Genomic DNA, 115,343 nt, shown 5'->3' with positions numbered 1-115,343 from the left:
CGATCGGCGATCCGCCGACCGATGGCATCGAACACCGCGAAGACCCCTCCAGCAACGAGTATGTCGCCACGGGAGTACCTGCCGCCGACGAAACCCCGACTGCCGGTTCGGGTCCCGCGCTGGGTGCGGCGGCCGTGGTCGGCGCCGCGGCCGCGGTCGCCGCTGTCGGGTCCGACCGTGGGACCGGATCGGGCAGTAACCCCGCGCGGGCATACACCCCCGCTGTCGCACCCGCCTATCGTTCCCCGGAACCCGAAATGCCCCAGCGGCACTCGGAACACTGGTCCGAGTGGGTCGAACACGACCAGCCGGCGCGGCGGCCGAGCGTGTCGGAAAGGCTGCGGTCGTGGCGGCACGGGAGCGGTTCGTCACTGCTCGAGCGGTGGCACAACCGGCCGGTCCGGGAGCGCAGTACACCCCGGCGGGGGCTGAGCGTCGGACCCGGTGTCGCGTTGCTGCTGTTCATCGCGCTGTTCGGAGCCGGGTTCTTCGCGATCACAGCGGTGCAGGCGAGCCGATTCGAGATGTCGGACTACGACCGGATGTGCGGCGAGGACAAGAAGCCGTTCGCGAACGCCGCGCCCTATGAGCGCGACGGCGCCCGTCCGATCTATCTGTCCGGCGACCTCACGGCCATGGTCCACCCGAACGATTCGACCGCGTGGAACCCGAACGACCCGTCGACAGTGCAGCTGATCGCCTGCATGAAGCAGTTGGAATTGCGTGATCTGGTCCAGACGTGTCAGTACGGTCCCTCCCCTGGCGCGCCGGTGGGGCGCACGGTCAATCTCTTCCGCGCTACCTACGAGATCGCCGTCTACGAACTCCACACCGGCCGCGAGGTCGCCAAGGCCACCATGCTCGGCGAACGCTATTCCGACAATCCGGCGAACACCGACCAGGACCAGTGCCGGGCTGCCGCCGATGCCCCCGACTACCTCGGCCGCCGTCTCGGCCAACCCTCGAGGAACCAGCTCACCGGCTTCCTCGCCCCGCTGGTGCACGCGCCCCGCTGAACCGCTTGACCTCGAGCGCACTCGAGGTAGCAGGATCACCTCGTGCCTCGAGCACACCCGACACCTCGCCTACCCAGCGCGGGTCGCGCCTGCGCCGGTTTCCTCGTACACCCACCGGCGCAGGCCGTCGGGCGCGTTCCGGGCGTCCGATCGGGTCCGCGGACGACAACAGCCGCACGTTCACTGCGAACGTGCGGCTGCGAGAACGAGTTTCACGCGGAAACGGTGATTTCCCATTCGTAGATCGTCAGGTCCGAGGCGCCGGTGGTGTGCAGCGGGTCGGAGTGGACGAGTGTTATCGCGGCGGTGAGGCTTTCGGCCAGAACGACATAGGCGCCACCGGTGCCGTCGGTGAAGCCGCCGCTCTCCTGGAGTTGCCCCTGCGCGAGCAGTTCCCGCAGGAAGCCGCGATGCGGTTCGATCACCGAGGCGTCGAACTTCGGGGTGCGCTCGGCCAGCACGAGGTACTTGTGCGCCACGCGTCAGGACTCCGACTCGCCGCGGGCGGCCTTCGTGGCCGCGGTGGCGGCCGCGGCAGCGCGGACCTGCGGCGCCACCTGCACGACCTGGCCGAGCACACCGTTCACGAACGACGGGGAGTCGTCGGTGGACAGTTCCTTGGCCAGCTCGACGGCCTCGTCGACCGCGACGACCGGGGGCACATCGACGGCGTGGAACAGTTCCCACACCGCGATCCGCAGAATGGCCCGATCGACGGCGGGCAGCCGCTGCAGGGTCCAGTCCTGCAGGTAGCCCTCGATGGTGCCGTCGACCCGGTCGAGGTCATCGGCGACGCCCTCGACAAGAGTCGTCGTGTAGGCGTGCACGGGGGCCACGCTCTGATCGCGGGTCGCCAGATCGGCGCGATCGGAGAGCAGCTCGGAGACGTCGACATCGCGCGCCTCCGCCTCGAACAGCAGGTCCACGGCCCGGCGGCGCGCCTTGTGGCGCGCGCCGAGCTTCTTGAACGAGCCCTTCTTGTCTGCCGGGGAGTCGGTCACGATCAGCCGTTGACGCGGCCGAGGTAGCTGCCGTCGCGCGAGTCGATTTTCAGCTTGTCACCGGTGTTGATGAACAGCGGAACGGCCACCTCGGCGCCCGTTTCCAGGGTGGCGGGCTTGGTGCCACCGGTGGAGCGGTCGCCCTGCAGGCCGATGTCGGTGTGCTGCACGACCAGCTCGATGGTGACGGGGAGCTCCACGAACAGCGGCGCGTCCTCGTGCACCGCGACCTGCACGCCCATGTTCTCCAGCAGGAAGCGGGCACCGTCACCGATGGTGGCCTCCGGGATGGAGATCTGGTCGTAGGTGTCACCGTCCATGAAGATGTAGTCGGTGCCGTCGTGGTACAGGTAGGTCATGTCGCGACGATCCACGGTCGCGGTCTCGACCTTGACACCCGCGTTGAAGGTCTTGTCGACGACCTTGCCGGACACGACGTTCTTCAGCTTGGTCCGCACGAACGCGGGGCCTTTGCCCGGCTTCACGTGCTGGAATTCGATGATCTGCTGAAGCTGACCGTCGATCTTCAGCACAAGGCCGTTCTTGAAGTCGCTGGTGTCCGCCACTGTCCTCGGATCTCCTCGTTCGTATTACTGAGTACTGGGTTTACTGCGTTCTGCGCGCCGACGTCAGTCGACGATGATCAAATCCTTGCTGGTGCGGGTGAGCAGTTCCGGGCCCGCCTCGCGCACCACGAGCGTGTCCTCGATCCGGACCCCGCCGCGGCCGGGAAGGTATACACCAGGTTCGACGGTCACCGCCACACCAGCCAGCAGTGTACCGGTACTGGTTTTCGCCACTCCGGGTGCTTCATGGATCTGCAGCCCGACGCCGTGCCCGAGACCGTGCACGAACTGTGGGCCGTACCCCGCGTCGTCGATGATCGTCCGGGCCGCCGCGTCGACCTGACTGGTCTGCGCGCCGGGCTCGAGTGCCTCGGTGCCCGCGCGCTGCGAGCGGGCGACCAGTTCGTAGATCTCGCGCTGCCAGTCGGCGGGGGCGCCGAGCACCAGGGTGCGGGTCATGTCGGAGTGGTAGCCGTTGACCACCGCGCCGAAATCGAACTTCACGAAGTCACCGGTGGCCAGGACGGCCCCGGTCGGGCGGTGATGCGGGATGGCCGAGTTGGCGCCGGCGGCGACGATCGTCTCGAAGGAGATCGCGTCGGCGCCGTGCTCGAACATCGCCCATTCGAGGTCGCGGGCGACCTGTCGTTCGGTGCGGCCCGGACGCAGCAGGCCCCGTTCGAGCACAGTCGCCAACGCTTTGTCGGCTGCGGTGCAGGCCGCGCTCAGCTGGTCGACCTCATAGGCGTCCTTGACCATGCGCAGCTGTTCGACCAGGCCAGAGGTGGGGACGAGTTGCAGTCCGGTGCGCAGCTCCTGGAACGCGGTGTGCTGATCGACGGTCACCACATGGCTCTCGAAGCCGACGCGACCGAGCTGCCATTCCCCGGTGAGCTCGAGCACCCGGCGCGCGGTGGTCCGACAGATCTCGGCCTGCAGATCGGGGACCTGTTCGGCGACCTGAGCGGAGTACCGACCGTCGGTACCGATGATGGTGCGGTCCTCGGCGCCGCGCATATCCCACGAGTGCACCAGCACAACGGCATTGGATCCGGTGAAGCCGGTCAGGTAGCGGATGTTGACCAGGTCGGTCACCAGCAACGCGTCGACACCGTTTTCCACCAGCAGGCTCCGCAGGGCACCGCGCCGGGCCGCGTAATCGGGAGCCGTGAAGTCAGCACACATGGGTCAACGCTACCGCCCGGCGGACGACACGTCGGCACGAGACAGCCCGGACTCCGTGTCGGTGAGCGAGGTGGATACGGCGTTGTCCACATGCGCGGACGTTATCCACATTCTCGGATACGGCCCGCTTTCGGCGGTCGCGGCGCAGCACGATCGTTCCCATGACCACTGCCGCGTTCTGTTGCCTCATCGCTTGGTGCCTGCTGCTGGGCGTCATCGACATCCATGCCCGCCGTCTTCCCAACGCGCTGACCGGCGCCGGCGCGGCCGCGGTGTTCCTGTTCGCCTGCTCGACAGGGGAATTGGAGACCGCGGTGATCGGTGCCGCGCTGTTGACGATGCCGTACCTGATCACCCACCTGCTCTCCCCGGCCGCCCTCGGGGCCGGTGATGTGAAGCTCGCGGTGGCGCTCGGGGCCGCCGCGGCGATCGCCGGACCGCCGGCCTGGGTGTGGGCCGCGGTGGCCGCGCCACTGCTCACCGCCGCGGCCGCGGTGATGCTGCTCGGCGGTGCTCGGCTGCGTACGGTGCTCGGCCGTGGTTCGCAGCGGGTGCGTGCGGCACCGCGTTCGGTGCCGCACGGCCCCGCGATGTGCCTGGCCACGGTGACCGCGATGGCGCTGGCATGAACGGCGGCGCGACGCGCCGAGACGATCTCGGCGACGGGGTGTCCTCGGGGGTCCGCAGCAGGCCGGATCGGCCGGATCGGGGCGGTGGCCGCCACCGCGCGGCCCGGCTCGGCGGCAACGTGCCGGTTGTCACGTCGGCCCGCGTTCCCGACTACACGTGTCGACATGGGAAGATGGTCGGCGTGTTGCGCTGGATAACTGCCGGAGAATCCCATGGTCCCGCTCTCGTCGCCCTCCTGGAAGGGATGGTCGCCGGAGTCGAGGTGACATCGGACGATGTCTCCGCACAGCTCGCCCGCCGTCGGCTCGGTTACGGGCGCGGCGCCCGGATGAAATTCGAGGCCGACAAGGTCACCCTGGTCGGTGGCGTCCGCCATGGCCGCACCATGGGCGGTCCGGTCGCGATCGAGATCGCCAACTCCGAGTGGCCCAAGTGGACCGAAGTGATGTCGGCCGATCCGATCGATGAGACCGAACTCGCCGGAATGGCGCGCAACGCGCCGCTCACGCGCCCGCGTCCCGGTCACGCCGACTACTCCGGGATGCTCAAGTACGGCTTCGACGATGCCCGCCCGGTGCTCGAGCGCGCCAGCGCGCGCGAGACCGCGGCCCGGGTCGCCGCGGGCACACTCGCGCGCAACTTCCTGCGTCAGGCCTTCGGTGTCGAGGTCATCTCGCACGTGGTCTCGATCGGCGCCGCCGCCAATACCACCGGCGTCACGCCGGGCCCCGCCGACCTCGACGCGATCGACGCCAGCCCGGTGCGGGCGTTCGACGCCGAGGCCGAGGCCGCGATGATCGCCGAGATCGAAGCGGCCAAGAAGGACGGCGACACCCTCGGTGGGGTCGTCGAGGTGATCGTGGACGGCCTGCCCATCGGGCTCGGCTCGTTCGTCAGCGGCGAGCAGCGCCTGGATTCGCGCCTGGCCGCCGCCCTCATGGGCATCCAGGCGATCAAGGGCGTCGAGGTGGGCGACGGGTTCGAGACCGCGCGCCGCCGCGGCAGTCTCGCGCACGACGAGATGCGTCCCGGCCCCGACGGCGTGCTGCGCTCGACCAACCGCGCGGGCGGGCTCGAAGGCGGCATGACCAACGGCGAAGCACTGCGGGTGCGCGCCGCGATGAAACCGATCTCGACCGTGCCGCGCGCGCTGTCGACGGTGGATATGTCCAGCGGTGAGGAAGCCGTCGCCATCCACCAGCGCTCCGACGTGTGCGCGGTGCCCGCGGCGGCCGTGGTCGCCGAGTCGATGGTGGCGCTGGTGCTGGCGCAGGCCGCGCTGGAGAAGTTCGGCGGCGACTCGCTGGCCGAGACCGTCGACAACATCACCAGTTACGTCAAGCGGATCGGTAGCCGCCCACACGTGCCCGCGGACAGCCGTATCCCGTGACCGAGCAGGAGCAGGAGGGGTCCGCGCCGGAGAGCGACGCGGACCCCTCACCGGCGATCGTCGAGCCCGGAGCTCCTGACACCGGCGACGACCGGACCGCACCATCGGCACGCGTGGTGCTGGTCGGGCTGCCCGGTTCGGGCAAGTCGACCATCGGTCGCAAGCTGGCCAGGGAACTCGGGGTGGAGCTCTACGACACCGACGCGGGGATCGAGGCCGAGACCGGTCGCACGATTCCCGATATCTTCGCCACCGACGGTGAAGCGGAATTCCGTCGGATCGAGGAAGCCGTGGTGCGCAGCGCCGTGCTCGAGCACGGCGGCGTGGTCTCCCTCGGCGGTGGTTCGGTGCTGTCGGCACGGACCAGGGATCTGCTGCGGGACGCTCTCGTCGTCTACCTGGAAATCAGTGTGTCCGAAGGGGTTCGGCGTACCGGTGCCAGCAGTACCCGGCCACTGCTCAACGGTGTCGACCCGGCCGCCAAATATCGGGACCTGATGCGCGAGCGTCGCCCGCTCTACCGCGAGATCGCCTCCGTGCGCGTGCGGACCGACGGGCGAAGCCCGGGCCGGGTGGTGCGGATGATCCTCACCAAGCTCGGTCTCGAGTCGGTGCGCAGCGATCCGCAACCCGCGCGTGCCACCATCGCGAACACCTCGCCCGCTTCGGGTTCGGTCACCGGCAGGCCCGGTACGGGCAGCAATCGGTCCAAGAACCGGCGACGCGCCAGGGCACGTGCCGCCGCCGCGCGCCGAAGCGGTGCCGACCAGTCGGGAATAGCGGCAGTGGAACGCCGCGACGGTCCGGATGACCGGAACCATTCGGGCGCAACTCAATCGGTGACCGAGCGGGCGACAGTCGAGGACACCACCGGCGCCGCTCGCCCGACGAATGCGACGCAGGGCGAGTCGCGTACGACGGCCGGTCGACGGTCCCGACGCAACAGGTCGCGCCGGGGCAGTGCGCGGATCAGGTCGGCAACCAGCGCCGCCACCCGGGAAACGGGCAACGCGGTGGCCGAGAACCCGGAGAGTCGCGCGAGCGCGAGATCAGCGGGCCGCGCGAGTGCCACCGACAGCCAGCCGGGCAACGGCACCACCGACGCGGGCAACCGCAATGCCGGTGCCGTTGGTCGGACGGGTAGCCGCGCGGCTCCCGGTGGTCGAGCAGGCGGGCGCGGCGCGGTCGCGGGAACCTCGGCGAACAGTCGCGCCGTCGGGCGCAGCAGGCGGGCGGCCAGCCGCGAGGCAGGCGCACCGGGTCGGGCGGGCCAGGGCGGCGAACCCGCCGGCCCCTCGGGCCCGGCTACCTCCGACCCTTCGGCGGACAACCGGACGAAGGCACCGCAACAGGTGCAGCGCAATGGACCACCCGGCGACGCCGACCGTGGGACGAACGCCGACGAACGCCGGCGACGCGCACAGCCGCGCCGACGCGGCGGACGACGCAATAACACTGACCAGAAAGAATCGGAGCAGCGCACGTGACAGAGCCGAACATCATCCAGGTTCGCACCGCCGACCCGTACCCGGTGATCATCGGCCGCGGGCTGCTCGGCGATCTCGTCGAAGCGGTCAACGCGGGCAATGCCGTGCGGACAGTGGCGATCTTCCATCAGCCGCCGCTGGCCGAAACCGCCGAGGCGGTGCGTAAAGCACTGGCCGACACCGGAATCGACGCGCATCGCATCGAGATCCCCGACGCCGAGGACGGCAAGGAACTGGCCGTGGCCGGTTTCTGCTGGGAGGTGCTCGGCCGGATCGGCCTGACCCGCAACGACGCCATCGTGAGTCTCGGTGGCGGCGCCGCCACCGACCTGGCCGGCTTCGTCGCCGCCACCTGGATGCGCGGGGTGCGCATCGTGCACGTGCCGACCACGCTGCTGGCGATGGTCGACGCGGCGGTCGGCGGCAAGACCGGCATCAACACCGAGGCGGGCAAGAACCTCGTCGGTAGCTTCCACGAGCCCAGCGCCGTGCTGGTCGACCTCGCGACCCTGGAAACGGTGCCGCGCAACGAGATCGTGGCGGGCATGGCCGAGATCATCAAGGCCGGTTTCATCGCCGACCCGGTGATCCTCGACCTCATCGAAGCCGACCCCGAGGCCGCCCTCGACCCCACCGGCGACGTGCTGCCCGAACTGATCCGCCGCGCCATCCAGGTCAAGGCCGATGTGGTCGCCGCCGACCTCAAGGAATCGAGCCTGCGCGAGATCCTGAACTACGGCCACACCCTCGGCCATGCCGTCGAGCGCCGCGAGCGCTACCGCTGGCGTCACGGCGCGGCGGTGTCCGTCGGCCTGGTGTTCGCCGCTGAACTCGGCCGCCTGGCCGGCCGTCTCGACGACGCCACCGCCGATCGGCACCGCACCATCCTGGAGAGCGTGGGCCTGCCCGTCTCCTACGACGGCGACGCCCTGCCCCATCTGATGGACGCGATGCAAACCGACAAGAAGACCCGTTCGGGTGTGTTGCGTTTCGTGATCCTGGACGGCCTGGCCAAGCCCGGCCGCCTCGAAGGGCCCGATCCGTCGCTGCTGGCCGCCGCCTACTCGGCCATCGCCCGCGACACCACCCCCGGCGCGTCGCCGATCATGCTCTGAGATCAGGGTCCGCTGGCTGCCTGTGCCCCGACATCATGTCGGGGGCGGGCAGTCTCGCGGCTGTTCCGTTGCCGGAGAGAACGATTCCGCTCAGCTCGTGGTGGCGAGTTCCGGTTGCTCCGCACCTGTCGCGGATTCGTCGGAACGGCCCGAGCGGGACAGACCGAAGGCGACACCCACCAGCGCGGGCAAGAAGATCAGCAGCAGGATGAACGATGCCGCGGAGGTGAGCTCGTAGAGGATCCCGGCGTCGCCGAGTTCGATTCCGGGCACCTGGTCGAGCACCCAGCACACGGCCGAGCTGGCCAGGCCCGCGGCGAACCCGGCGGCCAACCAGCGGACGGTGAGGTTGTCGGTGCCCGTACGGCCGTCTCGCACGGCCCAGGTGACAACGACGCCGACGATGACGAGCAGGCACGCCGCGCGCCAGAAAGTGCCGTAAGTAGGCCAGGCGGCCATGGCGACGCCGAGCAGGACGCGCAGGGCGACGACCAGCGCGCCGAGGATGGTGGCTCGTAACACCCAAGCGGTCATGAGGAACACCTTAGCGGGACAAAACTAGAACCGGTGTCAATTCGGCGGATCGGTCGAACGCGCCGAGAAACCGGCACCATCGAGCCCCGACCCGCCTACGGATCGGCACGCCACGACCAGCGTTTCCGTGACAGCCGCAGCAGCTCTCCGCGTGCCGGCGACAGCCGCTGCGCTTCGCCGCCGCCGAGGATGCCGGTTGTCCGGACCGAAGACCGGCACCAGACGCGCGGTAGCACTCGGCGGTGGTCGCCGAGCCCGGCGTCTACTGCCGTGGAAGGGCTTGTTCCAGCGCGGCAGCCATCGCCGCCCTCGGCGCGGGCCGACCGGTGAACAGTTCGACCTGTCCATAGGCCTGATTCAGCAACATCTGCAGTCCACTGACCACCGTGTGCCCCGCGGCCTCGACCGCGGACGCCAGCGGGGTCGGCCACGGGTTGTAGATAGCGTCGAGCACGACCGGCGCCACGGCTACCGCCGACGCGATCACCGCGGCGGCCTCGGCGGGCACAGTGCTCACCACCGCACCGGCGGACCCACACGCCACGCGCACCTGCTCCGCCTCGAGCGCGACGGTCGTAGCCCGCATACCGAGCCGGTCGGCCAATTCCAGTGCGCCGCGCGCCCGCCCGGCGTCACGGGCGATCACCGTGACCTTCGTCGCCCCGAGCTCGGACAGGGCCAGCAACGCGGGCCTCGCGGTTGCGCCCGCACCGAGCACCACGGCCTCGTCGATCGTCGAGACGCCACCACCGCGCAGCGCACCGAGGACGCCGTCGACATCGGTGCAGTCCGCCGACCATCCGGCATCGGTGCGCACGAGGGTGTTGGCCGAGCCGACCAGCACCGCGCGTTCGGTGCGCTCGGCGGCCACCGCCAGCGCCGCCTCCTTGCCCGGCATGGTCACCGACAGCCCGACCCACTCCGGGCCCAGCTCACCGACGAGCCCGGGCAGTCGCGCGGCATCGCATTCGATCCGCTCGTAGCTCCAGTCCAGGCCCAGTGCGCGGTAGGCGGCCAGGTGCAGCTGGGGTGAGCGCGAATGCGCGATCGGCTGACCGAGCACAGCGGCCCGACGGCTCATCTCAGCGCCCACTGTCGAGAATGCCGCTCTGCTCGGCCTTCACGATATTGCGCAGGTGCTCGGAATAGCTCTCGGTGAACAGCGTGGTGCCCTTCTTGTCGATCGTGACGAAGTACAGCCACTTCCCCGGCTCCGGATTCTCCATCGCCTGCAGGGCTTTGAGCGAGGGCGCGGAGATCGGGTTGGCGGGCAGGCCCGACATCGCGTAGGTGTTCCACGGCGTCACGGTGTTGCGGTCGGCGTCGGTGGTGGCGACCTCGGTTTCCTCCAGCGAGTAGTTCACCGTCGAGTCGAACTGCAACGGCTGGTCGATCCGCAGCCGGTTGACGATGACCCGCGCGACCTTCGGCATGTCCGGCGCCAGCGCCTCGCGTTCGACCAGCGACGCCGCGATCAACGTCTGGTACGGGTTGAGCTGGGTTTCGGCGCCCGAACGCAACAGCCCGGTGGACTCGTACAGCGTCGCACTCGCGGTGATCAACTGCCGCAGGATCTGCACCGCACCACCGGTGGGATCGAAATCCAGAGTGCCCGCGGAGATCAACCCGTCGAGCTGCCTGCGCCGGTCCGGTGCGGCCGCGACCGCCGCCTTGGCCCAGTCGGGCACCCCGAGCGCGGCCAGGTCGGCACTGGCGCCCGCGGCATCGAGCTGCTCGTAGGTGACGCACTTCGCGGCCGAGCCCGCTCCGAGGCAACTCGCGGCGGCGATCTTGGTGTAGATGCCCTCCGTGGGAGCGCCGGTGTGGACATCGCGCCGAGTGTGCAGCTGACGCCCCTCCGAGATCACCACGTTGCCGACGCGCGAGCTCTTCGACACCAGCGAGGTGACCGCGTGGGCGGCGGGGCTGTTCTTCTGGACCGCGTAGAAACCGGGCTGCACGCTGTTCATGTTCGAATTGCGCACGGCCGCTTCGTAGAACGCTTCCGAGCTGGCGACGACACCCTTGTCCTTCATGGTGTCGGCGATCTGGATGGCGGTGTCCCCGGAATGCACCTGGACCACCACGAGTTCGCCGGGCGGGCCCGCGAAATCCTCGGCGGGCGCGAGGCTGCCCATCAGTTTGTACCCGGCGAATCCGGCGGCGGAGACGACCAGCACGACGAACACGGCCGCGATCACCCACATATTGCGGCGCCGTTTCTTGCGTTCGGCCGCCTTACGCGAGGCGATCCGCGATTTGGCGCGTCCCGACTGCCTGTTCCGACCCGACGGTTTCGCGGGACCGGCCCCCGCGCGCGGGCGACCACGTTCGGCCGGTGCGGCGCGTTGCCCGACCCGGCGCGGCGGGGGGGCCGGCTCCGGCTCTGGTTCCGGCGCGGGACGGTCGTCCACGGCCTGGTTGTCGTAGACCTCGTCCTCGTAGCGCGGGATGACGTCGGTGCCGTCCTCGTCCCACTCGCCGCGATCGGGCGCCACGTCCTCGCGCGCCGTGCGGGCATCGAGCCCCCAGTCGTCGCGGCGGGGGTAGCGCCGATCAGCTTCCCGAGCCCGATAGCGTTCCTCGGCTCTGGCCCATCGGTCGGTCATGCATCGTCTCCGACCCTCGCCGTGTCTGCTGAATCTCTCAAGCAGTCCTTCAACACCGAACTCCGCTCGTCCAACCATCCTTGCAGAATCGACACGGCTGCCGCCTGATCGATCATCTGCCGCTGGCCACGTGCGCGAACTCCACTGTCGCGCAGCGCACGTGCAGCAGATACCGTAGTCAAACGTTCGTCGGAAAGGCGGACCGGAATCGGGTCGATCACCCGACGCAACTGCTTGGCAAACTTACGCGCGATCGCGGCCGCGGTGCCGTTTTCGCCGCGCAACGTGCGTGGCAGACCGATGATCACCTCGACCGCTTCGTATTCCCGCACAATGTCGGCAATTCTCGCGATATCCGTGGGTGGACCCGCACGCCCACCGGATTTGGCACGCGCGACGGTCTCGACGGGAGTGGCGAGGATGCCGTCGGGGTCGCTCGAGGCGACTCCGACGCGCACGCTACCGACGTCGATCGCGATCCGACGGCCCCGACCCGGGTCGGTGTTCGGGTCGGGACGGTCGGCGGATTCCTCGCTGGACGAACCAGGGGTTGTCATCAGCCGGCGAGTTCGGCCACCCGGGCACGGACCGCGGTCAAACCGGCCGGGATGCCCGACGGATCCGAGCCCGCGCCCTGCGCCATCTCCGGCTTGCCGCCACCGCGCCCGGCGATACTCGGCCCGAAGGCCGCGACCAGATCACCCGACTTCACGCCGAGATCCTGGGCGGCCTTGTTCACGGTCACCACGAACGGCGCCTTGCCCTCGACACTGCCGAGCAGCACGACCACCGCGGGCTCGCTGCCGAGGCGGCCACGAATATCGGTGGCCAGCGTCCGCAGGTCGCCGGCCGACACGCCCTCGGGCGCCGCGGCGGCCACCAGACGCACCCCGCCGACCCGCTCGGCCTGCTCGGCGAACGTGCCCGCCGAGGACAGCACCGCGGCGATCTTGGTGCGCTCCAACTCCTTCTCGGCCACCTTGAGCCGCTCCACGAGCTGCTCCACGCGACCGGGCACCTCGTCGGAGGGCACCTTCAGCGACGACGCGACACCGGCCAGCAGCGCGCGTTCCTTGGCGAGGTACTTGTAGGAGTCGAGGCCGACGAAGGCCTCGACGCGACGCACCCCGGAACCGACCGAGGCCTCACCCAGCAGGGTGATCGGGCCGATCTGTGAGGAGTGCTCCACGTGGGTGCCGCCGCACAGCTCCATCGAGAACCGGCCGCCGATCTCCACGACGCGCACCTCGTCGCCGTAGTTCTCGCCGAACAGCGCCATCGCGCCCATCTTCTTGGCGTCGGTCAGATCGGTGACGAAGGTGTTCACCGGGAAGTCCGCGCCGACAGCGTCATTGGACACTGCCTCTATATCGGCCTTCTGCTGATCCGACAGCGAACCCTGCCAGTTGAAGTCGAAACGCAGATAGCCCGGCTTGTTCAGCGAACCGGCCTGGACGGCGTTGGGACCGAGGATCTGACGCAGCGCGGCGTGCACCATGTGCGTGCCGGAATGGCCCTGGGTGGCACCGCGACGCCAGGCCGGATCCGCCTGCGCGAGCACGACATCGCCCTCGGTGATCTGTCCCGACTCGACGGTGGCCTTGTGCACCCACACCTTCTTGGCGATCTTCTGCACGTCGTTGACCTGCAGCTTCAGACCCGAGGCGGTGATGGTGCCGCGGTCGGCGATCTGACCGCCCGACTCGGCGTACATCGGGCTGCGATCGAGGATGACCTCGATGTCGTGGCCTGCCGTGGCCGCCGGGACGCGCACGCCGTCGGCGATCAGGGCCAGCACGGTGGCCTCGGAGGTCAGCTCGTCGAAGCCGGTGAACTCGGTGGCGCCGCGGTCGACCAGTTCCTTGTAGACGGTGAGGTCGGCGTGCGCGTGCTTGCGGGCCTGGGCATCGTCCTTGGCACGCTTGCGCTGCTCGGCCATCAGCGAGCGGAAACCGTCCTCGTCGACGGAAAGGCCTGCCTCCGCGGCCATTTCGAGGGTGAGGTCGATCGGGAAGCCGTAGGTGTCGTGCAGCGCGAACGCGTCGGAACCGGTGATCTGCTTGCCGCCCTTGGACTTCACCGCGGTGGCCGCGTTGTCGAACAGGGTCTCGCCGGTGTTGAGGGTCTTGAGGAACGCCGTCTCCTCGCCGACCGACACGGTCTCGATGCGCGAGAAGTCGGTGGCCAGTTCGGGATAGGACGGCGCCATCAGATCGGTGACGACCTTGATCAGCTCGGCCATCACCGGCTTCTCGGCGCCGAGCAGGCGCGCCGAACGCACGATGCGGCGCAGCAGGCGGCGCAGGACGTACCCGCGGCCGTCGTTGCCGGGGTTCACGCCGTCGGCGATGAGCATCGCGGCGGTGCGGGCGTGGTCGGCGATCACGCGGAAACGCACGTCGTCGGTGTGCTCGACGCCGTAGGAGCGCCCGGTGAGTTCTTGGGCCTTGTCGATGATCGGACGCATGAGGTCGGTCTCGTAGACGTTGTCCACGCCTTGGAGCAGGAACGCGACGCGCTCGACGCCCATGCCGGTGTCGATGTTCTGCTTGGGCAGTGGGCCCAGGATCTCGAAGTTGTCCTTGCCGATGCCCGCGCCACGCTCGTTCTGCATGAACACGAGATTCCAGATCTCGATGTAGCGGTCCTCGTCGGCCTCGGGGCCGCCCTCGACGCCGTACTCGGGGCCGCGGTCGTAGTAGATCTCCGAACACGGGCCACACGGGCCGGGAATGCCCATCGACCAGTAGTTGTCGGCCATGCCGCGACGCTGGATACGGTCGGTGGGCACGCCGAGCTCGAGCCACATCCGCTCGGCCTCGTCGTCGTCGAGATAGACGGTGACCCACAGGCGCTCGGGGTCGAAGCCGTAGCCGCCGTCTTCGACACTGTCGGTGAGCAGCGTCCAGGCCAGCTTGATGGCCTCACGCTTGAAGTAGTCGCCGAAGCTGAAGTTGCCCGCCATCTGGAAGAACGTGTTGTGGCGAGTGGTGATGCCGACATTCTCGATATCGAGGGTGCGCACGCACTTCTGCACGCTGGTCGCGGTGGCGTACGGGGGGGTCTGCTGACCGAGGAAATACGGAACGAACTGGACCATGCCCGCATTGACGAACAACAGGTTGGGGTCGGCCAGGATCAGCGAAGCACTTCCGACCTCGGTGTGTCCGGCACGGACGAAATGGTCCAGGAACCGTCGTCGAATCTCGTGGGTCTGCACAAATACCCAGCCTACCGGGCCGGTGCGGGTGCTTTTTCATCGACCGGGGTGGTCGGCGCCACGCCGGTAGGTCATCTGCCGCGGATGATGCGGCGCAGCTTCTCCAGGCGCGGGGCGATGGTGCGTTCGTTGCCGTGGTCGGTGGGCAGGTAGTAGTCGGTGCCGACAAGTTCGTCGGGTGGGTACTGCTGGGCCACGACGCCCTCGCGGTAGTCGTGCGGGAATTTGTAGCCCTTGGCGTTGCCCAGCAGCGCGGCGCCCGCGTAGTGACCGTCGCGCAGGTAGGGCGGGACGGCACCGGCCTTGCCGCGCGAGACATCGGCCATCGCCGTGCCGATCGCGGTGGTGACCGCGCCGGATTTCGGGGCGGTCGCGAGGTGGATGGTGGCCTGCGCCAGGGCGAGTTTGCATTCGGGCAGGCCGACCTGTTGGACGACCTGGGCTGCCGCGGTGGCGGTCTGCAGGGCCATCGGGTCGGCCATGCCGATGTCCTCGCTCGCGTGGATCATCAAGCGGCGTGCGATGAATCGGGGATCCTCGCCCGCGGCGAGCATCCGGGCCAGGTAGTGCACCGCCGCGTCGACATCGGAGCCACGAATGGACTTGATGAACGCGCTGATCACGTCGTAATGCTGATCGCCCGCACGGTCGTAGCGGACGGCGGCCTTGTCGACGGTGGCCTCGACCGTTGCCAGGTCGACGGCACCCCCGGTCGCCGACTCGACCGACGCCTCCAACGCGGTGAGCGCGCGACGCGCGTCCCCGCCCGCGATCCGGACGATGTGCTCGATCGCCTCTTCGCTGACGGTACAGGCGCCGTCGAGACCGCGCGGATCGCTGATCGCGCGGGCGAGGACGGCGCGGATGTCGTCGGGAGTGAGCGGTTGCAGCTGCAGCACGAGCGAGCGCGACAGCAGCGGGGAGACCACGGAGAACGACGGGTTCTCCGTGGTCGCGCCGACCAGCAGCACGACCCGGTTCTCGACGGCGGCCAGCAGCGCGTCCTGCTGGGTCTTGGAGAAGCGATGGATCTCGTCGATGAACAGCACGGTCTGCTCGCCCGCGGCGAGTCGGCGCCGGGCGAGGTCGATCACCGCCCGCACCTCCTTGACACCGGCCGAGAGCGCCGACAGCGCTTCGAACCGGCGGCCGGTGGCCCGCGAGAGCAACGAGGCCAGCGTGGTCTTTCCGGTACCGGGAGGGCCGTAGAGCAGCACCGATGCCGCACCCGAGCCTTCGACGAGCCGACGCAGCGGGGATCCGGGACCGAGCAGATGCGCCTGGCCGATCACCTCGTCCACGTTCTCCGGACGCATGCGCACGGCGAGCGGTGCGCCCGAGTCGCGACGGAACACCGCGTCGGCGCCGGGTTCGGCGGACGCGTGTTCGCCGGGCACGTCGAAAAGGCTGTCGCTCACGGTGTGCAGGGTACCGAGGCCCTCGGACAGGTCCGCGGAGCTCACCATCGGGCCCCCGGTATCGACCAGGACCTTCCGCGAAGATGGACAGCTGACCAACATTCGCCGCGCGGACTTGCGCCCGAGCGATTCGTGGGTTGTGATCGCTGATCGTGGTCGAAAACAACAGCGCCGTACCCTCTCGACAGGCCGGGTTCGCCCGCCGCACCCTGTTCGCCGGTTCCACGGCAGTGGCAGCGGTCGCGGTGCTCGGCACCGGCGCGCCCGCGCTGGCAGCGGGCACCGTCTTCCGGCACGGTGTCGCCTCCGGCGATCCCCTGCCGGGCGCGGTCATCCTGTGGACCAGGGTCACGGTCGCCGAGGACGCCGTCCCCGGCTCGGGGATCGGCGACGCGACAGCGGTGCGCTGGGAGATCGCCACCGATGCCGGCTTCGGCGCGCTCGCCGCGACCGGCACCGTCACGACCTCGGCCGACGCCGACCACACCGTCAAGGTCGACGCGACCGGACTCGCCCCCGGCCAGGACTACTTCTACCGCTTCACCGCGCACGGCGAGACCTCCCCCGTCGGCCGCACCAGGACCGCGCCCGCGCCCGATCGCGAGGTCGACCGCCTTCGCCTCGGCCTGGTCTCCTGCGCCAATTGGGAGGCGGGCTGGTTCGGCGCCTACCGGCATCTGGCCGCGCGCACCGATCTCGACGCGATCGTGCACCTGGGTGACTACCTCTACGAATACGGCCGCGGCAAGTACACCGGCCGCAACGGCGCGGTCCGCGCGCACGACCCGGCGAACGAGATCCTCACCCTCGCCGACTACCGCACCCGCCACGGCCAGTACAAGACCGATCCCGACCTGATGGCCCTGCACGCGGCGGTGCCGTTCATCTGCACCTGGGACGACCACGAGTCGGCCGACAATTCCTGGCGCGAGGGCGCCGAGAACCACGACCCGGCCACCGAAGGCCCCTGGGTGGACCGCAAGGCCGCCTCCACTCGCGCCTACCTGGAGTGGATGCCGGTGCGCGCCACCCGCGCCGACGGCCAGGTGCAGATCTACCGCCGCTTGCGATTCGGCACGCTGGCGGAACTGTCGATGCTGGATCTGCGCACCTACCGCGACGAGGAGGCGGGACCGGGCGCGGGCTGGCGCCACGCCGACGACCCGTCCCGCACCATCACCGGCCGCGCCCAAATGGAGTGGCTCACCGCGGGCCTCACCTCCTCCCCCACCCGGTGGAAGCTGGTCGGCAACTCGGTGATGATCGCGCCGCTGGTGTTCCCGCCGCTGGAACCGGCCACCACCCAGGCCGTCACCGAGGCGCTCGGCATCCCGCAGGGCGGCATCACCGTCAACGGCGACCAGTGGGACGGCTACACCGCCGACCGCGCCACCCTGTTCCGGGCGATCGCCGACAACGAGGTGGGCGAGGTCGTGTTCCTCACCGGCGACATCCACACCTCCTGGGCCGCCGATCTGCCGCGCAACCCCGCGAACTACCCGGGCGGGGCGACCGTCGGGGCGGAGTTCGTCATTCCGTCGGTCACCTCCTCCAGCGTCGGCGACCTGCTGAGAATGCCCGCCCGCACCGCGTCGGTGCCCGCGGAGGAAGCCATCAAGGCGGCCAACCACCACCTGCGCTATGTCGAGCTGGACTCGCACGGATTCGGCGTGCTCGAGGTGACCGCGGCGCAGACGCAGATGGACTGGTTCTACCTCGCCGATGTCACCGATCCCGCGACAGGCGTGCGGCACGGCGCGTCGTTCGCGGTTCCGACGGGCGGACGGCTGGAACCGCGAGCGACTCCGCTGCACTGACCGGGGTTCGTCGCGACGCCGGGGAAATCGGCGCAGAATTCTTCGCCAGAGGTTGTCGATCGCGCCCGCCCTCGCTCGTCGAGTGAGTACGGCACCCGACGAGCGGGCGGCCCCACACCCGAAGGAGCACATCATGAGCCAGTACCTGGTCCTGATCTACGGCGACGAAGCCACCTACGCCGCGTACTCCCCCGCCGAGACCGGCGACATGCTCGCCGCGCATCGCACCTTCCAGCAGATCGCCGGTGAGGCCAACCTGGGTGGACAGGCCCTGCAGCCCACTGTGACCGCCACGACGATCCGCCGCGATGCCGATGGCGCGGTCGTCATCACCGACGGCCCGTTCGCCGAGGCGAAGGAAGCGCTGGGTGGCTACTACCTGATCGAGGCGCCCGACCTGGACGCCGCGATCGCGATCGCCGCACAGGTTCCCGCCCCGACCGGTGGCGTCGAAGTGCGCCCGATCCAGGTCTTCCCGCAGCCGTGACCATGACGGCGGCCGCGGCCGTCGAACAGGCGCACCGTCGTGAGTGGGCATTCGTGCTCGCCGCGACGGTGCGGCTGGTCCGCGATTTCGACCTCGCCGAGGAATGCGTGCAGGACGCGTACGCGACGGCGCTGACCACCTGGGCCGTCGACGGTATTCCGGCCAGACCGGGCGCCTGGCTCACGACGGTCGCGCGGCGACGCGGCCTCGACCTGCTGCGCCGCGACAGCACCTTCCGGCGCGCGCTGCCCCAGCTCGTCGTCGACGAACCCGCCGCCGATACCGCCGAGCTGGCGTTGGCCGAGCTGGACGACCCGGCGATTCCCGACGACCGGCTGCGGCTGATCAGCACCTGCTGCCACCCGGCGCTCGCACCGCAGGCCCAGGTCGCGCTGACCCTGCGGCTGGTCTGCGGTGTCACCACCGCCGAGGTGGCTCGCGCGTTCCTGGTGAGCGAGTCGACCATGGCCGCGCGCATCACCCGCGCCAAGAAGAAAATCGCCGTCGCCGCCATCCCGTATCGGGTGCCCTCGGTGCGAGAACTCCCGCAGCGGCTCGATTCCATCTGCGCGGTGATCCACCTGCTGTTCACCACCGGACATACCGCGCCCGCGGGTGCGGTGCTGGTGCGCGCCGATCTCGTCGACCGGTCGTTGCAACTGGCCAGAATGATGCACGCGCTCGTGCCCGACGACCCGTCCGTGACCGGGCTGCTGGCACTGATCCTGCTGACCGACGCCCGTCGGGCAGCCCGGGTCGGCGACGACGGCACGCTGCGCACGCTGGAATACCAGGACCGCGACCGCTGGGACAGCGCGGCCATCGCCGAAGGCATCGCGCTGGTGAAACGCGCGCTGCCACATACCGACCGGTACACCTTGCAGGCCGCGATCGCCGCGGTCCACGATGAGGCACCCACGTGGGCCGACACCGACTGGCACGAGATCATCGGCCTGTATCGGCTGTTGCTGCGCGATTCGCCGTCGCCGGTCGCGCTGCTCAATCACGCCATCGCGGTCGGCCTCGCCGGCGAACCTGCGCAGGCGCTGGCGTTGCTCGATCCGCTCGGCGCGGAACCGGCACTGGCGACCTATGGCTACCTCGACGCCGCCCGCGCCGCTTTCCTCGCCGATCTCGGACGCACCGACGAAGCGATCGCCGCCTACGAGTCGGCGTTGCTGCTCACCGACAACGCGGTCGAACGCGCCCATCTACGCGGCAAACTCGTCGCGCTGACGCGCTGACCGGTGAAAACCCAACTTCTCTCAGATCCCTGCCGACGGGACCCGTCGCGTGCCCCGAACAGGGGCACTCCCTACTCCGACCAGCGCTCCTCGAGCATCGCCGAGACCTGTTCGGCGAAGTCGCCGACCGCGTCGTCGCCGGTCATCCTGGCGTCCTCGGCCAGCGCCGACCACCGGTTGATCAGTGCGTCCGAGCGCGGCACCGACAGCCCGTGTTCGCGGGCGGCGGCGATGCGGGCGTGGTCGCCGGGCAGGAACCAGTACGTGGACATCCAGACCCAGATCAGCCGGGCTTCGAGCAGCCGTTCGGCGAGGACGGTGTCATCGGCCAGCGACGGCCACACGCCGACCACGACCGAACGCCACGCCTCGACCATTTCCTTGGCACGGCTGCGCGAGAGTTCGAAATCGCACAGGCAGCCGGGGAACGAGACCAGGGCGTAGGCGATGTCGAGGGTGGCGTCGCGGAAACCGCCCCACTCGTAGTCGAGGAACCGCGCGCCCTCCTCGTTCATGATCACGTTGTCGGGGCACAGGTCCGACGGGCTGAACGCGCGATAGCGGCCACCGGTGAACAGACGATTGCCGTGCACGATCCGTTCGGCGATCTCGCCCGGCACCTCGATGCCGAATTCAGCCTGGAGCAGACCGGGAACCTCGGCGATCGCCGCCTGTGCCTGCTGGGCGATCCCGTCGACGCGGTGCACCGAGTCGACCCGGCGCATCAGAGCGACGAAGTCGGGCTCGCGACCGACAGTCGCGGCGTGCATACGGCCGAGCGCCTGCGCGAACGCCATCAGCGAGTTTCGGGTGCCCGGCTCGACGCGCGCCTGCAGCACCGAGGTGAGCAGGGCGTTGTCCCCGAGGTCGGAGAGGACCAGGAGCCGGTCGGGAACGCTGTGGGCGATCAGGAAGGCGCCGGGCCGCTGCTCGCGACTCAGCGCGGTGGTGAACTGGTAGGACACCGCCTCACGGAGGAACGCGGCGTCGATGCTGGCGACGCCGGGCACCAAACCACCGGCGCGGCGGTCAGGACTGGAACCGCGCACCTGCTTCACGATCAGCGTGCGCGGCAACGAGAATGCGTTTTCCGCAACACGCACGCGTAGGACTGTCGTCCTACCACTGCCGCTGAGCTCGATCGGATCACTCAGCTTCACCGGAGCACCCATTCGCTTTGTGAGCAACTGTTGTGCTGCGGACACGACGTCGGCGGCGCGTTCGGCCAATAGTGCGGTCATCGCCTCTCAAGCTACTCGTACCCGGTCACTTCTAGCGAGCGGTTGGACAACCTTTCCGCGTCAGCTCGGCGTGTTGGCGCCGAGGTTGCGCGTATGTGCCTGTTCGCTTGACACATCAGCCGGTCTTCGGGTTTTCTCATCGTGAACTGCTGTGCGCCACACCGCAAACCGGTTGAGTCGAAAGGTCTATCACAGTGACCGACACTCCGTACGCCGCATCGAGCGATTCCCCGGGCGGGTCGCCCGTTCCGGGCGGTGGCGGACAGTTCGCCGGCCCCACGGGTAGGCATGAGGGACCCGGCCTGCCACCCGCTTCCGGATCGGGACAGAGCAGGCACGGAATGGCCGGTGGCGCAGGCTATCCGCAATTCGAGGGGCCCGGCGCCGCCCAGTACGGCCAGGAACCGGTCGAGCCACCGCCGCCGATTGCCGGACGCGGCGCTCCCACACCGCAGTACGGGCCCGCGGGAACGGGTCCCGGTTACGCGGTCCCCCAGGCGAAACCGGAGAACCCCGTGTACCCCCCCGCCCCCGCATCCGGCGTGTCGCAGGGGGGTGGCGGGCAGACGCCTGGCTACTACCAGTCGGGAGCACAAGCCCTCGATATCGGCCGTTCGCTGAGCTACGGCTGGGAACGATTCCGCGCCAATCCAGGTCCGTGGCTCGGTGTCACCGCGGTGGGCGTGCTGATCTATCTCGGCTTCGTCGCCGTGGTCCAGATCGTCGAGCCGACATCGCCGTTCAGCGTCCTGTTCCTGTTCCTGATGGTGATCGTCGCGCTGTGGCTGCTGCAGGCGGCGATGGTGCGCGGCGCGCTCTACGAAACCGACGGATACCCACCGTCTTTCGGATCGTACTTCCGGTTCGTGAACGCGGGCAATGTCCTACTCACCTCGCTGCTCGCCTTCACGATCACACTGCTCGCGTCGACGCTGTGCCTGCTGCCCGGTATCGTCGTCGGGTTCCTCTGCATGTTCTCGATACACTTCGTGATCGACCAGGACTACGGTCCGGTGGAAGCGATCAAGGCGAGCGCGCAGCTGGTGCTGGCGAATCTGTGGGCGGCGGTGCTGCTGGCGCTGACCGTCATGCTGGTCACCTTCGTCGGTGCGATCCTGTGCGGGCTCGGCCTGTTCGTCGCGGGGCCGGTGTGCGTCATCGCGGTCACCTACTCCTACCGGATGCTCACTGCGGGACCGATCGCCCAGGTCTGAGGTCAGCGTTCGACCGCGGACCGCATCCCGATGGCCCGCTTGAACCGTCCGAGCGGACCGGCCGTATCACCGGCGCGCGGTCGCAGTTCGAGAACGATCACGCCGGCCACGACGATGCCGACCAGGTTCACCGCGAGCTGACCGGTCGATTCGAACGCGCGATGCCACTGACCGATCGTCGCGGCCACCACCGCGTATCCGGCAGCGGGCACGGTGGTGACCGAGATGAACACCCCGATCAGGGCCGCCGACTTCGCGGTCACCAGAGACAGCATGCCTGCCGCGCCGGCCAGTAGCGCCACGACCAGTGAGAACGGGCCCACCTCGTAGATGAAGTCGACGTCGTGCGCGTCGATGACCCCCTCGGTGGTGATCCATCCCAGCTGCTCCCACACCAGCGTCGCGCCGAGCGTGATCACCATCGCCACCGGGAAGGCGACGGCCAGGGCGAGGATCGATCGCCGGGCCAGTCGCCAATTGCGGCGCACCAGCGCGACCGACAGCGCCGCCAGCGGCCCGAACTCCGGACCCACCACCATCGCGCCGACGATGGTGACCGGCGAGTTTGTCGCCACACCGATCGAGGCCAGCAGACAGGCGATCGTCAGAAACGCGACGAAGGTGGCGTTGAGCGAGGACTCCTCGTGCGTCTCCTTGAGCAACTGCTCCCAGACGACCGCGTCGCTCGGGTCGCCCGGCGCGGCGCGCACCGCACGATCGGCGGCGTCGGACAGCACCGCGGTGACCGGTTCCAGCGTGATCCCGCCGGTATGGACGATGCCGAGCGCCTTCACGTCGGCGAGGACTTTGTTGCCCGCCTCGCGCGCCACGTCGGCCTGGACGAGATCGCCCGGCGGTTCGAGGGCGATCCCGCGCGCCACCGTCAGATGGGTGACACCGGCGTCCTGCTCGAGCACGCGCACCAGGGCGTCGGTCTGCTCGGTCGGGCTGATCACTCGCAGATGTAGCACCGGTGTCCTCCTGATCGGTCCCGCCGTGGCGATCGGGACTGACCAGAAGGTACCGGGCTACCTTCGATGACCGCTATTTCTCGGCCGCAACAACTTTCGGCGCGTCGGTGGCCGTCTCCGCCTTGCCCTTGCCCTTGTTCTCGGGCTTGGCGTCGATGCCGGCTTCCCTACGCTGCTGCGCGGTGATCGCGGCGGGTGCGTCGGTGAGCGGGTCGACGCCGCCGCCCGTCTTCGGGAACGCGATCACCTCACGGATCGAGTCCTCGCCGGCCAGCAGTGCGGTGATGCGATCCCAGCCGAAGGCGATGCCACCGTGCGGCGGGGCGCCGTAGGCGAACGCGTCGAGCAGGAATCCGAACTTTTCCTGGGCTTCGGCGTTGTCGATACCCATCACCGCGAACACCCGTTCCTGCACATCGCGGCGGTGGATACGAATGGACCCGCCACCGATCTCGTTGCCGTTGCAGACGATGTCGTAGGCGTAGGCCAGCGCGGAACCGGGGTCGGTGTCGAAGGTGTCGAGCGATTCCGGCTTGGGCGAGGTGAACGCGTGGTGCACCGCGGTCCAGGCCGAGTGGCCGAGCGCCACATCGCCGCTGGCGGTCGCCTCGGCGGCGGGCTCGAACATCGGGGCGTCGACGATCCAGACGAAGGCCCAGGCGTTCTGGTCGATGAGGTCGCACTTGCGGGCGATCTCGCCACGCGCGGCACCGAGTAGGCCACGCTGTGCCTTGGTGGGACCGGCGGCGAAGAACACGCAGTCACCCGGCTCGGCGCCGACGTGCTCGGCCAGGCCCTCACGCTCGGCATCGGTCAGGTTCTTGGCGACCGGCCCGCCCAGGGTTCCGTCCTCGTTGATCAGGATGTAGGCCAGGCCCTTGGCGCCGCGCTGCTTCGCCCAGTCCTGCCAGGCGTCGAGCTGACGTCGGGGCTGGCTCGCACCACCCGGCATCACGACCGCACCGACGTACTCCGCCTGGAACACCCGGAACGGGGTGTCCTTGAAGTACTCGGCGCATTCGGTGATCTCGATCCCGAAGCGCAGGTCCGGCTTGTCGGAGCCGAAGCGGCGCATCGCCTCCGCGTAGGTCATGTGCGGGATCGGGGTGACGATGTCGTGGCCGACCAGCTTCCACAGCGCGGTCAGGATGTCCTCGGCCAGCAGGATCACGTCCTCCTGGCGCACGAAACTCATCTCGATGTCGAGCTGGGTGAACTCGGGCTGCCGGTCGGCGCGGAAGTCCTCGTCGCGGTAGCAGCGCGCGATCTGGTAATAGCGCTCGATGCCGCCGACCATGAGCAGCTGCTTGAACAGCTGCGGGCTCTGCGGCAGGGCGTAGAAGCTGCCCGGCTGCAGACGCGCGGGGACCAGGAAGTCGCGGGCGCCCTCCGGCGTCGAGCGGGTGAGCGTGGGGGTCTCGACCTCGACGAAATCGTGGTCGGCCAGCACGTCGCGCGCGGCGGCGTTGACCTTGGAGCGCAGGCGGATGGCGTGGCCGGGGCCTTCGCGACGCAGGTCCAGGTAGCGGTACTTGAGGCGGGCCTCGTCGCCGGGGGTCTCGTCGAGCTGGAACGGCAGCGGCGCGCTCTCGTTGAGCACGACCAGTTCCTTGGCGTCGACCTCGATCTGCCCGGTCGGCAGCTCCGGGTTCTCGTTGCCGTCCGGACGCCGTTCCACCACACCGGTGACCTGCACACAGAATTCCGCACGGAGCTTGTGCGCCTGTTCGGCGGCTTCGCCCTCGCGGAAAACCACCTGCGAGACGCCGGATGCGTCGCGCAGATCGATGAAGGTCACACCACCGTGGTCACGACGCCTCGCCACCCAGCCGGTGAGGGTGACGGTCTGACCGGCGTGCTCGCCTCGCAGCGAACCAGCCAAGTGGGTGCGCAGCACGGTATTCCTTTCGACAGAATTTCTACGGACTCGTCGCACCGGCGCAGATGACCGCGTGCACTGCCATCGTAGTGAGGCACGGTGCCCGGAGGAAAACCGATATATTCCCCACCGTGTCAAGCTTGTGACACCTATCCGCCGTCGCCGCTCCCACCGACGGTGAATCGCCCTGTGAGACAGCTGGACAACCGAGCGAAGGCGAGTACCGCGATGACCTTCAACGAAGGTATGCAGATCGATCCCGGCCGGGCCTCGTCGGGCGGCGGCCCCGGCATGGGCGGCAAAATCGCCCTCGGCGGCGGCGCGGGTGGTCTGATCCTGTTGGTGATCACGCTGCTTCTCGGCGGCGATCCGGGGACGGTGCTCGGCAACCTCACCGGGGCCCAGAGCGGTCAGCAGTCGCAGCCGGGCACCGCGGGCACGCCCACCCATTGCAAGACCGGTGCTGACGCGAACAAGTACGTCGACTGCCGGGTGGTGGCCACCGCGCAGAGCCTGGACGCGGTGTGGTCGGTGCAGCTGCCCGAGCAGACCGGCAAGCAGTACGTGAAGCCCGAGCTGGTGCTGTTCACCGGCGGTGTGAGCACCGGGTGCGGCAATGCCACCAGCGATGTCGGCCCGTTCTACTGCCCCGCCGACCAGACCGCCTACTTCGACACCGCCTTCTTCCAGGAACTGACCGACCGCTTCGGCGCGAGCGCCGGACCGCTGGCGCAGGAGTACGTGGTCGCGCACGAGGTCGGCCACCACATCCAGAACCAGCTCGGCGATATCGGCAAGGCGCAGCGCGATCCGCAGGGCGCGACCTCGGGCGCTGTCCGCACCGAACTGCAGGCCGACTGCTACGCCGGCATCTGGGCCCACTTCGCCGACAAGCAGGCCTCACCCGGCGGCGGCCAGCCCTTCCTGAAGCCCCTGTCCGACAACGATATCCGTGACGCGCTCTCGGCCGCCAACGCCGTCGGTGACGACCGCATCCAGCGTTCGGCCGGTCGCGGTGTGAATCCCGAGTCGTGGACCCACGGGTCATCCCAACAACGGCAGAAGTGGTTCCTCACCGGCTACCGGACCGGATCGGTGCGCGCGTGCGACACCTATTCCGCGCGTGACCTCGACAACCCGCCCGGGATACGCTGACGCCCCGAACGCGATACCCACGCACTGTCTTTCGATCGAGGGGAACCCATGCGCCCGACCATGACCGGACTGCTCGTCTGCGCTCTCACCCTGAGCGGTGCGAGCGCACTCGCCCATGCCGATCCGGCGCCACTACCGTTGGTGAGCCTGACGACGATCCCCGACGGCTGGTCGCAGCGCACCGATCTGCGCCCGGTCCTGCAGGTCTTCGCCGATGGCAAGGCCGTGCACAGGCCCGACGCGGTGAGCAAGGACCGCAAACCCGAGACCGCGCCCAAGCAGGTGACCGGCAAGGTCGCCGCCGACGTGATCTCGGCAGCGCGCGAGGAGATCAACGCACTGAAGGAGACCGATTTCGGGATCCCGACAGGCGAGAACCGGGGCACCCAGATCATCGACCTGATGCCCGAGGATCCGGCCGACGACGCCCACCTGGTCGTCTACTCCCCCGAGGCGTCCGACGGCCTGAACCCGGACCAGCAGGCCGCCCGCAAGCGCTTCGCCGATCTCTACAAGAAGCTGGTCGACGCCTTCAAGAGCTGATCCCGCGAGGCCGATCCCACCGGGGCTCGCCGTTTTCCAGCGGCGAGCCCCGGTCGGTCAGAACCGATCCGCGGTCGCGTCCGCGTCGCGTTCGTCCTCGTGCACGGCACCGATGACGTCGGGCGTGGATTCACCCAGTGGACCGGTGAGGTCGTCGTTGCCGGTGCGGCTCTGATAGAACTGCACCGTCCGACCGTGTTCTTCCTCGTTGTTGCCCCGGCCGGCGCCCGCGCCCGCACCGCCGCCACCCATCATCCCGGAGGTACCGCTGGTGCCCGCGGTCGTGGTGGTACCCGACCCCAGCACCGTGCTCATCGGACGACCCGACGCGGGAACCGCCGCACCCGGTACTGCCGCGGTGGTCTTCGGGGTGCCCGCGCTCGGCGTGCCGCCCGCGCTGCCCGCGCTACCCGCCGTGCCACCGGCGCCGCCGCGTGCGGTACCGAGCGCACCGAGCGAGGCGCCGGAACCACCGCCGCTGCCGCCGGTGCCGACACTCGACGGTGACGTCGTGCCCGCGGTGGTGGTGCCCGCGGTGGTGCTCGCCGCGGTGGTGGAGGAATCGCCGCCGCCGGTGAGGGCATCCTCCGCCTGGCTGAGCAGCGGTTCGCCGATGTTCTCCGACGCCGCGGAGAGGACTTCCTCGGGCGAGGGCAAGCCGCTCTGGCTGGCCAGCTGCCCGACGACGCCGCTGAGCTCGCCGGTGTAGCCCATCAACTGCCCACGGGTGACGTTCACGACCGACACCGCTTCACCGAGATGCGACGTGGCCAAGCTGATCAGCGTGGCCTGGGTCGGCGGCAGCATGATCGTCGGCGCGAGCGCGGTGGCCTGGGCCGCGAAAGTGGTGGCGATCGTGGTGAGCTGCGTGTTGCCGGTCTGGACGACCGACGCCGCCTGCTGGGTGAGCGCGGAGATATCGATGCCGCGCTGACTGGTGTCCTGTCCCTGTGTCTGCGCCTGCTGGCTGGCGGTGGTCGCCGCGTCGGCGGATTCGCCCTCCCACAACTGCTGGACGGTCTTCACACCGCCCTGGGCCAGGCTCAACGCTTGCTCGATGACCGCCGAGGAATTGCTCAGGATCGCGGTCGGGTCCAGCGAGCTGAAAACGCCGGTGCCGAAGCTGCTGAGCAGGTCGAGGAACGGCTGGAACAGGGTGTCGATGCCGGGCAGGGCCGGCAGCGAGAGCCCGCTCATCAGCGCGGTGACGGGATCTTCGGTCAGCGTCGTCGCGGCGGCCGACGTACTCGCGCCGGAGGTGCTCGACCCGCCGGCTCCCGAGGTGCCGGTGAGCGCGGACTTGGCCTGATCGAACGCGGTCAGCGCGGCCGCCGACGCGGGCGCGGCGACCTGCGCCACTGTTCCCTGGAGCCCGCTCAGCGCGGACGACGCGTCATCGGCGACGCCGGAGAGGATGTCCTGCGGTTCCACCCCGGTACCGAGGCCACCCAGCCCACCCAGCCCGGCGGGCGACATGCTGGTGTTCTGGGCTTCGTCGGTGATCTTCTGCGCGAGCGTGAAGACCGCTTCCTCGTCGGCCGTCACATCCTCGGGCATCTGCATCAGCGGCACATCCAGGATCGCCTGCGCATCGAGGGGCACCGAGGGGGATACCGCACCCATCACCGACGCGGTCGCGGCATCGGCGGCGGCCATGGCGGCGTCGGGAGCGATCACGCCCGCGTCCGCGCTCAGCGGCTTCACAGCCCAGCCGCCTGACGGGCGAGCTGGGCGGCATTGTCGATATCGGTCGTCTCCAAGGTCACCGACGTCTTGAAGGCCGCGTCGGAGAGCGAACTGAACTTCGCCGACAGGTCGTTGATGTCTTTGGCTTGCAACGCTTGTGCGGCCGCGAACATAGCCAGGTAGTCGGCGCCGATCAGGCCGAACACCGGTGTGGCCGCCGACACGCTGGCGACCAGATCGATGTTGCCCGCCGCGGCGATCTGTCCCGCCACTCCGCCATTGGTCGCCGCGAACTCGGCGACGCCATCGGTTTGCACCGAGAGATCGGTCATGCGAAATCCCCCCAACTCGTCGTGAAAATTCTGCCCTACAGAAGCGAACGGCGGACGCGAAACTCCCGACGCGACCACCCATCTGCGATTGGCGCCAAATATAGCCGAACTGCCCGACAGTTTTCGAGTCGTGCCACCCTCGATCGGCGTGATCCACTATCAAAACTAGAACATGTTCTATATCCTCGGGCTCATGAAGGTCGCAGTGACCGGCGCAGCCGGCTACCTCGGTACCAACTTGATCCCCCTGCTCGTCGAGCGCGGCCACGAGGTCGTCGCGATCGACCGCGCCGCCCCGACCACCGCCGACCCGGCTGTCACCTGGGTCGACGGTGATGTACTCGACCCCGCGTCGATGCGTGCGGCACTGGCGGGCGCCGAGGTGGTCTATCACCTCGTCGCGTTGATCACCCTCGCCGAACACAACGACCTGGCGTGGCGGGTGAACACCGAGGGCGTGCGCGTCACCGCCGAGGCGGCGCTGGAATCGGGCGTGCGCCGGTTCGTCCACACCAGTTCCATCCACGCCTTCGACCAGTATCGGGCGGGCGGGCACATCGACGAGAACTCCAGCCGCTCCGACGATCCCGGCCTGCCGGTGTACGACCGGTCGAAGTGGTCCGGCGAACTGGCCCTGCGTCCGGTGATCGAGCGCGGGCTCAACGCGGTGATCGTGAATCCGACCGGCGTCTACGGCCCGGTCGACCATCCCGAGCGGCTGTCGCGGCTGAACACCATCGCCACCCAGGCGATGCGCGGCAGGCTTCCGGTGATGATCGGCGGCGGATTCGATCTGGTCGACGTGCGCGACGTCGCCCAGGGCCTGATTCTCGCGGGCGACAAGGGCCGCACCGGCGAGAACTACCTACTCGGCGGTGAGATGACCACGATGACCGACTTCTGCCGAATGGCGGCGGCCCGGGCAGGCGCCAAGGGTCCACGTTTCACCATTCCGGCCAAGGTTCTCGGCGCGGCCCTGCCGGTACTCGAGCCGATCGGCAAGCGTCTCGGCTCGGACAGCCTGTCCAAAGCCGCACTGGGCGCGGTGATCTCGGCACCGGTCGTCGACCACGGCAAGGCCGAACGCGAACTCGGCTACCGCCCCCGCCCAACCACCGAGACCGTCAACGACCTCGTCGACTTCCTGCGGGCATCGCGTCACGCTTGACACGAGTTCGAACGCATGTTCGACTCGTGGGGTGCGGTGGCAAGCTCAGACCCTGGACGCCGAGGACGGCGCGCTGCCCGGCCTGACCAGGGCCGGGCTGGTTCGCTCCGTCCGCACCCCCGAGTTCGACGGCATCACCTTCCACGAGGTGCTGTGCAAGAGCGCGCTGAACAAGATGCCGGAGAACTCCGCGCTGCCCTTCCGCTGGACGATCAACCCGATGCGCGGCTGCTCGCACGCCTGCCGCTACTGCTTCGCGCGGGGTAGCCACGAGTATCTCGGCCTCGACGCGGGCGAGGATTTCGATTCCGAGATCGTGGTCAAAACCAATATCGCCGCGGTGCTGCGCCGGGAGCTCCGACGTCGATCCTGGCAGCGCGAAGCGGTCGCCCTCGGTACGAACACCGACCCGTATCAGCGCGCCGAGGGCCGATACCGCCTGATGCCCGGCATCATCGGCGCGCTCGCCGATGCGGGCACCCCCTTCTCCATTCTCACCAAGGGCCCGCTGCTGCGCCGCGACCTCCCGCTGCTGATCGAGGCGGCCCGGCGTGTCGAGGTGAGTGTCGCGGTGTCGATCGCCATTCTCGATCCCGAGCTGCACCACCGCCTCGAACCCGGCACTCCGGAACCCCGCGCCCGGCTCGACCTGGTCCGCGCCCTGGCCGACGCCGGATTCACCGTGCACGTCATGGCTGCGCCGATCATTCCCTGTCTCACCGACAGCCGGGCGCATCTCGAGGCCCTGTTCGCCGCGATCGCCGACGCGGGCGCGTCCAGCGCCATGGCCTTCCCGATGCACCTGCGCGGACCCACCCGGGACTGGTTCCTGACCTGGCTCGGTACCGAGCACCCCGCCCTCATGCGCCGCTACCGCCAGCTCTACGCGCGCGGCAGCAACGTCACTCCCCTCTACCGCGACTGGCTCCGTGACCGCGTGAACCCGCTCCTCGACCAGCACGGCCTGCGCCGCGTCCAAGGCCCCACCACCCCACCCACCCCACTGCCAAGGCCACAGGACACCCAGCTCGCCCTGTTCGGCTGACCACTACCCGCCCGAACCGCCGCGTTCAGCTGAGCGCGGCGACCTCGGAATCGGTGAGGACCACCGGCGAGACACCGTCCTTGCTGCGTGCCGTGCGCACCGCCTGATACAGCGGACGCTCGTCGAGTCCCGCGTCGCGAGCCTCGGCACGCAACTGCCGCACGAGCACGTCCGAGATGGCGACGGCGGCGGCGAGTTCGCTGGCGGCGAGCGCGTCGGCGAGTTTGCGCAGGCCCAGTAGGTGCAGTTCGCGACCGCTGCCCACGTCGGTGTACATCGCCAGCGGCACCGATTGCGTGTCGCCGCCGACGATGACCCGCAGGACGATGCGGCTCAGCCGTGCGGGATACACCAGCAGTTGCACGCCGGTGGCGTCGGCCAGGTCCATCGCCCGTTCGCCGAACAGCCGATGCGCGCGGATCACGGTGCCGCTCAACCACAGTCGCCGCCGCCCGAACGCGAACACGTAACCGATGGTCGGAACGGCGACGGCCAGTCCGATCAGGATCGCGTACAACCAGCTCAGCCACACCGCCGACAGCAACGCCGCACCGACTCCGACGCCGACCGCGGCGAGTGCCAGCCTCCGCAACATCGGCGCGAACACCTCGGGCGCCACCAGGTCGATTCCCACCGGCTGCGTCGCCGCCGACTGCCCGGACTGCCCGTCCACGATTGCCTCTCCGCCCCCACCGGCCCGCCCGGCGTGAAGCGCGGCCAGATTACCGCGCCCCACCGGCCCGAGCAGCCGAGCGAGGTGGCCTGAACGGCCTCAGCGACCGAGTTCTTCGCTCAGCACCGTCACGACGGCGTCGAGCGGGACGGACCGCTGCTCGCCGCTCGCCATCTCCTTGACGCCGATCGTGTTCTCGGCGAGATCACGATCGCCGAGCACGAGGGTGTATCTCGCCCCCGAACGGTCGGCGCCCTTCATCGCGCCCTTCATTCCGCGCCCGCCATAGGCCAGGTCGACACTGATGCCCGCGGCACGCAGTTCGCCGGCCACCGCGACCAGTTTCGCCTTGGCCTCGTCGCCGAGCGCGACGCCGTACACCTGGCAGCGCGCCGGATCGGCCGCCGACTTGCCCTCGGCCGCGAGCGCCAGCACCGTCCGGTCGACCCCGATACCGAATCCGATGCCCGACAGCGGCTGGCCGCCGAGTTCGGCCATCAGTCCGTCGTAGCGGCCACCGCCGCCGATGCCCGACTGCGCGCCGAGCTGGTCGTGCACGAATTCGAACGTGGTCTTGGTGTAGTAGTCCAGACCGCGCACCATGCGCGGGTTCACCACGTACGCCACGCCGAGCGCGTCGAGGTGGGCCAGCACCTCGTCGAAGTGGGCCTTCGCCGACTCCGAGAGGTGATCGATCATCAGCGGCGCGTTCGCTGTCAGCGCACGCACTTCGGGACGCTTGTCGTCGAGCACACGCAGCGGGTTGATCTCGGCGCGGCGCTGGGTCTCCTCGTCGAGGGGCAGCGCACGCAGGAACTCCTGCAGCAGTTCGCGATACTGCGGGCGGCAGGTCTCGTCGCCGAGCGAGGTGATCTCGAGACGGAATCCGTCCAGGCCGAGCGCGCGGAATCCGGCATCGGCGATCGCGATGACCTCCGCGTCCAGGGCGGGGTCGTCGATGCCGATCGCCTCGATGCCCACCTGCTGCAACTGCCGGTAACGACCGGCCTGCGGGCGCTCGTACCGGAAGAAGGGACCGGCGTAGCAGAGCTTCACCGGCAGCTGACCGCTCTTGTCCAGACCGTGCTGGATCACCGCGCGCATCACGCCCGCGGTGCCTTCGGGACGCAGGGTGAAGCTCTCGCCGTTGCGGTCGGCGAAGGTCCACATCTCCTTGCTGACCACATCGGTCGACTCACCGACACCCCGTGCGAACAGGGCGGTCTGTTCGAATACCGGCAGCTCCACGTGCCCGTACCCCGCGAGTCGGGCGGCGTGGATCAAGCCGTCGCGGACGGCGACGAACTCGGCCGAACCGGGCGGCAGGTAATCGGGGACCCCCTTCGGGGCGGTGAAGCTGCTGGTCTTGGTCACGATGGTCCAGTTTTCCCCACGGGCGCCCCTCGCGTCCAACCGGTTACCCTCTAGACGAACCTGACGACATGGGAGGAACGCGGTAGTGCCGAGTAACGAACAGCGACGGGCGGCGGCCAAGCGCAAGCTGGAGCGCCAGCTGGCACGACGGGCCGAGCAGGAGAAGAAGCGCAAGCGCTTGACGATCGCGGGCTCGGTACTGGGTGTGATAGTCGTCGTGGCCGCCGCGACCGGCGTGTATTTCCTCACCACGGGCGAGGACAGCTCGTCCGACACCGCCGAGTCGTCCTCGGCGGTGCCGACGACCCAGTTCGTCAACACTCCCCTCGACATCCCCGGTCCGCCGCCTCCTGCGGCCAAGCCCGCGACCGTCGACTGCAGCTACCCGGTGGGCCAGGAGCCCCCGGCGAAGCCGGTTACAGCGCCCACCACGACGTCGGTCGCCACCGACGGCCCCCAGGTGAAGGTGGCCATCGATTCCACCCAGGGCCCGATCGGATTGTCGCTCAACAGTGCGCAGGCGCCGTGCACGGTCAACTCGATGGTGAGCCTGATCAAGCAGGGCTACTTCGACAAGACCAGCTGCCACCGCATCGTGGCGACGCCGGGCTTCGGCATCCTGCAGTGCGGTGACCCCGCAGCCACCGGAATGGGCGGCCCCGGCTACACCTTCGACAACGAATACCCGACCGACCTGTTCCCCGCGGGCGATCCGGCACTGCAGCAGCCGGTGAACTACAAGCGCGGTCTGGTCGCGATGGCCAACGCGGGTATCTCGCCGGACGGCAAGGGCACCAATGGAAGCCAGTTCTTCCTGGTCTTCGGCGACACCCAGTTGCCGCCGAACTACACCATCTTCGGCACGATCGACGAGGCCGGCCTCGCCACCTTGGACAAGGTCGCGGGCGGCGGTGTGAAGGGTGGCGCCGAGGATGGTGGGCCCGCCATCCCGATCTCCTTCACCACTGTCAAGGTGGGCTGACACCCACCGTCCCAGCAAGGAAACGGACCGGACACGCGCGCGTCCGGTCCGTTTCTCGTTTTCCCGCCCCGACGTGCGAAGAAGATCATCAGAGGCTAGGCAACCCTACGATTCGTCCCGGCGCACGGGCCGCGCTCCCGCGATTTCCCATGGTCGACCCGGCCCGCCGGACATCGCACCGTGTCCCGCACGGGGTACGCTCAGATATCCACTTCCACAGCAGCATCGGGGAGCAGTCATGGCGGAACTCGACGACATCGGCAGCGAAACAGCGTCCATGATGCGCACCATGCTGCAGATGGCCATCCTGGTCGCCGTCAAATCGCGTGAACACGGTCAGAAAGACGCCGAGGCCCGCGCGAAGGCGATCGAGGCCAAGATGAAGGAAGCGCGCGAGTTGCAGATCCGCGAGGCGCGCGACCTCAAGGCCAAGGATCCGCGCAATGTCGAACTCGTGCAGATGATGTCGCTGGGTTCGCGCACAGTGGAATCACGTGGTGTGGAGGCACGCGGTATCAGCCTCAACAAGGACGCGGCCTCACCGTTCGCGGCGAGTGCTGCCGCGCAGCCCGCGAACTACGACTCCACCGAGCGCCGCGCGGCGATCGCGGCCCATCTACAGCGGGCCGGCGTCGCCCCTGAGCTGAGCCAGGTCCGCATGTTGGTCGAGATGGGCCACGGTATCTCGCCGGACGAGGCGATCCGTCTGCGCGATGCGGCAACCAGGACTCCCCAGGTGCGGGCCCGCGGGCTGGAACGCGGCGTCGAACTGGGGATCGAACGCGGGATCGAACGGGGACGCTGACCTCGGCGGTCGGCGAACCGGTGCCGCCGAGGTCGGGTTCGGCTCACGCGCCGGGCGCGGCCCCTTTGTCCCACAGTCCGTTTTCCGGCTCGGTCCACAGATCCAGATCCGGTTTCTTCAACGGCAACGAGGAGAGCATCTCCTTGTGCCCGTTGCGCACACTGCAATACTTGAACGGTCCTCGCGGGTCGAACAGCTTGGTCATGTGCGGGTCGGCGTGTTCGAGGAACCAGATGCTGATGCCCGGGCCGCCCTTCATCCGATAGTGCTCCCAGGCCTGCCACAGCGCGTCCAAGCGCACCGCGGCCTCCGGGTGGCGCCACCATTCCGGGCACCACACCGTGTCACTGATATCGGTGACCTGTCTTTGATAGAGCTGGCTCAAGTACTCGCCGACGAACTCGGTCACACCGGCGTAGACCCGTCCTTGCTTACCCGCGTCCGAAATATCCTGGCTCACAGCGGCTTGACCTCCTCGACGTCACCGATCTCTTCCGGCGGAGTGGATTTCGCGAGCACGGACGACCCGAACTGGTCGTCGATGCGCGTTTTACGTGTCGGATCGTTGTACTCGATCGATTGCTTGACCGCGTCGGCGTATCTCGATTCCCACCACGGCACCGTCCGCACGAGCACGGCGGGCTGGCCCGAGGTGAAGACGACAGCTCGACCACGCGGCAATGTCGCCAACCCCTGCGCCGTGAACGTCACCGACGACGAGAGCGAGCGGGAATAGCTCTTGCTGTTGCCCGACTGCGACATCGACGACGAGATCGAGTCGTACTCGCCGATGGCCTCGGAGCGGTCGCGCAGGAAAGCCATATCGTCGACGCCGCTGCCCAGCACCTTGATATTGGCCGCCGACCACAGCGCGTTCATCCCGTCCTCGCCCCAGCAGCGCGCGCCCTGGGCCCACGACTGCAGCACCGTCATCACCACGATGCCCCTGGAACCGAAATGGCTGTATTGCTTGGGCAGATCTTTCCAGCGCACCACATTGGCCGCTTCGTCGAGCACGGCCAGCAGCGGGATCGGCAGTCGTCCACCGGAGGACCTCGACGCCTTGCGCATGGCCACATCGATGACGGCCTCGGTGAGCGCGCTGACCAATGGAGCCGCCGACCCGCGCCCTTCGAGCGACAGGCAATACAGCGTGCCGTTGCGCTCGATGAACTCGAGTTCGTCGAATCGTGGGCGCGTGTCGTTGCCCGGCGTGATCCAGGGATGCACATTCGACAACTGCAGGCAGCGGATCATCTTCTTGGCATATCCGAAGATGCCGCTCTTGGTGCGCTGTTCGGAGTTGTATTGCATAGCCAGACCGGACGCGGTGAAGTGGTGCCCCACATCGCGCAGAAGTTTGATCGGCTCGATGTTCTGAGGGTCGGTCACCCATTCCCAGACCTGGGTGATCGGCTTGCCCGCGATGGCCGCCGCGAGGAAGAGCGCGGCGAGTAGATCCTCGGCTTCCGGGCCGAAGAAGCTGTCGCTGTCGTCGGAACTGGCGCCGGTCTCGGCGTCGGCGAAATGGCCGGCCAGCCGGGCCGCCCGCATCTCGCAGCCTTCGGTGCGGTGGTCGACCCACGCCAACGGATCCCAGAACCAGGTTGCCCGCTCACCCGCCACACCCTGCGGGTCGAACACGAAAGTACTGCTGCCCTTGGCTTCCCGGACATTGCGGGTCGCGTCGACCACGTCACGTTTGTTGGACGTCGCCAGGACGGGACCGATCGCGGACAGGATCGCCGGAATCACTCGCGACGTGGACTTGCCCTGCCTGGGGCCCCAGATATCGAGGTGCAGATCTTCATAGGAACCGTAGACGGGTGTGCCGTCGGCGACCGCGATGCCGATCGGAACACCGGGTGCGTCATCGCTGCCCAGTCGCACCCCGAGATCGTTCGCCTTCTCCCGTACCCCCGCTTCGGTGATCGAGTGGATGGCACTGCCGCTGCCCATGTAGTCGGCCTTGTCGTCCACCGCCAGCCGACCGACGACCGCGCGCGTCCGCAGACGTTTGCGGATCACCACGAACGCGATGACCGACGCGATCACCAACAGCACGATCACCGTCGACGCACGCGGCCAGTGCAGCTTGCCCCGCGCCAGATCGGCGACCACCGCGATCGGGTTGATCGGAATGGTCTGCGGCACAACCGCCAGCGCGTTGCCCAGATGCAGGGCGACCGCGAGGGTGATCAGCACCGCGAACCCGAACTGGATCATGATCAGCGTCGTGTCGGGTCCGACCGCGGCCGGATCCGTCACCTTCTTCTTCGCCACGGAAGCCTCCTTGTGTGGACGTGGTGGGTGGTCAGCGGAACGCGTCGAGGCGCCAGCCTTGCGGCGTCTGCACCACGGTCGCGATGACCGTGCTCGGCGGTAGCTCTTCGGTGCGTCCGTTCGGGTAGACGACCGTTTGTTCGATGCCGATCTTGTATTGCGCCACCGTGGGATCGGCGCTCGTGGGCGCGGGCTCGCCCGAGGCGAAGGTGAACGCCTCCACGTGCGCTTTCGCCTTGGCCCAGTCGGCCCACTGCAGCGACGGTTTCGGGGTCTCGGTGACCCCGATCGAACTGTCCAGCATACGTATCATGCTGGGCCCTAACCATTCTCGCGCGCGCTGCAACGAGGAACCTGGTTGCTCGGTCGCGGGGTTCCAGGTGTAGACCTCGCGCAGCGCGACCACCGCGACACCGTCGGGAGTCGTCGGATCGGCCGCGGCCTCGAGCAGACGCGTGGTGGCGGTGGCCTCGGGACGCGTCGGCTCGGCCGCGCCACCGCACGCCGAGACCGTGAGCAGGACTGCCACGAGCATCACCGCCGGGGTTGTGCGGATTCGTGTTCTCTCCCACCAGGTTATCGCTGGTCGCGTGGTCACAACACCCTCCTCGCTCGTGCGTCGCCGGGCACCGCCACTTCGGTGACGCCCCCGCCCCCGCGGTTGCTCGTCGGCGGCACCGACTGGATCAGCCGACCGTTGCCCGCGTAGATCCCGACCTGGGACGGGCCTTGGCGTCCGAACCCACTGAACACCAGATCGCCCGCCGCCACTTTCGCGATCGGCACCTCCCGCCCGGCCTCCCACTGCTGTTCGGCGGTGCGCGGCAATGTGACTGCGCCGGCGGACGCGGCGAACACCGCCGCGGCGGTCAGTCCCGGTCCGTCGAATCCGCCACTGCTGGGCCCTTGCGCGCCACCGCCGCCCCACACATACGGTGTGCCGAGCCAGTCGTGGGCGGCCTCGACGATCTGTTCGCCGCCACCGCCCTGGCCCGGCGTGAAGCGGCCCTGTGCGCCGGGCGCCCGGTACTGGGGTTCCATCGACAGGATGTTGGTGACGTAGGGCCTGGTCTCGGAATAGTGCGCCGCGTACTGATTTGGCATCCCCCCGGACGCCAGCACCGCGCCCTCACCGGCGTTGTACCCGGCCAGGGTGAGCGCGACCAGGTCGCCCGAGACGCGCCCCGCGGCCATCCAGCCCGCGATCTTGTGGGCGATCGAGCACATGTACCTGGCCTGGCCGATGATCGCGTCGCCGTCGTCCCATACGCTGGCGGACCCGTTGCCGTCGGCATCGATGACGTAGGGCTGACCGTCCTCGGGATTGATGCCGGCCGCCGTGCCGGGCAGGAACTGGGCCAGGCCCTGGGCGCCGGCGGGCGAGGTGAGCCCGCGCCGGAATCCCGACTCCTGCTTGGCTTGGGCGGCCAGCAGCGACGACGAGATCTCCGGGCACACCGTCCCCGCGCGGCGGTACCAGATCTCCAGCTCGGCGGGTACCTTTCCGTCGGCCAGTGCCCCACCGGCGCTCCCGAATCCGCGCACACAGTTCGGATCGCTCGAAAACGCCCGCGCACCACCGACATCCGGGGTGGGCGCGCCGTCGAGCCACGGCATCGGATCGATCTGACGACCACCGGTGAACCGGCCGCCGGGCACGATCTCGAAATGCAGGTGCGGGCCGCTGGATTCGCCCGCCGATCCGACCATCCCGATCGGCTGGCCCGCGGTCACCGTCTGGCCGGTGCGCACCCGCACGCCCGTGTCCCACATGTGGCCGTAGACCGCGGAATAGGCGCGGCCGTTGGTGTCGACGGAATCGACGACGATCCAGTTGCCGAAACCCGACGCGGGTCCGGCGGCGACGACCCTGCCGTCGGAGACCGAGTAGATCGTGGTCCCGTCGGTGGCGGCCATGTCGATGCCCTTGTGGTCGCCGCCGCGCGAGCCGAACACATCGGAGACGGTGAACGTTCCGATCTCCAGCGGCAGCGTGCGGCGCAGCGGACCGACGCCCGCGGCCAACACCGGCGTGGCGGTGACCGTCGGATTCGACGTGGGTGCGGCGGCGCTGGTCGGAAGGGCGCGATTGTCGGCGCCGAGCTGAGGCAGGGTGGGCACCGACGAGCCGACCAGCACATCGCCGGTCTCGCAGGTCTCATCCGAGGACGGCAGCACGATCACCAGCACCAGGGCCACCAGCCCGACGACCGAGCCGAACACCGTCATCATCAGCGTGCGGACGTTCACCGGTCGCCTCCCCGCGTGCCGCGCCGGGCGCCGATTCGCGCAACGTCCGCCGCGGCGGAGTTCATGTGCGGCGCCGGGACTCGTTGAGCGTGTCGGCGAGTGTGCGGTTCATCTCCGCGGCGGCGGCCAGCTGTTGTTGCAGCAGCGCCACTTTGCGGCGTAGCGCGGTGGCGTCCATGCGGTCCAGGCTCGGGTCCTGGGTCGCACGGACCCAGTTGCGCACCGAATTGGCGTGCACGCCGATCTGTTCGGCCACCATCCGGCACGCCTCTGATTCGCTGCGCAACTTATCGGTCAGCGCGACCACCTGGGCGACGGCGGCGTCGCGGACCTCCGGTGAGACCCGGCGATAAGACCGGTGCGGCATCATTGCTCACTCCCGTTGGAATAGTCCGGCGTGCCCCTCGGGTTGTCGCCGAACTCGCTGAAGCGCTGGTTCGTGTCGTGGATTCCGCTTTCTCGCTCCGACACCGTGAACTCCATGTGAAAGGGAATGCCCGGCCTGCGATCCTCGCCGACCTTGAGCAGGAACTTGCCGGTCCCGGGGGGCGAGGGCCGCTGCTGGCCCGGCTTGAGCGCCTCACCGGTCAGGGCTTGCGGCGCCGACCAACTGGTCACCATCTCCTGCTCGGCCGAGGTGAACGGCACCGTGGAGTCGAGCCTGCTGATCTCCTCGGCGGGTAGCGCGCCGAAGATCTTGGCGCGCGCGCGTTCCAGGAAGCCGATGGCCTTGGCGATCGCGGCGTCGGACCCCAGCGCCTGCAGGTCCTTGATGGTGTGGCTGATCATGATCAAGGCGGTCGCCAGACCGCGTTGCAGACGGGTCAGTTCGTCGACGCGGTCGACCATGAAATCGCCGAGTCCGAGCACCTGCCACAGCTCGTCCATCACCACCTGGAAGTAGCGCTGCGGACCGAGGTCGGCGTCGGCCAGCACGTGCGCGGCCTCGACCGAGGCGAAACCGTCCGCCCAGCACGCCAACATGACCGCGGCCTTGAGTTTCTTGTCGCCGCTGGGGATGTGCGAGACGTCGATGCACACCGCGACGGCGCCGGTGTCGATCGGAACGCTGGTCTGGCCGTTGAAGATCGCGCCGAACGGGCCCTGGGTGAGCGCGCGCAGCGAACGGCGCAGGCCCTTGATCGCGTTCTGGTATTCGTCGGCGTTGTCCGCGCCCGCGTCGAGCATCATCTCGGCGCCGCCGCCGACGATCACCTCGAGCAGGTTCTCCATGATCGGCGGTTTGTCCGGCGTGAACCCGCCCGGCTGGTAGAGGATGCGCAACGCGGTGGCGATCAGCGTTTCCTCGAAATCGGCGACGCGCGCGCCGCGGACCAGCTCCACCAGGCCCGCGATCAGCGTCACCTGCCGGGCGCGCAGATCCTGCAGCACCTGCCGTTGCAGCGCGGGTTTGTCCACCAGGCGGGGGACGACCGAACCGAGTACGCCCGCAGCCAGCGGGTTCAGCTTGCCGTGCCCGTAGCCGAGGTCGATCACCTGGCCGCCGACGAGTTCGACCATCTTGCGGTAGTCGGGTTTCACGTCGGCCAGGATCAGCGGCGTGATGCCCTGGGCGATGCCGCCGAGCACGATGCGGCGCACCAGTGAGGACTTGCCGAACCCGTTGAGGCCGAGCACGAACAGGCTGGGCGCGGTGATGAAGCTGCCGCGCATGAACCAGTTCATCGGATCGAAGCACACCGGGGCGCCGGTGTGCAGATGCGACCCGAGCGGGGTGCCGATCAGCGGCGCACCCGCGCCGACCGACCACGGCCACAGACCCGCCACCTGGGCGGTGGTGGCGCGATACTCGACCGGTCGGCCGACGACGTTCATCTTGCCGCCGCCCGCGCCCGAGTATCCGCGGTCGGTCAATTCGGCGGTGGTGCGGTCGAATCCGTCCTTGACCACGGCCTCCGAGCGCGCGTGCGCGTTGTTGCGGCGCAGGTCGTCGGTGTGGATCCGGAACGTCGCCCAGGCCGCGCGCAGACCCGACTGCTCGCGGGCGATCATCTCGTAGCGGGCGCGGGTGGCGTCGTCGAGCAGGGCGGGGCCTTGCGAACGCCGCTCCGGCTTGGTCGATTTCGCCGAGCGGCCCGACCCCATCGCCCGATCGGCGGCGTCGTCGGCCCGGATGGGACGTACCGCCTTCGCGGGCCGCGCCTTCTTCATCGGCTTCGGTTCCGCCGGCTTGGGGCGTCGGCGCGGATCAACCGCTGGGCGTTCGTGGTCCAGCCGGGGCCCGTGATCCTGATCGCGCAACCCACGCTCGGCGCGCGCCCGGGCGCCCCGGTCGGCGTCGGGGCGCGGGCCCCGCATCCGCCGCTCGTCCTCGCGTGGCCGGCGCGGGTCGTCGCCACGGGGCCTACGTGGCTCCTCGCCACGGGGCCGAGGCTGACGACCTCGCTCGGCGCGGGTGTCCTCCCGCGAGCGCTGCTCGACCGGTGGACGTCCTTCGGGCACGCGTGTTCCCCGCGTCGAGCGTTCCCGCTCGTCGCGTTCGGTGCGCTCGTCGAGGCCGAGCACGTCGTCGCTCACGCGCGGCGCGCTCCCCGCGGCCCGTGGCTCGCGTTCCCCGCGGATGCGCGGCGGCCGGTGGACCGGGCGCAACGCGACATCGTCGCGATCGCGCACCGGGGGTTCGTAGTCGCGTCCCATGTTCGCCTCACCCCGCCAATGCCTTCGGAATGGTTGCGTGTTCGGGCAGGATCACGCCGCAACCGAGAGATGCCGCGAACGCCGCGGACTGGTAGCGGTAGCAGCGCCGGATCTTGAGCCGGGCTTGCGTGGACAGGTCGCGGGTGATGGCCTCGATACGGGGCAGGTCACCGCGCAGCGGTTCGGTGATGGTCACCAGCGCCCCGAACCGGGTGACACCGTGTCCGCGCGCCTGCTCCTCGCGGGCCTGCTGGGTGGCGCCGACGCGCAGCGTCGCCGCCGCCGAGACCACGCCGCGTTCGCTCTGCTGCGCCACGAGCGCGTTCTTGAAATCGTCGTCGACGATCTCGGCGGCGTCGGCGGCCGAGTGCGGCCGGTAGACGATCGCGATGCGCTTGCGTGGCACCTCGGGATTGGGCGCGAGCAGTCGCTGCAGCACCCGCTCGTCCACCGCGCCCTCGGGCGCCGCGTCCATTTCCCAGGTCACCGAGCGGCCGCCGTCGTGGATCAGGTGATCCCACTTCTCGTCGTAGGACACCGGGCCCGCGTCGTCCCAGCCGAGACCGTGCCCACCGGGATCGGCGGCGGCCACCTCCAGGTCGGCCTGTGAGGCCGGGTCGTAGCTGCGGCGGATGAACGAGATGACCTCCTCCGCCGACATCGGCTGCGCCCGCACGCCCGCTTCGGCCAGCGCCGCGCAGATACCGGGCAGCCTGCGCCCGATCTCCACCGCTTCCTCGGCCGGGTTCTTACGCCGCTCGGCGGTGGTCGCCTTGAACGTGATCGCCACCCGAGGCAGCAATTGCACCCGCTCCTGCGGCAATTCGGTGGCCAGCTCGTACATCACCTGCTGGGCCAGATCGGGCGCTTCGGGCCGGGTGATCGTGGAAACCTCGTTGAGCAGCCGGTTTCCGGTCTCGGGCACGGTGTCGATCACCGGCACCACCGCCACGATGTCGCTGGTCTGGCCGACCGAGGCGAGGAACGTACCCCAGGCCGCGACCCAGCGATCGATCACCGGCTGGTCCACTGCCTCGTGCCCCTGCGGCCACGCCCGCAGCACCACCGTGTACTGCGCGAACGCGGGCAGATGGATCATCCCGAAGTGATAGCCGCCCGCGTCGATGCCTTCGTAGAGCTTCGACGGCGCCAGCAACCCCGGCAATTTCGTGACACCGCCGGGGATCCGGGAGAACCGGCCACCGCGATACACGTGCTCGCCGTTGTTGCGCGAGCGCCTCCAGTTGAACATCATCAGTCCCGTCTCATAGCCCGAGCGGCCCCCTGTCCGCCATACCAGGGGCACCATCACCAGCGCGCCGAGCCCGCCCACGACGAAGCCCCATTTGAATCCACCGACCATCGCACAGATCAGCGCCGTGATCACCACGACGAAACCGATCACGGTCTCTTCCCAGCGCAGGCCGAAAAGGCCCGCGCTGCGCGGCTTCTGCCACAGCCCGTACGAGCGGCGCTCGTAGGTGTCGGTCGCCGAGGTCGTCATCGCGGAATCGTGCTCCTGCCGAGGTCGGGGGAACGATTCGCCCAGCGGTCACCCGCGACGTCGCCCATCGATTGATCCGCGCGCCCGGTGGTGTTGGCCGCGGTCCGTGCGGCCGCCACATTGCGGGCCGCACCCGCGGGCACCGAGCCCGAACTGGCCCTCGGGGGTGCGGAACCGCCGCCGCGCGGTGGTTGCACCGGGCGCGGCGTATTCCCACCACCGCCGCCACCCGGACCGCCACCGGGCCCGCCGGGCCGCGCACCCGCACCGCCACTACCGAAGTAGCCCGCGGACCCGGGCGCCGCCACCGGCCGAGAGGCGACCGCCTTGGTCCCGATCGCACCGAGACCCATCGCGGCCACCGCCGCGCCGCCTGCCACCATCAGACCCGAACCGCCCGTGCCCACCGTGGCGACAGCGGGCGCGACCAAGCGCATCAGCGCGGGCAGCACGAACGCCACGCTGCACAGCAGCACCAGCGCCACCAACATCCGTTGCGCGTCCTCGCCGCTGGGCAGGCCACCCGATTGGGTGGTCTCGTCGACGTGGCCCGCGGTGGTGAACGCGATCATGTACACGATCGCGGCCACCGGTTTGAACAGCATGAACGCGATGATCCAGCCCACCAGTTTCTGATAGGACTGCTTGCCGGTACCGGTCGCCGATGCGGCGGCGGCCAACGGCAGCACGCCCGCGGCGACCACGAGCAGACCCTGCCGAACGATGGCGAGCACGATCTGAGCGAGCGCGCCGAGCAGGCCGACGATGGCGATGATCAGCACCAGACCCGGTGAGAAGGCCTGCAATTTACTGGTTTTCACCATCAGCTCGGCCATGTTCTTGGCATTGCCGCCGGTGGCGTCCTCGATGATCCACTCGGAGAACTTGTCCGAGGCTCGCGTACCCGCGACGATCACCGCGCCCAGCATCCACGAACTGAAGACCACCCTGGCGAACAGGCGGAACGATTCGGCGGCCTCGCTCACGGCCGCCCCGCGTCTGGCCTCGGCCAGTCGGCCGCCGGTGATGATCACCGAGGCGATCAACAGCAATATCTGGATCTGATACGTGTAGTCGTTGATCTTGGTGAACAGTGCCCCCGAATCGCTCACCGCCTCGTTGGGCACCTTCATCCAGAAGGTCAATGCCAGGATCAGGGCCTCGCCGAGGCCCTTCATCAGCGAGTCGACCACCTTGCCGAAGGTGGAATCCCACGCCTTGTCCTTGACCGCGGTGGCCGCGTCGCCGGGATGGGAGGCGGCATTGCCCGCCTTACACACCGCCGACGCCGCGTCGCCGAGCGAGACTCCGGGGATCGCGACGCTGTCGAGTGTGTCGTGCAGTTCGTTGCATGCCTCGTCGAAGCCGTAGGTCTGGCCGTAGGCCACCGTCGGCGTCGCGATCATCACGGTGAAGATCACCGCGAGAATGGTGACGATCCGCCTCAGCATTGTTGGCACCCCTCGATGGTCCGTTCGGAATCGATCCGGGCTGTGCGCTACCTCGATCACCATGTTGTCCACCCCGCCAGCGTTTCCACGTATTCGGTTTGCGTATTTGCTGTCGTCGACGGTTTGAGCCGCCAGTCGCCGGCGTCCCACACCACGATCATCCGCATCGCGGCGTACAGCTGCTTGCCGTCGATCACCGGACCGCGCGAGGCCAGCCGCACGATCGCCAGATCCTCGGCGAAGTCGTCGATCCGGAACGCGTCGGAGGCCACGAAGTACCTGGTGACCTTCTCCGGTTGCTGTTTGGGCAGCCGCTCGCCGGACAACGCGGAGTCGTAGGCGGCCAGCTGCGCTGTGCTGACCCGCAATTGCGTCACATACAGGTCGCGGTCGGCCGGACGGGCGTTGAGCCGGTAGGTGATCTGCGCGGCGGCCAGCGCGGCGCCCTGCGGGGTCCGCGCGTAACCGACGGCGAGTCCGTCCTCGATTCGCGACGGCCCGTCGGAGGTGGAGAACGGCACCGACGCGCCGTAGACACGCTGCCATCCATGCGGTTTCGTGGTGCCCTCCGGCGCGCCGTTCAGCCAATCCGGGTCAGCGGCGGTACGTTGCGTACCCGGCTGCTGGGCCAGCGGCTGACCCGCCGGGTTGTTCGGAATGTCCACCCGCCTGCCGAGCAGGTCGACCTCGGGTTCGGCGAATCCCGTGCCGCCCGCGGCCTGAGCCGGCGGCGGCGCGTTGTCTACCTCGCTGCCGCCGTCACGCGTGAAGTACACGACGGCGCCGACGACCATGATCAGGGCGAGCAGGGCACCGGAGGCGATCATGCCGAAGGATGCGCGGTCGCGCGTGCCCGGCTCCCTCTCGCTCACTGCGGTGCCTCCAATGTCACAATGTCGGGCGGTAATTCATCGATCGGGTCGACCGGTCGGTCGGTGGCGTCGGTCTCGGGTAACTGCAATCGCCAGTCTCCGCCGTACCAGCTGACCGTGGTGTGGTTCACCGCCCGTGACCGGTCGGAGTATTCGGTATAGACGTCGACAATCGTTCGCTCGTCACGATATTCGGTAATTTTGTAACCCAACAATTTCGGCGCGTACTCCGCGGTAGCGGGTCCGGTGATCGACAGCTGTACTCGGTTGATCGCCCAGTCGTCCCGGGCGGGCCCCGGGACGAGTTCGGCGTTCACGACCTGGGCCCACTGACTGTCCGGCGCCACCGACAGTCGGATGGTGTGCGTCAGTGCCGCCAGCCCGGCCCCGCGCGGGGAATGCTCGAACCCCGTCGCGGCGCCCTGGCCCACCGTTTTCGGGCCCTGGTCGGTGTGCGGCAGCGAGATGCCCTGGTAGTCCTGCCAGCCCACCCCGGTCGGCGCGGCTGCCAGGTCGGGACCGGTATCGCCACCGCTCCCGCAGCCGACGGCCGCGGCGAGCACTGCGATACCGACCGCAACCGGTCGTGTCACTGTGGAATTCATGCCGGCAGGAAGGCCAGCGCGATCGCGGACGCGGTGCTGGCGACCGAGGCACCGATCAGGCTCATCAGGACACCGTGTGAGGCGTCGTTGACCGCCAGGTCGCTGCGGAACGCGATCCACAGTCGACCCGCCGACAGGATCATCCAGGCCAGGCACGACAGCAGGACGAACCAGAGCAGCCAGTTGAGCAACTGCATCATCGGCGCCAACACGTCGGCCGGGATCTGCTTATAGGCGAGCACAGTGATCACTAACCGATGACCGCGCTCATGATCGTGCCCGCGCTGGTCGCCACGACGCCACCGATCATCGCGCCCGCCACCATCTTCGGCGATTCGAGACCACCACCGGTCCAGCGCTCCCACGCGAACTTGCCGCCCGCGTAGGTGATGCCGCAGATGCCCGACAGCAGCACGAACCAGGTGAGGTAACGCACGAGCTGCAGGATCTTCTCCGAGCCGGGGGGAGCCTCCGGGGTCGGATTTCCGACCTGGGCCAGCACGGTGCCGTACGTGTCCTGCACGGCGAGGAGGAGCATGCTCATCGGGTGCCTTTCTCCCACAGTAAAGGTGTTGTGCCACAAACACTTCGACGACGACACACGTTTGTACACCACCGACCGGTGACCCGCCCGGCGTTCATGATCGACCCTCGCCCGACGCGGCAGCGCCGAGACTCGTCCGGATCGCGGCGACCACATCGGTCCCGAGCTCACCGATCTCGACCGGCACTTCGTCGAGCGGATCGGGGCGGCGTTTTTTGACCGCCGCCTCATCGCCCGGCGACCACACCGGAAGTACGTCGGACTCGACCAGAGTCCATTCCTCGAACCACGGCACCTGCCAGACGTGCCCGGCCAGCGAACCGACCACCTCCCGGTAGCGCCGGATCTCCGGCGCCATCCGGCCGGGGCGCGCGGCCACGGTGATCAGGCCGAGGACCAACGCAGGGCCGGCGAGCCCGGCGTGGTGCTGGCGCAGGAGATCGTGCGCGCGGGTGAGTCCGGAGATGGTTTCCCTGGCGACCAGCACGACGAAGGGGGATTCGCGGTCGAACACCCCGGGCCAGCGCCCGCGTGCGTCGGCGGCGGGAGCGAGCACGTGCGCGAGTGTGGTCGCGCCCGCGCCACCGTGCACGCCGAGCAACCACACGAGCGGCGCCCGGCCCACCCCCGGCACCGGGCGCTCCCAGATCTTGGCGCGCAGCGACTCTGGCGGCGCGACTACACCGGCGGGGGCGTCCGGTTCACGACGACGACGAAGATTCATGGCTGCCGTCATGATGCCACCCCCGCGAGCAAGCTCGCATACGCCGAACGCGTCGCCTCGGCCAACTCGGCGTGGCGGACGAGTTCCCCGCGCGCGAGGTGTGGGTCGTAGGGGATCTCGACGACCTCGCGCACCCAGCCGGACAGGTGTTCGCGCAAATGTTCCGCAACACGCGAGTCGTCGTGCGAATACTGATGCGAGACAACGATAGTGGTGTCGGCGACCACACCGGCCCCGTCGTCGCCGTAGTGGTCGTCGAGCCATTCCAGGGTCACGCGCAGCCGGTTGGCGGCGTCGACGCGGGCCGGGATGGCCAGTACCAGTGCGATATCGGCGTCGTCGAGCAGGGGCCGCAGTTGCCGTCCGGCAATCGGGTTGCCGCCGTCATAGACCGCCGTGTACCCGCCGGTGTCCAGCGCCCGCGCGACAGTGAGAAATGTCGCGCGGCGGCGCAGCGGGGTGGCATCGCGCCAGAGCAGCCCGAAACCGGAGGTGGAGCGGGAAAGGCAGTCTTCCAGCGGTGCGGGTTCGTCGTCGCCGCGGCCGTAAACCCAGGACTGCAGGTTCACCGGGTGCAGGTGCTTGTCGGCCCCGCGCAGCGCGATGTCGCTGCCCGCCGCGGTCGCGTCGACCGCCACTGTCGTCGCGCCGACGGTGACCAGTTGCGCGGCCAGCCCGAGCGCGGTCGTCGTCGTGCCCGCGCCGCCGCAGCCACCGACCACCAGAATCGGCCTGCGGGTGCCGTCGCGGCGTTCACCGTTGCGGCGCCGCAACCGCACCACCGGAGCCGGATCACGCGCCAGGTCATCGGACGGGTCCCCTGCCGGGGCCTCGTCGAGCCAACGGCTCCAATCGTCTGTCATCGCCTCTCCTTACCCTGCCGCGATGCCCGTGATGAGCGTGCGATCGCCGACCAGCGCTGTCCGCACCGTTTGCTTGGTGTAGGTGGCCGGTGCGCCCGCGGGCCGGAACTCGGTGATCTCCACCGTGAACCGGTCGGCCGCGACAGTGGTGATCCGCACGCAGTGGGTGGTCCCCACCGGGATCGTGTCGATGCCGCGCTGGATCACGGCGGCCGGGGAGACATCCGAGTCGGGGGTGACCACTGCTCTGGCCTGCGTCCCCGATCGGGTCACGTAGTAGGCGTATTGAAAGGCGAGGACGGCGTCGGGTCCCGAGTCGGTGCCGCCCGCTTCGGCGCTGCGCAGCACGATATCGGTGCGTTCGGTCGGGCACGAGCCCGCGGTATCGGCGGTCAGGTTGCCCGCGGTGAAGTGCAGTGGCGCGGCGGCACCGCGGGCGGTCGTGCTGTCGCCGCGCCCGAAGAGCAGGAAGAACACAGCGGTCGCGACGAGAACCAGCGCGAGAACCGACACCGTGAGAATCAGCCGGACACGCTGGCGCGCCCGGTCCGCGCGCAGGGCGCCGGACGGTTGCAGCACCCGGGCGTCGTCGTATTCGTCGGCGGCGGCCTCTGGCCAGGGGAACTGGACGAGTTCGGCGTGGTAGTCGTCGTCGGGGCCGGGCGCAGGCTCGGCGACCCAGTCCGACCAGCCGCCGACGAAGTCGCTGCGGCGTCCGGCCAGTTGCGCGGGGGGTGGTGGCGCGGGCTCCGGTTCGATGGGGGACGGCCGCTTCTCGTGTTCGGCTGCGGTGAGGTCGACGGATTCAGTTGTCGTGTTCGCCTGATGCGCCGTCTGCTCGGTCGGAGTATCGCCGGTGGCATCCGCCGGAAGATCGAGAGCGAGGCTGAACTGTTCCGGCTGACGCTCCCCCGCCGTGGCGGGCTCCGGCGTCGCGGTAGCGTCGGAACTCGCCGAAGATCGGTCGACGCTGTCGTCCTCGCCTGCCACCGGTTCGGTGGTGTCCGGGCGCACGGGGGCGCCGGTCGCGGTCTCGGGCTCCGGTTCGAGCGCCGAGTACCAACGCGACAATTCGTTGTACGACTTCAACATTCCCCCCTTTCCACGGCGCCGGGCACAGTTCGCATCGAAGACCTCTCGGTGATCAGTTCACAGAGAACGGACGGGTGGTGGGTGCGGTGGTTACGGGTGTCGCGGCAGGCGGAGTCGTCGCGCCGCCGGATGAGGCGCCATCGGCTCCTGTCCCGAACGGAAATTGTCCCCCACCGGAGGGTTTGGTTGTCGTAGACGCGCCGCTCCGGCTCGGGAATATTCCCAAACCAGGCGAGTCGGACCCTCCGACCGGTACCGTTCCCTTCCCGGAAACGCCTGCGGCGTCCCGGGCCAGCGCGGCGAACCACTCCCCCACGTACTGCGTCGGGGAGGCGCCGTTCGCGCCGACGCCCATGCGCGAGTACGCGTCATGGCGTTGCAGCGTGTCCCAGTAGCGCACCCAGGTGGTGACGTCGAGGAGTTCGGCGTTGTCGGTCACGTTCTGCTGGACGGCGGCGAACGCCTCGTTGACCAGCCGAACCCCGGTGGTCGGCGGCACGAGTTGCGGCACCGCGCCTGCCAGTTTCGCGCCGAGCAGCGTGAGCCCGGCCAGTGGATTCGACAGTGTCGCCGTGGCCAATTCGCTGATGCTCGCCGGGCTGATCACCGACTTCACCACGGTGGCGACGGCGTTGAGGCCGATCATACCGACCTTCAGCAGCGCCTGATACGCGGCGTTCACGTCGAGCTTGCTGTTCGGGTCGGAGGCGTCGGACAGCCGCTGCGAGATCGACTTCTTCGGCGAGATCGACAGATCGGCCGGCGTGGCACCGGAGATGTCCTGCTCGACCACTGCGGTGGCGGTTTTGATGGAGGTGTAAGCCAGGGCCTGCGCGATGGAGGTCAGCGAACCGATCGGATCTCCGCCGGAGAGTTTCGACTGGCTCATGAGGTTGGTGACGGCTCGCACGATCGGCGCGCCCTGCGGTGCATCACACGCGAGATCGCCTGTGGCACAAAAGCTTGCGACACGACCGGTGAGTTTACCGAAGTCGTCGGTCTGCTCGCTGCGCGGGGCGAGGCCGCCGCCGGACGCGACCCCCTGGCGCACCGCGCCGACGCTCGCTACCGCGTCGCCGGAGGTCCCGGGTGCCGCCAGCGGCGTCGTCCGGTCCGGCGCGCCGGGGAACAGTGGGGCGTTCTCGCCGCGGGTCGGGTCCGCGAACAACGCCACCGCGGCGATCTTGTCCGCAGGCAGCACCCCCGTGCCCGCGCCGACCTCCTGCGCGAACAGCGAGGCGACGTGGGCGCCTTGGGAATACCCGACGACCGCGATCCTGGTGTCCGGGCACCGCTGCGTCACCTGGGTCGCCATCGCGCGAAGTCGCTCCAGACCCCCGGCCACCGATTCGGTGTACGGCACCGCGCCGCCCTGGACCGCACCGCCGAAACCAGCCTCATAGGGCACATACGCGCGATCGACGAGTCCCGCCTCGGCCGCACCGGCCAGCATCGGACGGAACACCGTCGACAGCATCCCCGTGTCGGTACTCGGCGCCGCGTCGGGCGAGGACTCACCCGTGCCCTGAATCCCCAAGGCATACAGCGCCGGACACGCGGCCAGAGATAGCCGCGTGGAGGGCGTAGGGGGTGTACCGTCTTCCGCGCCGGCTACTCCCGCCGTAACCGACAGCGAAGCGACGGTGAACGCGATCAGCGTCCCCGTGAGTCGTGTCGTGCACCGAGCCATATCGATCCGCATCACAGTCCGTTTCAGCTGACCAGTGGAGCGTTGAAACGCACTAAACCGTAACAGATTCCGGGTAACCCAACCGCTGCCCTAATCGGCCCTTTCACTGCCCCCGGCAAACCCGATGCGCCCAGCAATCTTTGGGCGATCACCTGGGCAGACAGCGGCCCGGGCACCCTCGCGAGGATGCCCGGGCCGTAGGTCGCGGATCAGGCGGCGGAGGTCACCCGGTACACGTCGTACACGCCTTCGACGTTGCGCACCACATTGAGCAGGTGGCCGAGGTGCTTGGGGTCGCCCATCTCGAAGGTGAACTTGCTGATCGCGACGCGGTCACCATGGGTGGCCACCGAGGCGGACAGGATGTTGACCTTCTCGTCGGCCAGCACCTTGGTCACATCCGAGAGCAGCCGGGTGCGGTCGAGTGCCTCGATCTGGATCGCGACCAGGAACACCGACGAGGGCGAGGGCGCCCACTCGACCTCGATGATCCGCTCCGACTGTTCCTGGAGGGAATCGGCGTTGGTGCAGTCGGTCCGGTGCACGCTCACCGCGCCGCCGCGGGTCACGAACCCCATGATCTCGTCGCCCGGCACCGGCGTGCAGCACTTGGCCAGCTTCGCGACCGTGCCCGGTGCACCGGGGATGAGCACACCCGCGTCACCGGTGACCCGCTGACGGGCGGGCGTGGTCGACGGCGTCGACCGCTCGGCCAGCTCGTTCTCGACATCGCCGATACCACCGAGCTGGGCCATGAGCCGCTGCACCACGTGATGCGCCGACACCTGGTGCTCGCCGACGGCGGTGTAGAGGGTGGAGATATCGCTGTAGTGCAGTTCGTGCGCGACCGCGGTCATCGCCTCGACACTCATCAACCGCTGCAGCGGCAGCCCGACGCGGCGCACCTCCTTGGAGATCTGCTCCTTGCCGCTCTCGAGCGCTTCCTCGCGGCGCTCCTTGGCAAACCATTGGCGAATCTTGGCCTTCGCGCGCGGGGAGACCACGAACTTCTGCCAGTCGCGGCTGGGTCCGGCGTTCTGTGCCTTGGAGGTGAACACCTCGACGACTTCGCCGTTCTCCAGCTGCCGTTCCAAGGCCACCAGGCGACCGTTCACGCGCGCGCCGATGCACTTGTGCCCGACCTCGGTGTGCACCGCGTACGCGAAGTCGACCGGGGTGGACTTCTGCGGCAGCGTGATCACATCGCCCTTGGGCGTGAACACGAAGATCTCGGGCGACTTCAGGTCGAAGCGCAGCGACTCCAGGAATTCCGCGGGATCGGCCGCTTCCCGCTGCCAGTCGAGCAGCTGACGCATCCACGCCATGTCGTCGACCTCGGCGGCGTCACCGGAGTGTTTGCCCTTGGTCTCCTTGTACCGCCAGTGCGCGGCGATGCCGAACTCGGCGGTCCGGTGCATGTCCTGCGTGCGGATCTGCACCTCGAGTGGCTTGCCGTCCGGGCCGACGACGGTGGTGTGCAGCGACTGGTAGACGCCGTAGCGCGGCTGGGCGATGTAGTCCTTGAACCGCCCCGCCATCGGCTGCCACAGCGAGTGCACGACGCCGACCGCGGCGTAGCAGTCGCGGACCTCCTCGCACAGGATCCGCATGCCGACCAGGTCATGGATGTCGTCGAAGTCTTTGCCCTTGACGATCATCTTCTGATAGATCGACCAGTAGTGCTTGGGCCTGCCCTCGACGATCGCGTTGATCCGCGACGCGGCCAGCGTGTTGGTGATCTCCGCGCGCACCTTGGCCAGATAGGTGTCGCGCGAGGGTGCGCGATCGGCGACCAGGCGCACGATCTCGTCGTACTTCTTGGGGTGCAGGATCGCGAAGGCGAGGTCCTCCAGCTCCCATTTGACCGTGGCCATGCCGAGGCGATGCGCCAGTGGCGCGATCACCTCCAGGGTCTCCTTGGCCTTCTTGGCCTGCTTCTCCGGCGGCAGGAAACGCATGGTGCGCATGTTGTGCAGCCGGTCGGCGACCTTGATCACCAGCACCCGAGGATCGCGCGCCATGGCGATGATCATCTTGCGGATGGTCTCGGCCTCGGCCGCGGCGCCGAGGTTGACCTTGTCGAGTTTGGTGACGCCGTCGACGAGGTGGGCGACTTCCTGCCCGAACTCCTCCTTGAGCTGCTCGAGCGAGTAGCCGGTGTCCTCGACGGTGTCGTGCAGCAGAGCCGCGACCAGGGTGGTCGTGTCCATCCCGAGTTCGGCCAGGATGTTGGCGACCGCGAGCGGGTGCGTGATGTAAGGGTCGCCGGACTTGCGGAACTGCTTGGCGTGACGTTCGTCGGCGACGTCGAAAGCGCGCTGGAGCAGACCGAGGTTGGCCTTCGGGTACAGCTCGCGATGGACCGTGGCCAGCGGTTCGAGGACCGGCTTGACCGCCGCGATCCCCCGCTGGCCGGTCATCCGCCGAGCCAGCCGCGCACGGACCCGCCGCGACGCGGAACTGGGCACCGACGCTGTCGGGGACTGCTTGGGGGTTTCGGGGGTTTTCGCCGGGGCACTTTGGCTTGGCGCGGCGCCGGTGGATTCCTGCCCGACCTTCGCCTCGCCGAGTTGTCGAGTCATGCCACCACCTCTCACGCTGCATTCGGACCTGTCGGCCGAGTGCTGCAACCGCCCGGGTCCTCAACTTTAGTCCCCACACCGACCTGGTGTTCGAGTCACGGGGGTCACAGGACTGCGGCTGATCCGCCTCTCCGCGGTTTCCGCGGGTCGTTCACCGGCAGCGTAGTGATTTTCCGGGCCTGCGGATAGATATCCGCCCAGTTTCGGATACCCCGATCAGCGACTCTCGTTCCCGCGTGATCGGCGGTTTTGTTCCGACGCGAGTCGCGGGATCTCGGTTGTCGGCGGTGTGCGATTCGACGACCCTGTCAGCGCCCGTCGGTTCGGGCAGGGCGGGCTCGCAGGCTGTGACCGTCGAGGCGGCCGGGTGGGGCGCCGAGCAGGTCGAGAACGGTCGGGGTGATGTCGACCAGCGTGTGCGCGCCGGTGGTGGTTCCCGGGGCGAAGTCGGGGCCGCGGGCGATGACGAAATTGGCGGTTTCGGCGGGAGTCTGGCCGCCGTGGCCGCCGGTCGGGAGGTGGCCGTGGTCGGTGGTGACCAGCACGGTCCACTGCTCAGCGGGACGGTCTCGCGCACGCTGGTCCACCGCCGCGACGATCCGGCCGACCAGTGCGTCGATGCGGCGAATCGCGGTGAGATAGGCGCGCGACGCGCCGCCGTGCCGGTGGCCGGCCAGGTCGACCTGGTCGAGGTGGGTGAAGACCAGATCGGGACCGGAGCGCTCGATCGCGGACACTACTTCGGTGGCGGTAGCGGCATCGGTGGCCGACTCGTCGGGATCGCCGGGAAGCGGTGCGGTGGTGAGAGCCAGGTCGGCGCGCCGGTCACCGGTGGCGGCGATCGTCGCGATCTGGTGCCAGGTGCCGATGGATACCGTGTGGCGCACGGGGGCGGCCCGTTCGATGCGGGTGAACACGCTCGGGTGTGCCAGGAACGGGCTCGCGTCGAATTCGTTGTCGGTGATCCCGTGCTCGGTGTCCCACACCCCGGTCAGCGCACTCGCCCACGACGGCCCGGAAATCGTGATGTGCCCCGCGATGGTCCCCTGCGACAGCAGCCCCTGCGCGGCGAGGCGCCGCAATCGGGGGGCCTGCGCGGCGTCGGCCTTGTCGAACATCAGCCCATCGATCCCGATGACGACGACCTTGTTCACCACCTCGCCGACTCCGCGACGCGGGATCCCGAAGGCGGCGGTCGCGTCGACCGTCGTGCCCGCGTCGTCGAACGCCGCCGCCGACCCGGCCGCCGACCCCACCAGCGGAATCGTCACCAGCGCGGTGACCAGCGCGACGAGCACTCTCGCCGGAGCCGACATCTCACGCATATCCCCACGATGCGGGATCCACGCCGTGGCGGCGAGGCCGACGCGGCGGTGTTCATCGACGTTTCATCGGCCACGCACGCATCGGACGCCTCGCTGAACAACCCGCGAACCACAGGTCGAGTCGCGAGAACTCCGAGCCGGAATACTGCTGCCCACAGGCGATCTCATCGCGGGGTGACACCGAGTGGGAACGCGGTTCACCGCGCTCAGTCCTCGTCGACGTCGAACGCCCACACCACCGCCGGGCGCCCGGTGGCCTTCACCCGGCGACGTTCACCGGTGCGGCACAGTCCTGGAATCGCGGCGAGCGTGCGGTTGAGGTTGGCGGGGTCGGGGCGGGCGCCGTGGAGGGAGGTACTGAGATCGACCGCGCGGGTGGCGGGAAACTCGGTGCCCGCCAGTGCCCGGGTGAGTGTCGCGTCCTTCCAGAGGAGTCCGGCCAGCAACGCGCGGCTGGTGTCGACGATGCGGTTGTGGTCGAACGCCAGCGGCGGGACCTCGTCGAAGCCCACCCAGTCGGCGGGCCCCTCGTGCTGGGCGACCACCGCCCACATCGCGATGGCCAGCGTCGGCCCGCGCGGGTCGCGGTGCGGTTCGTCGAACGTGACGAGCTGGCCGACGGCACCGATCGCCTCGGTCGGCACACCGAGTTTGGTGCGCACGGCGCGCCGGGCGGCGTCGACGAGACGTTCGCCGCGGCCGAGCAGCACACCCGGTAGCGCGAGTTCGCCGGTGAACGGCTCGAATTCGCGGGGGGCGATGCCGATCAGCACGCCGCTGTCGGCGGCCCAGCACCGCAGGGTCACCACATCGATCGACACAACGGATTGCTCCACGTCATCCCATCCTGTCTCTAGCCGCTCCGCCGTGAGCGCCGCGCCAGGCGGCCGATACCGCGGTTCACGGTACGGATGCCCCGATTCTTCCCTGCCCGCCGACATCAGCGGGTCGGCCCCTCCGGTCGGCGTGCGGAGCGGCGACCACGCGGTCGCGTCGATCCGGACCGTGCCCGGTCAGCACCACCGGTACCCGCAACCGCTCGGCCAGCCACGCGGCCGGGTCGGTGTCGATCGGGACGAGGATCGGTGTCGCGTCGAGGAGCCGGTCGGTGAGCCGCTGCTGGTGATCGAGATCACGCCACCGGCCGGGACGCAGCTCGGTCGACCTACCCGACGATGTCTCGTACGCCTGTGCGGCGCAGAGAGTTCCGGCTACGTCGAGGCGGTTGACGACCAGCCCGTCGATCCCGCCGCACACGTCGACGGCGTAGCGCAGCAGGATGGGATCGAGGTGCCCCTGCCGGAACGCGCCCTGGTAGTGCCCGGTGCCGTTGTGCGGTTCGGGAAAACCGAGCGGCGCTTCGGTGGGCAGCGGACCCGCGCCGTGCCGGGTCATATAGGTACGGGTGACGCCGAGAACCGCCGCACTCGAACCGATTTCGCGGACCATCGCCTTGGCGTTGCGCGGCTCGACCGTCGACCAGGTGGTGTGCGGGTGCAGGCCGCGCCACTCGTCGAGCAGCACACCCTGCGCGCCCTCGAACACCAATCGCCCCGCCTGCCCGATCCGGGCGAGCTCCTGGGCTCCGGTGATCCGGACCGCGCGCGCAAAATCGCGGTACATCGCCACCAGGGCATCGATCGACTCGTACCCGTGGGCACTGGGTCCGACGAGGCCGTCGTAGTGCGCCGCGAGCCGATCCAGCTTGGCTCGCAGCACGGCCGGCGAGCGGCAGTCGGCCACGGTGGGCGCGTCGTTCTCCAGTGCGTACCAGGCTGTTTCACCGATGCCACGGCCGCAGGAACCGTGCCGCGAAGTACCCCTCGCGTCCTCGCGAGCACGGTTGGCCGCGATGTGGATCGGGGTGGTGAGCAGGGCCCGTCCGTCGACGGCGAGCAGGCCCAGCGGATCGTGCACGCCGAGCGCCGCCAGCTGTTCGGACTCCGCCGCGAGTGCGATCGGCTCGACGAGCATGTGCCGCGACAGCAGGGTCGGCACCCCGGTGAGCGTGCCCGAGCCGAACTGCGCGAAGGTGTGGTGGCGACCGTCGGCCACGACATTGTGCGCGGCCTGGGCCCCGCCGTTGAACCGCACCACGGCCGCCACCCCGAGATCGGCTTCGGGCGAGCACAACCAATCGACCGTGGCGCCCTTGCCCGCGTCGCCGAAGCCCAGATCGACGACAATGAGGTGACGGCCGCGCAACACCGGACTCACCGCCCCGGCGGCAGGGCGCGCAGCGTCGGGCCCTGCTTCGAACCGAGCGTTCGACCGACCGCGTCGGCCTCCTCGCTCGATCCGACGTCGCGAAGATCGGCCAGCCCGGTGTCCAGATCGACCCGGTCCTCACCCAATCCGATAGTGAGCGCGATCAATTCACAGACCGCGCCGGGGTCGTCGAGCTTCAGGAAGTTCTGCCCGAGCAGGGCCAGCCAGTGTTCGGCGATCTCCGGATCATCGTAGTAGGACGACTGGTTGGGCAGGATGAAGTAGACGTGCCACCGCTGCTCGAGTTCGCGATAGATCGACTCCACCGACACGTCACGGCGCACATGATCGCCGACCACCGCCCGGATGTGGCGGGCGGCCAGACGGGGCTTGTTCAGCTCGTCGCCGATCAGGAACAGGTATCCCTTCTTCGCGCGTTTGTCCCACGCGTCCGTCGCGACGTGCTCGGCCATGAAATAGGCCGCCAGTTCATAGCTTTCGGACTTCTGCCCACCCCCGCCGCCTTCGAGCAGGATCGCCCGCAGCTGTTCGTCCATCCGGTTGTCGGATTCGAACTGCCCGACCTGCAACGGCACCCGATCGGTGTCGGCGTCGCCGATCGCGCCGAACAGGATCTGCGGGTCCTGCGCATACCCCTTGTTCTTCAGCAGCCCGTGCAGTTTTCCGAGCTTGTCCTGCATGATCCGCGGCACCCGGCCCATCGATCCGGTCACGTCGAACAGCACGGCCACCGGCAGCGAGTTCCCGTGCTCGGCCGAGTCCCGGCATTCCCGCTTGCCCACCCCGAACGGGTCGAGCAGCGGATGCGCCGACCAGGTGTCATACGGCTTGTCCCGCATCTGCGCGGTATAGCCGAAATCGTCCACGCCCTGGCGCGCCCGATACGTCTTACCCGCCCGGTAGGCGGTGTCGTCCCAGTTCCCGTACCCCATTCGAACCACTCCCTCTCGCGAATTCCTTGTTTTAGTCTATTCAACCAAAACAGGAATCGTCAAGAGGCTCCGGCTAACTGCTCCCGCAACGATGGAGACCGTGCGGGCGACAAGCCGGCTGGTTACGGTCGGAACATGTCCGATGCACTCGACGAACCAGTGTCCACCGATTCGGTCGCCCGATTCCGGCGCGCGACCACCGACAACGACATCAGCGCCTTGCTCGAAACCCTCACCGACGATGCCGAACTCGTCTCGCCGGTGTCGGGTCGGCTCGTCTTCCGCGGCCGAACCGACCTCGCCCCGCTACTCACCCTCGTCTATCGAGCGGTGCGCGAGCTGCGATGGACCGCCACTCTCGGCACCGGCGACACCCGAGTTCTGTTGGGCGAAGCCAAGTTCGGCCCGTTTCGGATGACCGAGACGATGGTGCTCGACCTCGATCCCGACGGCCGTATCCGGCGAATGCGCCCGCATCTGCGGCCCTGGCTCGCGCTCACCGCCGTGGCGGTGTGGTTGGGACCGAATCTGCTCCGCTATCCCGGGTCGGTTCGCCGGGCGGCACGTCCCGCGCGATAGCGCCGTCCTCGCGCAAACCCTCGGGGGTGAGTTCGAGCCTGCGGGTGACCCCGATGTCGTCGAGGAAGCGCTCGTCGTGGCTCACCACGATCAGCGCGCCCTCGAAACTCACCAATGCCTGGGTGAGGTGGGCCAGGCTCGGTAGGTCGAGGTTGTTGGTGGGTTCGTCGAGCATCAGCAGCTTGGGCGCCGGTTGCGCGAGCAGCAACGTCGCCAGCGCGGCACGCAAGCGCTCGCCGCCGGAGAGCGCGGCGGCGGCGATGTCGGCGTCGGCGCCGCGGAACAGGAAGCGCGCGAGCTGACCGCGGATCTGTTCGGGTGTCGCGTGCGGCGCGGCGGCGGCGACATTCTCGAACACCGTGCGCGTCTCGTCGAACACATCGAGGCGCTGCGGCAGCAACCGCCACGCCACGGTCGGTCCCTGCGCGACGATCCGGCGCAGCAGGGTGGTTTTGCCGACCCCGTTGCGCCCGGTCAACGCGATCCGCTCCGGGCCGCTCACACTCAGGTCGATCACCGGGCCGTTGGCCAGCTCGACCTGGCGCAGATCGAGCACGTCCTGTCCCGGATACAGCCGGGTGCCGGGGAGCTCGATGCGGATCTCCCGGTCCGCGCGCACCAATTCCGTCGCGTGGTCGAGGGTTTCGCGGGCGGAGTCCAGCTTGTCGATGTGTGAGTTGCGCAGCTTGCCCGCCGATACCTCCGCGGCGTTCTTGCGCAGTCCCGCGACGATCTTCGGTACTCGCTTGTTGTCCTGCATCTTCTGCGCGAAGCGCGCCCGTCGGTCCAGTTTCGTTCGAGCGTCGACGAGTTCACGCGCCTGCTTGCGGACATCGCTGCGCGCATCGCGAACGGCGGCGCGCGCCGCCTCCTGCTCGGCCTCGATGATCCGCTCGTAGTCGCTGAAACCGCCACCGAAGCAACGAATCTCACCCGAACGCAGTTCGGCGATACCGTCCATCCGGTCGAGCAGTTCGCGGTCGTGGCTCACCACGATCACGGTGCCCGTGAACTGCCGGATCACCGCGTAGAGCCGCGCACGCGCGACCGCGTCGAGGTTGTTCGTCGGTTCGTCGAGCAGCAACACGTCGGGTTCGCGCAGCAGTTCGGCGACTAGGCCGAGCAGCACGGTTTCACCGCCGGAGAGGGTGTCCAGGGTGCGGTCGAGATCGTCGACCGAACCCGCGACATAGTCGAGCCCGAGCCTGCCGAGCAGCGCGACGGCCTCGTCCTCGACCTGCCAGGACGCACCGACCGTGTCGAAGTCGGCGGGCTCGCCGATACCGCCCTCGATGCGGTGCAGCGCGTCGCGGACATCGGCGATGCCGAGCACGGCGTCCACACGCTGACCGGTCCGCAGGCCCAGGTCCTGCCGGAGGTAACCGAGGCTGCCCGGGACCGAAATCGACCCACGTACCGGCGTCAACTCACCGGTGATCAGCCGCAACAGCGTTGATTTCCCGGCGCCGTTGCTGCCGACGAGACCGATCTGCCCGGGTCCGACGACAGCATCGAGCCCGTCGAAGACGGCGGTGCCATCAGGCCAGTGAAAGGTGAGATCGGAAAAAGAAAGAGAGGTCATGCGGATCCCCTGGAGGTGCGACGGATACACGGTGCGCAGAATGCGGACCGTCCGAGAGCGCTACCTCAAGAAATCAACGCATGGCTCCGATCGCCGGGAACAAGACTCTTCATTGATAACACCGAACCACCCCGACGCGCCACCCTTTTTCTTCCTCCTGTGAGGCCCGTCATGACAACGCTAGCCTGGACGCGAGTCGCCAACTCACGGGCGAACCGATCGAAGGAGTGCGATGGCGACGATTGTGGTGCGCAAGGCGACCCGACACGATGTCGACGCGGTGGCCCAGACGCTGGCCCTGGCCTTCCAGCACGACCCGGTGATGAGCTGGATCCTGCCGGAACCGGATCGGCGAGCCGCCGGCCTGCCCCGATTCTTCGCCACCGTGGCCCGCCACCTCTTCTTACCGGCGGATGCCTCCGACCTGGCACTGCGCCCGGACGACACCGTAGGCGGCGCGGCCCTGTGGACCCCACCGCACCAGCAGAACCCGTCGACCCTGACCGAACTTCGCACGCTGCCCGGTATCTGGCAGGCGTTCGGTCGCCGTACCCTGGCCGGCAAACAGGTCGGCGACCTGCTGAAGAAGAACCATCCGACCGAACCACACTGGTATCTGGCGATGCTCGGCTCCGCCCCCGATGTCCGGGGCGAAGGCTACGGGCACGCCCTGCTGCACAGCCGACTCGACCGTGTCGACGCCGAGCACGCTGCCGCCTATCTCGAGTCGAGCAACCCGGTCAACGTGCCGTACTACGAACGCTTCGGCTTCGTCGTCACCGGCGAACTGCGGATCCCGGGCGGCCCGACGCTGTGGCAGATGCTGCGGGCAGCGCGCTGAATCAGAGCGTGACGATCGAGGTCACCGGGTAGGCGCCCTGGTGCTCGCGGCCCTTCAGGAACTCGAGTTCCAGCACCACGGCGGCGGCGACCACCTCGGCGCCGACCTCCTCGAACAGCGCGGCCGCGGCGGCGAGGGTACCGCCGGTGGCGAGGACGTCGTCGAGCAGCAGGATCCGCTTGCCCGTGAGATCGACGCCGTCGGCGGGGATTTCCAGTGCGGCGGAACCGTATTCGAGCTCGTACTCGCGCGAGACGACCGGCGGCGGGAGCTTGCCGCCTTTGCGGATGGCGAGCACGCCGGTGCCCAGCGTCGCGGCGACACCGGCGCCGAGCAGGAAACCACGCGCGTCGACGCCGGCCACGAGATCGGCGTCGGGTGCGATGGCGGCGAAGCAGTCGATGACCGCGCGGAAGCCCGCGGCGTCGGCGAACACCGGGGTGAGGTCGGCGAAACGCACACCCGCCGTGGGGAAGTCGTCGTGCCACCGGGTCAGCCGGGTGACCGCCTCGGCCGCCTCGGCGGTGCGCTCACTGGCCCGATCGTCGGACTCGACCACCGCGTGCTTGCTCATCAACCCTCTTTCGTCACGTGCACTCATCGCTGCAACACCCAGCGATCCATGTTCCACCCGGTACCGGCCTGTGTCGGCCCGGCGATCCCGTTCCGCATGCCGTGGCCGAACGCGATGACACGCGGCGTCGCGAACAAGGGAATGCTCGGCAGCTGCGCCCACAGCAGGTTCTCGGCCTCGGTCAGCAGGTTCAGCGTCGTGGTCGAGTTGGCCTCGCCCGCAAGCTGATCGGTGATCGCATCGTAGCGACCGTTAGCGAAGCCACCGAAATCGAGGCCGCTACCTGCCCGCAACGCGGCGAACGCGACCGTGCCCGCGCTCGACCCCGAGGGACCGGGCACCGACCCGGTTCCGCCGAGCACCGCGTCGACCGCGCCCTCCGGGAGCTTCACCGGCGTGAAGTCGGGCGAACCCGCGTCGACCACGGTGATACCGGCCCCTCGACAGGATTGGGCGATCATCGCCACGGTCTGCGCGCGCCGCGCGTCGGGGCCCTGATACCCGATCCGCACCGTCGGCTGCGCCGTGCCGGACGAGGCCAACGTCGCGGTGGCCGCGGGGATATCGGCGCCGCGATACCGATCGGCGCCCCCGACCACCGCCGGGTAGTACAGCGAATCCTGCTGCACCACATGGGCGTTCAGCACGCCCGCACCGAGCCCACGCTGCGCGGGCTCACCCGCCTTGCCCAGCGTGTCGAACAGCGCCTGGCGCGGCACACACTGCGCGAACGCCCGACGCACCTCCACCCGCGCGAACACCCCGCCGGTGGCGAGCACGAGCTGCTCGGCACCGCGGCTCGCGATCGTCGACTCGTCGAAACCGTCGAGCTTCAGATCCGCGACCGACCCCGCCCCGAGATCGACCACCCCGAGCGCGTTCTCCTTCGCCTTGGCGGCGAAGTCGGTGCCCTTGGGCCACACCACGATCCGCTTGGTCTCGGGCGGATCACCCCACCACTTCTCGTTGGCGACCAGCACCAAACCGTCCTTCGCGCTGAAGGACTCGATCCGGTACGGCCCCGAGGACGGGAACTTCGTCAGGTCGAGCGCCCCGGCCTTCACGGTCCAGCCGCTGTTCCAGAAATCGGCGATCCGGCCGATCGCCGCGCCGTCGCCGGTCTGCAGGGCGTTCACCACGTTCGGCACACCCACCGCCTGCGCCACCACGTGCGCCGGCATCACCTCGGCCGCGGCGAACAGCGTCCGCCACGGCAGGTAGTGCTTGCCCGGCCGGAACACCACGGTGGCGTCCTTGGACCCGGGCTGGCAGTCGATCCGGTCGATCTCGTCGTAGCCCATGGTGCTCGCCGCGTCGAACAACGAGACCGGTCCGCGGTCGCCGGGGCGGGTGAACTTGCCCGAGCGCGCCGACCAGGCCAGCACCAGGTCGTCGCAGGAGGTCTTCACCCCGTCGGAGTACACCCCGTCCGGGTTGAGCCGGTACTGCACCGTCTGGGTTTCGCCCGGCACTTCCTTGGCCGTGCCGACGTCGGTGTCGGCCACCTGCTGACCGTCGGGTCCGGTGTAGAAGAACCCGGTCAGCACCCGACCGAACACCGCCGCGGCACCGCTGCTCGCGCCGAGCGTGCTCGCGCCGTTGTAGCTGGCGACCGCGGCGTCGACCGCGTACCCGATGGAGGGCACCTGGTTCTTGGTCGAACAGCCGGTCACCACGGAGGTGGTCACAGCCGCCGTGGCGAGCACGGTGAGCAGTCGAATCGTGCTGCGTCGCATGATGAGACCCCCTGCTAGTCGGTCGTCAGTGCCTTCTCTGCTGCCGCTTTCCGCTCGGCCGCGCACCCGGCCGCGGCGCGCCGCTACCGGTCGGTCGCGAGCCACGGGCAGCCGTTGCGCCCACCGGAACCCGAGCGCCCACGCCGATACCGGCGCGCTTGTCCAGGACCTTCTTGGTGTGCGCGGCCACCGGGCCCCACCGTTCCTTGATCGAGACCAGCACCGGCACGGCGAGGAAGATCGAGGAGTAGGCACCGACGATCATGCCGACCAGCTGCACCAGCGCGAGGTCCTTGAGCGTGCCGACCCCGAGCAGCCACACCGCGATCACCAGCATGCCGATGATCGGCAGGATGCCGATCACCGTGGTGCTGATCGAGCGCATCAGCGTCTGGTTGGCGGCCAGGTTCGCCTGTTCGGCGTAGGTGCGCTTGTTCAGGTGCAGCACGCCTCGGGTGTTCTCCTCGACCTTGTCGAAGACCACCACGTTGTCGTAGAGCACGTAGCCCAGAATGGTGAGCAAACCGATCACCGCCGCCGGTGTCACCTCGAACCCGACCAGCGAATAGATACCCGCCGTGACGAACAGGTTGAAGAACAGCGACACGATCGCCGCGATGGACATATCCCGTTCGAAGCGGATGGCGATGTACACCATCGTCAGCAACACGAACACCGCCAGCGCGATCAACGCCTTCTGGGTGATCTGCCCGCCCCAGGTCTCGCTGATCTCGGCGATGCTGATGGCGTTGCGGGTCACCTGCCCGGACGAGTCCTTGGGCTGGAATTCGTCGTAGAGCGCGGTCTGGAGCTGTTCGATCTGATCCAGGTTCAGCGTCTCCGACCGCACCTGGATGGTGGCGGAGTCGCCGGAGCCGACCTTCTGCACCGACACCGGGCCGTGGCCGAGCGCCTGCGCGTAGACGTCTTCCACCTTCTGGGTGGTGACCCCCTCGGCGGCGGGGATCTGGATGCGCGAGCCGCCCTCGAAGTCGATACCGAGGGTGAAACCACGCACTCCGATGCTGAGCAGCGAGATCAGCAGCAGAGCCGCCGACAGCGCGTAGAAGAACTTGCGCCTGCTGACGATGGGGAAGCCGCCGGTGCCGGTGTAGAGCCGCTCGAAGAACCCGTGTTTCGGGCCCTGCGCGGGCTCGTAGGAGTCCAGGTTCACCGATTCCTCGGTGGGTGTGTCGTTGCTCATCGTGACATCTCCTTCGACCTGGCCTGGCCGCGTTCCCTGGCGATCTGCTGAACCGAGCCGAGTCCGTTCACCGACGGCTTGGCCCAGAACGGCGAGCGCGACGCGAGCATCAGCAACGGTGCGGTGACCAGGTACAGCACGATCACGTCGAGAACCGTGGTGACACCGAGGGTGAAGGCGAAGCCCTTCACCTGACCGGCGGCGAGCAGATACAGCACGACCGAGGCGATCAAGCTGACCGTCTTACCGGACAGGTTGGTGCGCTGCGCGCGCTGCCACCCGCGCGGCACCGCCGAGCGGAAGCTGCGGCCTTCGCGCATCTCGTCCTTGATGCGTTCGAAGAACACCACGAACGAGTCGGCCGTCAGACCGATACCGATGATCAGACCGGCGATACCCGCGAGGTCGAGGGTGAAGCCGATCCACCGCCCGAGCAGCACGATGATGCCGTAGACCGCGACGCCGGCCGCGATCAGCGAGAACCCGGCCAGCAGGCCGAGCATCCGGTACACCAGCAGGCAGTACAGCAGCACCGCGATCAGGCCGATGGCGCCCGCCAGCAGACCCGCCTTCAGCGAGGACAGGCCCAGCGTGGCCGAGACCGTCTCCGCTTCCGAGGTCTGGAACGACAGCGGCAGCGAACCGTACTTCAGCGTGTTGGCCAGTTCGGCCGCGCTGGCGGCGGTGAAACTGCCCGAGATGGAGGTACGGCCACCCAGCTGCGGGCCCTGCTGCACCTGCGGCGCGCTGACGACCTTCGAGTCGAGCACGAACGCGACCCGCTTGTTGACGTACTCACCGGTCAGCTTCGACCAGGCGTCGGCACCGGCGGACTTGAACTCGAGGTTCACCTCGTGCCGGGCCTGCTGGGAGTTCAGACCGGAGGTCGCGTCGGCGATCTCCTGGCCGTCGATCCGGCTCGGGCCGAGCAGGAACACCTCGGCGCCGTCCTGCGAGCAGGTGACGAGCGGCAGGGTCGGGTCGTCGTTGCCGGCCAGCGGATCGGGCTTGGTGCAATCCATCGCCGCCACGGCGACCTGCTGAACCTGCTGATCGGTGCTCTGGCGCAGCGCCTTGGCGTCGGCGATCTCCTTGGCCTGCTGCTGCTGGGCGGTGAGCCCACCGGGCGCCGGCGTGGGTGTGGGCGGTGCCTGCGCGGGGAAGACGCGCGACTGCGGTGCCGGGGTGGTCGGTTCCGCCGCGGGCGTGGTCGCCTCGCCGGTGGGCTGCGTCGATTCGCCGGGCGCCGGTGCGCTCGTCGTCGGGGGCGCGGTGCCGCCCGGCGGCGCGGTGCCGGTCGCGGGCGGGGTCGCTGCGCCCGCCTGCGGCTGGGTCGCGTAGAGCACCGGGCGGATGTAGAGCTTGGCGGTGGTGGCCAGCGCGCGTGCCTGCTGGCTGTCGTCGCCGGGCACCGTGATGACCAGGTTGTCACCGTCGATGACCACCTCGGAGCCGAGGACACCGAGACCGTTGACACGGCTGTCGATGATCTCCTGCGCCTTCTTCAGGCTCTCCTGGCTCGGCTTGTTGCCGTCGGGGGTACGCGCGGTCAACGTGACGCGGGTACCGCCCTGCAGGTCGATGCCGAGTTTGGCCGACGGGGAATGGTCACCGGTGAAGAACACCAGCGCGTAGATCACGGCCAGCAGCGCGGCGTAGACGCCGAGCAGCCGGAACGGATGCGCCGATCCTTGGGAAGGTGGCACAGCAGGTCATCTCCTAGGCGGAAGTCGAAGCTGGATCGGTGGGCACAACGGTGCCCGGCCCGCGACGCCAGTGCGCGCGGGCGGGAAAAGCGACTTGTCAGTCCTTGGTCAGCCGGGTCTCGGTCTGTTCCACGACTTCCTCGACGGGCGCGTCGGCGGCCTCGGGGGTCTCCTCGACCGTCTGCTCGTCGGCGCGTACCTCGCGAATCGCCTGGCGCAACCACGTGGTGACCACGTCTTCGGCGATCTCCAGGTCGATCGTGTTCTCGTCGAGGTCGACGATGGTGCCGTACAGACCCGAGGTGGTGACGACGGCGTCACCGACCTTCAAGGCCTCCTGCATCGTCGTGACCTTCTCGGCCTCCCGCTTCTGTTTGCGGATACCGAAGAACATCGGCACGAGCAGGGCCAGGATCAGCAGCGGAAACAGGAAGTCCATCGTCGAAGTCAGTCCCTAGTCAGTGGTGGACGTGCGAGTACGCCTGACAGTCTGCCAGTTCCCCGCCGCGGCGACACACCGGACACCGACGCGCGAGTGAAACGACCCCGGTCCGCGGGGGTGAGAACCGGGGCAGACGCGTTCAGGTGACGGGTCCGTAGGTGTAATCGTCGAGCGGGAAGGTGACGGCCTCGCGGTGCGCGGCGGCGGTGCTGGTCGGGCGCAGCAGGGCCGCTTCACCGTGCTGGTTGAAGTAGTAGCTGCGCGCGGTCGAGCAGTCGCCACCGTAGAAGACCGAGGAGCCCAGCCGGTCGGTCATCCGGTCGAGGAATTGCGCGTTGGCCGCGTCGGTGACCTCGAAGGTCCGCTCGCCACGGCGGAACAGTTCGGCGAACAACCTGCCCATGTGCTTCATCTGGGCTTCGATGGTGGTGAAGTACGACAGCCCGCTGTAGGAGTAGGGACTGTTGAGACACAAAAAGTTCGGGAACTTGGGCACGGTGATGCCCTCGTAGGCCTGAAAACGGTTGTCGCGCCAGAACTTTCCGAGGTTCACGCCGTCGCGGCCGACGATCTCGAAGGCCGGGAAGTTCACGTCCCACAGGTTGAAGCCGGTGGCCAGCAGCAGGGTGTCGATCTCGGTCTTGTGACCGTCGGCAGTGACGATGCCGTCGGGTTCCACGTGGTCGATCGAGTTCGTCTCCAACCGCACGTGCGGTTGGTTGAATGTCGTGAAATAGGTGTTGGAGAACGTCGGACGCTTGCAGCCGAAGTCGTAGTGCGGGGTGAGCTGCTCCCTGGTCCGCGGATCACGCACCTGCGCGAACAGGTGGGCCTTGGCCAACGCGGCGGCGACCCGGTTGAACGGTTTCGCCTGCTTGTAGTGCAGCACGCCGACCACCATCAACGCCTCCAGCATGGCGGTATTGACCAGCCGTGCCGCCTTCTGGGTGAGCGGAACCTTGTCGAACACCGCGCGCACCGCCCCCGGGATCGGCGCGTCGATCTTGGGCACCACCCAGATCGGGGTCCGCTGGAACACGGTCAGCTCATCGACCTGCTTGGCGACCTCGGGCACCAGCTGCACCGCGGTGGCGCCGGTGCCGATGACAGCGGCCCGGCGACCGGTCAGGTCGTACTCGGCGTCCCAGTCGGTGGTGTGGATGATCTTGCCCGCGAAGGACTCGATGCCGGGGAACGGCGGCGTGTAGGGCTGGGACAGGAACCCTGTCGCCGCGACCAGATAGCGCGCGGTCAGCGTCTCACCGCCGGCGATCGTCACCACCCAGTGCTGGTTCTCCGCGTCCCAGCGCGCACCGTCGACCACGGTCGAGAACCGCATCCGCCCGCGCAGATCGTATTTGTCGGCCACATGCTCGGCGTATTTCTTCAGCTCGGCACCCGGCGCGAACAATCGGGTCCAGTGCGGATTCGGTTCGAAGGAATAGGAGTACGTCACCGAGGCGATGTCGACCGCCAGACCCGGATACCGGTTCACGTGCCAGGTGCCGCCCAGGTCGTCCTCCCGTTCCAGGATGACGAAATCGCGCAACCCGAGCCGGTCGAGCTCGATACCGGCGCCGATGCCACCGAATCCCGCCCCGACCACGACCGCGTCGAACTGAGGCACCACGCCGAACCTCCACCCTGAGATCGAGAACCCTCGCCATCAGAATGACACGTCATTCTGATTACATCGAATGTAACATCGTCAAGGTGACGAAGCCATCCTCGCGAATCGACCAGCGCAAAGCCGAATTGCGCAGGGAGATCATCGATACCGCGTTCGACTGCTTCGCCGAGAAGGGTTATCACGCCACCGGAATCGCCGATATCGCCACGCGTCTGGGCATCGGGCACGGCACCTTCTACCGCTACTTCGCGAACAAGCGCGACATCATCGACCACGTCATCGACGAGGTGAGTGGGCGCATCTTCGGCGCGCTCGACCAGAACATGGAACCCGAAAGCACCGCCACCATCGAGGAATACGGCGACCTGATCGACCGGATCAGCGACTCACTCGGCCGCGTGGTGCGCGAAGACCCGCGCGCGGCGCACCTGCTGCTGTTCCACACCACCGGCATCGACGACGAACTCACCGAACGGGTGTACGGCCTGATAGATGCCACCGAGATCCTCATGACGCGCTACCTCGAGCACGGTGTCCGCATCGGATACCTACGCGCCGATATCGATACCGTCAACACCGCCAAAGCCGCACTCGGCATGATCGTCGCCGGCCTGATCGCCGGGATGCGAACCCCTGATCCGGCATCGATGTCGGTGTACAGTCACGCCGTGCGGCGACTTTTCATCGATGGCGTGCGCACCGCTGCCCGATAGCGAAAAGCCGTGGGATAGAAGGGCAATCCTGAGACAATGACCGCTGTGACGCCCGACGATGTGAGCCGCACCCACTTCGCCATGCCGACCCTGGGGCATCGCGGCTACCACGCAGACGAGGTCGATGCCTTCCTGGAACGGGTATCGGCCACCCTCGACGGGCAGGGCGCGCTCACCGCCGACGATATTCGTCACGTGCACTTCGGCGCGCCGCGTTTCGGCGGTCGCGGATATCAAGCCGACCAGGTCGACGACTTCCTCGACCGGGTACGGACCGAACTCGAATACCGCCAGAAGGGCGGCGCTCCCGTACCGGCGGCGCGAGCGGGCGACAATATCGCCGAGATACTCACCCCCGACGATGTGCACCGTATGCGGTTCACCCAGTCCGCGGTCGGCAGACGCGGCTACCACGAGGAAGAGGTCGACGCGTTCCTCGACCTGGTCGCGGCGACGCTGGCCCACAACGGCCCCGGCAGCCTCACCACCTCCGACGTACGCGGCGTCCGCTTCACCGACACCCGCCTCGGCACCCGCGGCTACTCCCGCGAAGAAGTCGACGCCTTCATCGACCTGGTGATCACCGCATTGGAAAACCCCGAACGCGGGAGGTGATTCCGGCGGTGCGGCCGCCGGTGTGCGTTATCCCTGGATGCTGTGGAGTTCGGCTTCGCGCAGGTCGTCGGGGAAGACGTAGCGGCGGAAGGCCCAGAAGCGGAACGCCATGGCCAGCAGGACGCCCAGGATCTGTCCCGAGATGAAGTTGGCGACCATCTGCACCGTCGCATCCACGTGCGGCACACGCAGATTCAGTGCGTAGAGCGACAGCGCCTGCGGAATCATCGTGACCACGATGCCGAGGGCGCTGACCGCGAAGAACAGTGCGGCCTCGTGACTACGCTGCCTGCCGCCGCGCGCGTTGAACGACCACTCGCGGTTGAGGATGTAGGAGGCGATGGTCGCGATCAGCGCGCCGAGCAGGCGCGCGGTGAGCGGCTTGTCGCCGAGCACGGTCAGCTTCACCGCGTAGACGACGCCGGTATCGATGAACCAGGTGATCGCACCGACCACGGCGAATTTCAGGAGTTCCCGATGCTTCAAGAGCAGGGAACGCAACGGCTCGGGGAGTCGTTGCACCACCTCTAGGACTGCCACCGAATCGACAGTAGACGACCCAGCGGCGCCGTGCCCGCTCGGAGCAGAGGTATCTCACTCATAGCTGTCGGCGCTCGGTTGTGGTTCGCGCCCGCGCACTTCGATAGCGCCGATCACCAGATCCGGCGGCGGCACCAGGCCGAGATGTTCCCAGGCGCCCGCGGTCGCGACCCGGCCGCGCGGTGTGCGGGCGACGAGTCCGGCGCGCACCAGGAACGGTTCGCAGACCTCTTCCACGGTGGCGGCTTCCTCGCCGACGGCGACGGCGAGGGTCGACACGCCCACCGGTCCCCCACCGAATCCCCGCACGAGCGCACCCAGGACGGCTCGGTCGAGCCGGTCGAGGCCGAGCGCGTCGACGTCGTAGACCTCCAGCGCCGCCATCGCGATGGGATGGGTGATGACGCCGTCCGCCCGCACCTCGGCGTAGTCGCGAACGCGGCGCAGCAACCGGTTGGCGATCCGGGGCGTGCCCCGCGAGCGTCCGGCGATCTCGGCGGCCGCGTCGTGATCGATCCGCACACCGAGAATGCGGGCCGAGCGGGTGAGGATCCGCAGCAGCTCGGCGGGATCGTAGAAGTCCATATGCCCGGTGAAGCCGAAGCGGTCGCGGAGCGGACCGGTGAGCGCACCCGAGCGGGTGGTGGCGCCCACCAGCGTGAACGGGGCGATATCGAGCGGTATCGAGGTGGCGCCGGGACCTTTGCCGACGACCACGTCGACGCGGAAGTCCTCCATCGCCAGGTACAGCATTTCCTCGGCCGGGCGGGCCATCCGGTGGATCTCGTCGATGAACAGGACATCGCCCTCCACCAGATTGGACAGCATGGCGGCGAGGTCGCCCGCGCGTTCGAGCGCGGGCCCGGAGGTGATGCGCAGGGCGGTGCCGAGTTCGCCGGCGATGATCATCGCCATGCTGGTCTTGCCGAGGCCGGGTGGTCCCGACAGCAGGACGTGGTCGGGGGTGGCGCCGCGCTGACGCGCGCCACGCAGGACCAGTGCGAGCTGTTCGCGCACGCGGGGCTGGCCGATGAAATCGTCGAGCGAGGTGGGGCGCAGACCGGTCTCGGCTTCGCCGTCGGTGCTGAGATACCGGGCGGTGAGGTCGGATTCGTCGGTTTCGGCGAAGGAGTCGAAGTCGTCGTCCACGCCGCTACCTGTTCTTGCCGAGCAGGTTGAGCGCCGCGCGCAACGCCACCGAGGTGGTGGCGGCGGTCTGGTCGGCGAGAACGGTGTCGACGGCCTGTTCGGCCTGCTTCGCCGGGAAGCCGAGCCCGATGAGCGCTTCGCAGACCTGTTCGCGCACCGGCGTACTCGGCGTGTGCGCGCCGGGCGGACCGGTGGGCACGGCCACCTGGTCCACCTTGTCGCGCAGTTCGACGACCATCCGCTCGGCGCCGCGCTTGCCGATGCCGGGAACCCGGGTGAGGGCGGCGACATTGCTCTCGGCCAACGCTTTTCGCAAGGCTTCGGGTTCGAGCACGGCGAGCACCGCCATCGCCAGGCGTGGGCCGACGCCGGACACGGTCTGCAACAGTCCGAACAGTTCGCGCGCTTCGGTATCGGCGAACCCGAACAGGGTCATCGAGTCCTCGCGCACGATCATCGCGGTGTAGAGGCGGGTCTGTTCGCCGCGGGTGAGCCCGGCGAGGGTGGCCGGGGTGGCGTTGAGGCGATACCCCACGCCCGCGGCCTCGATCACCACGTGATCGAGCGCGATCTCGAGTACCTCCCCGCGTACCGACGCGATCACCCGCGTACCACCTTCCGTTGTTCGGCGAGCCGTTGTTCGTAGCGGCGGCGGATCTCGTCCGCCTGCGCCTGCGCGGCCGCCATCCGGTCCAGTAGCGGCGCCCGCCAACAATGGCAGATCGCCAGTGCGAGCGCGTCGGCGGCATCGGCCGGTTTCGGCGCGACCCGCAAGCCGAGAATCCTTGTCACCATCGCGGTGACCTGTGCTTTATCGGCCGTCCCGTTACCGGTGACAGCCGCCTTCACCTCGCTGGGGGTATGGAACGCCACCCGGATCCCGCGCCGTGCCGCGGCCAGCGCGATCACCCCGCCTGCCTGCGCGGTCCCCATCGCGGTGCGCACATTGTGCTGCGCGAACACCCGCTCGATCGCGACCGCTTCGGGCCGATGCGTATCCATCCACTCCTCGGCGGCATCGGCGACAGCCATCAACCGCAGCGCCAGCTCGGCGTCCGGCGGGGTCCGCACCACCCCCACATCGAGGGCGACCACCTTTCGGCCCGGTCCGCTGTCCACCATGCTGAGCCCGCACCGGGTAAGCCCCGGATCGACGCCCATCACCCGCACCGGCCACCCCTTCGAAGACACGAACAGTTGTTCGAAAGTCTAGAGCATCCCCCGATTCCGGCCGACCAACGACACGAGCTCACGTCGGCCCGGCGGCGAACCACGCAGCACCGGAGGCCTTGCCCCGCCCCAACTCCCACCGACCGTCGACCTCGACCGTGTAGAGATCGGATGTCCGAATCGGCCGTATCCGGCACAGTGATCATCGGTACGTTGAACCGCGATCTCCGCCCGATATCGCCCTGCGCGTATGCGCATTCGTGACATCGAGCCGAATATGTCGTCGAATCGCGAATATTCGAGTGGATGTCAGGAATTCACAAAACGCGGAAAAACTCTACGCGGACCGACAGGGACAATGACACACCTGCTCGGCGATATTTGACGCTAATGAAATCAATTCGTGTTCGGGCGTCAACTCGCCAGCGTCGACCTCGGAGTGCGAGTCTGGATAGGCAGGAGTGCTTTCGCGGCGCTGCATGACCGGAATTCGTTCGCCTCGAAGGTGCCGGGCACAGATTCATTGCCTGTGGAACTAGTGAAATATCTGGAGGCGTCATGGCGACATCTGATAATCGGAATCCTCGATCGAGAGGCGAGAAATTCGGAGTAGCGAACAAAGTAGTCGACCACCCGTACACCGTAGAGCGCCTGGTCGAAAGGCCGGTCGAGACCATCGTCGACAAACCGGTGACGATGGAGCGCCTGATCGAACGCCTGGTGGTGGACACCGTCGACAACGTGGTCGACAAGCCCGCCCGGGTATCGCGCTTGGTCGAACACCCGGTGGTCACCGTCGTCGACAAGGTCGAAGACCGGGCCGTCCGGGTCGATCGGCTCGTCGAGCACCCGGTCGTCACCGTCCACGACGATGTCGTCGACAAGCCGGTGACCATCAATCGCCTCGTCGAGCAGCCCCGGGTCAAGCTTGTCGACGACATCATCGACATGCCGGTGAACGTTCCGCGACGGGTCGAGAAGCCCGTGGTCACGATCGTCGATGACATCGTCGACAAATTCGTCGATGTCCACCGTCTGGTCGAGCACCCGATCGTCAACATCGTCGACAACGTCACCGACAAGCCGGTCGATGTACGGCGCAATGTCGAGCACCCGGTGGTCACCATCGTCGACAAGATCACCGACAAGCCCGTCGAGGTCCAGCGGCTCGTGGAGAAGCTGGTGGTCACCGTCGTCGACCAGGTCCAGACCAAGCCGACCGAGGTGCAGCGTCTGGTCGAGAACCTGATCGTCGACATTCGCGACAACGTGGTCGACAAGCCGGTCGACGTCGAACGCCGCATCGAGCAGCCGATCGTCTCGGTGGTCGACAAGGTCGTCGAGATCCCCGTGCAGCGCATCGTCGAACGGGTGGTCGAGAAGCCGGTGGACAAGATCGTCGAACGGGTCGTCGAGAAGCCGGTGGAGAAGATCGTCGAGAAGATCATCGAGGTTCCGGTCGAGAAGATCGTCTACAAGACCGTGGAGAAGCCGGTCGAGAAGATCGTCGAGGTCGTCGTGGAGAAGCCGGTCATCAAGACCGTCGAGGTACCACGCGAGGTGGTCGTCGAGAAGATCGTGCACAAGCCGGTCGAGAAGATCGTCGACCGCGTGGTCGAGAAGATCATCGAGAAGCCCAACATCATCGAAAAGGTCGTCGAGAAGCCCGTCGACCGGGTGGTCGAGAAGGTGGTCGAGAAGCCCGTCCTTGTCGAGAAGGTGGTCGAGAAGCCCGTCGACCGCGTGGTGAACCGGGTTGTGGAGCAGCCCAACATCATCGAGCAGACCGTCGACAAGCCGGTCGACCGCGTGGTGCAGAAGATGGTCGAGAAGGTCAACGTCATCGAGAACATCATCGAGAAGATCGTCGATCGCCCGGTGTCGCGGATCGTGGAGAAGCCCAACATCATCGAGCAGGTCGTCGACAAGCCCGTCGACCGCCCGGTGCCGCGGATCGTGGAGAACCCCAACATCATCGAGAAGGTGATCGAGAAGGTCGTCGACCGCATCGTCAAGAAGGTCGTGGAGAAGCCGCACGTGGTCGAGAACGTCGTCGAGAAGCCGGTCGACAGGGTGGTGAACCGGGTCGTCGAGACCCCGAACATCATCGAGAACATCGTCGACAAGCCGGTCGACCGCGTGGTCGAGACGGTCATCGAGCGTCCGACGATCGTCGAGAAGGTCATAGACAAGCCGGTCGAGGTGGTCCTCGAAAAGACCGTCCATACCCCGATTCTGGTCGAGAAGGTCGTGCACAAGGACGTCGAGATCGTCGAGGAGCGGGTGGTCGAACATCCCGTCGAGACGGTCGTCGAGCGGATCGTGGAGCGCCCGGTCTACAAGGACGTGGAGCGAATCGTCGAGAAGCCGGTCGAGAAGATCGTCGAAGTCGTGGTCGAGAAGCCGGTGATCGTGCACAAGTACATCGAGCGGCCGGTCGAGCGAGTCGTCGAACACTACGGCGATACGACCTCCACCGTTGTGCACGAAGCGGCCGCCGAGGCATCGCAGGCGCACCCGATCTATGTCGGCGACCAGCAGGCAGCTCGGACGGAGTGGGTCGAGCGCGACACCGGTCTGCATCCGGCCGACAACATCGCCGGCGGCGACAAGTCGCCGGGCGCGCACCGCGACGACAAGAAGAACCGTCGTCACCGTCGCTGATCGTGGATTTGTCGATTCGAGGTTTCGTCCGCTACGGCGGCAACTCTGGAAGAGGTGTTTGTGAAATGAGTACACCTGCGCACTACCTACGGCATCGATCGGCGAGGAAACGGCGCTTCACCAAGCCGGCCGCGATCGGTGGATCGGCCGCGGTGCTGGCGTTCGGTTTGTTCGCGCCGATCCCCGGCGCGCTCGCCCAGCCGAGCCAGGACGCGGTCGCCGCGATCGACAGCCGCTACGAGGCTTTCGGTGGCGCCGGTTCGCTGCTGGGCCAACCGGTCGGCGGCGCCACCGAGCTCAGCGGCGGCGCCGAGCGCGCCTACACCGGCGGTTACATCTACTACTCGCCGAGCACCGGCGCGAAGGTGATGTACGGCGGTATCGGCGACCGCTATCGTGCCCTCGGCGGTCCGGAAGGCTCGCTCGGGTACCCGACGAACGACGAATCGGCGACCAGCGACGGCGTCGGCCGATTCAATGATTTCGCCGCGCCGGGCGGTGCCGCGATCTATTGGAACCCGGCATCGAGCGCCTGGGTGGTCAGGGGTCCGGTTTTGCAAGCGTGGCGCTCCAGCGGCGACATCAGTGGCCCGTTCGGCTACCCCACCGCGGACATGGTGTCGGCCAACGGCGTGGACACGGGTGCGTTCACCGGGCCCGCGGGCACCGAGATCAGCTGGTCGCAGGCCGCTGGACTCGCCACCGTGCCTGCCGCGCTCGCTGCCACGCTGCCCGGATTCAGCGCTGCCGCACCGAATGTGGAAGGACCAGCACCCGTGGCGCTACCGGAGGCCGACACACCCGTTGCCGCTGACGATTCCGGCATCAACAGATGGTGGGGCCTGCCGATAGGCTTGGCTATCGCCGCCGCCGCGGGCGGGCTCATGGCGATGGTCGGTCGCCGTCGGCACACCGCCACGGCTACCTCGCCCGCCCACGCCCGTGGGTCGGTGGCACCCAAGGTCGAGCCGGTGACCCGTCCTCGACTCGATCGGCCCGCGACACCGAAGGCAGCACCCGTCGCGCCGCCGCGGATGCCCGCCCCGCCCCGGGCAACCACAGCGGGGATCAGCCCCGACACCGGACGGCCGCTGCGAGCGGACGCCGTCCACGCGCCGATGGACCGCAAAGCCGCTCCGTTGATCGATCGCCACGATATCGAGGCGGCCGGTGAATTGGACGTCGTCTACGAGAACAATGCGATCGGCGCGAATCAGCGCAGTTCCGATGACAAGAGCGACCCGTACCGATAGAAGGAGACATCATGGAATGGCTGCTCGGTCTACTCGGCGGGCTCGTCGGCGGGAATATCGCCGGTATCGGCAAACCGGGACTCAACGTCGCGACCAATTCCGCGGCCGGAGCCGTCGGCGGCGGTATCACCGGCGGAATCATCCAGGCGACCACCAGTAGTGGCCTGGATATGGCTCAGATAATCGGCCAAGTGGGCGGCGGCGGCGCGGTCGGCGCGGTGCTGACAACGCTTGTCGGCCTGATGGTCGGAAACCGGAAAACGACAACCCCCGTGTGAATTCGGTATCGAAGGCGGGCCCACCGAGGTGGGCCCGCCTGCTATTTCTTCAGCCCCCCACCGCTGCCCGAAACTGTCTCGATTCGCGTCGTGTTCCTCAGTGTGCCGGGGTGTCGACGTCGTCCCCGGGTACCGTCGAGTGCGCAGAGATGGTCGGTCCGTCCGAGACGAGGAGAACCCCACATGGCCGTACCCACCGGTGACGTCGTGCCGACGCCCGACGGACGGGATCTGGTGATCACCCGGTCGCTGGGGTTGCCGATCGAGGAGGTGTGGGCGCGGTTGACCGACCCGCATCTGACCTCGAGCTGGTACGGCACCTGGGAGGGTGACGCGGGCACCGGCAACACGATTCGGGTGCAGATGCGGTTCGAGGAGGGCGAGCCGTGGTCGTCGATGCACATCGACGACTGCACCCCACCGATCCACCTCGGCGTTTCCTCGACCGACCAGATCGGCGTGTGGCGGCTCGAGGTGACCCTGCTCGACACCGGACCGACCACCGAACTGCGCCTGGTCCACCACCTGACCTCGGAGTATCAGCTGACGGAGATCCCGCAGATCGGTCCGGGCTGGGAGTACTACGCGGATATGTTCGTCGCCGCGAGCACGCACACCGACCGTCCCGATTTCGCCGACTACTACCCGTCGATGGCGAGCTACTACCAGCAGCGCGCGTCCTAGCCCGAACGTGAACCGCCCCAGCCGAATGCATGGCCGGGGCGGTTCGACGGGCGGGGGGAACTACTCGTCGTCGAGTTCCGCGGCGACCTCGTCGGAGATGTCGACATTGGTGTACACGTTCTGCACATCGTCGCTGTCCTCGAGCGCGTCGACCAGCTTGAACACCTTGCGAGCGCCCTCGGCGTCGACCGCGACCGATACCGAGGCCTGGAAACCGGACTCGGCGGAGTCGTAGTCGATGTTCGCGGCCTGCAGGGCCGAGCGCACCGCGATCAGATCGCCGGGCTCGGAGATGATCTCGAAGACATCACCGTGGTCGTTGACGTCTTCGGCGCCCGCGTCGAGGACCGTCTCGAGGACGTCGTCCTCGGACAGACCGTTCTTCTCGAGGGTCACCACACCCTTGCGAGCGAACAGATACGACACCGAACCCGGATCGGCCATGTTGCCGCCGTTGCGGGTCATCGCCAGCCGGACCTCGCCCGCGGCGCGGTTGCGGTTGTCGGTGAGGCACTCGATCAGCACGGCGACACCGTTGGGCCCGTAGCCCTCGTACATGATCGTCTGCCAGTCGGCACCGCCGGCCTCTTCACCACCGCCGCGCTTGCGGGCGCGCTCGATGTTGTCGTTGGGGACCGATGTCTTCTTCGCCTTCTGGATGGCGTCGAACAGCGTCGGATTGCCCGCAGGGTCACTACCACCAGTGCGGGCCGCCACCTCGATGTTCTTGATCAGCTTGGCGAAGAGTTTGCCGCGCTTGGCGTCGATTCCCGCCTTCTTGTGCTTGGTGGTGGCCCATTTGGAGTGGCCGCTCATGCCCTACTTCCTTCAAGTCGGTTGCGCGTCTGCCCGGGCGGACAAGCTCGATCCAGCCTACTCACCGTCCGCGACGCCCGCCGACGCGGGCTTTATCGCGCCGCGCGAACGAGGTCGACGAACAGTTCGTGCACCCGGAGATCACCGGTCACCTCGGGGTGGAACGAGGTCGCCACCACGTTGCCCTGCCTGGCAGCCACGATGCGGCCCTGCGCGGGCCCGTGCGGCACCCGTGCCAGCACGTCGACACCGTCACCCACCCGCTCCACCCACGGCGCGCGAATGAACACCGCGCGCACGGGCGTGTCGAGGCCGGTGAAGTCCAGGTCGGTCTCGAAGGAATCGACCTGCCGACCGAACGCGTTGCGCCGCACCGTCATATCGATACCGGACAGGTGCTGGGCGTCGGCCCTGGTGTCGAGGACCTCCGAGGCGAGCAGGATCATGCCCGCGCAGGATCCGAACGCGGGCAGCCCGTCGCGCAGCCGCGCCCGCAACGGTTCCAGCAGGTCGAACGCCTGCAGCAGCTTGGAGATCGCGGTCGACTCGCCACCGGGCAGCACCAGCCCGTCGACCGCCGCCAACTCCGACTCCCGCCGCACGAGCACCGGCTCGGCCCCGCAATGCTCCAGCGCGGCAACGTGTTCACGCACGTCACCCTGGAGGGCTAGGACGCCGATGGTCGGCCGGGCGGGGGTCGAGGTCGCGTTCACAGGCGTTGAGCTTACGAGCGTGCCCGATGTGGGCCCGCTCACGCTCACGTGTGGCGCGGCGTGCGGATCAGACCCTCCTGGACCACGGCGGCGACCAGGTTGCCCGCGCGATCCCAGATCTTGCCGCCGGTCAGCGCCCGGCCGAAACCGGCCGAGGGCGAGGACTGGTCGTAGAGCAGCCATTCGTCGGCGCGGAACGGGCGCAGGAACCACATGGCGTGGTCGAGCGAGGCGTTCTGGGTCGGCTCGTCGGGGTGGATCACCTTCGACGAGCCCAGCAGCGTCATATCGCTCATGTAAGCCAGCGTGCAGACGTGGAACATCGGGTCGTCGGGCAGTGGGTGCCGGTACCGGAACCACACCTGCTGCGCGGAGACGGCGCCGTCGCGCGCGACGACCTGTTCCGGCGGGACCGTGCGGATGTCCCAGTGCTCCCATTCGCGCATCGCCCACAGTCGCTCGGGGGTCATGGTCGTGCCCGCGTCGGGCAGGTCGTCGGGGCCGTCGACCGAGGGCATCACGTCCTGGTGTTCGGGTCCTTCGTCACCGTGATGGAACGAGGCCGACATCGTGAAGATCGCCTGCCCGTCCTGCACACCGGTGACCCGCCTGGTGCAGAACGACCGGCCGTCGCGGATGCGCTCCACCAGGTAGACGGTGGGTTCCTCCGGATTGCCCGGTCGCAGGAAATAGCCGTGCAGCGAATGCACCTGGTAGGCGCGCTCGACCGTCCGGACCGCCGAGACCAGCGCCTGCCCGGCCACCTGACCGCCGAAGGTGCGCGGTAGCTGGGACTCCGTGGACGCACCGCGGAAGATATCGCGTTCCAGTCGCTCGATCGCGAGGGCCTCTTCGATTGTCGCCATGCGCTCGAGATTATCGCCTCGCCGACCGGGCGGTATGTCCGGCTCTCCCGCGACGGCCCGGAATTTGCTGAGATGGTCCGGTGCCGACGTTCACCCCCACCTCGCCCACCGCCCTCGCCCGGCTCGTCGCCAACCGGCTCGTCGAACTGCCGGGCCGGCGGGTGCTCGCGGTCGACGGTGCCGATGGCGCCGCACCGGTCGAACTCGGCCGCCGGATCGTGGAGACGCTCACCGGCCGTGGCCGATCCGCGGCGGTGGTGTCGGTGCACGATTACGTGCGCCCCGCGTCGCTCCGCATGGAGTACGGACGCGATGACGAATGGTCTTATCGCACAGCATGGTTCGACTACGAGGCGATGCGCCGCGAGATCGTGCACGCGCTGCGCGCCGAGGGGCGCTGGTTGCCCGCGCTGTGGGACGAGGAGCGGGACCGGTCGGCGCGAGCGGCGATTCGAACCGCGCAGGCCGATCTGGTGCTGGTGCTGGCGGGGCCGATGCTGCTCGGTCGCGGTCTGGATTTCGATCTCGCGATCCGTCTGGAATTGAGCGAACAGGCGGCCCTGCGACGCACACCGGCCCACCAGCACTGGACGCTGCCCGCTGTGCGCGATCACACGGCCGACAATCCCGAGGAAGCGACCTGGACCGTGCGCTGGGATCACCCCGAGCGGGCGGCCCTGCGCAGCTGACATCGCGCGGTCCGATCCGGCGGCACGCCGGAAACCCTTGCGGCTCCGACACACTCCAGCGACGCGAAAGCCCCGTCCGGTATTCCGGACGGGGCTCCAGTGCGCACGATCAGGCGCAGGCGACCGAGGTCTGGCCCAGGTTGGTCAGCATGGTGCAAGCCCACGCCTTCTGGACTTTCCACTTACCCGCGTCGGCCACGAACGGCACGTCCACGACATTGGTCTGACCGTTGACCGTGAAGTTGGCCTTGGCGTTGACGCTGTCACCGAAGGAGGTCACTTCGGTGACCTTGACCTGGACGTTGTTGGTCTGCACTGCCTGTGCCAAGCGGTTGGGCAGCTCCGGATCGGCTTCGATGCCCTGGACGAAGTCCAGCTTCTGGTCGTTGGGGACCGCCGGATCCAGCGCGGTGGTGAGTTGCGTGTTGAGCTGTTCGACCGTCGGGACCGCGGGCGTGTCCGCCGATGCCGAACCCTGAGCCTTGACGCTGGTGGTGGTCTTGGGCGCGGGCTTGTCGCCCTTGTCGTCACTACACGCGCTCAGGCCGAGGGCTGCGACCACAGCCAATCCTGCGATCGCGACTCGTCCGGTCCTACGAAACTTCATCCACTCGTCCTTACGTCGGGTCCACATCTCGCCCTGGGGCGAAGGCGGGGGACCGGCGCCACACAGCGCAGGCCCGATGCCACGGCCAGGACGCTACCCAGTGATGTTGAGGAAACTCTGAGATACACACAACCGGCGCAGCACTATTCGGCGCGCAGTCGCGCCACCGCCTCGACCAGCCGGGCATGGGTCGGCGCGTCCGCTGCCGCGATGAGCCCGTGTGGCGCGGTGTGCAGCGGTTGCCCGGCGAGACCGGTGACCACGCACCCCGCCGCCTGGCACACCGCGATCGCGCTGCTGAAATGCACGCTCTCGCGCAGATCGCCACCGGTGACATAGGCGGCGCGGCGACCGGCCGCCACCCAGACCAGGGCTAATGAGGTCGACAGGACCCGCGGATGGAAATGTCGCGCGAAGCCCTCGGCGTCGAAGAGCCGCGCCGGGGTCGACCACGGGAACGGGTTGTCGAGGTCGACATCGACCAGATGGCTTTCCGCGCGCGGGCGCAACAGCTCGTCGCGGCCGTCGGCGCGCAGGAACGCGCCCTGCCCCGCTGTCCAGAACACCTCGCGGGCGAACGGGTCGGCGGTCGCCGCCACCCGCACGGCATCGCCCTCGCGCAGCGCGACATTGACCGCGACGAACGCGGTGCCGACCGCGAAATTCCTGGTGCCACAGAGTGGATCGACGAACCACGTCCGGTCGGTGCGCGCCGCGCCGGTGACACCCGATTCCTCGGCGACGAACCGGTCACCCGGACAGGCGCTCGCGAGGACGTCGAGGATGGCGTTCTCGGCCGCGATATCGGCCTGCGTGGCGAAGTCGTCGCCCTGTTTGGCATAGCGGGTGAGCGGAGCGTGAAACGCTGACCGAATCACTTCCGAGGCGACTTCTGTCGCGTGGATCGCGATGTCACTGTCTGATCGGTGCACCGTCTCCAGGCTACGGACCGCGTCGCATCCCGGCAGGCGAAACCGACGGTCCGATCGGCGCGGACGAACGCGGAGGTCCGCCTACCGAGCCAGGTACACGGCGAGACCGAGGCCGCCGATGCCGACCGCCACGCGCAACACACCGGGCGGGATCACTTTCACCACCGGCGGACCACACCAGCCACCGGCCAGCGCGCCCGCGCCGAGGGCCAGCGCCGCGCCCCAGTGCACCGGCCCGAAGGCCGCGAAGCCCACGGCGGCGACCAGGTTCGCGATGCCGAGCAGGAAGCTCTTGAGAATCGAGGCGCTCCAGATGGATTCCGAAGTGCACAGCATCATCATCGACAGGTAGATCACGCCCGCGCCCGCGCCGAAATACCCGCCGTACACCGACGTGAGCAGAATGCCGACCGGCACGATCCACGGTGCGCTGAGCTCGCCGAGATGGCGGCGCACCAGCGGTTGCACCAGCAGCGCGATCGACGCGATGGCCACCAGGAACGGCACGACCACCTCGAAAGCGCCATCCGGGGCGACCAGCAGCGCGAGCGCGCCGAGCAGCCCGCCCACGGCCGCCAACACCGCCCAGCGCACCAGCGTGGGCCCGCGACCGACGAGTTCGCGGCCGGAATTCGCGGTCGCCCCGACACCGACGGCGACCATGGCGACCGTGTTGGTGACATTGGCCGCGACGGGGGCCAGACCGGCCGCCAGTAGCGCCGGATAGGAGACGATCGAGGCCATCCCGGTGACGAAACCGATCAGGCCGGTGAAGAATCCCGCGACGACCAGCAAGCAGAAGTCGAGCGCGGTCACGGACCGACTGTACGGTATGCCCAGTTGGCAGCGTTTTCTGGGCCGACCGGTGACCAGGCCCACCTCGCCCACCTGCGCCGGGATCACTCCGACGCGCCGAAGGCCGTGCCAGGATATCGGGGTGCAGATGACGACTTTCGAGCCGGGCGAACCACCTGTTCGACGTAACCGGCTGGACTCCAACACCGTTGCCCGCCTCGACGACGTCACCACCTTCGCCCAGCTGCTCGACGCGTTGGAACTGGTCCGCATGGCACATCCCGACGCCAGGATCCTGTGCACGCTCGACGATCTCGGCCAGTGCGCGTACACGAGCATGCACGCCACGCTCGGTCTCATCGAAGGCGAGCGCGACGACCGCGACGAACCGGACGACCCCGCCGCCACCCACCACGCCGAGAACGCCACGGTCTCGCGGATCGCCGCCCTGCTCGACAACCCGTCCGCGCGCGTTCCCTGGGAAGCATTGCGCGACACCCGCAACGCGTCCGAGGACGAACTCGCCGCGCTCGTCGCCGCCAACCGCTCCCCCGACCGTGTGGTCGACGATGTCGTGCTGATCCAGCGCGTCCCGGTGGACCGTGACGACCTCGCCATCGCCGGTATCCCCAACGGGTACTTCGCCGACGACTGGAGCACCTACGACAACCACACCGTCATCCGCCGGATGATCACCCACGGCTACCGCCACATCGCCGTCGGCGCCTCCCTGCTCGCCTTCGCCCGCCCCACCGCGCCCACACCCGAACAGGCAGCGGCCCTGGTCACCGACCTGACCCATCTCTACGGTTCCCCCAGCGCCATCGCCTGGCACGAACTGGCCGTCCTGCTCCCCACCCAGCGCCAGCTCATCCTCGGCTACGCGGAGAACTTCGCCGACGCCCTCACCGCCGACACCGAGGACGCGGCGGAGCAACCGTAGCGGCAACCCAGCCGTGGCACTCGGGTTCAGGTCAGTGCGCCCACCATGCGCGCCGCGAGCACTCGGGTTCGGTCGAACGGCGCCGCGCTCACGGCGGGAGTGCCGATCACCGAGCGCAGGACGCCGAGGCCGAGCAGCAGGGCGCCGATCAGCTCCGCGCGCAGGTGCGCGTCGGGCCCGTCGAGCCGGTCGGCGAATTCGCGCAGGTAGCCGTCGCAGAGTTGGGCCCGCAGCTGATCGCGCACGTCGTCGTGACCTGCCGATCGGAGCATGGCCAGCAGCGGGTGTTCGCCGCCGTAGCGCGACCAGTCCTGATACACGACGTCGTGGAGCAGCGCGTCGGCGATGCTCACCACCGGGCGGTGCGGATCGGCGGCCACCCCGGTGGGGATCTCCATGCGCATCGCCTCGGCGTAGAGACCCTTCTTGGAACCGAAGTAGCGCGACACCAGGGCGGGATCGACGCCGACCTCGGCGGCGATCTCGCGCAGTCCGGTGCCGTCGAAACCCTGTGCCGCGAAGCGAATTCGCGCGGCATCGAGTAGCGCGGCACGGGTGGCCGCCCGGTCGCGGCGACGGGGTTCGGTCTTCGGTTCCATGAAGTCATGCTAAGTCATCAGATGTTGACTTGGTGTCGCGTTCGTTCCTAACCTCGACATATCGGCCGATGACACAGTCCAGAGTGGTTCGAGGAGAACGGGATTCGATGCGCACATATGTCATCACCGGCGGCACCGACGGCATGGGCAAGGGGCTCGGCCTATATTTTCTGCGACGCGGCGACCGGGTGATCGCGATCGCCAGCGGCGCGGCCAAGGGCGCGGCATTGCTCCGGGAGGCGGATGCGATCGGCGCGAGCGAGCGCGCGGTGTTCCTGCGCGCCGATCTGAGCACCCTGGCGGGAATGTCGGACGCCCTCGCCCGGGTCACCTCTCTGGCCGACACCGTCGACGGCCTCGTCTTCGGCGCCCAACGATTCCGTCCACGGCGCGAGATCACCGAAGACGGCATCGAATTCACCTTCGCGCTGCACTACCTGAGCCGATTCGTCCTCGGCCACGGCCTCACCGACGCCGTGGCACGCGCGAACACCCCGGTCATCATGAACATCTGCGGCCCCGGTGGCTTCCCCGGCCGAATCCACTGGGACGACCTGACCCTGCGCGAGGGCTACACCGGCACGCGCGCGGCCATGCAGGCCTCCCGCGCCAACGACCTGCTCGGCGTCGCCTTCCCCCACCGCTACCCGAACACCCGCACCCGCTACGTGCTCTACAACCCGATGATGGTGCGTACCGCGATGGCCGAGCCACTGCCCACACCCCACCGAATCCTGGCCAAGGCCGCCGGATACATCGTCGGCCGATCGGTCGACCAGGCCGTCCCGCCCATCGCCCGCCACCTCGACGAGCCACCCACCGACCCGCTGACCGCCTTCCGGCGCCGCACCCGACTCCCCTTGACCCGCAAGGACTTCGACCCGGACAACGCGATCCGCCTCGACACCCTCACCACCGAACTGGTCCAGCACTGACCCGACACCCGAGAACACCTCGGCGGGCGTCGCGATCACGACGCCCGCCGAGGCGAATGCTTCAACGCCCGAACAACTCCGGGCCCACGATCACCAGCCGCGCTCGGCCAGGCGGTGGGGCTGCGGGATCTCTTCGACGTTGATGCCGACCATGGCCTCACCCAGACCGCGCGAGACCTTGGCCAGCACGTCCGGGTCGTCGTAGAAGGTGGTGGCCTTGACGATGGCGGCGGCGCGCTGTTCGGGGTTGCCGGACTTGAAGATGCCCGAGCCGACAAACACGCCCTCGGCGCCGAGCTGCATCATCATCGCGGCGTCGGCGGGGGTGGCGATGCCACCGGCGGTGAACATGACAACCGGGAGCTTGCCGGTCTGCGCGACCTCGCGGACCAGCTCGTACGGGGCCTGCAGCTCCTTCGCGGCCACGAACAGCTCGTCCTCCGACAGCGAGGTCAGCCGACGGATCTCGCCGCGGATGGTGCGCATGTGGGTGGTCGCGTTGGACACGTCACCGGTGCCCGCCTCGCCCTTGGAGCGGATCATCGCCGCGCCCTCGGTGATGCGGCGCAGGGCCTCGCCCAGGTTGGTGGCACCACAGACGAACGGGACGGTGTAGTTCCACTTGTCGATGTGGTTGGCGTAGTCGGCGGGGGTGAGGACCTCGGACTCGTCGATGTAATCCACGCCGAGGCTCTGCAGGATCTGCGCCTCGACGAAGTGGCCGATGCGGGCCTTGGCCATCACCGGAATGGACACCGCGGCGATGATGCCGTCGATCATGTCCGGGTCGCTCATCCGGGACACGCCGCCCTGGGCGCGGATGTCGGCGGGCACCCGCTCCAGCGCCATCACGGCCACGGCGCCGGCGTCTTCGGCGATCTTGGCCTGTTCGGCGTTGACCACATCCATGATCACGCCACCCTTGAGCATCTCGGCCATGCCGCGCTTGACGCGGGCGGTGCCGACGGTGTTGGTGGTCTCAGGCGTAGTCACGAAGGTCTCCTGTGTCATGGGCGCCAATCAAGTCGCTCGGATTCGGTTCACTGTTGATTCTAGAGCTGCCCGAAATCGGCCTTCATAGCCAGTTGAGCACCACTGGCCTTGTCACGACCAGCGGCGATGCGCGCACAGCGGACCGCTGGCCTGCTCCGATGGCCTGCCGTTCCCCGCGTCGCAGTACCGATCGCGTCCAGTACCGGGCCGGATGGCTACCCGTCCGGATGCCTCAGCGGATCGAGCGAACGACGTGCTCGGTGTCGTCCGCGACGGCGGAAACGGCTTCGGCGAGCAGTTCGTCGAGGTGGTACGGGTAGACCGCTTCGCCCGCGGCGTCGAGCGCGCGGATGTCGTCGGCGAAGCACCAGCGGTGGTCGGTGATCGTGCGGCGTTCGGAGGCGGTGAGGTCGGCCGGGCGCCACTGGAAGCCCGGCGAGCGCAAGGTGAAGAACAGTTCCTCGGAGCGGATCAGCTCGCCGTTGAACGGGAACACCGCGACCCGACGCCACAGCGGACCACGCAGCGCGGCGGGATCCACCCGCTGTCCGGTTTCCTCGCGGATCTCGCGGACCGCGGCGTCGCGCAGGGTCTCCCCCGGTTCGACACCGCCGCCGACGGTGAACCAGAAGGCGACCTCGGGGATCATCGGGTCGTGGCCGCGCAGCAGCAGCACGCGGTCCTGCTCGTCGAGCAGCACCACCCGTGCGGAGGTGCGGGTGACGTGCACGACGAGACCGGTGGCGGCGGCGGGCGTCGCGCGTTCGGTGATCTCGAAGTAGTGCGGCAGCGGAGCGGTGCCGCCGAGGTGCAGCACGCGCACGGGTTTGCGGGTGCGCAGGGCCAGAGTGTCGCGCACGGCGTCGTTGTGGAAGCGGCGCGCGATCAGCACGCGCGCCTCGGCGTCGGCGAGTTCGGCCACCAGCTGCGGGCGCAGGTGCTCGATGTCGACGAGCGACAGCGCGGCCGAGAGCTGGTTCTCGATCGTTTCCCGGTCACCGCGATCGGCGCGTTCGGCCCGATCGGCCAGCGTCGCGAGCTGGGTGGCCCGTTCGGCCCGACGGGGATCGGCACTCACCGGACCGGCTTCCGACATCGCCACCGCGCGAGCCACCACGGCCCGGCGGGCGAGGGCGGCGTCGAGTGCCTGCCAGGACTGATCGGAGCGCACGTGCAGCCGGTCGAGCCGGTTCGCCGTGGAATAGGCCCAGACACCGAGGGCGAGCACGAGCACGGCGATCAGTCCGAGAACGAGGACGGTGGTCGCGGAGAAGGTGATCATCCGGCGGCCCGGACCCGGTTGTCGCCGACGGTGACGGTCTCGTACACCCGCAGGATCTGTTCGGCCACGACCGGCCAGTCGTACTCCGCGACCACCTGGGTCGCGGTGTCGACGAGACGTTCGCGCGCCGCGTCGTCGGTGAGCAGCGTGTCGATGGCGGTGGCCAGCGCGGTGGAGTCACCGATCGGGGTGAGCAGGCCCGCGGTGCCGTCGCGCAACACCCGACGGAAGGCGTCGAGTTCGCTCGCGACCACCGGGGTGCCCGCCGCCATCGCCTCGATCAGGATGATGCCGAAACTCTCGCCACCGAGATTGGGCGCCACGTACACGTCGGCGCTGCGCAGCGCGGCGGCCTTCTCCTCGTCGGAGACCTGGCCGAGAAACCGCAGATGCCCCGCGTGCTCCCCGGCTTCGCGGCGCAACCGGTCCTCGTCGCCGCGCCCGACGATGAGGATCTGCACGTCGGGGTGATGGTCGATGAGCGCGGGCAGCGCGCCGAGCAGCACGTCCATGCCCTTGCGCGGTTCGTCGTAGCGCCCGAGGAACAGCACCGTGCGGCCCGCGCGCGGGTATCCGGCCAGTAGCTCACCGCGCGCGAACGCCGACACGTCCACCCCGTTGGGGATCTCCACCGCGTCCGATCCCAGCGCCTCGACCTGCCAGCGCCTGGCCAGCTCGGACACGGCGATCCGCCCACTGATCTTCTCGTGATACGGGCGGAGCACACCTTGAAAAGTACTGAGTACCAACGACTTCGTGGTCGAGGTGTGGAAGGTCGCCACGATCGGCCCCTCGGCGATCTTGAGCGCCAGCATCGACAGGCTCGGGGCGTTGGGTTCGTGGATGTGCAGCACGTCGAAGTCGTTGCTGTCGATCCAGCGCCGAATCCTGGTGTAGGCCATGGGTCCGAACGACAACCGCGCCACCGACCCGTTGTAGGGAATCGCGACCGCGCGACCCGCCGAGACGACGAAGTCGGGCAGCGGGGTGTCGTCGGAGGCCGGGGCGAGCACGCTCACCTTGTGCCCGCGTTCGATGAACACCCGGGCCAACTCGACCACGTGGGCCTGCACACCGCCGGGGACATCGAACGAATACGGGCAGATCATGCCGATCCTCACGGCTGCCCTCCCGCCTGCTGCGCGGTGATCCGCGACAGCCGTTCGGGCGACAGATCGCCTTCCCAGAGCGGTTGCAGCATGTGCCAATCGGCCGGATGCTCGGCGATATTGGCGGCGAACCGGTCGGCGAGCGCCTGCGTCGCGGCGGCCACCCCACCGGAAACATCCAGGGCCGGTTCGGCTTTCAAACCCCAGCCCTCGGTGCCGTCGTCGTCGACGGTGAACCAGCCGTGCACGGGAACCAGCGCGGCGCCGGTCTCGATGGCCAGTTTCGCGGCGCCGCCGGGCATCCAGGTGCGCTCGCCGAAGAAGTCGACGGGCACCCCCTTGCCGGTGAGGTCGCGTTCGCCCATCAGGCACACGATCCGGTTCTGGCGCAGCCGCTCGGCCAGCGCGGCGAACGGCGGCTGTTCGCCGCCGGTCAGCGGGAACACCTCGAAACCGAGGCTTTCGCGGTATTCGACGAACCGCTCGAACAGCGATTCGGGCTTCAGCCGTTCGGCCACCGTGGTGAAGGTTTGGTAGTGCTGCACCAACCACACGCCGGCCATGTCCCAGTTGCCCGAGTGCGGGAGCACCAGAATCAGCCCGCGACCCGCTGCCAGCCCGGCGTCGACGTTCTCGAGACCGCCGACGTAATAGTCGATCGTCGAGTGGTCCATCGACGGCAGCCGGAAAGCCTCACGCCAGTAGCGGGCGTAGGAGCGCATGCTGGCCCGCATCAGGTCGTCGGGCACCTCGTCGGCGGGCACCCCGAGTACACGCGAAAGATTGCGGCGCAGCTGTTGCGGCCCGCCGTTCTTCACCGCGCGGTCGGCGCCGAGATCGAAGACCTTGCGCGCCACCCCTTCCGGCGCCGAACGCACGAGACCCCAACCGGCCGCGTATCCCCAGTCGCTGAACCGATCCGTGAGGCTCACGAGGCGGATCCCGCGTCCGGCTGCGGCGTCGGCGCGATGACCACCCGCGCGCCCGGCGAATTGCGCACCGCCAGCACCCGCTGGAACACCGTCACGACGCTCAGCACCGCCAGCACCCACATCGCCACGTACACCGCCCAGGTGAGCCAGTCGAGCCCCCAGTGCCCGCCGATGCCGGTGAGCCCGGCGCCGACCAGCACGATGACCAGGCGGTCCGGGCGTTCGATGAGCCCACCGTCGGCGGACAGGCCACTCGCCTCGGCGCGCGCCTTGGCGTAGGAGATCACCTGTGAGGTGACCAGCACGATCAGCGTCAGCGCCAGCAGTTGCCTGCTGTGCTCGTGATAGACCGCCCACCAGGCCAGTCCGGCGAAGATCGCGCCGTCGGCCACCCGGTCACAGGTAGCGTCGAGGACAGCGCCGTACTTCGTGCCGCCGCCGCGGGCGCGCGCCATCGCACCGTCGAGCATGTCGAACATGACGAACAGCCAGATCACCATCGTTCCCCAGAACAGGTGTCCGGAGGGGAACAACGTCACCGCGGCGGCGATCGTCGCCGCGGTGCCGATCAGGGTCATCGAGTCCGGGGTGAGCCCCGTCTTGACGAGCGCTTTGCCCAGCGGCGCAGTCGCTTTCGCGAACGTCTCGCGGCCGAAGAAGCTGAGCACGGTCTCTATTCCTCCTGCGACCTGCGGGAGACCCGCACCCGATGATCACACATCTACGCCTCCTGTAACCCGCGGGACACCCGCACCCGATCGGCTGCGATGTGCACGGCTTCGCGATGATCACACATCTACGCCTCCCATGCCTGCGCGAGCAGTTGCCGCGTTTCGCGCAACAACTGCGGCATCACCTTCACCCCGCCGACCACGGTGATGAAGTTCGCGTCCCCGCCCCAGCGCGGCACGATGTGCTGGTGCAGGTGGTCGGCGAGCGAACCACCGGCCACCCCACCGAGGTTGAGTCCCACGTTGAATCCGGCGGGCCGCGAGACCTGCTTCATCACGCGAATGGCCCGCTGCGTGAAGGCCATCAGTTCCGCGCTCTCGGCGGTCGTGAGGTCCTCCAGGTCGGCAACCCGGCGATACGGCACCACCATCATGTGCCCCGGGTTGTACGGGTACAGGTTGAGCACGGCGTACACGTTCTCGCCGCGGGCGATGATCAGGCCGTCCTCGTCCGACATCTTGGGGATATCGGTGAACGGATGCCCGGTGGCGTCCTTGGGCTTCACCTCACCGGTGATGTAGGACATCCGGTACGGCGTCCACAACCGTTGCAGCCGGTCGGGCTGGCCCGCCCCGGCGTCGACGATCGAGCCGGCGTCGGGGGCGAGGTTCTCGCTCATGAGCCGGCCGCCGCGGAGATGATCTCGAAGCCCTCGGCGGTGGGTGAGGCGTTCTCGCGGTGGGCGATCCAGGTGGTGATGGTGGCGACCGCGTCGGCGACGGGCACACCGTTGATCTGGGTGCCGTCGCGGAACCGGAAGCTCACCGCGTTCGCTTCCACATCACGCGCGCCCGCCAGCAGCATGAACGGCACCTTCTGCGCGGTCTGGTTGAAGATCTTCTTCTGCATCCGGTCGTCGCTGCGGTCCACTTGGGCCCGCACGCCCGCGTCGCGCAACCGCTCGATCACCGAGTCCAGGTGCGGGACGAAGTTCTCCGCCACCGGGATGCCGACGACCTGCACCGGTGAGAGCCAGGCGGGGAACGCACCGGCGTAGTGCTCGGTGAGCACGCCGAAGAACCGTTCGATCGAGCCGAACAGGGCGCGGTGGATCATCACCGGGCGCTGCTTGGTGCCGTCGGAGGCGGTGTACTCGAGGTCGAATCGATCGGGCAGGTTGAAGTCGAGCTGCACGGTCGACATCTGCCAGGTGCGGCCCAGCGCGTCCTTGACCTGCACGGAGATCTTCGGACCGTAGAACGCGGCGCCGCCGGGGTCGGGTACCAGGTCGAGGCCGGATGCCTCGGCGACCTTCTCGAGGGTTTCGGTGGCCTCGGCCCAGAGTTCGTCCGAGCCCACGTACTTCTTCGGGTCCTTGGTGGACAGCTCGAGGTAGAAGTCGTCGAGGCCGTAGTCCTTCAGCAGGCCGAGGACGAACTGCAGGGTGCTGGTGAGCTCGGCGTGCATCTGCTCTTTGGTGCAGTAGATGTGCGCGTCGTCCTGGGTCATGCCACGCACGCGGGTCAGGCCGTGGATCACGCCGGACTTCTCGTAGCGGTACACCGAACCGAACTCGAACATCCGCAGCGGCAGCTCACGGTAGGAGCGGCCGCGCGCGCCGAAGATCAGGTTGTGCATCGGGCAGTTCATCGGCTTGACGTAGTAGTCCTGGCCGGGCTTGCGGACGGTGCCGTCCTCGTTGAGCTCGGCGTCCAGGTGCATGGCCGGGAACATGCCGTCCTTGTACCACTCGAGGTGGCCCGAGATCTCGTACAGGTGCCCCTTGGTGAGGTGGGGGGTGTTGACGAACTCGTAGCCCGCGTCGACGTGGCGCTGACGCGAGTACTCCTCCATCTCCTTGCGGATGATGCCGCCCTTGGGGTGGAACACCGGCAGACCCGAACCGAGCGCGTCGGGGAAGGAGAACAGGTCCAGCTCGAGGCCCAGCTTGCGGTGATCGCGGCGCTCGGCCTCGGCCAGCAGCTCCAGGTAGGTGTCCATCGCCTCGGCGGATTCCCACGCGGTGCCGTACACGCGCTGCAGGTCCTCGCGGTCTTGGTCGCCACGCCAATAGGCGGCCGAGGAGCGGGTGAGCTTGAAGGCGGGGATGAACTTGGTGGTGGGGATGTGCGGGCCGCGGCACAGGTCGGCCCACAGCTTCTCGCCGGTGCGCGGGTCGAGGTTGTCGTAGATGGTCAGCTCGTTGCCGCCGACCTCCATGATCTCGGGATCGTCGATACCGGACTTGTCGCTGATCAGCTCGAGCTTGAACGGCTCCTTCGCCAGCTCGACCCGGGCTTCGTCGATCTCGACGACGCGACGCGAAAAGCGTTGCGCGCCTTTGATGATCTTCTTCATCCGCGATTCCAGCTTGGCCAGATCCTCGGGAGTGAAGGGCTTGTCGACCTGGAAGTCGTAGTAGAAGCCGTCCTTGATCGGCGGGCCGATGCCGAGTTTCGCGTCGGGGAACTCCTGCTGCACCGCCTGGGCCAGCACGTGCGCCGCCGAGTGCCGGATCACGCTGCGCCCGTCCTCGCTGTTCGCGGCGACCGGCTCGACGTCGGCGTCTTCGTCCGGAATCCAGGACAGATCCTTGAGCGCGCCGTCGACATCGCGCACGACCACGACAGTGTCGGGGCCCTTGGTGGGCAAACCCGCTTCCCGGATCGCCGCACCCGCCGTAGTCCCGGCCTGCACTCGAACGAGGGCGACCGGACTGATGGGTGCAGAGGTGCTCACGGGGATGCTCTCCTTGACTTCGGTGCCGGGCCGATCCGGCAGTTCTCGCGGGGTCCTTCCCGCGCCCGCCCATGCTATCGGGAGCGCGAAGGCGTCGTGTCGATGGACCTAGGACCACGCGCGGATCAACGACCGCGACGAGGCGCCGGGACGCGCGGCCGTCGCGGGCGGATCCGAACAGCGGGTCAGATCCGGGTGCGCGCCGCGGCAGCCAATCGATCCGCCCGATCGGCGGGCGAGCGTTTCGGGCAACTCGTGCACATCTGGCCACCGGGCGTTTCGTAGACCAGGCAGCAGGAGGCGCGGCGGACGAAGGTGCGGCCCGCGACGGTGACGAACCGCGGTGTGGGCAGCCGTGCGCCCACGTCGGCGGCCAGCCGGATCGCCGCGTCCGGGGAGCCCGCGTCCAGCGCCCGGTTGCCGATCGCGTCGGCGACGACCGCCCACAGCGCCGGGATCCCGGCGCCCGACACGGCCGCGACCTGGGAGATCACGGCGGTCAGGGTGTCGCGCAGGGCGGTGGCGACCTCGTCGGCCGCGGCCGCGCCGGTCTCGCCCCCCACGTCCGAGCGCACCGAACGCCCGTTGCGGTCGACCGGCACCCGGCGGAATCGCGCGTGTTCCACGCCGCCGTCGGGGCGGACCACGCAGTCGAATTCGCCGAGCGCGGCGACCGGAGCGGGCGTACCCGCCGCGTAGGCGACGGCGATCTGGTCGACCAGCGTCGAGGCGACCATGCACCACCACAGCGTCCCCGCGACCCGGGGAACATCGGTGCCCCAGGTGTGACTCATCGCGTCGATTCGCGCCGCGATCCAGACGGGATCGAGCAATGCGCCGCCGGGAACCGTGCTCACGACATCAGGGGACTGTGCAACCATGGCCAATCGACTCCGATCCACCCTGCGACCATTGACAAAGTACCGAGCAGCCACAGCGTCGCGACGACGAGGGCGAAGGTGCCCACCGCGCCGAGCACCTTGATGAACCAGCCGCGCGAGGTGTACCAGTCCATGACGATCCGGTACTTGCCGCGCACCCAGGTCAGGGTGTGGTGGGCCCAGACGAACTCGGTGGCCAGAATGCCGAATCCCGCGAACACCAGCGCCCAGCCGGGTCCGGGGTACGGGATCGTGACGATCCCGACGAGCAGGACCAGCCCACCGACCACGCCGACGACGATGCGGTAGCCGAGGTCGAGAGTAGGGCGCTGGGCGATGTGCGCGCGGAAGGCGCGCCCGCGTTCCTTCCACCGCCCCGGCTCGGCAGCGGACTTCTCGTCCGCGGAGTCGGGGCCGTCGGTGACACGCTCGGCGGCGGTCGGATCGCTGGTCATGATTTCCAGCCTACGAGTCCGTCCGCCGCCCGGTCGCGGCATCGTCAACCGGTGACGGTGAGTCCGGCGTGATCGTCGATCGCGCCCACTCCGTCGAGGGTCACCTCGAGCACCCGCGATGTCGCGATGTCGAAGAACAGCCCCGACACCACCAGCCCACGCTCGGTCATCGCACGGCGCACCGCGGGATTGCGTCCCAGCGTCTCCAGCTGCACGGCGACATTGACCATGCTCAGCTGATCCACCTCGCCGTACCCGGCCGCCGCGGCCGCGGCGGCCACGGGATGGCCCGCGAGGAAACGCCGCAGGGTCGGCTGGGCGTGCCGCAGCCAGGAGCTCAGGCCGCCCGCGGTATCGGCGGCGGAATGGACCGCCTTCATCGCCCCGCACGAGGAATGCCCACACACCACCACCGAGCGCACCGCGAGACTGTCCAACGCGAAACTCAGTGCCGCTTCGACGGAATCGTCACCGCTGACCGGCACCAGGTTGCCGACATTGCGCACGGTGAACAGGTCACCGGGACCGCTGTGGGTGATCACGTTGGGCACGATCCGCGAATCCGAGCAGGTCAGGAAGAACGAGTCCGGGTCCTGACTGTCGTGCAGCCCGTCCAGGTGCGATCGCACGACGTGCGCGTGGCCGCGATGGTAGGCCGCCACGCCCGCGGTCACCGCGTCGCCGCCGGACTTGCGGTGCCGCCACGGCCCGAGGATCTCGTCGATGGCGGCGCGACCGAAGCCGCGGGTCGGCGGCGCGGCCGGGGTATCGGCCATGCGGGCACTGCCGATTTCGACGAAATCGACACGGCCACCGCCGCTTTCCTGCTGATGCTGCCACGCCTCGATCGCCTCGAACGCGGCGTGGTCGAGGAAGTCGACGGTCATCTCTACGGTGACGTCGACGCCCGCGGGCACCTTCGCCAGCTCACCCGACAGCTTCGGCAGGGCGAGAAAGGTGCACGACCCGTCGATGTGGACCTGCCAGCGTCCGTCGGGCAGCGGAGCCGCCGTCACCTGCACGCGCACGACCCGCCACAGCAGCAACCCGAACGCGAGGCCGAGGCCGATGACCACGCCCTCGAGCAGGTTGGTGAACACCACGCCGAGCACGGTCACCACGTAGATCAGCAGGTCACCGGTGCGCCGGGCCAATCGGATGTGGGCCAGTTTCAGCAGCTGCATGCCGATCACGATGAGCAGTCCGGCCAACGCGGCCTTGGGGATCTGTTCCACCAGACCGACCAGGGCCACCGAGAAGAGCAGTATCCAGAGTCCGTGCAGAACCGTAGAAGCCCTGGTGCGCGCGCCTGCCCCCACATTGGTGGCGCTGCGCACGATCACGCCGGTGATCGGCAGACCACCGACCAGGCCAGAGATGATGTTCGCGGTGCCCTGGCCGATGAGTTCCCGATCGAAACCGGTGCGCGGGCCGGTGTGCATCTTGTCCACCGCGACGGCCGAGAGCAGGCTCTCCACGCTGGCGATCAACGCGATGGTCAGCACCATCATCGCGACGGCGGACCAGTTGCCCGAGGGCAGTTCCGGCAGGCCGAGCGCGTCGAAGACCGACCCGCTCAGGGCGATACGCTCGACCTCGGGCAGGCCGAGGGAGAGCAGGGTGCCCGCCAGCACCGCTACCAGCGCACCGGGCACCGCGCGCAGCTTCGGTGGAACGTGTTTCCAGCCGAGCATCACCGCGATCACCACGGCGCCGACGAGCGCGTCACCACCGTGCAGCGCGAGCAGTTGCCCAGGGAGTTCGGTCAGATTGCGCAGCGCGGTGCTGTGCGAGGAACCGCCGAGCAGCACGTGGATCTGCTGCAGGGCGATGGTGATGCCGATGCCGGCCAACATGGCGTGGACCACCACGGGGGCGACGGCGAGCGCGGCCCGCGCGATCCGGCTGAGCCCGAACAGGATCTGCAGCACGCCCGCGGCGACGACGATGAAACAGGTTACGCGCCAACCGAATTGCGCGATGGACTCGGCGACGACCACGGTCAGGCCCGCGGCGGGACCGCTGACCTGCAGCACCGAGCCGCCGAGCAGGCCCGCGACCACGCCGCCGATCACCGCGGCGACGAGGCCCGCGGCGATCGGCGCGCCGGAGGCGACCGCGATGCCCAGCGACAGCGGCAGTGCCACCAGGAACACCACGATGGAGGCGGGTAGATCGTGACGCAGCAGCGTCTGTTGCCACGCGGGACGCGACGACTCGGTCGACGAGTGGTCCGCGGGAGGTGGAGCGAGGTCGTTCTCGATGGACATGACTCTCCTTCGCCGGCTCCCGGCACTGGGCCGAGGCCGATCATCGCGTTGACGGTGAAGCAAAGGGTGGAGCGAAAAAAGATGCCGGTGCGACAGCGAACCGGGTACGGATGAATCCAACCTATTGGTAAAGAGTTGGCAAAGTTAGTGTGCCGCACGAACAGTCGGTCTCGCCACAACGGCGGGCAGTCTGTGGTGTGACCCACAACCGCCCCCTTGCTACACCGGTTCCGCGGCGGCGCGACGGGCCTCGTCGAACTCGACGATCCCGTCGGCGGTGATCTCGATGACCCGCGCGGTCGCCAGGTCGAAGAACAGCCCCGACACCGCGACCCCGCGTTCCTCGATGCCGCTGCGCACCGCCGGATAGTCGATCAGGGTCTGCACCTGCCGGGCCACGTTCACCATGCCGAGCTGGTCGATCGGACCGAAGCCCGCGAGCTCGGCGGCCTCGGCGACGGGGTGGCCGGCCTGGAAAGCCGTCAGCGTGGGCTGGGCATGGGCCAGCCAGTCGTCGAGTCCCGGCCCCGCCTGCACCTGCCGGTACAGCGCTTCCATCGCCCCGCAGCCACTGTGTCCGCACACCACCACCGAGCGCACGTCGAGCTTGTCGAGCGCGTAGATCAGCGCGGCCTCCACCGAGACGTCGGAACCGCCGACCGGCACCAGGTTTCCGACATTGCGCACGGTGAACAGGTCGCCGGGGCCACTGTTGGTGATGACGTTGGGCACGATGCGGGCGTCGGCACAGGCCAGGAAGAAGGTGTCGGCATCGGGCCGGTGCCGCAACCCGTCCAGGTGCGGGCGCATCAGGTGCGCGTGCTGGCGATGGTAGGCCGCGATGCCCGCGGCGATCGGGTCGACACCGCCGCTGCGCCGCCACGGCCGGACCGCCTCGTCGACCGCTTTGCCCGCGTGACCGTGCGCGGGCGGACCGTCGTGGGTGCGGGCCATCCTCGCGGCCCCCAGTTCGACGAAGTCGACCGCGCTGCCACCGGATTCACGGGCATCGGCCCAGTCCGAGAGCAACTCGCACGCCGCGTGGTCGAGGAAGTCCACACTCAGCTCGACGGTCACGTCCACACCGGCGGGCACCTTCGCCAATTCGGTCGTGAGCCGGGGCGCGGCCAGGAAGGTGCAGGTGCCCGCGATGCGAACAAGCCAGGTCCCATCGGTGCGCGGCGCTGCGGCGATGGTGAATTTCACGACCCGCCACAGCAGCAGCGCGAACGAGGCGATCAGTCCGATCACCATGCCCTGCAACAGATTCAGCGCTACGACGCCGATCACGGTGATCAGGTAGACATAGATGTCGCCGGTGCGGCGGGCACGTCTGATGTGGGCCAGCTTCACCAGCTGCACCCCGACCAGCACCAGCAGCGCGGCCAGCGCCGCCGTGGGGATCTGGCGGACCAGGCCGACCAGCGCGATCGCGAACACCAGGATCCAGCCACCGTGCAGTACGGTGGCCGCCCTGCTGCGCGCGCCCGCGTTGGCGTTGGTGATGCTGCGCACGATGACCGCCGCGATCGGCAGGCCGCCGAGCATGCCGGAGACCATGTTCGCCGCACCCTGACCGAGCAGTTCCCGGTCGTAGTCGGTGCGCTGGTCGGGGCGCAATTTGTCGACGGCGACGGCCGAGAGCAGCGTCTCCACGCTGGCGATGAGTGCGACGGTGAGCATGGTGAGCGCCAGCGTCGGCCACCCGCCGTGCGGCAATGCGGGCAACCCGATCCCGTCGAGCAGTGAGCCGTCGAGGTGAACCCGTTCCACTGTCACCGGCAGCACCAGCGACGCCACCGTCCCCACCACCACCGCGACCAGCGGACCGGGCACCACCCGTACCCGGCGCGGCAGATACTGCCAGCCGATCAGCACGGCGATCACGAGCAACCCGATGAACAGATCACCCGTGCGCACCGACATCACCTGGTGCGGAAGCGCGAGGATACTGGCCCACGGGGAGCTGACCGTCGTTCCGCCGAGCAGCACATGGACCTGTTGCAGCGCGATCACCACGCCGATGCCGGCGAGCATCGCGTGCACCACCACCGGCGCGATCCCGAGCGCGGCGCGCGCGATGCGGCTGAGCCCGAACAGGATCTGCAGGACACCCGCGCCGATGGTGATGAAACACATAGCGGCCCAACCGAATTGCTGGACCGCTCCCGCCACGACGACGGCAAGACTCGCGGTCGGCCCACTGACCTGAACCTTCGAACCGCCGAGCAACCCGGCGACCACCCCGCCGACCGCCGCCGCGATGAGCCCGGCCACGACCGGCGCACCGGAGGCCAGCGCGACGCCCAGCGACAGCGGCAGTGCGACGAGGAAGACCACGAGCGAGGCCGGAAGGTCTTGCTGTAGAACAGATTTCAGTGAAGCGCACGACAGCGGCGGCGCCGTCGCGATGGTTGTGGTGCCCGGATCATTGTCGGTCATCATTCTCCTTCGCCGGGGCGGGTGAGCTCCCGGTTCATCGGTCGAACATGCACTGGCAATAGATGCTGAGCTGCGAGCGAACGGCAGATCTGTGGCACTGGCTCGAAGCGAGCGGACCCCAGACACAGAGTCGCGTTAAGAGTAAAGACCTTCCCAAGCATTAGAAAATGTTTTGGGAAGAATGGCACGAAATCGCCATCGTTCTGTGACCTCAGTCACAGAGCAGGTTCTCGGCCAACTGCCGTTGTGTCGCCTGATCGAGGCCGGCCCGGGTCGCCCACACGGCGGCGCCACCGTGCTCGGCGTCCAGGTGGGCCAGGAACTGGCGCATGGTGATCGCGTCGGCGGCGAACACCCAGGCCGGAAGCCGATCGACCGCGTCGTCGGGTCGGGCGGGCCGACCGTCGCGCGTGCGCAGCGCGGCGATGTTGGCGGTGGTGGCGGCGTAGTCGGCGATGATGTCGTCGGCGCGCACCCCGATGACCGCGAGCAGCAGGGCGATCACCACCCCCGTGCGATCCTTGCCCGCGGCGCAGTGGATCAGCGCGGACAGTTGCCCCGGATCAGCGAGCAGACCCAGGACGGCGGCGATGTTCTCGCTGCTGTGCTCGAGGTATTCGCAGTACCGGTCGAACATGCTCCCATCGGGCGAGACCTCGGTGAGGTCGAGCCGCACCCGGTCCGCACCGTAGATGTGCAGGTTCCGGTAGTGGGCGACGGCATCGACCACGGCACCTGTTCCGTCGGTGACGATCTCGCCCGGCGCGCGCAGGTCGACGATCGTGCGAAGCCCGCAGTCGGTCAGCAGAAACGCCACGTCCCCGGCGTCCAATCGGGTGAGCAGATCCGACCGAAACACTCGCAGACGACGCACCTGCCGTCCGTCCGCCGTTGTCAAACCACCCAGATCCCGCGCGTTCACCGCACCGCGCAGCGGCAATTCCCGGCCCATCGCCGAACTCACACCGTTGGTCATCACAATCCCCGTTCTCATTGTCTTCGCACCTACTCGCAAACGTTGGACAACGATATTCGGTGCCGGGCGCCGTCAATTCCGAAATCCGCGCTCGCCGAACGACACTCCGACTATTCGCGCAGTTCAGAGCGCTTTCCCGGTCGATTCGATCGTGAAAAGCGATGGACGGATCGGAATGTTCGATGCGAGTCGGCCCCACCAGATCTCATCGATACCGTCGGCTCGAAAACTCCCGTGTCGAAAGGTATGTCGAATGCACCTGACAATCGTCGGAAATCGAGCCGGTATGCCCGCCGACGGCGCCGCCAGTTCGGGCTATCTGGTCGAAACCGGGCAGTCCAGAATTCTGCTCGACTGTGGTCCCGGCATCGCGGTGATGCTGGGCAACTACCTGCACGCGAGCCTGCTCGACGCGGTGGTCATCAGCCACCTGCACCTGGATCACTGCTACGACGTGCTGCCCATCGGCAAGCAGGCGATGCGCAGGGCCCCTGACGCCCCCGACCGCCGCATCAAGCTGTTCGTGCCGAAAGGCGCGCGCGCGAAACTGGATCAGCTCGCCGCGCTGTTCCCGGTGAAGACCTTTCCCGACCTGAATCGGGCATTCGACCTGGCCTACGAGGTCATCGAGTACGAGCGCGGGGCGACCTACCGGCTCACCGATTGCAGCATCGAACTGGTGCCCATGGTGCACACCGAACCCGCGTGCGGCGTCCGGATCGAAAGTCCCACCGGCAGTATCGCGTTCACCGGCGATACCGGCTGGAACGACAACCTGGTCGCGCTCGCGGCCGATGTCGACATCTTTCTCGCCGAGTCCACCCTCGACAAGCCCGATCACACCGCACACGGCCATCTGTGCGCCACCGAGGTCGGGCGGGCCGCCGCGGCCGCGGGTGCGCGCTCGGTGGTGCTGACCCATTTCGGATCGGCGCAACCGCAGTGGCAGCAGGATCGACACGACGATGTGTCAGCCGAATTCGACGGGCCCGTGCACCTGAGCCGACCCGGCATGCGGTTCTCGGTGCCCGTCGAACAACCCAGCTGAGCGCTACACCGCGACCGTCAGTGTCGCGAGGCCGCGCAGGTTGATCCGGCCGTTCCAGGTCTGATCTACCACCACGGCCTCGGGAAAGCGGGTCACGAAGCGCGGGAACACGACCCGGGCCTCCATGCGGACCAGGGCGGCGCCGAGGCAGTGGTGGATACCGGCCCCGAGCGAGACATTCTGGTGCGCGTTCGACCGGTCCAGACGCAATTCGTCGGCGTCGGCGCCCCAGAATTCCGGGTCCCGGTTGGCGGCGGCCATCGCGCCGATCACCCAGCTGCCCGCCGGGATCTCGTGCTCACCGATGCGCAACGGTGAGACGGTGATCCGGCGCATCAGGTGCACCGGGGTGTCGAAGCGCATCAGCTCGTCGACGGCGCTCACCGCCAGCTCGGGCTCGTTCCGCAGCCGCCGCGCCTGGTCCGGATGCTGCAGCAGCGAACGGATTCCGCTGCCGAGGTGGGTCACCGTGGTCTCGTGGCCCGCGATGTAGAGGAACATCACCTGCGAGATCAGCTCGTCCTCGCTGAGCATGTCGCCGTCGTCCTCGGCGCTGATCAACGCGGAGAGCAGGTCGTCGCCGGAGGTGGTGCGCTTCCAGCGGATCAGCTCACGAACCATGCCGAACAGTTCCTGGTTGGCGGCTCTGATCCGGTCCTGGGTCTCGGCGCTCGCGAACGGCTCGAACACCAGCACGATGGTCGCGGTCAGCTCGCGCAGGCGGGTGTGCTCGCCGACGGGGATACCGAGCATTTCCGAGATGATGGTGAAGGGCAGCGGAAAGGCCAGTTCGGCGATGACATCCGCGGTGCCCGCGGCGGCGATCCGGACCAGCGCCTCTTCGACGAGTTCCTCGACGCGCGGCTGCAGCGATTCGATGGCCCGCGGTGTGAAGGCCTTCGACACCAGCCGTCGCAGGCGGGTGTGGTCGGGCGGGTCCTGGTCCAGCATCGACAGCCCGCCCATCACCCGGCTCTCCTTGCGGACCTCGGCGCTGCCGCTCTTCCACGCGGGCAGATGCCGCAGGTGCGCCTCGTCGACCGAGTGCGCCGAGCGCTGCAGCGCGGCCACATCGGCGTGCCGGGCGATGATCCAGAACCCGAGCGGATGTTGCTGCGCGGGTCCCGCGGCCCGCAGTCGGTCGTAGTGCGGATAGGGGTCGTCGATGAATCCCGGTGCGGTGGGATCGAAGACATAGGTCTCGGTGCTCATTCCAGGTACCGCTTTCTCGCTGCTGCTCGCATGATTTTTCCGCTGCTCGTCTTCTGCACGGTGTTCGGCGCGGCGAGCACCACATCCGCCACGGCGAGTTCGTGCTCCTGCGTCACCGCCGCCCGGATGGCCCCCACGATGTCGTCGGCGTCGGCATCGGCGGCGGCATCGCGCGCGAGCTCCTGGACGACGACCAGTTTCTCGCCGTCGCGCCCCGGCACCGCGAACGCCGCGCCGCTGCCGGGTCGCAGCGCCGGGTGCGCGCGGGCCACGGTGTGCTCGATGTCGTGCGGGTAGTAGTTGCGGCCCCGGATGATGATCATGTCCTTGAGCCTGCCCACCACGTACAGTTCGTCGTCGACGATCAGGCCGAGGTCGCCCGTGCGCAGGTAGGCGCGCTCGGCATCGTCGGCGATGCGAGCCTGGAAGGTCGCGGCGCTCAGCTCCGGCAGGCCCCGATAGCCCTGGGCCACATGGTCACCCGCCACCCAGATCTCGCCTGCCCGATCCGGCGGGCAGGGCTCGCCCGTTTCCGGGTCGACGATGCGCAGCGACTCACCCGGCAGTACCACACCCGAGCCGACGAGCGTGTGCCCCTGATCCGCGGTGCCCGCGACGTAGCGCCGGTCGGCGAGCGCGTCGATATCGGCGTCCAGCAATCGCGGACCGCGTCCTTTCCCACTGGCCGACACCAGCAGGGTGGCTTCCGCGAGCCCGTAGCACGGGAATACCGATTGGGCGCTGAAGCCCAGTGGGGCAAAGGTTTTGGCGAACCTGTCCAGGGTCTCGGCGCGGATCGGTTCGGCGCCGTTGAAGGCGACCTTCCAGGAACTCAGGTCGAGATCGGGCAGCTCGCCCGCCGCCGCGCGCGCGACACAGGCATCGAAGGCGAAGTTCGGGCCGCCGCTGGTGTGCGCGCGATAGCGCGAGATGGCCTCCAGCCACCGCAGCGGCCGCCGGATGAACGTGGTGGGCGACATCTGGATACAGGTCGCGCCCACGTACACCGGTTGCAGCACATTGCCGATCAGGCCCTGATCATGGAAGAAAGGCGCCCAGCCGACGACCGTCGATTCACTGTCGTGGCCGAAACTGTGCCGGATCATCTCCTCGTTGGCCACCAGGTTTCGATGCGTGACCATCACGCCCTTGGGCGCGGAGGTCGACCCGGAGGTGTACTGCAGGAACGCCACGGAGTCCGGATCGACCACCTCGGGCGCGAAAGCGGTATCCGCCGTGGGTAATTCGTCGACGGCCAGCCACTGCCGCGCCGCGCAGACCGGCTCGAGCACCGCGCGCAGGGGCTCGAGCACCGCGCCGATCGTCAGCACGGCCGTGGGTGCGCAGTCGGCGACGACAGCGCGGGTCGAGTCCTGAACCTGGCCGCGGCGCGGCGGATTCACCGGCACCGCAACGATATCGGCGTAGAGGCAGCCGAAGTAGGCGGTGATGAACTCGACGGACTGCCCGAAGACCAGCAGGGCGCGATCGCCCGGCTCGCACCGCGCGCGCAGCAGGCTCGCCACCGCCATCGCCGCGTCGTGGAGTTCGCGATAGGTCGTGGTGGTGTGCTCGGCACCGTTGTCGTCGAGGAAGATGTAGGCGATGCGGTCCGGCTCGTCGACGGCGCGACGCGCGAGGATGTCGGGAAGAAGCTGCACGTCGGTCCTCAGGTCAGGGCGGCGGTCATGATCGCCGCGATCGCCGCGCGGTGTCGATGGTGGAACAGGTGATCACCGGTGAACTCGTGCGTGGCGAACGGACCGTCGGTCAGCGTGCCCCATGCCCACACTTCCTCCGGATCGGCGATCGGGTACTCGGTGCCGTAGAACGTCGTGATCGGGCAGGTCAGCCTGGGTTGCGGACGGTGGCTGTACTCCTCCGACAACTCCAGGTCGGCCCGCGTCAACGGCAGCGCGTACCGCAGGAAGCTCGCGCTGCGACCCGCCGCGCCCCACGCGCCCATGGCGGCCATGGCATCGGCGAATTCGTTGTCGGGCAGGCGATGCAGGACCGCGCGACTCGCCGCCAGGTGCGGTGCCCGGCGACCGGACACGAACAGATGGATCGGCGCCCGATCGGCGAGGGTCAGCGCGCGAGCCAGTTCATAGGCGATCAGCGCGCCCATGCTGTGGCCGTAGATCGCCACCTGCGTCTCACCCGATTGCGTTATCTGGCCGACCAATTCGTCGACGGCCTCGCCGACCCGGTGCAGCGGCGGCTGCTGCGCGACGTCCTCGCGGCCGGGCAACTGGACTCGCACCACCCCGACCCCGGGGCCGAACAGGTCCGGCCAGCGGTTGAACGACGACGCCCCGGCGCCCGCGTGCGGGATGCACACCAGCCGGACCGCCACCGGCGCGGCGTCGGTGCGCAACCACGATTTGACCAGGCCGGTGCCCGTCATCGGACCCGCCGCACGTCGACGGGCAGGCTCTTCAGGCCGCGCACGATGAAACTGTGGTCCTGCCACTCGAGTTCGGCCGACCGCGGTGCCAGATATTCCGAACCGACGAACAGGTACTCGAAGGCGACCTGCGCCTGCAGTTCGGCGAGCAGTCCGCCGAGGCACCCGTGCATTCCGTGTCCGAAGCCCAGATGCCCACCGCCGGTGCGGGTGAGGTCGAACTCGTCGGGCTCGGCGAACACAGCGGGGTCGCGGTTGGCCGCGCCGAGACACACCAGGATCTGCTCGCCCGCCGAGATCCTGGCCCCGTCGAGCTGGATATCGCGGGTGGCCAGGCGTTTGGTCAACTGCAGCGGCGGGTCGTAGCGCAGTGCCTCGGTGACCGCCGCCTCGACCGACTCCGGTCCGCGACGCAGCAGCGCCGCCTGCTCGGGATTACGCAGCAGGGCAAGTGTGCCGTTGCCGATCAGCGATTTGGTGGTTTCGTTGCCCGCGACGAAGCACATGATGCAGACGAACACCAGCTCCTCGTCGGACAGCACATCCCCGCCCCCGGTCCGCGCGGCGAGCAACTGGCTGATCAGATCGCTGCCGGGCCGGGCTCGTCGCTCGGGCAACACGGCGTCGATGGCGGCGGCGAACTCCTCGACCACCGCGCAGACCCGCTCGAAGTCCCCGGCTTTCATCATCCCGGGTTCGAGCAGGAATCGAATGTCGTGGGTCCACGGCCCGACTCGGCCGCGCAACTCCTCGGGCAGGTCCATCCACTCACACAGCACCGCGACCGGCAGCGGCGCGGCCAGATCGGCGATCACATCGAAGCCACCGTCGCGCCAGGCCCGCTCCATCAGGTCGCCGGCGATCCGGGTCACCAGCGGTCGCAGCGATTCCACCGACCGGGCGGTGAACACCCGGTTCACCAGTCCGCGCAGGCGCGCGTGATCGGGATTGTCGGTGAACACCAACGACTTACGCCCGAGGCGTTCGATCTGCTCGACGCTGCAATGGCCGAGCCGCTCGGCCTGCCGGGTCACCAGGCTGGGGATCAACCCGGCGCTGAACGAGCGATCGTGCAGTACGCCGCGCACCTCGGCGTGCCGGGTGAGCACCCACATGCCGAGCGTGCGGTGCACCGGTTCGGCCTCGCGCAACTGCTGGTAGATCGGGTACGGGTCGTGCCGGAATTCGGCGCTGAACGGGTTGAACCGCACCCGGGTCCGGGCGGGCGCGACGGGATCGGACGACTGCGTGGTCATGCCGACCGCACCGGATGGTCGGTGAAGAATCCGCTGCGATAGGGCACCAACACCAATCGCAGCAGGCCGATCTTGCCCATCCGGAAACCGAGCGCCGACAGTTTCAGGTAGCGCGCGTACCGCGCGACCACGTCGGCGCCGACGAGCTCGGTGGCCTCGGCACGGTTCGCGCGCAGCCTGCGCGCCCACTGCTCACACGTCCAGGCGTAGTCGAGACGACCGTTGCTGATCGAACGCACCTCGAACAGTCCCTCGGCCGCGGCGGTGATCTCGGCCAGGGTCGGCAGGTCGGCGTCGGGGAAGATCTCCTGCTGCATGAAGACGCTGGCCTGATCGCGGGACATGTTCGCGTAGGCGATCGTCTGCAACGACAGCGTGCCGTCGGGCTCGAGCCAGTCCCGGCAGCGGGTGAAGAAGTCCCGGTACACGCCGATCTTCTGTTCCGGCGAGTCGTCGGGGGTGGCGAAGTGCTCGAAGGCGCCGATCGAGATGATGCCGTCGAATCGGGTGTCCGGCTCGTAGTGCACCCAGCTCTCGGTCCGCACCTCGACGCCGGGGTAGGCGCGCGAGCGGACGAACTCGGCCTGCTCGGGGCTGAGCGTGAGCCCGACGGACCGGTCGACCCCGGCTTTTGCCGAGCGTTCGAGGATCGCGCCCCACCCGCAGCCGATGTCGAGGACCGAGGTGGCGTGCTCGGCGTCGATCGCGTCCAGGTGGTATCGCAGTTTGCGATCCTGGGCGATTTCCAGTGTGTCGGCGGGGTTTTCGCGCAGGGCGCAGGAGTAGGACAGCGACTCGTCGAGCCAGAGCCGATAGAAGTCGTTACCCGCGTCGTAGTGATGGCGGATCGCTGCGGCGGCCGCGTCGGACCGCTCGGTATGCACCGACATCGCTACCCCACACTCCGCCGGCTCTGCTCGTGCAGGTAGGCGGCGACGGCGTCGAGGTTCGGGTTGTCGAACAGGTCCTCGGGCGCCAGATCGACGCCGTAGCGGTCCTCGACCTCGATGAGCAGCGCCACGGCCAGCGCCGAGTCGATGCCGAGGCGATCGAAGTCGGTGGCCGGGTCGATGGTGGCGGCCGGTACCTCGAGCAGACTCGCGAGGTATTCCTGGCACCAGGTGACAATGGCTTCTTTACTCGTATCCATGGTGAGAATTCCTTAGATTCGCTTGGCTGCCATGCGTTCGGCGGACGGCATTTTCAGGTCCCAGGCGAGACCACAGAATGCCAATGTTCGGATGAGCCAGAAACCGGGATCGAGGCGATACCAGTCCAGCCCGAAAGAGGGCGACTCGGGAAAGGCATGGTGATTGTTGTGCCACGACTCCCCCAGCGTCGCCAGGGCGAATACACCACCGTTGTGACTGTTCTCGCGGGATTCGTAGCGGCGGGTCCCGAACATGTGCAGGAAGGAATTGATCGCCCACACGATGTGCTCGAGCACGAAGATGCGCACCAGCCCGCCCCAGAGCAGACCGGAAACGGCACCGGTCCAGCTCATCGTGACCAGGCCGCCGATCACGGTCGGGATCAGCAGCCCGAGCCCCACCCAGTAGTAGTAGAGGCGGGCGATCCGGACCAGGTTCCGGTCCTTGATCAGATCGGGCGCGTAGTGCACCACGTTCGGGTACTCGTGGCGGCGCATCCACAGGAAATGCGAGTGGGCCAGGCCGCGCAGCGCCCCAACCAGGCCGTCACCGGCGAGGTTGGGCGAGTGCGGGTCGCCTTCGCGGTCGCTGTACTCGTGGTGACGTCGGTGCAGCGCGACCCAGGAGATGACCGGGCCCTGGCCCGCCATCGACCCGAGAACCGCCAGCACCCACGTCACCCACGGCGCCGCCTTGAACGTGCGGTGGGTGAACAGCCGGTGGTAGCCGACGGTCACACCGAGTCCGGTGAGCAGCCACATCCCGAAGATCAGGGCGAATTCCAGGACACCGAAGGGCCGGATCAGCAGGAAGGCGAAAGCTACGACGGTGCCGATGATCGGGAGAATATCGAACAGCAGGAAGTGTCGTCGTTGCAGTCGATGAATATAGGGACTACTGATCGTTTTCCTGCGCGGATCGGGATTCATTGCTCAATTCACCTCAGGCGGTATAGAAACCGGGCGCAACATAATTACCGTAACCGGGGTTCAACGGCCGGCGACGGCGTGTGACAATTGCCGATCGACGGATCGGAATTGTTTATGACGGATCAACGACAGCGCCACACTCAGCGCGCCGAAGCAGATAGCGAACATCCAGATGCGATCGGCCCCGAAGACCGCGATCACGGCTCCACCGATCGCCGAGCCGAGCGCGGCGCCGAGATACAACGCCGACCCGTTGAGCGACAACAGCATCGGCGCCTGCTCCGGGCTCGCGTCGGCGATCATGCTGTGCTGCTGCGCGGGCAGGAACGCCCAGCCGACCACGCCCCACATCGTGACGAAGGCGACGGTGGTCGTCAGGCTCTGCGCGGCGATCGGCTGCCACGTCAGGTTCACGGTGAACAGCGTCAACGCGCCCAGCAGGACCGGCCGGGCATTGAATCGGTCGACCAGCACGCTCCCGCCCCACAGACCGACGATCGCCCCGAGGCCGTGCGCCATGATCAGCGTGCCGACATGGCCCGCGCCCACCCCGGGGGTCTCGGCGTAGATCGGGCCCAGGTAGGTGAACATCATCAATCCGGCGGTCATCGCCGAGATCGTCACCGCGAGCCCCAACCACACCGGTGGGTGCCGCAGCGGCGCGAGCCGCTGTCGCAGCGACACCAGGGGTGCGGCCTCGCCCGCCGGAACCGTCAGTGCCACACCGACAGTGGTGATCAGCGCCACCACGGCCACGGCGACGAACGCCATCCGCCACGACGACAACCCGGCGACCCACACCCCGAGCGGCACGCCCGCCACGGTGGCGATCGAGATGCCGCCGAGGATCACCGCCAGCGCCCGGCCGCGACGATCCGCCGTGGCCATGCCGGCCGCCGCCGCGGCCGCCAAGGGGACATAGATCCCCGCGACGCACCCGGCCGCGACACGCGCCACCGCCATCACCCACGGCGCCCAGGCCACCGCCGCGAGCAGATTCACGACGGCGAACAACGCGATCGCGGCCAGCAGCAGCCGCCGTGGCGAGCGCACCCGCAGCACGGTGACCACGACGGGTGCGGCCAGGGCGTAGGCCAGGGAGTAGCCGGTGACGAACAGCCCGGCACCGGTGATGGAGACCCGCAGGTCGGCCGCCATCGGTGCCAGCACCCCGGCGACGAGGTAGTTGTCGGTCCCCGCGCAGAACGCGCCGAGCGCGAGCACCAGGACCGGCAACCACCGGATCGACGACGGCGCGGCATCGGTGACTCTCACCGCATGCCCCGGCGCCTCACCAGGGTCGGGCGCCGACATCACGCAACTCCACGGCCACATCGATGAGTTCGTAGATCCGCATGGTCGGTTTCCAGACGCTCGCGTCGGCGATCACCCGGATCCGGCCCGGTCGCCGTTCGACGCTCTTGATGTGCACCTCGAGGGTCATCAGTTCGTCGCTGGCCAGGATCTGCCCGCGATACCGCCACGACAGCGACACCCCGACCGGGAGGACGAATTCCGGCGCGACCAGCTCGGCGGCGAGACCGGAGTCGACCGTCCACTCCTGCATCGCCTGGATCACCGCCTCGACTCCGAGCGAGCCCGGCATCACCGGGTCGAGGTAGAAGTGGTAGCTGAAGAACCAGTCGTCGGCGGCGACCGGGCGGGTGGCACGCAGGTAGCCGAGCCCGTAGGTGCCCGCGCCGTCGACGGTCTCGATGCGGTCGAGCATCGCCAGATGCCCGACCGCGCACGGCATGCCGGTGCCCGCCGCGCGCCTGGCCGCCACGTCGATCACCCGGACGGCGGGGCGCTGCTCCTGGCTGTCGAGCCACGTCGGCACGAGCTCGCCGTTGTCGAGTCCGTTCTGGTTCGCCAACGCCGGGGCGTTGAAGAACCCGAACAGCGACTGCCCCGCGTAGAACGGTTCACCGTCCACCGAGAGTTCGTAGGAGAACGTCTGCAACACGACACCGAGCAGGACGGTGGTGTCGGTGAGCCTGCTCGTCTGCTGAATCGTCTTGTCCCGCAGGTCGACCTCGCGCAGGACGGTCGCGGAGCCGTCGAGATTGCGCAGGCTGAAATCCTCTGTGGGCGAGGTGAGGGTCGCGCCGAGGAAGTAGCCGAGCAACAACGCCGATTGCAGCGAGGTCTCCATGTAGACGACGTTGGGCATGGAGGCATCGGCCGACTCGAGGTAGTACCAGGAATCGGCGGGCGAGTCGTACTCGGTGTGCGAACTGCCCGCGTCGAGCTGTCCCCGTCGGCCGTCGACAGCCATCACCCGGTCGCAGAGCTGGAGTCCGTGGTTGGGCATGCGCGTGGCCCTGCGGCCCGCGTAGGCCGAGAACTCCGGGCCGAGCGCGATGCCGAGATCACCACGGGCGCTGTGGGTCATATGGAACTCACCGAGCAGCGCCCGCTGACCGAAGACGTTGCGGCGGCCGAGGAATCGGGGAATCTCACCGCCGACCTCGGGACCGATCGGCAGACCCGGTTCCTCCACGACCTCGACGGTGAGGCCGTGAACGCGCGCCACTACCTTTCCCGCGCACCGGATTTCGGCGTTGACCCGGATCCAGGGGCGCGGCAGCAGGTCGATCTGGACCACATCGGCGACCAGTTCGACCGGGCCGGTCAGCGGCGCGGACACGGTCACCTCGAACGGTTCGCCCGCCTGGAATCGGGCCCCGGCCAGGCACAGCTGCAGACCCGCGCGCACCGCGAACACCTGGGCGGCCTGCCAGGTGAGCTCGGTGGCCGCGGTGACCGGATCGGGACCATCGACGCGGCCGATGGCCCGCAATCGTCCTCTGGCCCATGGCCCTTCGCGTCCGGCGAGCTCGAGCACCTCGGTGAGATCGGCGTGGGTGCCCTCGGTCAGCCGGATATCGGGGTTAACGCCTTCCTGGTCGTAGGCCGGACCGAAGACGGCGGCCACCTCGCCCCTGCCCAGGGCGGCGAGGTCGGTGCCGTTCAGGGCGGTGATCGGCGTGCGGGCGAGGAACTTGAAGGCATTCATGGTGGTCGCCGGCGGCGGTAGCTCCGAAACCACCGGGTGTCCCGGTGCCGCGGAGACCGCGAGACCGGTCGCCGGTGCGTAGTCGACCATCACCGCGAACGACTGCTCCGCCCAGGTGGGCGACGCCGGCGCGATCTCGGTGTCGGTCCGGGTGAGCTGCTCGTCGCGACGCAGGCTCGCGAGTGCTCGCCGCTGCAAGGCGGTCTGCACGTCCATCGCTGACAGGTGCGCGGTCACCAGCTCGGACCGGACCTCGTGCAGGAGGGCGGAAATGGCGTCGGCGGGCGGCCCGGCCGCCGCTGCCCGCACGGTGGCGGGCAGCGACGAGGCGGCCGGCGCCGGTGCGGTGGTGTCGCGCACGGCGGCCACCGCCGAACCGGTCGCGGGGGTCGCGGGGCTGGTGGCGGGCTCCAGTGCCAGCGACCAGGCGAGGACGTCGAAGGGCTCACCGTCGAAGTCGAGGGCGTCCAGTGGTGTGGTGGTCATCGGATCTCCATTCCTCACATCGACGATGCTCACGCGCGCTGCTCGCGTAACCGCACGGCCTCGGCGAACTTCTCGGTCATCTCCGGCGTGGCGATCACCGCGAGATCGCGGTAGCGCTGCAGCACAGTGCCGTCGGGTTCACAGGCGGTGACGGTCACGGTGACCTCGGTGCCGGTCGCGTTGGCCCGCAGGTCGTCGACCACCAGCACGAACGAACTGTCGTCGGGCAGCGGGGCGAAGTACTCGATACGCCCGATCGACAGCGGCAGGCAGGCCGAGTTCATGAACCACACGCCCAGCAACGCGCCGGCCTGGATGGCGACATCGGCCAGTGCCGGACTGTGCAGCGCGCCCGCGTAATTGCCTGCACCGATCCGAGCGTCGGGGAGCTTGCCCTCGACGACGAGACGGCGGTCGGCTCGCTCCAGGATGCGGCGAACACCCTGCAGCAGCGGCCCGTGGAACAGGTCCGCGTCACGGTAGACATCGAGCCCGTTCTCCGGACCGACGCCGATCGCGTAGCCCGGCCAACCGGAAACGACCGGGGCAGAAGCTGTTTCGGCGGCGAGGAGGAAAGTGCCGGTGAAGTGCGAGGGCGCCAGCGTCTTGCCGGGCTCGTCACTGCGGATCCAGACCGTGATGCTCAGCCGGTCGCCGATGACGGTTCCCGCCTGCGCGTCGAGCCGGTAGGAGCGTTCATCCTTGCCGTCGTAGACGATTCCCCGCAGCACCTCGAAACCGGTGCATTCCACCACCCGCAGGCCCGGGTTGGCGCGCTCGAGGACGTTGATCGCCCAACCGAGTCCGGCGGCCGCCGGGAACACCGGGCACTTGCCGACCCGATGATCGCCGATCACCGGATCGCTCGCCAGCGGCGCGAGATCACGGTGGGCGGTGAACGGGCTGGTCGCGGTGAGGATCACGGCCGTGGCCAGCGGCGCGGCGGGACCGACCAGGACCGACACGTCGTCGGCGCGATCGGGGGCGAACTGCTCGGCGAACATGCGCGCGCCGGCGTCCATCCCGAGCAGCGCCACACCACGGGCGAGGAAGACCTCGCGCAGCTGCGGCGTCACCATGCCGCCGTCCCAGGCTCCCCAGTTGACGGTGGTGACGTGTCCGGCCAGACCTTGCCGTCGCCAGCTCACCGCCGCCCGGTTGAGGGCTTCGTTGGCGACCGCGTAGTCGGCCTGACCCGGATTGCCGTACACCCCGGCCACCGACCCGAACAGGATGAGATGGCCCAGTGTGGCCTCGGGCAGGGCGGAGACCACGTTGTACAGCCCGTCGAGCTTGGTCGCGAGCACCAGGCGGATGTCGTCGGCCGTTTTGGCGGGCAGCAGGGAGTCGGCGAGGGCGCCCGCTCCGTGCACGATGCCGGTGATCCGGCCCGCGTCCGGTGCCAGGGCCCGCTCGGTGGCTTCGGCGTCGGTGATGTCCACGGCGAGGTAGCGCACCCGGGCGCCCGTCGCGGCCACCGCGTCGACGGTCGCGCGGATCTCGCGCTGTGCCAGCAGGTCTCGGACGATCCGGTCGATCTGCTTCGGCGTCGGCTGTTCACCAGCGGCGCGCACGGCGGCGATGGCGGCGGCCTTGAGCGCGTCGTCGGCGACGCCCGCCGCCCACTGCGGCTCGTCCGCGAGCTCGGTGCGTCCGAGCAGGAGGAACTCGCAGGGCTTGCGAGCGGCCAGTTCCCGAACACACCGGGCGGTCACTCCCCGCGCGCCACCGGTGACGACCAGCACATCGTCGGTGGTGAGGGCGAGTTCGGTCGCCGGGGTAGCGCTCTCGACCGGCTGCGGGCGCAGTGTCCACCGCGTGTGTTCGGCGTCGACCCCGACTTCGCGGGCGTCGATCGCGGCATCGTCGAGTTCGGCGAGCAGGGAGACGATCACGGCCTCGTCGGTCAGCAGCGGCGAGAGATCCAGTGCCCGGCAGAACAGGCCGGGCGCTTCCTGCGCGAGGGTCTTCACCAGGCCGCTGACCCCGCCGACCACCGCGGCGGCAGCCGCGCTGTCACCTTGGTGGCCGAGCACACCGTCGATGCGGGTGAGCGTCACGAACGCCGCCCGCGTCCCGGCTTCGGCGGTCGCCACCAGGCGATCGTGCACCAGCGTGGCGGTGTGGATCGTATCGGCGAGCCGATGACCACCCACCAGCCACTGGCTGTCCGCGGGGAGCACGGTCAGGCACAGATCGAGGCGCGCGACCGCTTTCAGCGTGGACTCGATCGCCGCGTGCACGACAGCGCCGTCCCATGCGGCCACTCCGGCGTCGTCACGGGCCGCGACGGTGGCCGTGTGAACGGTCCATCCCTGCTGCTCGAGACCGGTCGCCAGGGTCGCCGCGGTGTTGTCACCGTGGTCGATGATCAGGGCTGTCCGGTCCGCGGCGTAGGGCTGGTCGACGCGGTCGATCTCGGGGAGAGCCACCGGCACGATCCGCAGCAGGACCGGATCTTCCTCGATCCCGCGCTGAAGTCCTCGATCGCCGGCCGGTACCGCTTCCGAACCCACCGCGGGGGCGGCCGTGGTGGCGGCGGGGGCCGCCGAGCCTGCGACGAAATCGACGATGTCACTCAGGGTGCGCAACTCCGCGACCTGCTCGGGCCCGACAGCGGGCACACCGTCGATACGCTCACCGACCGCACCCATGATCTGAACCCGCTTGATCGAATCCACACCGAGGTCCGCTTCCAGATCCAGCGCGGGCGCCAGCATCTCGGTGGGATAACCTGTCTTCTCCGAAACGACTTGGACCAGCGCCGACCACACCGCGTCGGCATCGACCACCGAGTCGGTCACAGGAGCGACGCCGGGCACCGAAACCACTGATGCGGCAACGAAGTTCACGATGTCGCTGAGCGTGCGCAATTCCGCGACCTGCTCCGGACCCACGGCGGGCACACCCTCGATGCGCTCACCGACCGCACCCATGATCTGAACCCGCTTGATCGAATCCACACCGAGATCGGCTTCCAGATCCAGCGACAACGCCAGCATGTCGGTCGGGTAACCGGTCTTGTCCGACACCACCTGCGACAACACCGACCACACCGCGTCCGCGTCGAGCGCGGGACCGGTCGCTGCGGGGAGAGCACCCGACACCACGGACTCGGCAACGAAATTCACGATGTCGCTCAGGGTGCGCAACTCCGCGACCTGCTCCGGACCCACGGCGGGCACACCCTCGATACGCTCACCGACCGCACCCATGATCTGAACCCGCTTGATCGAATCCACACCGAGATCGGCTTCCAGATCCAGCGCGGGCGCCAGCATCTCCGTCGGGTAGCCGGTCTTGTCCGAAACGACCTGCGACAACACCGACCACACCGCGTCGGCATCGAGCGCCGGACCGGTCGTCGCCGACGCGGCACTCGGAACCGAAACCACCGATGCGGCAACAAAATTCACGATGTCGCTGAGCGTGCGCAAC

The 115,343-nt window shown here is 68.5% G+C and carries 104 protein-coding genes and 1 pseudogene (1 of these 105 running past the window's edge); 27 read left to right on the top strand and 78 right to left on the bottom strand.

Annotated elements, in window-relative coordinates; genetic code table 11:
• A protein-coding gene (locus NA12_RS18290) for an NERD domain-containing protein (RefSeq protein ID WP_084472879.1) crosses the window boundary here: on the top strand, positions 1 to 1,016 show its 3' portion. 1,222 nt of this gene lie to the left of the window's left edge; the window shows 1,016 of its 2,238 coding nt (coding positions 1,223-2,238); its start codon lies beyond the left edge, outside the window; its stop codon occupies positions 1,014 to 1,016.
• A gap of 212 nt (positions 1,017 to 1,228) precedes the next feature.
• Here NA12_RS18290 and NA12_RS18285 read toward each other — a convergent pair whose 3' ends face one another.
• The 4 genes from NA12_RS18285 to NA12_RS18270 form a co-directional block, all read right to left on the bottom strand.
• Positions 1,229 to 1,495 (bottom strand): YciI family protein, encoded by a 267-nt coding sequence (locus NA12_RS18285; protein WP_067452313.1) that lies wholly within the window; start codon positions 1,493 to 1,495, stop codon positions 1,229 to 1,231.
• A gap of 3 nt (positions 1,496 to 1,498) precedes the next feature.
• Positions 1,499 to 2,017 carry a transcription antitermination factor NusB gene (gene nusB, locus NA12_RS18280; RefSeq protein WP_067452310.1) on the bottom strand — a complete coding sequence of 173 codons (519 nt, stop codon included), beginning with the start codon at positions 2,015 to 2,017 and terminating at the stop codon, positions 1,499 to 1,501.
• A 2-nt stretch (positions 2,018 to 2,019) separates the two neighbouring features.
• Positions 2,020 to 2,583 carry an elongation factor P gene (gene efp / locus NA12_RS18275; protein ID WP_067452307.1) on the bottom strand — a complete coding sequence of 188 codons (564 nt, stop codon included), beginning with the start codon at positions 2,581 to 2,583 and terminating at the stop codon, positions 2,020 to 2,022.
• A gap of 63 nt (positions 2,584 to 2,646) precedes the next feature.
• Entirely contained in the window at positions 2,647 to 3,768 is a 1,122-nt protein-coding gene (locus NA12_RS18270) for a M24 family metallopeptidase (protein WP_067452305.1), read from the bottom strand.
• Between the two features lie 161 nt (positions 3,769 to 3,929).
• On the opposite strand from NA12_RS18270, the gene NA12_RS18265 reads away from it, so the two are divergent.
• The 4 genes and pseudogenes from NA12_RS18265 to aroB all read left to right on the top strand — a co-directional run bounded on the left by NA12_RS18265 (position 3,930) and on the right by aroB (position 8,390).
• The gene (locus tag NA12_RS18265) at positions 3,930 to 4,397 is read left to right on the top strand and encodes a prepilin peptidase (protein ID WP_067452302.1); all 468 of its coding nucleotides are present in this window, start codon (positions 3,930 to 3,932) and stop codon (positions 4,395 to 4,397) included.
• Between the two features lie 182 nt (positions 4,398 to 4,579).
• Entirely contained in the window at positions 4,580 to 5,788 is a 1,209-nt protein-coding gene (aroC, locus tag NA12_RS18260; protein WP_067452509.1) for a chorismate synthase, read from the top strand.
• 56 nt (positions 5,789 to 5,844) lie between these two features.
• A pseudogene (locus tag NA12_RS34690) lies at positions 5,845 to 6,600 on the top strand (shikimate kinase); the annotation flags it as partial.
• Positions 6,601 to 7,271: 671 nt separating this feature from the next.
• Positions 7,272 to 8,390: a 3-dehydroquinate synthase gene (aroB, locus tag NA12_RS18250; protein ID WP_067452297.1), complete on the top strand. Its 1,119-nt coding sequence runs from the start codon at positions 7,272 to 7,274 to the stop codon at positions 8,388 to 8,390.
• 90 nt (positions 8,391 to 8,480) lie between these two features.
• Here the strand turns inward: aroB and NA12_RS18245 are convergent, their stop codons facing one another.
• From NA12_RS18245 to NA12_RS18220, 6 genes are all read right to left on the bottom strand, one after another.
• Entirely contained in the window at positions 8,481 to 8,924 is a 444-nt protein-coding gene (locus NA12_RS18245; RefSeq protein WP_067452507.1) for a B-4DMT family transporter, read from the bottom strand.
• A 262-nt stretch (positions 8,925 to 9,186) separates the two neighbouring features.
• Positions 9,187 to 10,005 carry a shikimate dehydrogenase gene (locus tag NA12_RS18240; protein WP_067452294.1) on the bottom strand — a complete coding sequence of 273 codons (819 nt, stop codon included), beginning with the start codon at positions 10,003 to 10,005 and terminating at the stop codon, positions 9,187 to 9,189.
• 1 nt (position 10,006) lies between these two features.
• Positions 10,007 to 11,533: an endolytic transglycosylase MltG gene (locus NA12_RS18235; protein ID WP_067452291.1), complete on the bottom strand. Its 1,527-nt coding sequence runs from the start codon at positions 11,531 to 11,533 to the stop codon at positions 10,007 to 10,009.
• Entirely contained in the window at positions 11,530 to 12,090 is a 561-nt protein-coding gene (ruvX, locus tag NA12_RS18230; RefSeq protein ID WP_067452288.1) for a Holliday junction resolvase RuvX, read from the bottom strand. The genes NA12_RS18235 and ruvX overlap by 4 nt, the downstream gene beginning before the upstream one ends.
• Positions 12,090 to 14,753 (bottom strand): alanine--tRNA ligase, encoded by a 2,664-nt coding sequence (gene alaS, locus NA12_RS18225; protein ID WP_067452285.1) that lies wholly within the window; start codon positions 14,751 to 14,753, stop codon positions 12,090 to 12,092. Before alaS ends, ruvX begins: the two co-directional genes overlap by 1 nt.
• A gap of 71 nt (positions 14,754 to 14,824) precedes the next feature.
• The gene (locus NA12_RS18220; RefSeq protein ID WP_084472878.1) at positions 14,825 to 16,219 is read right to left on the bottom strand and encodes a replication-associated recombination protein A; all 1,395 of its coding nucleotides are present in this window, start codon (positions 16,217 to 16,219) and stop codon (positions 14,825 to 14,827) included.
• A 104-nt stretch (positions 16,220 to 16,323) separates the two neighbouring features.
• On the opposite strand from NA12_RS18220, the gene NA12_RS18215 reads away from it, so the two are divergent.
• The 3 genes from NA12_RS18215 to NA12_RS18205 all read left to right on the top strand — a co-directional run bounded on the left by NA12_RS18215 (position 16,324) and on the right by NA12_RS18205 (position 19,719).
• Complete coding sequence (locus NA12_RS18215) at positions 16,324 to 17,988, top strand: alkaline phosphatase D family protein (RefSeq protein ID WP_067452282.1); 1,665 nt, start codon at positions 16,324 to 16,326, stop codon at positions 17,986 to 17,988.
• A gap of 133 nt (positions 17,989 to 18,121) precedes the next feature.
• Complete coding sequence (locus NA12_RS18210) at positions 18,122 to 18,475, top strand: YciI family protein (RefSeq protein WP_067452499.1); 354 nt, start codon at positions 18,122 to 18,124, stop codon at positions 18,473 to 18,475.
• A gap of 2 nt (positions 18,476 to 18,477) precedes the next feature.
• Positions 18,478 to 19,719 carry an RNA polymerase sigma factor gene (locus tag NA12_RS18205; RefSeq protein ID WP_067452501.1) on the top strand — a complete coding sequence of 414 codons (1,242 nt, stop codon included), beginning with the start codon at positions 18,478 to 18,480 and terminating at the stop codon, positions 19,717 to 19,719.
• 71 nt (positions 19,720 to 19,790) lie between these two features.
• Here the strand turns inward: NA12_RS18205 and NA12_RS18200 are convergent, their stop codons facing one another.
• A complete protein-coding gene (locus NA12_RS18200) occupies positions 19,791 to 20,960 on the bottom strand; it encodes a phosphotransferase family protein (RefSeq protein ID WP_067452279.1) in 1,170 nt (389 codons plus the stop codon).
• A gap of 341 nt (positions 20,961 to 21,301) precedes the next feature.
• Between NA12_RS18200 and NA12_RS18195 the strand changes: the two genes are divergently transcribed.
• Complete coding sequence (locus tag NA12_RS18195; protein WP_243654972.1) at positions 21,302 to 22,174, top strand: DUF7847 domain-containing protein; 873 nt, start codon at positions 21,302 to 21,304, stop codon at positions 22,172 to 22,174.
• Positions 22,175 to 22,176: 2 nt separating this feature from the next.
• On the opposite strand, the gene NA12_RS18190 is transcribed toward NA12_RS18195, so the two are convergent.
• Together NA12_RS18190 and aspS are read right to left on the bottom strand one after the other, a co-directional pair.
• Positions 22,177 to 23,145: a DUF389 domain-containing protein gene (locus NA12_RS18190; RefSeq protein ID WP_067452273.1), complete on the bottom strand. Its 969-nt coding sequence runs from the start codon at positions 23,143 to 23,145 to the stop codon at positions 22,177 to 22,179.
• 73 nt (positions 23,146 to 23,218) lie between these two features.
• Positions 23,219 to 25,042: an aspartate--tRNA ligase gene (gene aspS / locus NA12_RS18185; protein WP_067452270.1), complete on the bottom strand. Its 1,824-nt coding sequence runs from the start codon at positions 25,040 to 25,042 to the stop codon at positions 23,219 to 23,221.
• 210 nt (positions 25,043 to 25,252) lie between these two features.
• Here aspS and ypfJ point away from each other — a divergent pair, with 210 nt between their 5' ends.
• Together ypfJ and NA12_RS18175 are read left to right on the top strand one after the other, a co-directional pair.
• Positions 25,253 to 26,179 carry a KPN_02809 family neutral zinc metallopeptidase gene (ypfJ, locus tag NA12_RS18180; protein WP_067452496.1) on the top strand — a complete coding sequence of 309 codons (927 nt, stop codon included), beginning with the start codon at positions 25,253 to 25,255 and terminating at the stop codon, positions 26,177 to 26,179.
• 48 nt (positions 26,180 to 26,227) lie between these two features.
• Positions 26,228 to 26,722: a hypothetical protein gene (locus NA12_RS18175; RefSeq protein ID WP_067452267.1), complete on the top strand. Its 495-nt coding sequence runs from the start codon at positions 26,228 to 26,230 to the stop codon at positions 26,720 to 26,722.
• Positions 26,723 to 26,779: 57 nt separating this feature from the next.
• Here NA12_RS18175 and NA12_RS18170 read toward each other — a convergent pair whose 3' ends face one another.
• Together NA12_RS18170 and NA12_RS18165 are read right to left on the bottom strand one after the other, a co-directional pair.
• Positions 26,780 to 28,426: a hypothetical protein gene (locus tag NA12_RS18170; protein WP_067452260.1), complete on the bottom strand. Its 1,647-nt coding sequence runs from the start codon at positions 28,424 to 28,426 to the stop codon at positions 26,780 to 26,782.
• Positions 28,423 to 28,740, bottom strand: coding sequence for a type VII secretion target (locus NA12_RS18165; protein WP_067452258.1), 318 nt, complete (start codon positions 28,738 to 28,740; stop codon positions 28,423 to 28,425). The genes NA12_RS18170 and NA12_RS18165 overlap by 4 nt, the downstream gene beginning before the upstream one ends.
• A 193-nt stretch (positions 28,741 to 28,933) precedes the next feature.
• Here NA12_RS18165 and NA12_RS18160 point away from each other — a divergent pair, with 193 nt between their 5' ends.
• Both NA12_RS18160 and NA12_RS18155 read left to right on the top strand, forming a co-directional pair.
• Positions 28,934 to 29,908, top strand: a complete 975-nt coding sequence (locus NA12_RS18160; RefSeq protein WP_067452493.1) for an NAD-dependent epimerase/dehydratase family protein — start codon at positions 28,934 to 28,936, stop codon at positions 29,906 to 29,908.
• Between the two features lie 31 nt (positions 29,909 to 29,939).
• On the top strand, positions 29,940 to 30,953 hold the full coding sequence (locus NA12_RS18155) for an Rv2578c family radical SAM protein (protein WP_067452256.1): 1,014 nt from the start codon (positions 29,940 to 29,942) through the stop codon (positions 30,951 to 30,953).
• A 25-nt stretch (positions 30,954 to 30,978) separates the two neighbouring features.
• Here the strand turns inward: NA12_RS18155 and NA12_RS18150 are convergent, their stop codons facing one another.
• Positions 30,979 to 31,626 (bottom strand): hypothetical protein, encoded by a 648-nt coding sequence (locus tag NA12_RS18150; protein WP_084472877.1) that lies wholly within the window; start codon positions 31,624 to 31,626, stop codon positions 30,979 to 30,981.
• A 99-nt stretch (positions 31,627 to 31,725) separates the two neighbouring features.
• Positions 31,726 to 33,000: a histidine--tRNA ligase gene (gene hisS, locus NA12_RS18145; RefSeq protein WP_067452487.1), complete on the bottom strand. Its 1,275-nt coding sequence runs from the start codon at positions 32,998 to 33,000 to the stop codon at positions 31,726 to 31,728.
• Positions 33,001 to 33,085: 85 nt separating this feature from the next.
• Between hisS and NA12_RS18140 the strand changes: the two genes are divergently transcribed.
• Positions 33,086 to 33,982 (top strand): peptidylprolyl isomerase, encoded by an 897-nt coding sequence (locus tag NA12_RS18140; RefSeq protein ID WP_067452250.1) that lies wholly within the window; start codon positions 33,086 to 33,088, stop codon positions 33,980 to 33,982.
• Positions 33,983 to 34,220: 238 nt separating this feature from the next.
• Positions 34,221 to 34,787 carry a hypothetical protein gene (locus NA12_RS18135; RefSeq protein WP_067452247.1) on the top strand — a complete coding sequence of 189 codons (567 nt, stop codon included), beginning with the start codon at positions 34,221 to 34,223 and terminating at the stop codon, positions 34,785 to 34,787.
• A 43-nt stretch (positions 34,788 to 34,830) separates the two neighbouring features.
• On the opposite strand, the gene NA12_RS18130 is transcribed toward NA12_RS18135, so the two are convergent.
• The 21 genes from NA12_RS18130 to NA12_RS18030 all read right to left on the bottom strand — a co-directional run bounded on the left by NA12_RS18130 (position 34,831) and on the right by NA12_RS18030 (position 58,391).
• Positions 34,831 to 35,247, bottom strand: coding sequence for a DUF4913 domain-containing protein (locus NA12_RS18130; protein ID WP_084472876.1), 417 nt, complete (start codon positions 35,245 to 35,247; stop codon positions 34,831 to 34,833).
• On the bottom strand, positions 35,244 to 37,070 hold the full coding sequence (locus tag NA12_RS18125; RefSeq protein WP_067452245.1) for a type IV secretory system conjugative DNA transfer family protein: 1,827 nt from the start codon (positions 37,068 to 37,070) through the stop codon (positions 35,244 to 35,246). Before NA12_RS18125 ends, NA12_RS18130 begins: the two co-directional genes overlap by 4 nt.
• Positions 37,071 to 37,101: 31 nt before the next feature.
• Positions 37,102 to 37,668 carry a hypothetical protein gene (locus tag NA12_RS18120; RefSeq protein ID WP_067452243.1) on the bottom strand — a complete coding sequence of 189 codons (567 nt, stop codon included), beginning with the start codon at positions 37,666 to 37,668 and terminating at the stop codon, positions 37,102 to 37,104.
• The gene (locus NA12_RS18115) at positions 37,665 to 39,320 is read right to left on the bottom strand and encodes a peptidoglycan DD-metalloendopeptidase family protein (protein WP_067452240.1); all 1,656 of its coding nucleotides are present in this window, start codon (positions 39,318 to 39,320) and stop codon (positions 37,665 to 37,667) included. Before NA12_RS18115 ends, NA12_RS18120 begins: the two co-directional genes overlap by 4 nt.
• A gap of 61 nt (positions 39,321 to 39,381) precedes the next feature.
• A complete protein-coding gene (locus NA12_RS18110; protein WP_067452237.1) occupies positions 39,382 to 39,690 on the bottom strand; it encodes a transposase in 309 nt (102 codons plus the stop codon).
• Entirely contained in the window at positions 39,687 to 41,978 is a 2,292-nt protein-coding gene (locus NA12_RS18105; RefSeq protein ID WP_084472874.1) for a putative type IV secretion/conjugal transfer ATPase, read from the bottom strand. The genes NA12_RS18110 and NA12_RS18105 overlap by 4 nt, the downstream gene beginning before the upstream one ends.
• Before the next feature lie 7 nt (positions 41,979 to 41,985).
• Positions 41,986 to 43,482: an SCO6880 family protein gene (locus NA12_RS18100; protein WP_067452235.1), complete on the bottom strand. Its 1,497-nt coding sequence runs from the start codon at positions 43,480 to 43,482 to the stop codon at positions 41,986 to 41,988.
• Positions 43,479 to 44,933 (bottom strand): hypothetical protein, encoded by a 1,455-nt coding sequence (locus NA12_RS34335; protein ID WP_067452232.1) that lies wholly within the window; start codon positions 44,931 to 44,933, stop codon positions 43,479 to 43,481. Before NA12_RS34335 ends, NA12_RS18100 begins: the two co-directional genes overlap by 4 nt.
• A 56-nt stretch (positions 44,934 to 44,989) precedes the next feature.
• On the bottom strand, positions 44,990 to 45,805 hold the full coding sequence (locus tag NA12_RS18090; protein WP_067452230.1) for a DUF8175 domain-containg protein: 816 nt from the start codon (positions 45,803 to 45,805) through the stop codon (positions 44,990 to 44,992).
• A complete protein-coding gene (locus tag NA12_RS18085) occupies positions 45,802 to 46,398 on the bottom strand; it encodes a DUF8175 domain-containg protein (RefSeq protein WP_084472888.1) in 597 nt (198 codons plus the stop codon). The genes NA12_RS18090 and NA12_RS18085 overlap by 4 nt, the downstream gene beginning before the upstream one ends.
• Before the next feature lie 8 nt (positions 46,399 to 46,406).
• Entirely contained in the window at positions 46,407 to 46,661 is a 255-nt protein-coding gene (locus NA12_RS18080) for a hypothetical protein (protein WP_056810720.1), read from the bottom strand.
• Positions 46,661 to 46,954 (bottom strand): hypothetical protein, encoded by a 294-nt coding sequence (locus NA12_RS18075; protein WP_056815437.1) that lies wholly within the window; start codon positions 46,952 to 46,954, stop codon positions 46,661 to 46,663. The genes NA12_RS18080 and NA12_RS18075 overlap by 1 nt, the downstream gene beginning before the upstream one ends.
• A 94-nt stretch (positions 46,955 to 47,048) precedes the next feature.
• The gene (locus NA12_RS18070) at positions 47,049 to 47,690 is read right to left on the bottom strand and encodes a hypothetical protein (RefSeq protein WP_067452225.1); all 642 of its coding nucleotides are present in this window, start codon (positions 47,688 to 47,690) and stop codon (positions 47,049 to 47,051) included.
• Positions 47,687 to 48,541, bottom strand: a complete 855-nt coding sequence (locus NA12_RS18065; protein ID WP_067452223.1) for a MinD/ParA family ATP-binding protein — start codon at positions 48,539 to 48,541, stop codon at positions 47,687 to 47,689. The genes NA12_RS18070 and NA12_RS18065 overlap by 4 nt, the downstream gene beginning before the upstream one ends.
• Positions 48,542 to 48,550: 9 nt before the next feature.
• Positions 48,551 to 49,633: a DUF8176 domain-containing protein gene (locus NA12_RS18060; RefSeq protein WP_067452221.1), complete on the bottom strand. Its 1,083-nt coding sequence runs from the start codon at positions 49,631 to 49,633 to the stop codon at positions 48,551 to 48,553.
• Positions 49,634 to 49,685: 52 nt separating this feature from the next.
• Positions 49,686 to 51,110, bottom strand: a complete 1,425-nt coding sequence (locus NA12_RS18055) for a cutinase family protein (protein ID WP_243654971.1) — start codon at positions 51,108 to 51,110, stop codon at positions 49,686 to 49,688.
• Between the two features lie 422 nt (positions 51,111 to 51,532).
• Complete coding sequence (locus NA12_RS18050) at positions 51,533 to 53,905, bottom strand: RelA/SpoT family protein (RefSeq protein WP_067452220.1); 2,373 nt, start codon at positions 53,903 to 53,905, stop codon at positions 51,533 to 51,535.
• A gap of 308 nt (positions 53,906 to 54,213) precedes the next feature.
• Positions 54,214 to 55,230, bottom strand: coding sequence for an alkaline phosphatase family protein (locus NA12_RS18045; RefSeq protein ID WP_067452218.1), 1,017 nt, complete (start codon positions 55,228 to 55,230; stop codon positions 54,214 to 54,216).
• Positions 55,231 to 55,436: 206 nt separating this feature from the next.
• Positions 55,437 to 56,066 (bottom strand): NUDIX hydrolase, encoded by a 630-nt coding sequence (locus NA12_RS18040; protein WP_067452216.1) that lies wholly within the window; start codon positions 56,064 to 56,066, stop codon positions 55,437 to 55,439.
• 64 nt (positions 56,067 to 56,130) lie between these two features.
• On the bottom strand, positions 56,131 to 57,447 hold the full coding sequence (locus NA12_RS18035; RefSeq protein ID WP_084472873.1) for an adenylosuccinate synthetase: 1,317 nt from the start codon (positions 57,445 to 57,447) through the stop codon (positions 56,131 to 56,133).
• Complete coding sequence (locus NA12_RS18030; protein ID WP_067452214.1) at positions 57,444 to 58,391, bottom strand: hypothetical protein; 948 nt, start codon at positions 58,389 to 58,391, stop codon at positions 57,444 to 57,446. Before NA12_RS18030 ends, NA12_RS18035 begins: the two co-directional genes overlap by 4 nt.
• 135 nt (positions 58,392 to 58,526) lie before the next feature.
• Here NA12_RS18030 and NA12_RS18025 point away from each other — a divergent pair, with 135 nt between their 5' ends.
• Positions 58,527 to 58,970 (top strand): nuclear transport factor 2 family protein, encoded by a 444-nt coding sequence (locus NA12_RS18025; protein WP_084472872.1) that lies wholly within the window; start codon positions 58,527 to 58,529, stop codon positions 58,968 to 58,970.
• Here the strand turns inward: NA12_RS18025 and NA12_RS18020 are convergent.
• The gene (locus tag NA12_RS18020) at positions 58,888 to 60,552 is read right to left on the bottom strand and encodes an ABC-F family ATP-binding cassette domain-containing protein (protein ID WP_084472871.1); all 1,665 of its coding nucleotides are present in this window, start codon (positions 60,550 to 60,552) and stop codon (positions 58,888 to 58,890) included. The genes NA12_RS18025 and NA12_RS18020 overlap by 83 nt on opposite strands.
• 232 nt (positions 60,553 to 60,784) lie before the next feature.
• Here NA12_RS18020 and NA12_RS18015 point away from each other — a divergent pair, with 232 nt between their 5' ends.
• Complete coding sequence (locus NA12_RS18015) at positions 60,785 to 61,393, top strand: GNAT family N-acetyltransferase (RefSeq protein WP_067452213.1); 609 nt, start codon at positions 60,785 to 60,787, stop codon at positions 61,391 to 61,393.
• 1 nt (position 61,394) lies between these two features.
• On the opposite strand, the gene NA12_RS18010 is transcribed toward NA12_RS18015, so the two are convergent.
• The 6 genes from NA12_RS18010 to NA12_RS17985 all read right to left on the bottom strand — a co-directional run bounded on the left by NA12_RS18010 (position 61,395) and on the right by NA12_RS17985 (position 68,685).
• On the bottom strand, positions 61,395 to 61,967 hold the full coding sequence (locus tag NA12_RS18010) for an adenine phosphoribosyltransferase (protein WP_067452211.1): 573 nt from the start codon (positions 61,965 to 61,967) through the stop codon (positions 61,395 to 61,397).
• A 23-nt stretch (positions 61,968 to 61,990) separates the two neighbouring features.
• On the bottom strand, positions 61,991 to 63,703 hold the full coding sequence (locus tag NA12_RS18005; RefSeq protein WP_067452209.1) for an ABC transporter substrate-binding protein: 1,713 nt from the start codon (positions 63,701 to 63,703) through the stop codon (positions 61,991 to 61,993).
• Positions 63,704 to 63,728: 25 nt separating this feature from the next.
• Positions 63,729 to 64,907, bottom strand: coding sequence for a protein translocase subunit SecF (secF, locus tag NA12_RS18000; RefSeq protein WP_067452200.1), 1,179 nt, complete (start codon positions 64,905 to 64,907; stop codon positions 63,729 to 63,731).
• Positions 64,904 to 66,613 carry a protein translocase subunit SecD gene (gene secD / locus NA12_RS17995; protein ID WP_067452197.1) on the bottom strand — a complete coding sequence of 570 codons (1,710 nt, stop codon included), beginning with the start codon at positions 66,611 to 66,613 and terminating at the stop codon, positions 64,904 to 64,906. Before secD ends, secF begins: the two co-directional genes overlap by 4 nt.
• A 97-nt stretch (positions 66,614 to 66,710) precedes the next feature.
• Complete coding sequence (gene yajC, locus NA12_RS17990; RefSeq protein WP_067452194.1) at positions 66,711 to 67,052, bottom strand: preprotein translocase subunit YajC; 342 nt, start codon at positions 67,050 to 67,052, stop codon at positions 66,711 to 66,713.
• Positions 67,053 to 67,194: 142 nt separating this feature from the next.
• Positions 67,195 to 68,685 carry a flavin-containing monooxygenase gene (locus tag NA12_RS17985; protein WP_067452188.1) on the bottom strand — a complete coding sequence of 497 codons (1,491 nt, stop codon included), beginning with the start codon at positions 68,683 to 68,685 and terminating at the stop codon, positions 67,195 to 67,197.
• 83 nt (positions 68,686 to 68,768) lie between these two features.
• Between NA12_RS17985 and NA12_RS17980 the strand changes: the two genes are divergently transcribed.
• Positions 68,769 to 69,398: a TetR/AcrR family transcriptional regulator gene (locus NA12_RS17980; protein WP_243654970.1), complete on the top strand. Its 630-nt coding sequence runs from the start codon at positions 68,769 to 68,771 to the stop codon at positions 69,396 to 69,398.
• 36 nt (positions 69,399 to 69,434) lie between these two features.
• Positions 69,435 to 70,013, top strand: a complete 579-nt coding sequence (locus NA12_RS34895; RefSeq protein WP_067452186.1) for a DivIVA domain-containing protein — start codon at positions 69,435 to 69,437, stop codon at positions 70,011 to 70,013.
• Positions 70,014 to 70,040: 27 nt separating this feature from the next.
• Here NA12_RS34895 and NA12_RS17970 read toward each other — a convergent pair whose 3' ends face one another.
• The 4 genes from NA12_RS17970 to ruvC are packed head-to-tail and all read right to left on the bottom strand — an operon-like array spanning position 70,041 to position 72,872.
• A complete protein-coding gene (locus NA12_RS17970; RefSeq protein ID WP_165914829.1) occupies positions 70,041 to 70,553 on the bottom strand; it encodes a GtrA family protein in 513 nt (170 codons plus the stop codon).
• A 54-nt stretch (positions 70,554 to 70,607) separates the two neighbouring features.
• Complete coding sequence (ruvB, locus tag NA12_RS17965) at positions 70,608 to 71,702, bottom strand: Holliday junction branch migration DNA helicase RuvB (RefSeq protein ID WP_067452174.1); 1,095 nt, start codon at positions 71,700 to 71,702, stop codon at positions 70,608 to 70,610.
• Positions 71,703 to 71,706: 4 nt separating this feature from the next.
• Positions 71,707 to 72,306 carry a Holliday junction branch migration protein RuvA gene (gene ruvA / locus NA12_RS17960; protein WP_067452171.1) on the bottom strand — a complete coding sequence of 200 codons (600 nt, stop codon included), beginning with the start codon at positions 72,304 to 72,306 and terminating at the stop codon, positions 71,707 to 71,709.
• Positions 72,303 to 72,872, bottom strand: coding sequence for a crossover junction endodeoxyribonuclease RuvC (gene ruvC, locus NA12_RS17955; protein ID WP_067452168.1), 570 nt, complete (start codon positions 72,870 to 72,872; stop codon positions 72,303 to 72,305). Before ruvC ends, ruvA begins: the two co-directional genes overlap by 4 nt.
• 696 nt (positions 72,873 to 73,568) lie before the next feature.
• On the opposite strand from ruvC, the gene NA12_RS17950 reads away from it, so the two are divergent.
• From NA12_RS17950 to NA12_RS17935, 4 genes are all read left to right on the top strand, one after another.
• Complete coding sequence (locus NA12_RS17950; protein ID WP_067452165.1) at positions 73,569 to 75,536, top strand: hypothetical protein; 1,968 nt, start codon at positions 73,569 to 73,571, stop codon at positions 75,534 to 75,536.
• A gap of 65 nt (positions 75,537 to 75,601) precedes the next feature.
• On the top strand, positions 75,602 to 76,789 hold the full coding sequence (locus tag NA12_RS17945; RefSeq protein ID WP_084472870.1) for an LGFP repeat-containing protein: 1,188 nt from the start codon (positions 75,602 to 75,604) through the stop codon (positions 76,787 to 76,789).
• 11 nt (positions 76,790 to 76,800) lie between these two features.
• A complete protein-coding gene (locus NA12_RS17940) occupies positions 76,801 to 77,067 on the top strand; it encodes a hypothetical protein (protein ID WP_067452160.1) in 267 nt (88 codons plus the stop codon).
• 183 nt (positions 77,068 to 77,250) lie between these two features.
• The gene (locus NA12_RS17935; RefSeq protein WP_067452157.1) at positions 77,251 to 77,751 is read left to right on the top strand and encodes an SRPBCC domain-containing protein; all 501 of its coding nucleotides are present in this window, start codon (positions 77,251 to 77,253) and stop codon (positions 77,749 to 77,751) included.
• 60 nt (positions 77,752 to 77,811) lie between these two features.
• On the opposite strand, the gene NA12_RS17930 is transcribed toward NA12_RS17935, so the two are convergent.
• The 3 genes from NA12_RS17930 to NA12_RS17920 form a co-directional block, all read right to left on the bottom strand.
• Entirely contained in the window at positions 77,812 to 78,567 is a 756-nt protein-coding gene (locus tag NA12_RS17930; protein WP_067452155.1) for a YebC/PmpR family DNA-binding transcriptional regulator, read from the bottom strand.
• Positions 78,568 to 78,659: 92 nt separating this feature from the next.
• Positions 78,660 to 79,280, bottom strand: coding sequence for a pyridoxal 5'-phosphate synthase glutaminase subunit PdxT (gene pdxT / locus NA12_RS17925; protein WP_067452152.1), 621 nt, complete (start codon positions 79,278 to 79,280; stop codon positions 78,660 to 78,662).
• Between the two features lie 44 nt (positions 79,281 to 79,324).
• Positions 79,325 to 80,146 (bottom strand): acyl-CoA thioesterase, encoded by an 822-nt coding sequence (locus NA12_RS17920; protein ID WP_067452148.1) that lies wholly within the window; start codon positions 80,144 to 80,146, stop codon positions 79,325 to 79,327.
• Positions 80,147 to 80,226: 80 nt separating this feature from the next.
• Here NA12_RS17920 and NA12_RS17915 point away from each other — a divergent pair, with 80 nt between their 5' ends.
• Positions 80,227 to 80,835: a nucleoside/nucleotide kinase family protein gene (locus tag NA12_RS17915; RefSeq protein ID WP_067452145.1), complete on the top strand. Its 609-nt coding sequence runs from the start codon at positions 80,227 to 80,229 to the stop codon at positions 80,833 to 80,835.
• Positions 80,836 to 80,944: 109 nt separating this feature from the next.
• On the opposite strand, the gene NA12_RS17910 is transcribed toward NA12_RS17915, so the two are convergent.
• From NA12_RS17910 to NA12_RS17900, 3 genes are all read right to left on the bottom strand, one after another.
• On the bottom strand, positions 80,945 to 81,442 hold the full coding sequence (locus NA12_RS17910; RefSeq protein WP_067452473.1) for a WKL family lipoprotein: 498 nt from the start codon (positions 81,440 to 81,442) through the stop codon (positions 80,945 to 80,947).
• A gap of 143 nt (positions 81,443 to 81,585) precedes the next feature.
• The gene (locus tag NA12_RS17905; protein WP_067452142.1) at positions 81,586 to 82,374 is read right to left on the bottom strand and encodes an inositol monophosphatase family protein; all 789 of its coding nucleotides are present in this window, start codon (positions 82,372 to 82,374) and stop codon (positions 81,586 to 81,588) included.
• A gap of 81 nt (positions 82,375 to 82,455) precedes the next feature.
• The gene (locus NA12_RS17900) at positions 82,456 to 83,190 is read right to left on the bottom strand and encodes a sulfite exporter TauE/SafE family protein (protein WP_067452469.1); all 735 of its coding nucleotides are present in this window, start codon (positions 83,188 to 83,190) and stop codon (positions 82,456 to 82,458) included.
• A gap of 127 nt (positions 83,191 to 83,317) precedes the next feature.
• Between NA12_RS17900 and NA12_RS17895 the strand changes: the two genes are divergently transcribed.
• Complete coding sequence (locus NA12_RS17895) at positions 83,318 to 84,112, top strand: hypothetical protein (RefSeq protein ID WP_067452139.1); 795 nt, start codon at positions 83,318 to 83,320, stop codon at positions 84,110 to 84,112.
• Between the two features lie 26 nt (positions 84,113 to 84,138).
• Here NA12_RS17895 and NA12_RS17890 read toward each other — a convergent pair whose 3' ends face one another.
• On the bottom strand, positions 84,139 to 84,711 hold the full coding sequence (locus NA12_RS17890) for a TetR/AcrR family transcriptional regulator (protein WP_067452137.1): 573 nt from the start codon (positions 84,709 to 84,711) through the stop codon (positions 84,139 to 84,141).
• A 107-nt stretch (positions 84,712 to 84,818) separates the two neighbouring features.
• On the opposite strand from NA12_RS17890, the gene NA12_RS17885 reads away from it, so the two are divergent.
• A complete protein-coding gene (locus NA12_RS17885; protein WP_067452133.1) occupies positions 84,819 to 85,646 on the top strand; it encodes an SDR family NAD(P)-dependent oxidoreductase in 828 nt (275 codons plus the stop codon).
• A gap of 90 nt (positions 85,647 to 85,736) precedes the next feature.
• Here the strand turns inward: NA12_RS17885 and pdxS are convergent, their stop codons facing one another.
• From pdxS to NA12_RS17825, 12 genes are all read right to left on the bottom strand, one after another.
• Complete coding sequence (gene pdxS, locus NA12_RS17880; protein ID WP_056810852.1) at positions 85,737 to 86,657, bottom strand: pyridoxal 5'-phosphate synthase lyase subunit PdxS; 921 nt, start codon at positions 86,655 to 86,657, stop codon at positions 85,737 to 85,739.
• A gap of 214 nt (positions 86,658 to 86,871) precedes the next feature.
• Positions 86,872 to 87,918 carry an NUDIX hydrolase gene (locus NA12_RS17875; RefSeq protein ID WP_067452464.1) on the bottom strand — a complete coding sequence of 349 codons (1,047 nt, stop codon included), beginning with the start codon at positions 87,916 to 87,918 and terminating at the stop codon, positions 86,872 to 86,874.
• Entirely contained in the window at positions 87,918 to 89,042 is a 1,125-nt protein-coding gene (locus tag NA12_RS17870; protein WP_067452132.1) for a glycosyltransferase family 4 protein, read from the bottom strand. Before NA12_RS17870 ends, NA12_RS17875 begins: the two co-directional genes overlap by 1 nt.
• Positions 89,039 to 89,962: a phosphatidylinositol mannoside acyltransferase gene (locus NA12_RS17865; RefSeq protein ID WP_067452130.1), complete on the bottom strand. Its 924-nt coding sequence runs from the start codon at positions 89,960 to 89,962 to the stop codon at positions 89,039 to 89,041. The genes NA12_RS17870 and NA12_RS17865 overlap by 4 nt, the downstream gene beginning before the upstream one ends.
• The gene (pgsA, locus tag NA12_RS17860; RefSeq protein ID WP_067452128.1) at positions 89,959 to 90,630 is read right to left on the bottom strand and encodes a phosphatidylinositol phosphate synthase; all 672 of its coding nucleotides are present in this window, start codon (positions 90,628 to 90,630) and stop codon (positions 89,959 to 89,961) included. The genes NA12_RS17865 and pgsA overlap by 4 nt, the downstream gene beginning before the upstream one ends.
• A 128-nt stretch (positions 90,631 to 90,758) precedes the next feature.
• Complete coding sequence (locus NA12_RS17855; protein ID WP_067452125.1) at positions 90,759 to 91,313, bottom strand: ATP adenylyltransferase; 555 nt, start codon at positions 91,311 to 91,313, stop codon at positions 90,759 to 90,761.
• Positions 91,310 to 93,373 (bottom strand): threonine--tRNA ligase, encoded by a 2,064-nt coding sequence (thrS, locus tag NA12_RS17850; protein WP_067452123.1) that lies wholly within the window; start codon positions 93,371 to 93,373, stop codon positions 91,310 to 91,312. Before thrS ends, NA12_RS17855 begins: the two co-directional genes overlap by 4 nt.
• A 185-nt stretch (positions 93,374 to 93,558) precedes the next feature.
• Entirely contained in the window at positions 93,559 to 94,230 is a 672-nt protein-coding gene (locus NA12_RS17845) for a (2Fe-2S)-binding protein (RefSeq protein ID WP_067452121.1), read from the bottom strand.
• Positions 94,227 to 94,709, bottom strand: a complete 483-nt coding sequence (locus NA12_RS17840) for a TIGR02611 family protein (protein WP_067452459.1) — start codon at positions 94,707 to 94,709, stop codon at positions 94,227 to 94,229. Before NA12_RS17840 ends, NA12_RS17845 begins: the two co-directional genes overlap by 4 nt.
• A gap of 44 nt (positions 94,710 to 94,753) precedes the next feature.
• On the bottom strand, positions 94,754 to 96,979 hold the full coding sequence (locus NA12_RS17835; RefSeq protein ID WP_067452119.1) for a SulP family inorganic anion transporter: 2,226 nt from the start codon (positions 96,977 to 96,979) through the stop codon (positions 94,754 to 94,756).
• A 219-nt stretch (positions 96,980 to 97,198) separates the two neighbouring features.
• Positions 97,199 to 99,424 (bottom strand): SulP family inorganic anion transporter, encoded by a 2,226-nt coding sequence (locus NA12_RS17830; RefSeq protein WP_067452117.1) that lies wholly within the window; start codon positions 99,422 to 99,424, stop codon positions 97,199 to 97,201.
• Positions 99,425 to 99,632: 208 nt separating this feature from the next.
• Complete coding sequence (locus tag NA12_RS17825; protein WP_084472867.1) at positions 99,633 to 100,415, bottom strand: tyrosine-protein phosphatase; 783 nt, start codon at positions 100,413 to 100,415, stop codon at positions 99,633 to 99,635.
• Positions 100,416 to 100,650: 235 nt separating this feature from the next.
• Here NA12_RS17825 and NA12_RS17820 point away from each other — a divergent pair, with 235 nt between their 5' ends.
• Positions 100,651 to 101,445, top strand: a complete 795-nt coding sequence (locus NA12_RS17820) for an MBL fold metallo-hydrolase (RefSeq protein WP_067452115.1) — start codon at positions 100,651 to 100,653, stop codon at positions 101,443 to 101,445.
• Between the two features lie 3 nt (positions 101,446 to 101,448).
• On the opposite strand, the gene NA12_RS17815 is transcribed toward NA12_RS17820, so the two are convergent.
• The 10 genes from NA12_RS17815 to NA12_RS17770 form a co-directional block, all read right to left on the bottom strand.
• Complete coding sequence (locus tag NA12_RS17815; RefSeq protein ID WP_067452112.1) at positions 101,449 to 102,657, bottom strand: cytochrome P450; 1,209 nt, start codon at positions 102,655 to 102,657, stop codon at positions 101,449 to 101,451.
• Positions 102,654 to 104,318, bottom strand: a complete 1,665-nt coding sequence (locus NA12_RS17810; RefSeq protein ID WP_243654969.1) for a fatty acyl-AMP ligase — start codon at positions 104,316 to 104,318, stop codon at positions 102,654 to 102,656. Before NA12_RS17810 ends, NA12_RS17815 begins: the two co-directional genes overlap by 4 nt.
• Before the next feature lie 8 nt (positions 104,319 to 104,326).
• Positions 104,327 to 105,064 (bottom strand): thioesterase II family protein, encoded by a 738-nt coding sequence (locus NA12_RS17805; RefSeq protein ID WP_067452106.1) that lies wholly within the window; start codon positions 105,062 to 105,064, stop codon positions 104,327 to 104,329.
• Positions 105,061 to 106,320: a cytochrome P450 gene (locus NA12_RS17800; protein WP_067452103.1), complete on the bottom strand. Its 1,260-nt coding sequence runs from the start codon at positions 106,318 to 106,320 to the stop codon at positions 105,061 to 105,063. Before NA12_RS17800 ends, NA12_RS17805 begins: the two co-directional genes overlap by 4 nt.
• Complete coding sequence (locus NA12_RS17795) at positions 106,317 to 107,210, bottom strand: SAM-dependent methyltransferase (protein WP_067452101.1); 894 nt, start codon at positions 107,208 to 107,210, stop codon at positions 106,317 to 106,319. The genes NA12_RS17800 and NA12_RS17795 overlap by 4 nt, the downstream gene beginning before the upstream one ends.
• 2 nt (positions 107,211 to 107,212) lie before the next feature.
• A complete protein-coding gene (locus tag NA12_RS17790; RefSeq protein ID WP_056810906.1) occupies positions 107,213 to 107,470 on the bottom strand; it encodes an acyl carrier protein in 258 nt (85 codons plus the stop codon).
• A 12-nt stretch (positions 107,471 to 107,482) separates the two neighbouring features.
• Positions 107,483 to 108,400: an acyl-CoA desaturase gene (locus tag NA12_RS17785; protein WP_067452099.1), complete on the bottom strand. Its 918-nt coding sequence runs from the start codon at positions 108,398 to 108,400 to the stop codon at positions 107,483 to 107,485.
• Positions 108,401 to 108,460: 60 nt separating this feature from the next.
• Positions 108,461 to 109,675, bottom strand: coding sequence for an MFS transporter (locus tag NA12_RS17780; protein WP_165914828.1), 1,215 nt, complete (start codon positions 109,673 to 109,675; stop codon positions 108,461 to 108,463).
• Positions 109,676 to 109,691: 16 nt separating this feature from the next.
• Positions 109,692 to 111,905 carry a hypothetical protein gene (locus NA12_RS17775; RefSeq protein ID WP_067452093.1) on the bottom strand — a complete coding sequence of 738 codons (2,214 nt, stop codon included), beginning with the start codon at positions 111,903 to 111,905 and terminating at the stop codon, positions 109,692 to 109,694.
• Between the two features lie 29 nt (positions 111,906 to 111,934).
• On the bottom strand, positions 111,935 to 115,343 hold a 3,409-nt coding region (locus NA12_RS17770), incomplete at its 5' end, for an SDR family NAD(P)-dependent oxidoreductase (protein WP_157106399.1).

This window comes from Nocardia alba NBRC 108234 (assembly GCF_001612665.1).
Taxonomy (GTDB): domain Bacteria; phylum Actinomycetota; class Actinomycetes; order Mycobacteriales; family Mycobacteriaceae; genus Nocardia; species Nocardia alba.
The sequence above is the reverse complement of the archived record's forward strand: the minus strand, read 5'-3'. Positions and strand labels throughout refer to the sequence as shown.

What these genes read in the sequence shown, in the direction of transcription:
- NA12_RS18270 (WP_067452305.1), bottom strand. Translation starts at nt 3,768, where the DNA reads ATGTGTGCTGACTTCACGGCTCCCGATTACGCGGCCCGGCGCGGTGCC.
- NA12_RS18265 (WP_067452302.1), top strand. Translation starts at nt 3,930, where the DNA reads ATGACCACTGCCGCGTTCTGTTGCCTCATCGCTTGGTGCCTGCTGCTG.
- NA12_RS18245 (WP_067452507.1), bottom strand. Translation starts at nt 8,924, where the DNA reads ATGACCGCTTGGGTGTTACGAGCCACCATCCTCGGCGCGCTGGTCGTC.
- NA12_RS18240 (WP_067452294.1), bottom strand. Translation starts at nt 10,005, where the DNA reads ATGAGCCGTCGGGCCGCTGTGCTCGGTCAGCCGATCGCGCATTCGCGC.
- NA12_RS18235 (WP_067452291.1), bottom strand. Translation starts at nt 11,533, where the DNA reads ATGACCGACCGATGGGCCAGAGCCGAGGAACGCTATCGGGCTCGGGAA.
- ruvX (WP_067452288.1), bottom strand. Translation starts at nt 12,090, where the DNA reads ATGACAACCCCTGGTTCGTCCAGCGAGGAATCCGCCGACCGTCCCGAC.
- NA12_RS18220 (WP_084472878.1), bottom strand. Translation starts at nt 16,219, where the DNA reads ATGGTGAGCTCCGCGGACCTGTCCGAGGGCCTCGGTACCCTGCACACC.
- NA12_RS18210 (WP_067452499.1), top strand. Translation starts at nt 18,122, where the DNA reads ATGAGCCAGTACCTGGTCCTGATCTACGGCGACGAAGCCACCTACGCC.
- NA12_RS18205 (WP_067452501.1), top strand. Translation starts at nt 18,478, where the DNA reads ATGACGGCGGCCGCGGCCGTCGAACAGGCGCACCGTCGTGAGTGGGCA.
- NA12_RS18200 (WP_067452279.1), bottom strand. Translation starts at nt 20,960, where the DNA reads ATGACCGCACTATTGGCCGAACGCGCCGCCGACGTCGTGTCCGCAGCA.
- NA12_RS18195 (WP_243654972.1), top strand. Translation starts at nt 21,302, where the DNA reads ATGGCCGGTGGCGCAGGCTATCCGCAATTCGAGGGGCCCGGCGCCGCC.
- ypfJ (WP_067452496.1), top strand. Translation starts at nt 25,253, where the DNA reads ATGACCTTCAACGAAGGTATGCAGATCGATCCCGGCCGGGCCTCGTCG.
- NA12_RS18175 (WP_067452267.1), top strand. Translation starts at nt 26,228, where the DNA reads ATGCGCCCGACCATGACCGGACTGCTCGTCTGCGCTCTCACCCTGAGC.
- NA12_RS18165 (WP_067452258.1), bottom strand. Translation starts at nt 28,740, where the DNA reads ATGACCGATCTCTCGGTGCAAACCGATGGCGTCGCCGAGTTCGCGGCG.
- NA12_RS18160 (WP_067452493.1), top strand. Translation starts at nt 28,934, where the DNA reads ATGAAGGTCGCAGTGACCGGCGCAGCCGGCTACCTCGGTACCAACTTG.
- NA12_RS18135 (WP_067452247.1), top strand. Translation starts at nt 34,221, where the DNA reads ATGGCGGAACTCGACGACATCGGCAGCGAAACAGCGTCCATGATGCGC.
- NA12_RS18110 (WP_067452237.1), bottom strand. Translation starts at nt 39,690, where the DNA reads ATGATGCCGCACCGGTCTTATCGCCGGGTCTCACCGGAGGTCCGCGAC.
- NA12_RS18105 (WP_084472874.1), bottom strand. Translation starts at nt 41,978, where the DNA reads ATGGGACGCGACTACGAACCCCCGGTGCGCGATCGCGACGATGTCGCG.
- NA12_RS18100 (WP_067452235.1), bottom strand. Translation starts at nt 43,482, where the DNA reads ATGACGACCTCGGCGACCGACACCTACGAGCGCCGCTCGTACGGGCTG.
- NA12_RS34335 (WP_067452232.1), bottom strand. Translation starts at nt 44,933, where the DNA reads ATGCTGAGGCGGATCGTCACCATTCTCGCGGTGATCTTCACCGTGATG.
- NA12_RS18075 (WP_056815437.1), bottom strand. Translation starts at nt 46,954, where the DNA reads ATGAGCATGCTCCTCCTCGCCGTGCAGGACACGTACGGCACCGTGCTG.
- NA12_RS18070 (WP_067452225.1), bottom strand. Translation starts at nt 47,690, where the DNA reads ATGACGGCAGCCATGAATCTTCGTCGTCGTCGTGAACCGGACGCCCCC.
- NA12_RS18065 (WP_067452223.1), bottom strand. Translation starts at nt 48,541, where the DNA reads ATGACAGACGATTGGAGCCGTTGGCTCGACGAGGCCCCGGCAGGGGAC.
- NA12_RS18060 (WP_067452221.1), bottom strand. Translation starts at nt 49,633, where the DNA reads ATGTTGAAGTCGTACAACGAATTGTCGCGTTGGTACTCGGCGCTCGAA.
- NA12_RS18055 (WP_243654971.1), bottom strand. Translation starts at nt 51,110, where the DNA reads ATGCTGTCGACGGTGTTCCGTCCGATGCTGGCCGGTGCGGCCGAGGCG.
- NA12_RS18050 (WP_067452220.1), bottom strand. Translation starts at nt 53,905, where the DNA reads ATGACTCGACAACTCGGCGAGGCGAAGGTCGGGCAGGAATCCACCGGC.
- NA12_RS18045 (WP_067452218.1), bottom strand. Translation starts at nt 55,230, where the DNA reads ATGCGTGAGATGTCGGCTCCGGCGAGAGTGCTCGTCGCGCTGGTCACC.
- NA12_RS18030 (WP_067452214.1), bottom strand. Translation starts at nt 58,391, where the DNA reads ATGGGGTACGGGAACTGGGACGACACCGCCTACCGGGCGGGTAAGACG.
- NA12_RS18025 (WP_084472872.1), top strand. Translation starts at nt 58,527, where the DNA reads ATGTCCGATGCACTCGACGAACCAGTGTCCACCGATTCGGTCGCCCGA.
- NA12_RS18020 (WP_084472871.1), bottom strand. Translation starts at nt 60,552, where the DNA reads ATGACCTCTCTTTCTTTTTCCGATCTCACCTTTCACTGGCCTGATGGC.
- NA12_RS18015 (WP_067452213.1), top strand. Translation starts at nt 60,785, where the DNA reads ATGGCGACGATTGTGGTGCGCAAGGCGACCCGACACGATGTCGACGCG.
- NA12_RS18010 (WP_067452211.1), bottom strand. Translation starts at nt 61,967, where the DNA reads ATGAGCAAGCACGCGGTGGTCGAGTCCGACGATCGGGCCAGTGAGCGC.
- NA12_RS18005 (WP_067452209.1), bottom strand. Translation starts at nt 63,703, where the DNA reads ATGCGACGCAGCACGATTCGACTGCTCACCGTGCTCGCCACGGCGGCT.
- secF (WP_067452200.1), bottom strand. Translation starts at nt 64,907, where the DNA reads ATGAGCAACGACACACCCACCGAGGAATCGGTGAACCTGGACTCCTAC.
- yajC (WP_067452194.1), bottom strand. Translation starts at nt 67,052, where the DNA reads ATGGACTTCCTGTTTCCGCTGCTGATCCTGGCCCTGCTCGTGCCGATG.
- NA12_RS34895 (WP_067452186.1), top strand. Translation starts at nt 69,435, where the DNA reads ATGACCGCTGTGACGCCCGACGATGTGAGCCGCACCCACTTCGCCATG.
- NA12_RS17950 (WP_067452165.1), top strand. Translation starts at nt 73,569, where the DNA reads ATGGAGCGCCTGATCGAACGCCTGGTGGTGGACACCGTCGACAACGTG.
- NA12_RS17945 (WP_084472870.1), top strand. Translation starts at nt 75,602, where the DNA reads ATGAGTACACCTGCGCACTACCTACGGCATCGATCGGCGAGGAAACGG.
- NA12_RS17940 (WP_067452160.1), top strand. Translation starts at nt 76,801, where the DNA reads ATGGAATGGCTGCTCGGTCTACTCGGCGGGCTCGTCGGCGGGAATATC.
- NA12_RS17935 (WP_067452157.1), top strand. Translation starts at nt 77,251, where the DNA reads ATGGCCGTACCCACCGGTGACGTCGTGCCGACGCCCGACGGACGGGAT.
- NA12_RS17930 (WP_067452155.1), bottom strand. Translation starts at nt 78,567, where the DNA reads ATGAGCGGCCACTCCAAATGGGCCACCACCAAGCACAAGAAGGCGGGA.
- NA12_RS17920 (WP_067452148.1), bottom strand. Translation starts at nt 80,146, where the DNA reads ATGGCGACAATCGAAGAGGCCCTCGCGATCGAGCGACTGGAACGCGAT.
- NA12_RS17910 (WP_067452473.1), bottom strand. Translation starts at nt 81,442, where the DNA reads ATGAAGTTTCGTAGGACCGGACGAGTCGCGATCGCAGGATTGGCTGTG.
- NA12_RS17895 (WP_067452139.1), top strand. Translation starts at nt 83,318, where the DNA reads ATGACGACTTTCGAGCCGGGCGAACCACCTGTTCGACGTAACCGGCTG.
- NA12_RS17890 (WP_067452137.1), bottom strand. Translation starts at nt 84,711, where the DNA reads ATGGAACCGAAGACCGAACCCCGTCGCCGCGACCGGGCGGCCACCCGT.
- NA12_RS17885 (WP_067452133.1), top strand. Translation starts at nt 84,819, where the DNA reads ATGCGCACATATGTCATCACCGGCGGCACCGACGGCATGGGCAAGGGG.
- pdxS (WP_056810852.1), bottom strand. Translation starts at nt 86,657, where the DNA reads ATGACACAGGAGACCTTCGTGACTACGCCTGAGACCACCAACACCGTC.
- NA12_RS17855 (WP_067452125.1), bottom strand. Translation starts at nt 91,313, where the DNA reads ATGAGCGAGAACCTCGCCCCCGACGCCGGCTCGATCGTCGACGCCGGG.
- NA12_RS17840 (WP_067452459.1), bottom strand. Translation starts at nt 94,709, where the DNA reads ATGACCAGCGATCCGACCGCCGCCGAGCGTGTCACCGACGGCCCCGAC.
- NA12_RS17835 (WP_067452119.1), bottom strand. Translation starts at nt 96,979, where the DNA reads ATGTCCATCGAGAACGACCTCGCTCCACCTCCCGCGGACCACTCGTCG.
- NA12_RS17830 (WP_067452117.1), bottom strand. Translation starts at nt 99,424, where the DNA reads ATGATGACCGACAATGATCCGGGCACCACAACCATCGCGACGGCGCCG.
- NA12_RS17825 (WP_084472867.1), bottom strand. Translation starts at nt 100,415, where the DNA reads ATGAGAACGGGGATTGTGATGACCAACGGTGTGAGTTCGGCGATGGGC.
- NA12_RS17820 (WP_067452115.1), top strand. Translation starts at nt 100,651, where the DNA reads ATGCACCTGACAATCGTCGGAAATCGAGCCGGTATGCCCGCCGACGGC.
- NA12_RS17815 (WP_067452112.1), bottom strand. Translation starts at nt 102,657, where the DNA reads ATGAGCACCGAGACCTATGTCTTCGATCCCACCGCACCGGGATTCATC.
- NA12_RS17805 (WP_067452106.1), bottom strand. Translation starts at nt 105,064, where the DNA reads ATGACGGGCACCGGCCTGGTCAAATCGTGGTTGCGCACCGACGCCGCG.
- NA12_RS17800 (WP_067452103.1), bottom strand. Translation starts at nt 106,320, where the DNA reads ATGACCACGCAGTCGTCCGATCCCGTCGCGCCCGCCCGGACCCGGGTG.
- NA12_RS17795 (WP_067452101.1), bottom strand. Translation starts at nt 107,210, where the DNA reads ATGTCGGTGCATACCGAGCGGTCCGACGCGGCCGCCGCAGCGATCCGC.
- NA12_RS17790 (WP_056810906.1), bottom strand. Translation starts at nt 107,470, where the DNA reads ATGGATACGAGTAAAGAAGCCATTGTCACCTGGTGCCAGGAATACCTC.
- NA12_RS17785 (WP_067452099.1), bottom strand. Translation starts at nt 108,400, where the DNA reads ATGAATCCCGATCCGCGCAGGAAAACGATCAGTAGTCCCTATATTCAT.
- NA12_RS17775 (WP_067452093.1), bottom strand. Translation starts at nt 111,905, where the DNA reads ATGACCACCACACCACTGGACGCCCTCGACTTCGACGGTGAGCCCTTC.